This is a genomic window from Streptomyces sp. NPDC025793 (genome assembly GCF_055558375.1).
Window position 1 is genome coordinate 1 of the sequence record NZ_JBVHMR010000019.1, and the last position, 115343, is coordinate 115343.

Annotated in this window: 93 protein-coding genes, 11 pseudogenes and 1 riboswitch (1 of these 105 running past the window's edge); of the genes and pseudogenes, 58 read left to right on the top strand and 46 right to left on the bottom strand. The window is 69.1% G+C overall.

Annotation, left to right across the window (positions count from 1 at the left end):
• Positions 1-101: 101 nt before the first annotated feature.
• Positions 102-269: pseudogene (locus ACZ4MF_RS30310) on the top strand (IS5/IS1182 family transposase); the annotation flags it as partial.
• Positions 270-497: 228 nt separating this feature from the next.
• On the opposite strand, the gene ACZ4MF_RS30315 reads toward ACZ4MF_RS30310, so the two are convergent.
• Positions 498-881, bottom strand: coding sequence for an ArsR/SmtB family transcription factor (locus ACZ4MF_RS30315; RefSeq protein ID WP_467495072.1), 384 nt, complete (start codon positions 879-881; stop codon positions 498-500).
• A gap of 79 nt (positions 882-960) precedes the next feature.
• Positions 961-1150: riboswitch (cobalamin riboswitch) on the top strand.
• Between the two features lie 28 nt (positions 1151-1178).
• Between ACZ4MF_RS30315 and nicT the strand changes: the two genes are divergently transcribed.
• Positions 1179-2288, top strand: coding sequence for a Nickel transporter NicT (gene nicT / locus ACZ4MF_RS30320; RefSeq protein WP_467495308.1), 1110 nt, complete (start codon positions 1179-1181; stop codon positions 2286-2288).
• Between the two features lie 375 nt (positions 2289-2663).
• Here nicT and ACZ4MF_RS30325 read toward each other — a convergent pair whose 3' ends face one another.
• Together ACZ4MF_RS30325 and ACZ4MF_RS30330 are read right to left on the bottom strand one after the other, a co-directional pair.
• Entirely contained in the window at positions 2664-3467 is an 804-nt protein-coding gene (locus tag ACZ4MF_RS30325; protein ID WP_467495074.1) for a COG4705 family protein, read from the bottom strand.
• Between the two features lie 367 nt (positions 3468-3834).
• The gene (locus ACZ4MF_RS30330; protein ID WP_467495076.1) at positions 3835-4407 is read right to left on the bottom strand and encodes a helix-turn-helix domain-containing protein; all 573 of its coding nucleotides are present in this window, start codon (positions 4405-4407) and stop codon (positions 3835-3837) included.
• 144 nt (positions 4408-4551) lie between these two features.
• Between ACZ4MF_RS30330 and ACZ4MF_RS30335 the strand changes: the two genes are divergently transcribed.
• Genes ACZ4MF_RS30335 through ACZ4MF_RS30350 form a run of 4 tightly spaced genes read left to right on the top strand, consistent with a single transcriptional unit; the run spans position 4552 to position 8226 of the window.
• Positions 4552-5337 (top strand): ABC transporter permease, encoded by a 786-nt coding sequence (locus ACZ4MF_RS30335; RefSeq protein ID WP_467495078.1) that lies wholly within the window; start codon positions 4552-4554, stop codon positions 5335-5337.
• Positions 5334-6050: an ABC transporter ATP-binding protein gene (locus ACZ4MF_RS30340; protein WP_467495080.1), complete on the top strand. Its 717-nt coding sequence runs from the start codon at positions 5334-5336 to the stop codon at positions 6048-6050. The genes ACZ4MF_RS30335 and ACZ4MF_RS30340 overlap by 4 nt, the downstream gene beginning before the upstream one ends.
• Positions 6051-6073: 23 nt before the next feature.
• On the top strand, positions 6074-7084 hold the full coding sequence (locus ACZ4MF_RS30345; RefSeq protein ID WP_467495082.1) for an ABC transporter substrate-binding protein: 1011 nt from the start codon (positions 6074-6076) through the stop codon (positions 7082-7084).
• A gap of 20 nt (positions 7085-7104) precedes the next feature.
• The gene (locus tag ACZ4MF_RS30350; RefSeq protein ID WP_467495084.1) at positions 7105-8226 is read left to right on the top strand and encodes an aryl-sulfate sulfotransferase; all 1122 of its coding nucleotides are present in this window, start codon (positions 7105-7107) and stop codon (positions 8224-8226) included.
• Between the two features lie 212 nt (positions 8227-8438).
• Here the strand turns inward: ACZ4MF_RS30350 and ACZ4MF_RS30355 are convergent, their stop codons facing one another.
• Entirely contained in the window at positions 8439-9620 is a 1182-nt protein-coding gene (locus tag ACZ4MF_RS30355; protein WP_467495086.1) for a PucR family transcriptional regulator, read from the bottom strand.
• Between the two features lie 272 nt (positions 9621-9892).
• On the opposite strand from ACZ4MF_RS30355, the gene ACZ4MF_RS30360 reads away from it, so the two are divergent.
• From ACZ4MF_RS30360 to ACZ4MF_RS30415, 12 genes and pseudogenes are all read left to right on the top strand, one after another.
• A complete protein-coding gene (locus tag ACZ4MF_RS30360; RefSeq protein WP_467495088.1) occupies positions 9893-10948 on the top strand; it encodes a Glu/Leu/Phe/Val dehydrogenase family protein in 1056 nt (351 codons plus the stop codon).
• Positions 10945-12135: an MFS transporter gene (locus tag ACZ4MF_RS30365; protein WP_467495090.1), complete on the top strand. Its 1191-nt coding sequence runs from the start codon at positions 10945-10947 to the stop codon at positions 12133-12135. Before ACZ4MF_RS30360 ends, ACZ4MF_RS30365 begins: the two co-directional genes overlap by 4 nt.
• Before the next feature lie 479 nt (positions 12136-12614).
• Positions 12615-13667, top strand: coding sequence for a 4-hydroxyphenylpyruvate dioxygenase (gene hppD / locus ACZ4MF_RS30370; RefSeq protein WP_467495092.1), 1053 nt, complete (start codon positions 12615-12617; stop codon positions 13665-13667).
• A 41-nt stretch (positions 13668-13708) separates the two neighbouring features.
• Complete coding sequence (locus ACZ4MF_RS30375; RefSeq protein ID WP_467495093.1) at positions 13709-14803, top strand: alpha-hydroxy acid oxidase; 1095 nt, start codon at positions 13709-13711, stop codon at positions 14801-14803.
• Positions 14797-15339 (top strand): hypothetical protein, encoded by a 543-nt coding sequence (locus ACZ4MF_RS30380; RefSeq protein ID WP_467495095.1) that lies wholly within the window; start codon positions 14797-14799, stop codon positions 15337-15339. The genes ACZ4MF_RS30375 and ACZ4MF_RS30380 overlap by 7 nt, the downstream gene beginning before the upstream one ends.
• Positions 15326-17467, top strand: a complete 2142-nt coding sequence (locus tag ACZ4MF_RS30385; RefSeq protein WP_467495096.1) for a malate synthase G — start codon at positions 15326-15328, stop codon at positions 17465-17467. Before ACZ4MF_RS30380 ends, ACZ4MF_RS30385 begins: the two co-directional genes overlap by 14 nt.
• 37 nt (positions 17468-17504) lie before the next feature.
• Positions 17505-18467: a quinone oxidoreductase family protein gene (locus ACZ4MF_RS30390; RefSeq protein WP_467495098.1), complete on the top strand. Its 963-nt coding sequence runs from the start codon at positions 17505-17507 to the stop codon at positions 18465-18467.
• 52 nt (positions 18468-18519) lie between these two features.
• Positions 18520-18889: pseudogene (locus ACZ4MF_RS30395) on the top strand (peptide-N4-asparagine amidase); the annotation flags it as partial.
• A gap of 171 nt (positions 18890-19060) precedes the next feature.
• Positions 19061-20407 carry a cation:dicarboxylate symporter family transporter gene (locus tag ACZ4MF_RS30400; protein WP_467495100.1) on the top strand — a complete coding sequence of 449 codons (1347 nt, stop codon included), beginning with the start codon at positions 19061-19063 and terminating at the stop codon, positions 20405-20407.
• Between the two features lie 358 nt (positions 20408-20765).
• Positions 20766-21014 (top strand): annotated as a pseudogene (locus tag ACZ4MF_RS30405) (Rv2578c family radical SAM protein); the annotation flags it as partial.
• Between the two features lie 221 nt (positions 21015-21235).
• Positions 21236-22798 (top strand): alpha/beta fold hydrolase, encoded by a 1563-nt coding sequence (locus tag ACZ4MF_RS30410; RefSeq protein WP_467495102.1) that lies wholly within the window; start codon positions 21236-21238, stop codon positions 22796-22798.
• Between the two features lie 62 nt (positions 22799-22860).
• Positions 22861-23259, top strand: a complete 399-nt coding sequence (locus ACZ4MF_RS30415) for a RidA family protein (protein WP_467495103.1) — start codon at positions 22861-22863, stop codon at positions 23257-23259.
• A gap of 27 nt (positions 23260-23286) precedes the next feature.
• Here the strand turns inward: ACZ4MF_RS30415 and ACZ4MF_RS30420 are convergent, their stop codons facing one another.
• Positions 23287-23871, bottom strand: a complete 585-nt coding sequence (locus tag ACZ4MF_RS30420) for an adenylosuccinate lyase (protein WP_467495105.1) — start codon at positions 23869-23871, stop codon at positions 23287-23289.
• 385 nt (positions 23872-24256) lie between these two features.
• On the opposite strand from ACZ4MF_RS30420, the gene ACZ4MF_RS30425 reads away from it, so the two are divergent.
• The 10 genes from ACZ4MF_RS30425 to ACZ4MF_RS30470 all read left to right on the top strand — a co-directional run bounded on the left by ACZ4MF_RS30425 (position 24257) and on the right by ACZ4MF_RS30470 (position 36719).
• Complete coding sequence (locus ACZ4MF_RS30425) at positions 24257-26068, top strand: 3-hydroxyacyl-CoA dehydrogenase family protein (RefSeq protein ID WP_467495107.1); 1812 nt, start codon at positions 24257-24259, stop codon at positions 26066-26068.
• A 160-nt stretch (positions 26069-26228) separates the two neighbouring features.
• Positions 26229-27044 (top strand): TetR family transcriptional regulator, encoded by an 816-nt coding sequence (locus ACZ4MF_RS30430; protein WP_356025421.1) that lies wholly within the window; start codon positions 26229-26231, stop codon positions 27042-27044.
• 402 nt (positions 27045-27446) lie between these two features.
• Positions 27447-28784, top strand: coding sequence for a crotonyl-CoA carboxylase/reductase (gene ccrA / locus ACZ4MF_RS30435; RefSeq protein WP_467495309.1), 1338 nt, complete (start codon positions 27447-27449; stop codon positions 28782-28784).
• Positions 28785-28810: 26 nt separating this feature from the next.
• A complete protein-coding gene (locus ACZ4MF_RS30440) occupies positions 28811-30859 on the top strand; it encodes a protein meaA (protein WP_467495108.1) in 2049 nt (682 codons plus the stop codon).
• Positions 30856-31821: an HpcH/HpaI aldolase/citrate lyase family protein gene (locus tag ACZ4MF_RS30445; RefSeq protein WP_467495110.1), complete on the top strand. Its 966-nt coding sequence runs from the start codon at positions 30856-30858 to the stop codon at positions 31819-31821. The genes ACZ4MF_RS30440 and ACZ4MF_RS30445 overlap by 4 nt, the downstream gene beginning before the upstream one ends.
• 5 nt (positions 31822-31826) lie before the next feature.
• The gene (locus ACZ4MF_RS30450; RefSeq protein WP_467495112.1) at positions 31827-32339 is read left to right on the top strand and encodes a MaoC family dehydratase; all 513 of its coding nucleotides are present in this window, start codon (positions 31827-31829) and stop codon (positions 32337-32339) included.
• A 3-nt stretch (positions 32340-32342) separates the two neighbouring features.
• Complete coding sequence (locus tag ACZ4MF_RS30455; protein WP_467495114.1) at positions 32343-33548, top strand: acyl-CoA dehydrogenase family protein; 1206 nt, start codon at positions 32343-32345, stop codon at positions 33546-33548.
• Positions 33549-33731: 183 nt separating this feature from the next.
• Positions 33732-34388 carry a phosphatidylserine decarboxylase gene (locus tag ACZ4MF_RS30460; protein ID WP_071384624.1) on the top strand — a complete coding sequence of 219 codons (657 nt, stop codon included), beginning with the start codon at positions 33732-33734 and terminating at the stop codon, positions 34386-34388.
• A 22-nt stretch (positions 34389-34410) separates the two neighbouring features.
• Positions 34411-35232: a CDP-diacylglycerol--serine O-phosphatidyltransferase gene (gene pssA, locus ACZ4MF_RS30465; protein ID WP_467495311.1), complete on the top strand. Its 822-nt coding sequence runs from the start codon at positions 34411-34413 to the stop codon at positions 35230-35232.
• Positions 35233-35459: 227 nt separating this feature from the next.
• On the top strand, positions 35460-36719 hold the full coding sequence (locus ACZ4MF_RS30470) for an alpha/beta fold hydrolase (protein ID WP_467495116.1): 1260 nt from the start codon (positions 35460-35462) through the stop codon (positions 36717-36719).
• A 42-nt stretch (positions 36720-36761) separates the two neighbouring features.
• On the opposite strand, the gene ACZ4MF_RS30475 is transcribed toward ACZ4MF_RS30470, so the two are convergent.
• Positions 36762-37880 (bottom strand): glycerate kinase, encoded by a 1119-nt coding sequence (locus ACZ4MF_RS30475; RefSeq protein WP_467495313.1) that lies wholly within the window; start codon positions 37878-37880, stop codon positions 36762-36764.
• Between the two features lie 203 nt (positions 37881-38083).
• Between ACZ4MF_RS30475 and ACZ4MF_RS30480 the strand changes: the two genes are divergently transcribed.
• The 4 genes and pseudogenes from ACZ4MF_RS30480 (at position 38084) to ACZ4MF_RS30495 (ending at position 40666) form a co-directional block, all read left to right on the top strand.
• Positions 38084-39175 (top strand): ADP-ribosylglycohydrolase family protein, encoded by a 1092-nt coding sequence (locus ACZ4MF_RS30480; RefSeq protein WP_467495118.1) that lies wholly within the window; start codon positions 38084-38086, stop codon positions 39173-39175.
• Between the two features lie 28 nt (positions 39176-39203).
• Complete coding sequence (locus ACZ4MF_RS30485) at positions 39204-39698, top strand: NUDIX domain-containing protein (protein ID WP_467495120.1); 495 nt, start codon at positions 39204-39206, stop codon at positions 39696-39698.
• A 147-nt stretch (positions 39699-39845) separates the two neighbouring features.
• Positions 39846-40081 (top strand): annotated as a pseudogene (locus tag ACZ4MF_RS30490) (ferredoxin).
• 300 nt (positions 40082-40381) lie between these two features.
• Positions 40382-40666: a hypothetical protein gene (locus tag ACZ4MF_RS30495; RefSeq protein WP_467495122.1), complete on the top strand. Its 285-nt coding sequence runs from the start codon at positions 40382-40384 to the stop codon at positions 40664-40666.
• A gap of 537 nt (positions 40667-41203) precedes the next feature.
• On the opposite strand, the gene ACZ4MF_RS30500 is transcribed toward ACZ4MF_RS30495, so the two are convergent.
• From ACZ4MF_RS30500 to ACZ4MF_RS30510, 3 genes are all read right to left on the bottom strand, one after another.
• Positions 41204-41689, bottom strand: coding sequence for a methylated-DNA--[protein]-cysteine S-methyltransferase (locus ACZ4MF_RS30500; RefSeq protein ID WP_467495124.1), 486 nt, complete (start codon positions 41687-41689; stop codon positions 41204-41206).
• A 29-nt stretch (positions 41690-41718) separates the two neighbouring features.
• Positions 41719-43200: an AlkA N-terminal domain-containing protein gene (locus ACZ4MF_RS30505; protein WP_467495126.1), complete on the bottom strand. Its 1482-nt coding sequence runs from the start codon at positions 43198-43200 to the stop codon at positions 41719-41721.
• A 94-nt stretch (positions 43201-43294) separates the two neighbouring features.
• Complete coding sequence (locus tag ACZ4MF_RS30510) at positions 43295-44182, bottom strand: methylenetetrahydrofolate reductase (RefSeq protein WP_467495128.1); 888 nt, start codon at positions 44180-44182, stop codon at positions 43295-43297.
• Positions 44183-44418: 236 nt separating this feature from the next.
• Here ACZ4MF_RS30510 and ACZ4MF_RS30515 point away from each other — a divergent pair, with 236 nt between their 5' ends.
• Both ACZ4MF_RS30515 and ACZ4MF_RS30520 read left to right on the top strand, forming a co-directional pair.
• Complete coding sequence (locus tag ACZ4MF_RS30515) at positions 44419-44970, top strand: transposase (RefSeq protein ID WP_467495130.1); 552 nt, start codon at positions 44419-44421, stop codon at positions 44968-44970.
• Positions 44967-45146, top strand: a complete 180-nt coding sequence (locus ACZ4MF_RS30520; protein ID WP_467495131.1) for a transposase — start codon at positions 44967-44969, stop codon at positions 45144-45146. The genes ACZ4MF_RS30515 and ACZ4MF_RS30520 overlap by 4 nt, the downstream gene beginning before the upstream one ends.
• 60 nt (positions 45147-45206) lie before the next feature.
• Here ACZ4MF_RS30520 and ACZ4MF_RS30525 read toward each other — a convergent pair whose 3' ends face one another.
• The 4 genes from ACZ4MF_RS30525 to ACZ4MF_RS30540 form a co-directional block, all read right to left on the bottom strand.
• A complete protein-coding gene (locus ACZ4MF_RS30525) occupies positions 45207-45716 on the bottom strand; it encodes an O-acetyl-ADP-ribose deacetylase (RefSeq protein WP_467495315.1) in 510 nt (169 codons plus the stop codon).
• The gene (locus tag ACZ4MF_RS30530) at positions 45713-47134 is read right to left on the bottom strand and encodes a phytoene desaturase family protein (protein WP_467495133.1); all 1422 of its coding nucleotides are present in this window, start codon (positions 47132-47134) and stop codon (positions 45713-45715) included. Before ACZ4MF_RS30530 ends, ACZ4MF_RS30525 begins: the two co-directional genes overlap by 4 nt.
• 85 nt (positions 47135-47219) lie before the next feature.
• A complete protein-coding gene (locus tag ACZ4MF_RS30535) occupies positions 47220-48068 on the bottom strand; it encodes an inositol monophosphatase family protein (RefSeq protein WP_467495135.1) in 849 nt (282 codons plus the stop codon).
• 91 nt (positions 48069-48159) lie between these two features.
• Complete coding sequence (locus ACZ4MF_RS30540) at positions 48160-49974, bottom strand: gamma-glutamyltransferase family protein (RefSeq protein WP_467495137.1); 1815 nt, start codon at positions 49972-49974, stop codon at positions 48160-48162.
• A 133-nt stretch (positions 49975-50107) separates the two neighbouring features.
• Here ACZ4MF_RS30540 and ACZ4MF_RS30545 point away from each other — a divergent pair.
• A pseudogene (locus ACZ4MF_RS30545) lies at positions 50108-50708 on the top strand (lipoate--protein ligase family protein); the annotation flags it as partial.
• 315 nt (positions 50709-51023) lie between these two features.
• On the opposite strand, the gene ACZ4MF_RS30550 reads toward ACZ4MF_RS30545, so the two are convergent.
• Together ACZ4MF_RS30550 and ACZ4MF_RS30555 are read right to left on the bottom strand one after the other, a co-directional pair.
• Complete coding sequence (locus ACZ4MF_RS30550) at positions 51024-51530, bottom strand: hypothetical protein (RefSeq protein ID WP_467495322.1); 507 nt, start codon at positions 51528-51530, stop codon at positions 51024-51026.
• Between the two features lie 269 nt (positions 51531-51799).
• Positions 51800-52565, bottom strand: a pseudogene (locus tag ACZ4MF_RS30555) (RHS repeat-associated core domain-containing protein); the annotation flags it as partial.
• 59 nt (positions 52566-52624) lie between these two features.
• Here ACZ4MF_RS30555 and ACZ4MF_RS30560 point away from each other — a divergent pair.
• Positions 52625-52960 carry a methyltransferase domain-containing protein gene (locus ACZ4MF_RS30560; protein WP_467495139.1) on the top strand — a complete coding sequence of 112 codons (336 nt, stop codon included), beginning with the start codon at positions 52625-52627 and terminating at the stop codon, positions 52958-52960.
• Between the two features lie 488 nt (positions 52961-53448).
• Here ACZ4MF_RS30560 and ACZ4MF_RS30565 read toward each other — a convergent pair whose 3' ends face one another.
• Both ACZ4MF_RS30565 and ACZ4MF_RS30570 read right to left on the bottom strand, forming a co-directional pair.
• Entirely contained in the window at positions 53449-54540 is a 1092-nt protein-coding gene (locus ACZ4MF_RS30565) for a tyrosine-type recombinase/integrase (protein WP_467495141.1), read from the bottom strand.
• Between the two features lie 280 nt (positions 54541-54820).
• Positions 54821-55129, bottom strand: coding sequence for a helix-turn-helix domain-containing protein (locus ACZ4MF_RS30570; protein WP_467495143.1), 309 nt, complete (start codon positions 55127-55129; stop codon positions 54821-54823).
• Positions 55130-55244: 115 nt separating this feature from the next.
• Between ACZ4MF_RS30570 and ACZ4MF_RS30575 the strand changes: the two are divergent.
• The 4 genes and pseudogenes from ACZ4MF_RS30575 (at position 55245) to ACZ4MF_RS30590 (ending at position 57409) form a co-directional block, all read left to right on the top strand.
• Positions 55245-55913, top strand: a pseudogene (locus tag ACZ4MF_RS30575) (HAD family hydrolase).
• Between the two features lie 79 nt (positions 55914-55992).
• A pseudogene (locus tag ACZ4MF_RS30580) lies at positions 55993-56348 on the top strand (IS701 family transposase); the annotation flags it as partial.
• 101 nt (positions 56349-56449) lie between these two features.
• Positions 56450-57169 carry a lysophospholipid acyltransferase family protein gene (locus ACZ4MF_RS30585; protein WP_467495145.1) on the top strand — a complete coding sequence of 240 codons (720 nt, stop codon included), beginning with the start codon at positions 56450-56452 and terminating at the stop codon, positions 57167-57169.
• A gap of 42 nt (positions 57170-57211) precedes the next feature.
• Positions 57212-57409, top strand: a complete 198-nt coding sequence (locus ACZ4MF_RS30590; protein ID WP_467495147.1) for a DNA methyltransferase — start codon at positions 57212-57214, stop codon at positions 57407-57409.
• Between the two features lie 221 nt (positions 57410-57630).
• Here ACZ4MF_RS30590 and ACZ4MF_RS30595 read toward each other — a convergent pair whose 3' ends face one another.
• The 8 genes and pseudogenes from ACZ4MF_RS30595 to ACZ4MF_RS30630 all read right to left on the bottom strand — a co-directional run bounded on the left by ACZ4MF_RS30595 (position 57631) and on the right by ACZ4MF_RS30630 (position 64922).
• A complete protein-coding gene (locus ACZ4MF_RS30595; protein ID WP_467495149.1) occupies positions 57631-57897 on the bottom strand; it encodes a hypothetical protein in 267 nt (88 codons plus the stop codon).
• Positions 57898-58310: 413 nt separating this feature from the next.
• Positions 58311-59726 (bottom strand): DHA2 family efflux MFS transporter permease subunit, encoded by a 1416-nt coding sequence (locus tag ACZ4MF_RS30600; protein WP_467495151.1) that lies wholly within the window; start codon positions 59724-59726, stop codon positions 58311-58313.
• 267 nt (positions 59727-59993) lie between these two features.
• Positions 59994-61829, bottom strand: coding sequence for an asparagine synthase (glutamine-hydrolyzing) (gene asnB, locus ACZ4MF_RS30605; protein ID WP_467495153.1), 1836 nt, complete (start codon positions 61827-61829; stop codon positions 59994-59996).
• A 69-nt stretch (positions 61830-61898) separates the two neighbouring features.
• Positions 61899-62087 (bottom strand): ferredoxin, encoded by a 189-nt coding sequence (locus ACZ4MF_RS30610; protein WP_467495155.1) that lies wholly within the window; start codon positions 62085-62087, stop codon positions 61899-61901.
• Positions 62088-62128: 41 nt separating this feature from the next.
• Positions 62129-63349, bottom strand: a complete 1221-nt coding sequence (locus ACZ4MF_RS30615; RefSeq protein WP_467495157.1) for a cytochrome P450 — start codon at positions 63347-63349, stop codon at positions 62129-62131.
• A 46-nt stretch (positions 63350-63395) separates the two neighbouring features.
• Positions 63396-63654, bottom strand: a pseudogene (locus ACZ4MF_RS30620) (3-oxoacyl-[acyl-carrier-protein] synthase III C-terminal domain-containing protein).
• A gap of 205 nt (positions 63655-63859) precedes the next feature.
• Positions 63860-63943 (bottom strand): annotated as a pseudogene (locus tag ACZ4MF_RS30625) (hypothetical protein); the annotation flags it as partial.
• Positions 63944-64160: 217 nt separating this feature from the next.
• Positions 64161-64922 carry a thioesterase II family protein gene (locus ACZ4MF_RS30630; protein WP_467495159.1) on the bottom strand — a complete coding sequence of 254 codons (762 nt, stop codon included), beginning with the start codon at positions 64920-64922 and terminating at the stop codon, positions 64161-64163.
• 234 nt (positions 64923-65156) lie between these two features.
• On the opposite strand from ACZ4MF_RS30630, the gene ccrA (ACZ4MF_RS30635) reads away from it, so the two are divergent.
• Together ccrA (ACZ4MF_RS30635) and ACZ4MF_RS30640 are read left to right on the top strand one after the other, a co-directional pair.
• Complete coding sequence (gene ccrA, locus ACZ4MF_RS30635; protein WP_467495161.1) at positions 65157-66491, top strand: crotonyl-CoA carboxylase/reductase; 1335 nt, start codon at positions 65157-65159, stop codon at positions 66489-66491.
• A 40-nt stretch (positions 66492-66531) separates the two neighbouring features.
• Positions 66532-68277: a 3-hydroxyacyl-CoA dehydrogenase NAD-binding domain-containing protein gene (locus ACZ4MF_RS30640; protein ID WP_467495163.1), complete on the top strand. Its 1746-nt coding sequence runs from the start codon at positions 66532-66534 to the stop codon at positions 68275-68277.
• Positions 68278-68285: 8 nt separating this feature from the next.
• Here ACZ4MF_RS30640 and ACZ4MF_RS30645 read toward each other — a convergent pair whose 3' ends face one another.
• Positions 68286-70838: a LuxR C-terminal-related transcriptional regulator gene (locus tag ACZ4MF_RS30645; RefSeq protein ID WP_467495165.1), complete on the bottom strand. Its 2553-nt coding sequence runs from the start codon at positions 70836-70838 to the stop codon at positions 68286-68288.
• A 480-nt stretch (positions 70839-71318) separates the two neighbouring features.
• Here ACZ4MF_RS30645 and ACZ4MF_RS30650 point away from each other — a divergent pair, with 480 nt between their 5' ends.
• The 7 genes and pseudogenes from ACZ4MF_RS30650 (at position 71319) to ACZ4MF_RS30680 (ending at position 84676) form a co-directional block, all read left to right on the top strand.
• A complete protein-coding gene (locus ACZ4MF_RS30650) occupies positions 71319-71570 on the top strand; it encodes a hypothetical protein (protein ID WP_467495317.1) in 252 nt (83 codons plus the stop codon).
• Positions 71563-71862: pseudogene (locus ACZ4MF_RS30655) on the top strand (beta-ketoacyl synthase N-terminal-like domain-containing protein); the annotation flags it as partial. The gene ACZ4MF_RS30650 and the pseudogene ACZ4MF_RS30655, both read left to right, overlap by 8 nt.
• Positions 71863-72110: 248 nt before the next feature.
• A complete protein-coding gene (locus ACZ4MF_RS30660) occupies positions 72111-72395 on the top strand; it encodes a hypothetical protein (RefSeq protein ID WP_467495167.1) in 285 nt (94 codons plus the stop codon).
• A 148-nt stretch (positions 72396-72543) separates the two neighbouring features.
• Positions 72544-73818 (top strand): cytochrome P450, encoded by a 1275-nt coding sequence (locus ACZ4MF_RS30665; protein ID WP_467495169.1) that lies wholly within the window; start codon positions 72544-72546, stop codon positions 73816-73818.
• Entirely contained in the window at positions 73818-75965 is a 2148-nt protein-coding gene (locus tag ACZ4MF_RS30670) for a beta-ketoacyl synthase N-terminal-like domain-containing protein (protein ID WP_467495171.1), read from the top strand. The genes ACZ4MF_RS30665 and ACZ4MF_RS30670 overlap by 1 nt, the downstream gene beginning before the upstream one ends.
• Positions 75958-82788, top strand: a complete 6831-nt coding sequence (locus ACZ4MF_RS30675; protein ID WP_467495173.1) for an SDR family NAD(P)-dependent oxidoreductase — start codon at positions 75958-75960, stop codon at positions 82786-82788. Before ACZ4MF_RS30670 ends, ACZ4MF_RS30675 begins: the two co-directional genes overlap by 8 nt.
• Complete coding sequence (locus ACZ4MF_RS30680; RefSeq protein WP_467495175.1) at positions 82772-84676, top strand: amino acid adenylation domain-containing protein; 1905 nt, start codon at positions 82772-82774, stop codon at positions 84674-84676. The genes ACZ4MF_RS30675 and ACZ4MF_RS30680 overlap by 17 nt, the downstream gene beginning before the upstream one ends.
• 109 nt (positions 84677-84785) lie before the next feature.
• On the opposite strand, the gene ACZ4MF_RS30685 is transcribed toward ACZ4MF_RS30680, so the two are convergent.
• The gene (locus ACZ4MF_RS30685; RefSeq protein WP_467495177.1) at positions 84786-86000 is read right to left on the bottom strand and encodes a beta-ketoacyl-[acyl-carrier-protein] synthase family protein; all 1215 of its coding nucleotides are present in this window, start codon (positions 85998-86000) and stop codon (positions 84786-84788) included.
• Positions 86001-86475: 475 nt separating this feature from the next.
• On the opposite strand from ACZ4MF_RS30685, the gene ACZ4MF_RS30690 reads away from it, so the two are divergent.
• Together ACZ4MF_RS30690 and ACZ4MF_RS30695 are read left to right on the top strand one after the other, a co-directional pair.
• On the top strand, positions 86476-87129 hold the full coding sequence (locus ACZ4MF_RS30690) for a TetR/AcrR family transcriptional regulator (protein ID WP_467495178.1): 654 nt from the start codon (positions 86476-86478) through the stop codon (positions 87127-87129).
• Positions 87126-88535 carry an MFS transporter gene (locus ACZ4MF_RS30695; RefSeq protein WP_467495180.1) on the top strand — a complete coding sequence of 470 codons (1410 nt, stop codon included), beginning with the start codon at positions 87126-87128 and terminating at the stop codon, positions 88533-88535. The genes ACZ4MF_RS30690 and ACZ4MF_RS30695 overlap by 4 nt, the downstream gene beginning before the upstream one ends.
• Positions 88536-88639: 104 nt before the next feature.
• Here ACZ4MF_RS30695 and ACZ4MF_RS30700 read toward each other — a convergent pair whose 3' ends face one another.
• The 13 genes from ACZ4MF_RS30700 to ACZ4MF_RS30760 all read right to left on the bottom strand — a co-directional run bounded on the left by ACZ4MF_RS30700 (position 88640) and on the right by ACZ4MF_RS30760 (position 101985).
• Positions 88640-89287: a DedA family protein gene (locus ACZ4MF_RS30700; RefSeq protein ID WP_467495182.1), complete on the bottom strand. Its 648-nt coding sequence runs from the start codon at positions 89285-89287 to the stop codon at positions 88640-88642.
• Positions 89288-89610: 323 nt separating this feature from the next.
• Positions 89611-89880: a hypothetical protein gene (locus ACZ4MF_RS30705; protein WP_467495184.1), complete on the bottom strand. Its 270-nt coding sequence runs from the start codon at positions 89878-89880 to the stop codon at positions 89611-89613.
• A 67-nt stretch (positions 89881-89947) separates the two neighbouring features.
• Entirely contained in the window at positions 89948-90781 is an 834-nt protein-coding gene (chcA, locus tag ACZ4MF_RS30710) for a 1-cyclohexenylcarbonyl-CoA reductase (protein WP_467495186.1), read from the bottom strand.
• A complete protein-coding gene (locus tag ACZ4MF_RS30715; RefSeq protein ID WP_467495188.1) occupies positions 90778-91962 on the bottom strand; it encodes an acyl-CoA dehydrogenase family protein in 1185 nt (394 codons plus the stop codon). Before ACZ4MF_RS30715 ends, chcA begins: the two co-directional genes overlap by 4 nt.
• Complete coding sequence (gene aroA, locus ACZ4MF_RS30720) at positions 91959-94910, bottom strand: 3-phosphoshikimate 1-carboxyvinyltransferase (protein ID WP_467495190.1); 2952 nt, start codon at positions 94908-94910, stop codon at positions 91959-91961. Before aroA ends, ACZ4MF_RS30715 begins: the two co-directional genes overlap by 4 nt.
• A gap of 43 nt (positions 94911-94953) precedes the next feature.
• On the bottom strand, positions 94954-95205 hold the full coding sequence (locus ACZ4MF_RS30725; RefSeq protein WP_467495192.1) for an acyl carrier protein: 252 nt from the start codon (positions 95203-95205) through the stop codon (positions 94954-94956).
• Between the two features lie 2 nt (positions 95206-95207).
• Entirely contained in the window at positions 95208-96284 is a 1077-nt protein-coding gene (locus ACZ4MF_RS30730; RefSeq protein ID WP_467495194.1) for a beta-ketoacyl-ACP synthase III, read from the bottom strand.
• Complete coding sequence (locus ACZ4MF_RS30735) at positions 96281-97333, bottom strand: 3-oxoacyl-ACP synthase III family protein (protein WP_467495196.1); 1053 nt, start codon at positions 97331-97333, stop codon at positions 96281-96283. Before ACZ4MF_RS30735 ends, ACZ4MF_RS30730 begins: the two co-directional genes overlap by 4 nt.
• Positions 97334-97395: 62 nt before the next feature.
• The gene (locus ACZ4MF_RS30740; protein WP_467495198.1) at positions 97396-98583 is read right to left on the bottom strand and encodes a beta-ketoacyl synthase N-terminal-like domain-containing protein; all 1188 of its coding nucleotides are present in this window, start codon (positions 98581-98583) and stop codon (positions 97396-97398) included.
• A complete protein-coding gene (locus ACZ4MF_RS30745; protein WP_467495200.1) occupies positions 98580-99770 on the bottom strand; it encodes a beta-ketoacyl-[acyl-carrier-protein] synthase family protein in 1191 nt (396 codons plus the stop codon). The genes ACZ4MF_RS30740 and ACZ4MF_RS30745 overlap by 4 nt, the downstream gene beginning before the upstream one ends.
• A 66-nt stretch (positions 99771-99836) precedes the next feature.
• Positions 99837-100631 (bottom strand): SDR family oxidoreductase, encoded by a 795-nt coding sequence (locus ACZ4MF_RS30750; protein WP_467495202.1) that lies wholly within the window; start codon positions 100629-100631, stop codon positions 99837-99839.
• 71 nt (positions 100632-100702) lie between these two features.
• The gene (locus tag ACZ4MF_RS30755) at positions 100703-101533 is read right to left on the bottom strand and encodes an alpha/beta fold hydrolase (RefSeq protein WP_467495204.1); all 831 of its coding nucleotides are present in this window, start codon (positions 101531-101533) and stop codon (positions 100703-100705) included.
• Positions 101533-101985: a hypothetical protein gene (locus ACZ4MF_RS30760; RefSeq protein WP_467495206.1), complete on the bottom strand. Its 453-nt coding sequence runs from the start codon at positions 101983-101985 to the stop codon at positions 101533-101535. Before ACZ4MF_RS30760 ends, ACZ4MF_RS30755 begins: the two co-directional genes overlap by 1 nt.
• A 632-nt stretch (positions 101986-102617) precedes the next feature.
• Between ACZ4MF_RS30760 and ACZ4MF_RS30765 the strand changes: the two genes are divergently transcribed.
• The 6 genes from ACZ4MF_RS30765 to ACZ4MF_RS30790 all read left to right on the top strand — a co-directional run bounded on the left by ACZ4MF_RS30765 (position 102618) and on the right by ACZ4MF_RS30790 (position 109068).
• The gene (locus ACZ4MF_RS30765) at positions 102618-103877 is read left to right on the top strand and encodes an acyltransferase family protein (protein WP_467495208.1); all 1260 of its coding nucleotides are present in this window, start codon (positions 102618-102620) and stop codon (positions 103875-103877) included.
• The gene (locus tag ACZ4MF_RS30770) at positions 103874-105118 is read left to right on the top strand and encodes a flavin-containing monooxygenase (protein ID WP_467495210.1); all 1245 of its coding nucleotides are present in this window, start codon (positions 103874-103876) and stop codon (positions 105116-105118) included. The genes ACZ4MF_RS30765 and ACZ4MF_RS30770 overlap by 4 nt, the downstream gene beginning before the upstream one ends.
• Positions 105115-106095: a 3-oxoacyl-ACP synthase III family protein gene (locus ACZ4MF_RS30775; RefSeq protein WP_467495212.1), complete on the top strand. Its 981-nt coding sequence runs from the start codon at positions 105115-105117 to the stop codon at positions 106093-106095. Before ACZ4MF_RS30770 ends, ACZ4MF_RS30775 begins: the two co-directional genes overlap by 4 nt.
• A 100-nt stretch (positions 106096-106195) precedes the next feature.
• Complete coding sequence (locus ACZ4MF_RS30780; protein WP_467495214.1) at positions 106196-107428, top strand: cytochrome P450; 1233 nt, start codon at positions 106196-106198, stop codon at positions 107426-107428.
• Positions 107425-108252 (top strand): aldo/keto reductase, encoded by an 828-nt coding sequence (locus ACZ4MF_RS30785; RefSeq protein ID WP_467495216.1) that lies wholly within the window; start codon positions 107425-107427, stop codon positions 108250-108252. Before ACZ4MF_RS30780 ends, ACZ4MF_RS30785 begins: the two co-directional genes overlap by 4 nt.
• 144 nt (positions 108253-108396) lie before the next feature.
• Entirely contained in the window at positions 108397-109068 is a 672-nt protein-coding gene (locus ACZ4MF_RS30790; protein WP_467495218.1) for a lysophospholipid acyltransferase family protein, read from the top strand.
• 53 nt (positions 109069-109121) lie between these two features.
• Here ACZ4MF_RS30790 and fabG read toward each other — a convergent pair whose 3' ends face one another.
• From fabG to ACZ4MF_RS30820, 6 genes are all read right to left on the bottom strand, one after another.
• Positions 109122-109868: a 3-oxoacyl-[acyl-carrier-protein] reductase gene (fabG, locus tag ACZ4MF_RS30795; protein ID WP_467495220.1), complete on the bottom strand. Its 747-nt coding sequence runs from the start codon at positions 109866-109868 to the stop codon at positions 109122-109124.
• 3 nt (positions 109869-109871) lie between these two features.
• Positions 109872-110129 carry an acyl carrier protein gene (locus ACZ4MF_RS30800; RefSeq protein WP_467495222.1) on the bottom strand — a complete coding sequence of 86 codons (258 nt, stop codon included), beginning with the start codon at positions 110127-110129 and terminating at the stop codon, positions 109872-109874.
• Between the two features lie 103 nt (positions 110130-110232).
• Positions 110233-111216, bottom strand: coding sequence for a beta-ketoacyl synthase N-terminal-like domain-containing protein (locus ACZ4MF_RS30805; protein WP_467495224.1), 984 nt, complete (start codon positions 111214-111216; stop codon positions 110233-110235).
• The gene (locus ACZ4MF_RS30810) at positions 111213-112385 is read right to left on the bottom strand and encodes a beta-ketoacyl-[acyl-carrier-protein] synthase family protein (protein ID WP_467495225.1); all 1173 of its coding nucleotides are present in this window, start codon (positions 112383-112385) and stop codon (positions 111213-111215) included. The genes ACZ4MF_RS30805 and ACZ4MF_RS30810 overlap by 4 nt, the downstream gene beginning before the upstream one ends.
• 5 nt (positions 112386-112390) lie before the next feature.
• The gene (locus ACZ4MF_RS30815) at positions 112391-113110 is read right to left on the bottom strand and encodes a lysophospholipid acyltransferase family protein (protein ID WP_467495227.1); all 720 of its coding nucleotides are present in this window, start codon (positions 113108-113110) and stop codon (positions 112391-112393) included.
• Between the two features lie 31 nt (positions 113111-113141).
• Complete coding sequence (locus tag ACZ4MF_RS30820) at positions 113142-114050, bottom strand: sterol desaturase family protein (RefSeq protein ID WP_467495229.1); 909 nt, start codon at positions 114048-114050, stop codon at positions 113142-113144.
• A 353-nt stretch (positions 114051-114403) separates the two neighbouring features.
• Here ACZ4MF_RS30820 and ACZ4MF_RS30825 point away from each other — a divergent pair, with 353 nt between their 5' ends.
• A protein-coding gene (locus tag ACZ4MF_RS30825; protein ID WP_467495230.1) for an isocitrate lyase/phosphoenolpyruvate mutase family protein crosses the window boundary here: on the top strand, positions 114404-115343 show its 5' portion. 89 nt of this gene lie beyond the right edge of the window; 940 of the gene's 1029 nt are visible here — the first part of the coding sequence; it begins with the start codon at positions 114404-114406; its stop codon lies beyond the right edge, outside the window.

A 115343-nucleotide genomic window follows, 5' to 3' on the forward strand; every position in this document is an offset into this window, starting at 1 on the left:
CGCAGCCACACCCAGCATCCCTGGGCCTTCCGATCCTACGAGTGACCGGAATCAGACCCAGGAACAACGTAAGGAGACACGACCCCCATCACGGCCGACACTTCAAGCCTCAGCGCCTGCCCGCCGACAAGGCGTATGACGTCCCCCACCCGCGCAAATGGTTACGAGGCAAGCGCATCGGCGTGCGCATCGCCCGCAAAGGCATCGAGTCCAGCGAACGGTTGGGCCGCCGAAGATGGGTGATCGAGCGGACGATCTCGTGGCTGTCCGGCTCCTGGCCGACGACTTCGGCCAGCGCGTGCAGATGAGCGCCGACCAGTTCTCGTCCCTCGTCACCGACGCCAAGGCAGGCAAGCTGGACGCCATCGCCCTGCCGTGAGATCGCCGTCACAGCCGATGCCGGGCAGGGCGTCCGCCCGGCATCGGACCGCCGCACGGTGGTCGGCGGCTCGGCGTCGGCCGGTACCGGGTCACCGGAGTGGGCTTGGCGTAGTGATCTAGTGGGGTGGCGTGCCGTCGGTGCCCGTGTAGCCGGACGCGCAATGTTCCATCAGTTCGGCGATCGGTCCGTCGACGAGCCGGTAGCGCACGATCCTGCCGTCCTTGTCACCCTCGACGACACCCGCGGCACGCAGGAGGCGCAGGGCCTGGGAGACGGCGGTGTCCCGCATCCCGGTGGCGACGGCGAGGTCGGAAACGGCGATGGGACCGGCCTCGTGGAGGGCGAGCAGCAGGGACAGGCGTCCGGGGTCGGCGAGCAGGGAGAAGCGATCGGCCCAGGCGCGTACGCGCTCGGGCTCGCCGACGGCGGCGATGGCATCGCAGACCCGGTGGCCGTCGATGGTGCGCTGCCCGGCGCGTTCCGCTGGGACGAGATGCATGGGCTCATCATCGCAGCCACCGGCGTTCGGGCCCATGTCTGCATAGTTGTGCAGCCTTGCAGCCGATAGTCGCCGCCCTCTAGGGTGAGCGGGCCGTGGTGTTCGGGAAGACCGGTGACAGCCCCTCAGGGGCTCAGGCCGGAGCGGCCCTCGCCACTGTGATCGGGGAGTTCCCGCCCCATGCATTGCCACTGGCCTCACGGCCGGGAAGGCAGGGGCGGGCGCGTCGACCCGTCAGCCAGGAGACCGGCCACGGCATCACGAAGCTGATCCACGAGGTGCTGGAGCGTGACCGAAATGACCGTGCCCTCGGGCGTGCCCGAAACCGCCGCCGCCAAGTCCTTCCGCTGGCGACGAGAGGACACCGTCCGAACCGCCGGCCTGCTAGCCGTGATCGTCGCTCTGCATGTGGTGGCCTTCGGGATCCTCTTCGTTCTTGTGATCCCGCATCACTACGAGGTCGGTACCAAGGCGTTCGGGGTCGGCCTCGGCATCACCGCCTACACCCTCGGTATGCGGCACGCGTTCGACGCCGACCACATCGCCGCGATCGACAACACCACCCGCAAGCTGATGGCCGACGGCAAGCGGCCGGTCTCTGTGGGCTTCTGGTTCGCGCTCGGCCACTCCAGCGTGGTGGTCGTCATGGCGGCGCTGGTCGCCGGCGGCGCGCAGCTCGCCGGCACCCTGATGGACGACGGCTCCCGGACCCACCAGGTCCTCGGCACCGTCGGCACCACCGTCTCCGGAGGCTTCCTGTACCTCATCGCCGCCCTCAACCTCGTCGCCTTGGTCGGCATCGCCCGCGTCTTCAAAGCCATGCGAGCCGGACGGTACGACGAGGCCGAGCTGGAGGCCCACCTCGACTCACGCGGCTTCATGAACCGCATCCTGGGCCGGCTCACCAAGTCCATCCGCCGCCCCGGCCAGATGTTCCCCCTCGGCTTCCTCTTCGGCATCGGCTTCGACACCACCACCGAGGTCCTGCTCCTCGCCCTGGCCGGCAACAGCGCCGCCGCCGGTCTCCCCTGGTATGCGATCCTCTGCCTGCCTCTGCTCTTCGCCGCCGGCATGAGCCTCTTCGACACCCTCGACGGCACCTTCATGAACTTCGCCTACCAGTGGGCCTTCTCCAACCCCGTCCGCAAGGTGTTCTACAACCTCACCATCACCGGCCTGTCCATCGCCGTCGCCTTCTTCGTCGGCACCATCGAACTGGTCGGCGTCCTGCACGACAAGCTCGGCCTGAGCGATGACGTCACCGGCTGGATCGCGGGCCTGAACCTGGACAACGTCGGCTACGTCATCGTCGGCCTCTTCGTGGTCGTCTGGGCCGCGGCCATCGCCTACTGGCGCCTGGCCAAGGTCGAGGAACGCTGGAACGCCCGCACCGCGGAGACCGGCTGACGGCGCAGGGGGGCGGTATGAAGACGTCGGCAGGGCACCCTGCGCTCGGCTTCTTCCTCCATCGCCTCGGCCTTGGCTGGAAGGGCATGTACCTCCACCTCCTCGGCGACACCCTCCAGCCGTAGAAGCGACCGGACCCGATCGCCTGCGCCACCCACGACGCGGTCCGCCGGGCACCAGGTCGGCGACCGTGGCGCGCAGGGTGGACCCCACGTCTCCTACTCGCCGGGGCTCCCGGTCACGCCGGCACACTCCACCGCACGCAGGGACTGCGGACGGCACCGATGCCGCGGTTCGGGTACGGCGAGCCCCACCGCCGCGTCGTGATCACAGATCACAACGCGCGACCTGGGTAATGCCACGACCAGTTTGCCTTCAGCGCTTTGGAGCCGCCTCCGGCCGGCGATCGGCTTGGTCTCCCGCTCGGGAAAGAGGGTCCATCGTGCGGGTTTGCCCGTGGTGAGTGAGCTGCTGACAGCCCACCAGGACAGCCAGCACAGCGAGCAGGGCGCCGGAGGTGATCGTGGTTCCGACGCCGAGGCCGCCCTGCGCCACAGGCTTTTCCACGGCGTTCTCCGCGACCGCCCCAAGCGGCCGGGTCAGCACGTAGGCGGCCCAGAACAGCACGGTGCCCGAGATCGATGAGAAGTAGCGGGCGGCGAGGATCAACAGCATCGCCCCGCCGAGTACCAGGGCACTGTCGCGGAAACCGATGCCCAGACCGTCGGAGAGGAAGTCACCGCTGGAGGTGCCCAGCGTGTTGGACACGAGAGTCGCGGTCCAGTACAGGATCTCGCCCTTCGTGGTGGCGATCCGCTCCACGTCCATGGTCTGGCCGGTCGCCCGCCACCCGATCAGTACGAGCACGAGCAGGGTCGTCAGCACGGTCGCGCCGCCGGCATAGCCCAGACCCGCGGTGCGGTTCATGAAGTCCGACATCGCGGTGCCCACGATGCTGGTCGTCAGGATCACCGACCAGAACACCACCGGCCGGAACCGGCTGACCCTCAACTGCACGGTCAGCGTGAGCGCGAAGGCCGCCAGGAAGAGGAGCGCGCCGGTGGCGTAGCCGAGGTTCAGGGGCGCCATCGACACGAAGTTCGACACGGACTCGCCGAGCGTGGTCGCCACGATCTTGATCGTCCAGAAGAGCACGCCGACCGTCGGCAACTTGCTCACGGGCACCTTGTTCACCGACGCTCCCATCCGCAGCCGGCGTGACGCACAGCCGGGCACTGGACAGGCTCGCCCGGGGTGCTCTCTGCCGCCATGCAGCCAGGGCCGAACGGGCAGCCTTTCGCTCCTGCGGCCGATCGGGCCATGGGTGTTGTCCGGGGCTGCTCGCGAACCGAGGGCGCCAGGATCGCGCGCCTCAGGCGAGTGTCACTGAGCAACCCCGCCAGAACGGATTCAGCACATATGAGGCCGGAAAGCCCCGTGAACACGCGAGAACTACCGAGGATCAGGCATCGGCAGCGCGGACGGCAACGCCGTACGCCTCGGCGGCCGCGCTGCTGGAAGCCTGAGCGAGCGAGGGTCCCTCGCGTCAGCCGGCGAGCGTCACGACCAGCAGCGTGCGGGCGGGTGAGTCGCCGGTGAGGCGGCAGCGATGGGGGATGTCGCCCCGGTGGTGGGCACTCTGGCCGGCCTTGAGGCGGATCGCTTCCTGGCCGCGCAGTTCGAGGTCGACCTCGCCTTCGAGGACGTAGACGAAGTCCTCCCCCGTGTGCTCGAACCACGGGCGCTCGCCCTGCCCCGGGGCGAAGTGCTGCTCGTACGCCTCCATGACGTCGCTGCGGCCGCCGGGGATGAGCACGCGGGCGATCTGCCCGGCACTCTCGCTGACCCGGATGACCTGTGGATCGTCCTCGTGGGCCACGGTGTCGGCGGTGCTGGAGGGACGCAGGAAGATACCCGGCGGGAGGCCGAGGGCCTCGGCGATGCGGTAGATCGAGGTCAGGCTGGGGGTCGTCAGCCCGCGTTCCAGCTGGCTGAGGAACGGCTGGGACAGGCCCGAGCGGACCGCGAGTTCGGCCATGGAGACGCCCAGGCGCTTGCGGTGCCCGCGGATCACGGATCCGACGGCGAGGGCTTCCGGGGTGGGGTCGGGGCGGCGCACGCAAGCGACGGTAGCGCAGTCGAGCATCCACTGCCGGTGGCGCCCGGTGGACGTTTCATGCCGCTGACATGCTGCGGCAATAAACCACGCGAATTATTGACGTCGTCAATATCGAGCGTTCGGGTGAGTGAGAGGGGCCACGTCATGGCTCGCGCTGCAGCGCCGTCCGTCAGGCGTGGGAAGACGGTGTCCACGGGACCACCGCTGGTCTCCGCGGGCCTGCTCCTCCTCCTGTGGTGGGCCGCAGCGCGCGCCGGAGTCCTCGGCGACGGGCTGGTCCCGACGCCCTGGCAGACGCTGAAGGCCGCGCACGCCATGTGGGCCGACGGCACCCTGGCCGCCGACCTCCGGGCCAGCCTGGCGCGGGCCGGGCAGGGCTTCGCCTACGGGGCGACGGCCGGGGTCGCGCTCGGGTTCCTGACCGGATACCGGCCGCGCGTCGCGGCCCTGGTCTCCCCCGTGATGTCGTTCCTGCGGCCGATCCCGGCCATCGCGCTCGTCCCGCTCATCACCGCCTGGTTCGGCATCGGTGAGCAGGCCAAGCACCTCGTCATCGCGTACGCCGTCTTCCTCGCGGTGTGGCTGTACGTCCACGATGGCGTCGCCCGTATCCCCGCGGACTACCTGCGCGCCGCCCGCACCCTCGGTGTCCCGGCATGGCGCCGGCTGACGGAGGTACTGCTGCCGGCCGCCGCCCCGTCGGTCGTGACCGCACTGCGTCACGGCGCGGGACTGGCGTTCCTCGCCCTGGTCGCCGCCGAGTTGGGCGGGGCGCAGAGCGGGATCGCCTACCGGCTCCAAGTGGACGGGCAGTTCCTGCGCACCGACCACATGTTCGTCGGAATCGTCGAACTCGGTCTGCTGGGCCTGGCCGCCGACGCCCTCATCGCCCTCACCGGCCGCCGACTCATCCACTGGAGCACCTCATGATCCGCCTGGAGGGTGTGGAGGTGCGCTACGGCGACACACTCGCCGTGGCCGCCACGGACCTGGAGTTCGCCCAGGGCTCCTTCACCTCGCTGCTCGGGCCGACCGGCTGCGGCAAGTCCACGCTCCTGAACGTCGTCGCCGGGTTCGTGCCGCCGTCGGGCGGGCGCGCCCTGATGGACGGCGCGCCGGTCACCGGTCCGGGCCCGGACCGGGGCATGGTCTTCCAGCACTACGCGCTGCTGCCCTGGTTCACGGCCCGCGGCAACGTCGAGTTCGCCCTCAAGCGGTTCGGCCTGCCGCGCGCCGAACGCCGGGCCCATGCCCTGCGCGCCCTGGACGACGTCGGTCTCGCCGACGCCGCCGAGAAGTACCCGGCACAGCTGTCCGGCGGCATGCGGCAACGGGTCGCGCTGGCCCGCGCGCTGGCCGCCGAACCCCGAGTCCTGCTGATGGACGAGCCGTTCGGCGCGCTCGACGCCATCACCCGCCGCCGGATGCAGCAGCTGCTCGCCGAGCTGTGGCGGCGCACCGGCACCACCGTCGTCCTCGTCACCCACGACGTCGACGAGGCGCTCGTCCTGTCCCAGCGGATCGTCGTCATGGCCGCCGGGCCCGGCCGGGTGATCGCCGACCACCACATGGACGACGGCACCGCGTCGCCCGAGGACACCCGGCCCCGCATCGTCGCGCAGCTCGACACCGAACCCCGATGACCCACCCCTGCCCAGGAGCTACCGTGCAATTCCGCCTGCCCAGATTCCTCACCACGGTGGCCGCCGTCCTACCGGCGCTCCTCCTCACCGCCTGCGGAACATCCACCGTCGCCGCCCACAGCACGACCGCCACCACCCCGGTCACCATCGCCGGCAGCGACTACCTCGGCGGCGCCCCCGTCTACACCGCCGCCCAGGACAAAAGGTGGGCCGCGAACGGCCTCACCCCGCACCTCCAGTCGTTCGCCACCGGCCGCGACGCCCTCAACGCCGTCCTCGGCGGCCAAGCCGAGTACGGAGTGGTCGGCGACCTGCCCGCCGTCTCGGCGATCCTCGGCGGACGGGACATCAAGGTGCTGGCCGCCCTGTCCTCCTTCACCGACTGGCGGCTGCTGACCACCACATCCGCGCGCATCACGTCGTTCGCCGACCTCAAGGGCAGGAAAGTGGGCCTGCCGGAGGGCACCAACGTCCAGTACGCACTGACCGGCATGCTCACCGAGGCCGGCCTGAAACCCGCCGACGTCACCCTGGTCAACCTCGCCCCGAACCAGATCACCGCCTCCCTCGCCCGCGGCGACATCGACGCCGGCCTCACCTTCCCCAGCTTCTACGACGCCACCAGGACGACCCTCGGCACGAAGTACCGCGAACTCCGCTACACCGGCTACCCGTTCCGCACCCTCCTCATCGCCGGCCCCGGCGCGAACACCTCGACCTCCACCGCCGTCCTGCGCACCCTCACCAGCGCCACCGCAGCAGCCGCCAAGGACCCGTCCGCCGCCCGCGAGGCGGTCATCACCCAGGCCGCGGGATCCGTCCAACCCGCCTTCGTCAACCGGCACTTCGCCTCCTACGACTACGACGTCGCCCTCGACAAGCCGCTGCTGGACCTCCTCCTCGACGAGGGCACCTGGGCGAAGTCCACGCAGAAGCTCCCCGGCACCCCCGACCGGGCCACCTTCCTGAACCACGTCGACCGCGCCCCACTCACCGCGGCCGCCGCCACCGCCGTAACCCTCCCCGCGAAGTGACCGAGAACAGGACAGCCATCATGACGTCGGACATCGACCAGAACACCCTGCGCCGCCGCGGGACCGGCCTGCGCGCCCACGACCCCGCACGTTCCTACGGAGGCCACACCCTCTACACACCCATCGCGGGCGACGGCGAGGTGTACCTCGTCGACATCCACGGCGAGACCGTCCACGAATGGCACCTGGCCCACCCACCCGGCCGCCACGCCCAGCTCCTGCCCGACGGCACGCTCTTCTACCAGGGCAAGGACACGACCACCGACCCGCTGTTCCCGATCTGGGAGGTCTACCACGGCGGCATCCTCCAACTCGTCGCCCCCGACGGCACGGTGCTGCGCGAGGCCCGGCACCCCTTCCACCACCACGACGCCAGCGTGCTGCGCAACGGCAACCTGATCCTCCTGGCCGTCGAGCCGATCCCCGGCCACCTCGCCGCACGCGTCCCCGGAGGCGTACCGGGCTCGGAGGCACCCGGCGGGCACGTCTGGGGAGACGTTATCTACGAGATGACCTGGGACGGCGAAGTCCTGTGGCGCTGGGCCTCCTTCGAGCACCTGCCCCTCGAAGACACGCCCCTGAACCCCCACTTCGCCCGCGAGCACTGGCCCATGGCCAACACCGTCAACGAACTCGCCGACGGCAGCATCATGGTGGGCTTCCGCAGCGCCTCCACCACCGTGATCGTCGACCGGCCGACGGGTGAGATCACTTGGACCCTGGGCCCGAACGTCCTCGCCCAGCAGCACTACCCGCACGAACTGTCCTCGGGCACGATCCTCGTCTTCGACAACGGCTCCTACCGGGACACCACGTCCGTCCCCTACAGCCGCGTCATCGAGATCGACCGGACCAGCCACCGGATCCTCTGGTCCTACGAGGACAACCCGCCCCAGAACTTCTACAGCCCGTACATGTCCAGCGCCCAACGCCTGCCCAATGGCAACACCTTCGTCGCCGAGGGCTCCTTCGGCCGCCTCTTCGAGATCACGCCCGAGGGCGATGTCGTGTGGGAGTACGTCGTCCCGCACTTCGGAACCTTCGGCACGGGCGTCGGCCTGGAATCGTCACGCGGCGCCCAGAACGCCGTCTTCCGCGCCTACCGCTACGGGCCGGACCGGCTGCCCTGGCTGGAACGCTGAGGCCGGGACCTGGGCTACGGCGCCGCGGCATGTCCCGGCGGTGAAGACGTCGGCCGAGTGCCGTCACAGCCGAGGCACGGCGGATGAGCCGATCCGGGCAGCGGGCTGGAGCCGCAGGTGCCGCAGTGCGGCGGAGGTCTTGATCCGCCGGGTGAAGCCGGGGGTGGCGGAGCGGTATGTCACCGAGTTGCGGCCCTGGCCGGATGAGCGTTTCAGAGTGTCGGCAGGCCGAGCGCGATCATGGTGGACGACAGTCCGTGCCAGGTGCGTACGTCCCAGTCGGTGAGTTGCTGCCAGCGCTGAAGGCGGTACTTCACCGTGTTCGGATGCACGTGCAGGACGCGGGCTGTCGCGGTGAGCGAGAAGCCGTTCTCGGCGAACCTGAGCACGGTCTCTGCCAGGTCGGGGTGTTGTTGCGCGGCCTCTCGGCGCGGTTCGAGCAGCACCGCGAAGCGTTGCGCCGTGGGCGCCAAGGTGGCGAGCAGCCAGTGGTCTGCGAAGGATTTCACCTGTCCCGGATCCGTCAGGGGCAGCGCCGCTCTCGCGTCCGCCATGCTCATCGCGGCGCCGGGGAGCCCGGTCCGCGGCAGGCCGATGCCGAAGCTCGCGTCAGGGTTGTGCCGCTGGGCCGCTTCGACCACGGCCTGCGGCGAGATGTCCTGGACCAGGGCGATCATGAGGTTGCCGCGGGTCGCGCAGCGCAGCGTGCCCGGCCACCGGCGGTGCCGCAGATCCATCATGCGCTCGTCGGTCCAGGCCTCGGCCGGTGAGCACAACGCCTGGAACCCGCCGGCAGGGTCGAAGGTGAGGGCGGCAGCCAGTTGCTCGAGGTCGACGCCGGCGGGCGCGGCGGTGGCAAGTCCGTCGAGGAACTGGTGGGTCAGCCTCAGGAGCGTGGCATCGGCAGCGCGGACGGCAACGCCGTACGCCTCGGCGGCCGCGCTGCTGGAAGCCTGCACCCACGTCCAGACCATCCCGACGATCGACAGGAGTTGTGCGCCGGCCCGGGTGTCGTGCGACTGAGCACGCGCGAGCAGCACGTTCCACATCTCGCGGTAGCCGACGTGGTAGGCCTCGATGAGGGCGTGCAGCGGCAGGCCGGTGGCGGCGCGTTCGGCTCCGAGCGCATGTGCGGCCTCGACCTCTTCGCGGGTGGGCGAGCGGCGTGCGGCCACGCCGGTCAGCAGTCCCTGGTAGTGACGGGTGACGTCGCGTTCCTGTTGCTCGCGGTCCACGATCTGATAGCTCGGGATCTCCAGCCGTATGCGGTCGACGATCCTCGGGATCACCGTGGGCAGTTCTGCGGCGAGTGATGCGCAGAGTTCGACGACGGGCTGCCACGCCGCGGCGGTGTCGCCCTGTGCCCCGGCCCCTTCGGTCACGGGCTCCACCATGGCCCCTCCCGATATGTGGATTTCGTAGTGCTCTCTCTCGCGATTGCATGGCAGCGGCGCTGCGACCACGCTTCGACGATAGGAGATCAAGAACGCGCACGCTGCACTTTTGTGGACTTCGCAAAAACGGTGCGGGGAAGTTCTCGGATTCGGTTCTGGTCCCGCTGACCGGCCGTCAGCAGGCTGGACAGCGGACGCCGCAGGGGCCTGGCCTGGCCCCCGGCGAGGGGTCCTGAAGATCCGGGTGCATGGGAGGACGCGTGGAGACTCCGATGGAGTTCAGTCATGAATCGGTCGTGGTGCGACGCGGGCGGCGAAGCCGGCTGCCGATCGTCGTCGCAGTGCACTCCACTGCTCTCGGCCGTGCGGTCGGCGGCTGCCGGATGTGGGCGTACGACAGCTGGGAGGACGGCCTGCGCGACGCGCTGCGCCTGTCGGAGGGCATGACCCGTAAGTGCGCTGCCGCCGGACTGCCGAACGGCGGCGGCAAGACGGTCGTGGTCCTTCCCGCCGGGCGGAGCCTCACCGCGGACGAGCGCCGCGCGGCGCTGCACGATGTCGGCGACATCGTGGCGGAGTTCGGCGGCGCGTACGTGACCGGTCCCGACGCGGGGACCGGACCGGCCGACATGGCGGTCATCGGCGAACGGACCGAGCACGTGTTCTGCCGGCCGCAGACCGCCGGCGGAAGCGGTGACCCCTCGCCGTTCACGGCCCTGGGCGTCGTCGCCGCGCTGCGCTCGACCTGCCTGGCGCTGTTCGGCTCGCCGGACTTGGAGGGCAGGAGATTCGCGGTGATCGGTCTCGGACACGTCGGGGAGCAGATAGCCCGGCAGTTGGCGGCCGCGGGAGCCGGCCTGATCCTGAGCGACGTCGACCCGGCGAAGCGCTCCCTCGGCGCGGAACTGGGCGCGGTGTTCGCCGAACCCGACGCGGCGGCCACCGCCGAGGTGGACGTGCTCGTCCCCGCCGCGCTCGGCGGCCTGCTGACCCGGGATCTGGTGGCGCGGCTGCGCTGCGGCGCGGTGGCGGGCGCGGCCAACAACCAACTGGCCGATCCCGGCGTGGCGGAGCTGTTGCGGGAGCGCGAGATCCTCTGGGCCCCCGACTACATCGCCAACGCCGGCGGTGTCGTCAACGCGGTCTCTCGCGAAGTCCTGGGCGACGAACCGGAGGAAGCGGTCAAGCGCATCGAGTCGATCGCCGACACGCTGACCGGCCTGTTCGAAACGGCCGCGCGCACGAAGATCACGACCGCGCAGGCCGCCGACGACCTCGCGCGCCGGCGCCTTGCCGCACCGGTTCCCACCGCGCCGGAACCGGCATGAACCCCCGGGTATACGTGCTGGCCCTGGCCACTTTCACCGTCGGCACCGAGGGGTATGTCATCGCCGGCGTGCTGCCGGAGGTCGCGCACTCCATGCATGTGTCCGTGTCGGTGTGCGGGCAGCTGGTCACGGTCTTCGCGCTGGTCTACGCCCTGGGCGGGCCGCCGCTGATCGGCGCGTTCCGCAGAGTGCCGCCGAAGTCGGTGCTGATCGGGGCCATGCTGGCTTTCGCGCTCAGCAACGCCCTCGCGGCGTGCGCACTCGACTATGCCGTGCTCGCCGCGGCACGCGTGCTGGCCGCGTTGAGCGCGGCCCTGCTGGCCGCGCCGGCCGCCGCCGCCGCGGCGGCGCTGTGCCGTCCGCAGGAGATGCCCAACGCGATCGCGGTCACCGCCAGCGGCAACGCGCTGGCGCTCACTCTGGGCGCGCCGATCGGCACCTTGATCGGCGGACTGTTCGGCTGGCGGGGTACGTTCCTGTTCGTCACGGTCCTGGCGCTGGTCACTGCGTTGATGCTGGCGGCTTTGCTGCCGACGGTGCCGGTGGCTCCCGTCGGCACCGGCCGGGCCGAACTGCTGCGCAACCCGGCCGTCCGGTGGAGTCTGCTGACCACCTTCGGGGTCTTCCTCGCCGCGTACTGCACCTACACGTATCTTGCGCCGATCGTCGAGCGGGCGACCGGGATGGGAAGCCAGGGTGTCGCGGCGCTGATGATCGTCTTCGGCGCGGGTGCGTTGCTGGCCGGGCGCACGATCGGCAGGATCCTGGTCAAGGTGCCCGTGGCACGGGTGCTGCGCGTGGCACTCTCGCTGATGGCGCTGCTCCTCGCAGCCATTGCCGTCGGCACCGCCTGGCATCCCCGCACCACCGCGGCGATCGCCGCGTTTCCGGTGCTGTTCTGCCTGGGTGCCGCCTGGTGCTGCGGCGGGGTCTCCCAGCAGACACGGATCGCCGCCCTGGCGCCCGCGCAGCGGTCCCTGGCGCTGGGGGTGCACTTCTCCGTGCAGTTCCTGGGAGTCGCCGTCGGCGGTGCCGTCGGCGGCCTCGCCCTGTCGACGGGGGGACCGGTGGCCGTTCCAGCCCTGTCTGCGCTGATCGCGTGCGTATCGCTGCTCTCCGTGCGGCGGACCGTTCCGGAACCGGCCGACACGCCGGCTCGTGAGGCGCCCGCGACGATCCCGCGGTGATCACCACACGGGAGTGAGCAGTGGGACCTCCCGGAGAGTTACTCAGAAGCGCCTTCGCATGCGGAGGCGCTTCTGGTGTGTCAAGGGTTGCTCTTGGGGTGCGGAGGCTTCGACGAGTTGGCACCGCCGTTCGGTGAAATCCACAGAATGGCAAGCCTCAGATGTGCGAGAACTGCAACCGGCGATTACGTATTGCCTGCTCGGCGCGCACAAGATGTGCCGTGAAACAAGGACTTAATATCGACTCCGTTGTGCTGCCGAATGCGGCCGTTGTCAAGTCGCCGGAGGGGCCTGTAAGTTCGAGTTGAACGAGCAATAAAGGGGCCCGCGGCTCTCCTCAGCCGAGCCGCGGCTGCCAATGGGGTGCGTCAGCCGCAGGTCGGGGCGTTCTGGGGGATTTCTTATCCGAAGTCCCCTCTGATTTGGGTTGACTTCAAAGCGTTTGGAGAGCTGCCATGCAAGTTTTGCGTGATGCTCGGTTGGATCACGTCGAGTTCTATGTCGAAGACATTGACGCGACCGTCAAAGATCTCGTGTCGAAATACGCCTTCCAGATAGCGGGAACGTCGAGCGCGAGCATCCAGTCCCACCGCTCGATTGCGTTGAGGCAAGGGGGCATCGTGCTCCTGCTCACCCAGGGGCTGACCGAGGATTCCCCGGTGTCCACCTGGGTCCGCACCCATGGCGACGGCGTGGCCAACATCTGGCTGCGCACGCCGTCGGTCGATGCGGCCTTCGCGGAGGCCGTGGCCAACGGCGCCGAAGCCGTGCTTCAGCCGGTCGAGCGCGCCGGTGTGCTGGTCGCCGGTTTCGGTGCGTTCGGCGATGTCCAGCACGGCCTGGTCGAACGCCCGGATGATGCCGCACCTGGCCAACTGCCGCCGGGCATCGTCCCGGCACCGGAGTCTGCGGCGCACGTGCCCGCGGAGTTCGGTGTGCTGGACCACTTCGCCTACCTCGTCGGAGCCGGCGACCTTCGGAACGCGGTGAAGTTCTATGAATCCGTCCTGGGTTTCTCGGTGATCTTCGAGGACCGGACCATGGTCGGCGGTCAGGGTATGGATTCCCAGGTCGTGCGCAACGCCGCGGGCGACGTCACGTTCACCATCGTCGAGTCCGCCGCGAAGCCGGGGCAGTCCCTGGACTTCATCGCGGAGTTCGTGCAGAACAACGCCGGGCCCGGGGTCGAGCACATCGCGTTCAGCTGCGCGGACATCGTGACGGCCGTTCAGAAGCTGCGCGGGCGCGGGGTGGACTTCCTCGACACTCCGGGCGCTTACTACGACCTGCTGCCCGACCGCCTCGGCGGCGTAGCGCGGCACGAGCTCGAGCAACTGCGCGAACTGGGCATCCTCGCCGACCGGGACCACGGCGGCGAGTTGTTCCAGATCTTCACGCACTCCACGCATCCGCGCAACACCTTCTTCTTCGAGGTGATCGAGCGGGTCGGTGCCGAGACCTTCGGCAAGGGCAACGTCAAGGCGTTGTTCGAGGCCAGGAAGGCGGAGCGGAGCCAGCGGGAGGAACGGTGACGGAGGTGGCGGAGGCCGGGCAACCGAGTCGGCCGCAATCCGTGGCCGAGTTCTCCGACGCGGCCTGCGCCGTGGTATCGCCCGCCGCTTGGGATTTCATCTCCGGCGGCAGCGGTGCCGAGCGGAGCGTGGCGGCCAATCTGCGCGCCTTCGACAACCTGTATGTGGCGCCGCGGATGCTGCGGGACGTATCGCATGTGTCGACCGCATCCCGCCTGGTCGGCACCGAAGCGAGCCTGCCGGTGGCCATCGCGCCGATGGCCTACCACGGGCTGGTACATCCGCAGAGCGAGGCGGCCACCGCACGCGCGGCGAAGACGGCGGGCGTACCGTTCACCGTGGCGATGCTCAGCGGGACACCGGTGGAGCGCATCGCCGAGTCGGGTGCCGACCTGTGGTTCCAGCTGTATTGGCTGCGGGACCGGGGCGCCACGAAGGAACTGGTGAGCCGGGGCGAAGCCGCGGGCTGCCAGGCGCTCATGCTCACCGTCGACGTGCCCCGACTGGGCCGCCGCCTCAAAGACCAGCGCAACGGCTTCGCGCTGCCGCCCGACGTCTACGCCGCCCACTTCCGAGGCGAGGCCGCGATCGGAGCGCAGCGGGCCTCGGCCGGAGGTTCGGCCGTCGCCTCGCACACCACCGTGATGTTCGACCCCTCATTGGCGTGGAGCGACATCGAATGGCTGCGGGAGCGCACCCGGCTGCCGCTCGTCGTGAAGGGCATCCTGACTCGCGAGGACGCCCTCATGGCGACGCGCTCGGGCGTGGACGCGCTGGTGGTCTCCAATCACGGCGGCCGTCAGCTCGACGGAGCCGTGCCCGGACTCACGGTGCTGCCGGAGATCCGGGCCGCAGTGGGAGACACGGTGGAAGTACTCGTCGACGGCGGCATCCGATCAGGCTCGGACGTACTCAAGGCCCTGGCTCGCGGCGCCGACGGCGTCCTGCTGGGGCGGCCGATCCTTTACGGGCTCGCCGTCGGCGGCGAGTCGGGCGTCGACGCCGTGCTGTCGCTGCTGCGCGAGGAACTCGAGACGGATCTCGCCCTGTCCGGCTGCCGTACCGTCGGCGAAGCCGCCCACCTGACAACCTACGAATTCAGCGCTTCCAGCAGTACGGGGACTGCATCATGGTGAAGGGCATCATCAAGACGCTCGGGCCGTCGGGGACGGACGCGCACGCGGAGGCCGTCCGCATCGGGGGCGAGAACATCCAGCTCTTCCCCTCCTTCCGCGCCGCCATCGACGATTCCGAGACACGCGGCGGCAGGGCGCTGGTCGCCGCCGGGTATCTGGACATGAACAACGGGTCAGTGGTCGACTCCTGGGTCGACCTTCATTTCAGCAAGCTGCGTTCGATGACGATGGTCGGGGTCTGGGAGTCGCCGACCAAGCCCATGTGCGTCGCGGTCCATTCGGACTTCTCCGGCGGGATCGCGGACATCCGCTCGGCGGCGTCTCACCCGGCCACCCTGCAGTTCGTGCGCGAGCACATGCCGGCCGACGTGGTGGTCTCGACGGTGCGGGCGAAGCCGGAGGCCGCACGGCTGGTGAGCGAGCAGGCCGTCGATGCCTGCATCGGATCGGTGGACGTCGTCGAATCCATCGAGAATCTGAAGATCTTGAAGAACCTGGAGGCGACGATGGTGTGGTGCCTGTATGAGCATCGCTGACGTCGCCGCGGACGCGCGGGTCCGGATCGGGGCCCTGCGGGTCGCGCGCGCGTTCCGGGATTTCGTGGAACGGGAGGCTCTCCCCGGCATCGGTGTGGCTGCCGGGGAGTTCTGGGCCGGGTTCGAGCGGCTGATCGACGACCTCGCGCCGCGCAATCGCGCACTGCTGGACCGGCGCCGCGCACTGCAGGACAGCGTGGACGCCTGGCACACCGAGCACCGCGGCGAGGACTTCGACGCGGACGCGTATCGCCGGTACCTGACCGAGATCGGCTACCTGGTTGCGACACCGGAGCCCTTCACCGTGGACACCGTCGGCGCGGACGCGGAGATCACGCGGATCGCCGGTCCGCAACTGCTGGTACCGGTGGTCGACGAGCCCTTCGTGCTCGAAGGGGTCAACGCCCGGTGGGGGTCGCTGTATCGCGCCCTGTACAAGACCGACGTGATTCCTCAGGGCGACACCGGTGAACGCCGCGAGGCGGTCATCGACTTCGCCCGAGGCCTTCTCGACGTGATGGCGCCGCTCGACGAGGGCTCGCACGCGAAATCGACGCGCTATCAAGTCGTCGACGGTGCGCTGCGCGTGCAGATGGCCGACGGCACGTTCAGCACACTGGCCCCTGCGGCGCGGCTGGCCGGATTCCGCGGTGATCCCGCTCGGCCGTCGGTCGTGCTGATCGAACATCATCACCTGTACGTCGAGATCCAGTTCGACCCGGATGGCGCGTTCGGCCGTCTCGACGCGGCCGGCATCCAGGATGTGGTCCCGGAATCCGGGATCTCCACGATCATGGACTTCGAGGACTGCGTCGCTGCCGTCGACGTCACGGACAAGACCGAGGTCTACCGCGCTTGGTTGCGTCTGATGCGCGGCAGCTACACCACGCGGCACGGTGGCGGCATGCATCCCGATCGCCGGTACACCGCCCCGGACGGCAGCCGCATATCGCTGCCCGGGCGGGCACTGCTGTTCGCCCGGATCGTCGGGCAGTTGATGACCACGGACGCGGTCCTCGACCACGAGGGCGCCGAGGTGCCGGAAGTCATCGTCGACGCGGTGATCGCCACTCTCGCGGCGCTGCACGACCTGCGGGGCGACACCTCCCGCGTGAACTCCCGTGCCGGCGCGGTGTATCTGGCGGTGCCGAAACTGCACGGGCCGGACGAGTTCGCCTTCGTCGATGAGCTCTTCGGCCGCACCGAGCGCTTGCTCGGACTGCCGGATCACACGGTGAAACTCGGTCTCCTTGACGAGGAGCGGCGCACCACCGTCAACCTGGCGGCGTGCCTCCAGGCGGTACGGCATCGAGTCGTCTCCACCAACAACGGCCTGCTCGACCGAACTGCCGACGAGATCCACACGTCGATGGCGGCCGGGCCCATGGTGCCCAAGGCCGCCATGAAGACCCAGGACTGGCAGATGGCGTACGAGCAGTGGCACGTCGACACCTGCCTGGCCCATGGCCTTCAGGGGCGGGCACTGATCGGGCTGGGCATGTGGCCCACGCCCGAGCGGATGAGCGATCTGTTCGCGTCCAAGATCGGCCAGCTCTCTCTGGGCGCGGGGATGACCTGGGTGCCGACCGCCGTCGCCGCGACTCTGCACACCGTGCACTACCACCAGGTGGACATCGCCGACGTGCAGCGCGAGATCGCGGCGGCCGGACCGCGACGTTCGCTCGGCGAGCTCCTGCGCCCGCCGGTCGCCGAAACCCTCACCGACCTGCGGAGGGAGTTGGACGCCCACTGCTACACCGTTCTCGGCTATGCGGTGCGCTGGGTCGAGCGCGCCGTCGCCAGTTCCCCGATGCCCGCCTTCGACGGTGTCGTCGTACTCGAAGACCGCGCCACGATACGGATGTCGACCCAACTGCTGGCGAACTGGCTGCACCACAACGTGATCACCGTGCGGGATGTGGACGACGGTCTGCGCCGGACGGCGGCGGTCCTCGACGAGCGCCTCCACGACGAACCGGGTTACCGGCCGCTGCTCCCTGCACGGGAAGCCTCCCTCGCGTGGCAGGCGGCCCGCGAACTGATCATCCGGGGCGCGACGGCGCCGAACGGCTATACCGAACCGGTGCTGTACCGATTCCGCCGCGAACAGAAGGCCCGGACAGCGTGATGCGGCCGAACCGACGAGAGCGAGAAGGGGAGACCTCGTGCACGCAGTAGTGGTGACCGAGCCCGGCGGCCCTGATGCCCTCCGTTACCGCCGGATGCCGGACCCGGTTCCCGGGCCGGGCGAGGTGCTGGTGCGGACCAGAGCGATCGGCGTGAACTACCGCGACGTGTACGTGCGCAGAGGGGAGTACCCCGCTGAGCTCCCCATTCCCGGCCTCGAAGGAGCAGGCGAGGTCATGGCGGCGGGCGAGGGAGCCGAGGTCGCCGTCGGGGATCGAGTGGCCTGGGCGTACGGCAGGGCCGGCTATGCCGAACTCGTGGCCGTGCCGGCCGATCAGTGCGTGCCGGTGCCCGACGGGATCGACTGGCAGGTCGCAGGTGGGGCGCTGCTGCAGGGAATGACCGCGCACTACCTCTTGGAGTCGGTGTACCGACCGAGGCCGGGAGACGCGATCCTGGTTCACGCGGGTGCCGGCGGCATGGGCCAGCTTCTGGTGCAATGGGCCGCGGCGCGAGGCGCCAAGGTGATCACCACCGTGTCCACCGACGAGAAGGAGAAGCTCGCCCGGGAGGCCGGGGCCTGGCACGTGCTGCGTTACGGTGACGACCTCGCCGATCGTATCCGGGAACTGACGGGCGGCGAAGGTGTCTCCGCCGTCTACGACGGCGTCGGTGCGGCCACCTTCGAGTCGAGCCTCGCCGCGCTTCGGCCGCGGAGCACACTCGCGTTGTTCGGATCCGCGAGCGGCCGAGTGCCGCCGTTCGATCTGCAGCGTCTCGCCGAACTGGGTTCGCTGTTCGTGACCCGGCCGGTGCTGCCGCACTTCGTCCGTACCCGCGCCGAGGTGCTGTGGCGCGCGAACGAGGTCTTCGGCGCGATATCCGAAGACATACTGCGCATACGGTTCGGTGGCACCTACGCCCTGCGCGACGCGGCGCAGGCCCATCAGGCGATCGAGTCCCGCGCCACAGCCGGTTCACTCGTGCTGCTGCCGGCATGATGGTGGACCTCGGCCTGACTCTGTTGGGGATCTTGGAGTTTCCGTGTGCGCCGCCGGGTGGAGCGACTACGAGTCGGTCACCGTCGACGGACGCGGACCGGCCCGTTCGACGCTCACCCACCGCGCGTACACGATGAACGGCACCACCACGATCGGCGACGACGCCCGCCTGCGCACCGTGCTGACGCTCGGCGACCGTGCCACCGTCGTCGAGTCGCGCGGTGGTCTGCGTACGGGCTGGTCGCGGCTGGACGACACGGTCAGCGGCCACGCCGCGTACACGACGGGCGTCCCGCGCGACCAGCGGCACGCGGTCGGCACGACGAGCGAGCGGTACCGACCGTAGGGCCGGGCGTGCCGCTACGACCGCTCCCTGGCGACCGTCAAGGGGGGTACTCACGGAGGACCGGGACGGCTGCTGAGGCCGGTTGCGTGCGATGGGTCACTCCGGGCGTGATTTACGCGTCCGTAACGCGGAAGTCTCCGGCGGGATCAAGAGCACCTTGAGAGTGATCGTCACGGAAGCCACTTTCCGTATCGCAGAAGTCTCATCCCCGGCTTCTGCGTGTTCACGTCCCCTCTAGGAGTGCCCCGTGCCGCCGACTGCACCCTCCCTGCCGCGACGCGTCGCACGCATACTGCGTACCTCTCTCTTCGCGCAGGTCCTCTGCGCGCTCGTGCTCGGAATCGTCATCGGGAAGCTGTGGCCCGGCTTCGCCGTGGATCTCAAGCCGCTCGGCGACGGTTTCACCCGGCTCATCAAGACGATCATCTCGCCGCTGGTGTTCTGCGTGGTCGTCGTCGGCATCGCCAAGGCCGGTGACCTCAAGGCCTTCGGCCGGATCGGGCTCAAGGCCCTGATCTGGTTCGAGGTCGCGAGCACCGCGGCGCTGATCATCGGCCTGGTCGCCGCCAACCTCGTCCAGCCCGGCTCGGGGATGCATGTCGACCCGTCCACCCTGAGCACCAAGGCGGTCGACGCGAAGACGGGCGGCGCCGCGCTGCCCTCGACGACCGAGTTCGTCGTCAACGCGCTGCCCACCAGTTTCATCGGCGCGTTCGCCGAGAACTCCCTGCTCCAGGTGCTCATCCTGGCCTGTCTGGTGGGCGCCGCACTGCTCCACCTCGGCCACACCAAGGTGCCGAAGGTCCTGCCCGCCGTCGAACAGGCCCAGGAGATCATCTTCACGATCGTCGGCTTCGTCATGCGCCTCGCCCCGATCGCGGTGTTCGGCGCGACGGCCGTCCTCATCGGCCAGTACGGGCTCGGCGTGATCAAGACCTACAGCGAGCTGATCATCCTGTGCTACGTCGCCGCCGCGCTGTTCGTCGCGCTGCTCGCCGTCGCCCTGCGCATCGTCACCGGGCTCAGCCTCTGGAAGTTCCTGCGCTACATCCGCGAGGAGGTGCTTCTCGCGCTGGGCACCGCCTCCACCGAGTCCGTCATGCCGCGCGTGATGCAGAAGCTGCGCGGGGCCGGCGCCCGCGACGACGCCGTGGGCCTGGTGCTGCCCACCGGCTACTCCTTCAACCTCGACGGCGCCTCGCTCTACCTCTCCATCGGCACCCTGTTCATCGCCCAGGCCGTCGGCGTCGACCTCAGCCTGAGCCAGCAGATCACCGTCGTCCTGGTGCTGATGCTGACCAGCAAGGGCATGGCAGGCATCCCCGGCTCCGCCTTCCTCGCCCTGTCCGCGACCGCCTCCTCGCTCGGTGCCGTTCCCGCCGGGGCGGTGGCGCTGCTGCTGGGCGTGGACCGGATCATGGACTCGATGCGGGTGGTGACGAACCTGCTCGGTAACTGTGTCGCCGTCTTCGCCGTCTCCCGCTGGGAGGGCGCGCTGGATGTGGAACGGGCGAAGAAGGTGCTGGACGGTTCGGCTGTCGCTGCCGAGTCGGAGGCCTCGGTGCCGGAGCCGTCGGTGCGTGTCGCCCAGTAGCTCGGGGCGTGTTGTTTCGTGGGGGCTGCGGGTCCGTGGGGGTTGCTCGCGCGGTTCCCCGCGCCCCTGCTGCGGCCTGTGTGATGTCGTGATCAATCGGCTGCCTGCAAGAGCTCTCCGACCCAGACCATCGAGGCACGGGGTTCGAGGCCGGCGACGTGGCTCTCGGACGACTTGTCGAAGCGTGTGGCGATGCCGCGCCAGTGTCAATCCCCTCGGAACATGGAGACGATCTATGCGGCCAGTCCCTCGGCGAGGGCGGCTCGGTAGTCACGTTCGTGTCGATCGGGCTCTTGAACCCACACACGCTGTGCAGCCGCCTGGCGTTGTAGAAGTCGGTGATCCAGGTGGCGATCCAACGCCGCTGACGCTGCATCTGCGCCCGGGGGCCCGGGCGTGGTTCATGTCCTGGCCCGGCCGGCACCACCCGCACCTGGTGCGGCGCTACGAGCGGCTGTACGCGGCGGGCGCCCGCGCGCCGACGTGGTACCAGCGCCGGATCACCCGTCAGGTGCACGAGCTGGCACGGGAGTACGGCATCGGGCCCACGCGCGCGGAGCCGGCCCGCCGGATCCCGCCGCCCGCCGACGTGGCCCCGGACGCGCCGGACGCCGCGGCCGGGCCGGGCCGGGCCAGCTGGCCCTCCTGTGACCGCGGCCGGACGGCGGCGCGCACGACCGTGTCCGGGTGGGAGCGTTCGAGGGCATCGGGCGACGCAATCGGGTCAAGTACGCCCGTAATACGTTAGCTTCGGCCCCCTGCGCCGGGACGATGCGGCGAACGGCGTGATCATCACGGTCCGCCGAACCCGCCGTCCCGGGAGGACCCATGAGAAGACGCGCAGCCGTGCTGTGCGCTGCCGCCGCCGTGGTGGCGGGCTCGGTCACCGCCGTCCCCGCGCACGGGACCCCGGCCGCCCCCGCCGCCCGGCTCGCCTGGAAGAAGTGCGGCTCCGGCGACTACCCGACGCTCCAGTGCGCCTTTCTGAAGGTGCCGCTGGACCACGCGAACCCGGCGGGCCGGCAGATCACGCTCGCCCTGTCCCGCGTCCCGCACACGGCGAAGACCTTCCAGGGCCCGCTGCTCGTCAACCCCGGCGGCCCCGGCGGCAGCGGGCTGCGGCTCGCCGGATTCGTCGCCTCGGCACTGCCGAAGAACGTCGCCGCCCAGTACGACGTCGTCGGCTTCGACCCGCGCGGCGTCGGCAGGTCCTCCCCCGCGCTGGACTGCTCGCCCGGCCACGCCAAGCCGGTGCGCCCGGACTCCCTGCCCGTGACACCGGCGCTGGAACAGGCGAACATCGCGCGCGCCAAGGCCTTCACCGCCGCCTGCTTCCGCAGACACGCCGACGTGCTGCCCTACATCGACACCGTCGGCGCCGTACGTGACATGGACGCCATCCGCGCGGCCCTCGGCGCCCCGAAGCTCAACTACTTCGGCTACTCCTACGGCACCTATCTCGGCGCGGTCTACGCCAAGCTGTTCCCCACACGGGTGCGCCGCCTGGTGCTCGACTCGATCGTCGACCCGACCGGCGTCTGGTACCGGGACAACATCGGCCAGGACTACGCCTTCGACGACCGCCACCGCGCCCTGATGGCCTGGATCGCCCGGTACGACGCCACGTACCACCTCGGCACGGACCCCGCGAGGATCGAGGCCCGCTGGTACGCGATGCGCGCGGCCCTGGCGAAGAAGCCGGCCGCCGGCAAGATCGGTGCCGCAGAGCTGGAGGACACCTTCGTCCCCGGCGGCTACTACGACGGCTACTGGCCCTACCTCGCCGAGGCGTTCGCGGCGTACGTCCGCGAGGGCGAGACCGGGCCGCTGGTGGAGGCGTACGAGAACCTCGGCGCCGTGGACCACACGGGAGACAACGGCTACAGCGTCTACTCGGCGGTGCAGTGCCGGGACACCTCCTGGCCCGCCTCCTGGAACCGGTGGCGCGCGGACACCTGGCGGGTGTACGGCAAGGCGCCGTTCTTCGCCTGGAACAACGCCTGGTACAACGCGCCGTGCGCCTTCTGGCCGGGCGTGCGGCGCGCGCCGGTGAACGTCGCCAACGCCGAGCTGCCGCCGGTGCTGCTCTTCCAGGCGACCGAGGACGCGGCCACGCCGTACCCCGGCGGTGTCCGGGTGCACCAGCTGCTCGCCCGCTCCAGCCTGGTGGTCGAGCAGGGCGGCGGCAACCACGGGATCACGCTGGGCGGGAACTCCTGCCTAGACCGGTATCTGAGCGCCTATCTGGCGGACGGCCGGGTACCGCGCGCTGCCGCCGGTGCGGCCGACGCGGTGTGTGCGAAGACCGCCGATCCGAAGCCGCGGACGGGGCGGGCGGCGGCGGCCTCGCCGGGGTCGGCACTTCACCGGTTGCTCGGGACGCGCCCGTAGAGGCGCCTGGCGGCGGCCTCTTTTTCGGGGCGTTGTCAGTGCCGTGGGTCACCATGGGACCCATGAGCGAACCGATCCGCATTCCCGCCCCCGAGGGCGTCGCGCCCGCCGCCCAGTACAGCCATGTGGTCACCGCGAGCGGGCGGCTCGTCGCCGTGTCCGGTCAGCTTCCCCTGGACGAGAAGGGGGAGTTGGTCGGCGCGGGCGACGCCGCGGCGCAGGCCCGGCAGGTGTTCGAGAACCTGCGGCGGTGCCTGGCCGCCGCGGGCGCCGGTTTCGAGCACGTCGTCAAGCTGACCTACTTCGTGACGGACACGGCCCATCTGCCGGCGATCCGTGCGGCCCGCGCCGCCCACATACCCGACGACCGGCTGCCCGCGTCCTCCGCGGTCCGGGTGGCGGGGCTGGTCGCGCCGGAGTTCCTGATGGAGATCGAGGCGCTCGCGGTGGTGGCCGGGTGAGCGCCCCGGGTGGCCGCTGACCCGGTGTCACCTCGCCTCCTTCTGCTGGGGGATGCGCGCCAGGGCGTGCACGGCCGCCTCCGCGAGGGCCGGGTGGGCCAGCGCCTCGTTCAGGACCCGGCGGGCGCGGGGATCGCCGAGGGTGCCGAGGCCCTCCACGCACGCGAGGGCGACCCTGCGGTAGGGGTCGTGCGGGCGCAGCCGGCGCTCCAGGGTGGTGATGAGCGCGGGCACGGACTCCGGGGCGCGCAGCGCGGCCAGCAGGCGCACCGGGTGCAGGGCATAGGCGACGCGCAGTTCGTTGGTGGCGAGGGCGGCGGCGGCGCGGGCGGTGCGCGGATCGCCGAGGCGGGCCAGGGCGTGCGCGGCGGAGGCGCAGCGCGGGGGGTCACGGTGGTTGAGGAGCAGGACCAGCGACTCGAAGGCGCGCCGGTCGCCCGCGCACCCGAGGCGGAACGCGGCCAGTTCCCTGGCCCACAGCGGCTGTCCCGGGGCGGTGAGCACCTCCGCGAGTTCGTCGTCGTCCTGCGTCGCCAGCAGCCGGTCGAACGCCGCCGAGCCGCGCGACTCCTGCCGTAAGCGCTCCGTGAGCGATCGCAACTCTTCGTCCACGAAGTCCAGCGTAGGCGGGTGACGGCCGCAGGGGGAGCTACATCACACAGTCCGATGCGAGCACCCCTCTGGCGCGCTCGTTACCCGCCGGTTAAGCTCAGACGAGCGAGTTACCCACTCGCATCTTCCGCTGGCGACGGTTTGGTGACGCAGCCGCCGCACGCGTAGTCGGTTCGGTACGTCAGTACCGATGTACGGCCGGGCTCCGGGACAGGGCCGGTCGGATTCCCGCCGTTCGGACGGGCGTTGTGCGCGCCCGTGGCACCGGCACCACCGGGCGTGTGCGCTCGCAGCCCGGCAACACCCGCATTCCTCACGCCCCGTGGTGCGTCTTCGGCGCACCCGGCGCGCTCCTCGTCGTCACCCTCTTTTCTGGAGTCCCGCGATGGCCACTCCCCTGTCCCCCCAGTCCGGCACCGCCGCCACACCGAAGACGATCGCCGTCGTCGGTCTCGGCACCATGGGCACCGGCATCACCGAGGTCCTCGTGAAGGCCGGCCGCGAGGTGATCGGCATCGACGTCAGCGAGGCACAGGCCGCGCGCTGCGTCGCGACCCTGGAGACCTCCACCGCCCGCGCCGTGGAGCGCGGCCGGCTCACCGAGCAGGAGCGCGCCGACGCCCTCGGCCGGCTGCGCACCGGCACCGACCTCGCGGCGGCGGCCGACGCCGACCTCGTCATCGAGGTGGCCCCGGAGTCGTACGAGGTCAAGCACCGGATCTTCCGCGAGCTGGACGGCGTCGTCCGCCCCGACACGATCCTCGCCACCGGCACCAACGCCCTGTCCGTGACCCGGCTCGCCGCCGACTCCGCGCACCCGGAGCGGGTGCTGGGCCTGCACTTCTTCAACCCGGCGCCCGCGATGAAGCTGGTCGAGGTGGTCTCCTCGGTGCTGACCGCGCCGAGCGCCGTCGCCGCCGTCACCGACCTCGCCATGGAGCTCGGCAAGGAGCCCGTCGCGGTCGGCGACCGCCCCGGCTTCGTCGCCGACGGCCTGCTGTTCGGCTACCTCAACCAGGCCGCCGCGATGTACGAGGCCCGCTACGCCTCCCGCGAGGACATCGACGCGGCCATGCGGCTCGGCTGCGGCCTGCCGATGGGCCCGCTCGCCCTGCTGGACCTGATCGGCATCGACACCGCGCGCACGGTCCTGGAGGCCATGTACGCCGAGTCCCGTGACCGGCTGCACGCCCCCGCGCCGATCCTGAAGCAGTTCAGCGAGGCGGGCCTGACCGGCCGCAAGTCCGGGCGCGGCTTCTACAGCTACGAGGCGCCGGGCAGCGCCACGGTCGTCCCGGACGCCCTGACCCCGGCGGACGGGGACGCCGGGACCGCCGGCCGCACCGTCCGCTCGGTCGGCGTCGCCGGCTCGGGCACCATGGCCTCCGGCATCGCCGAGGTGTTCGCCAAGGCGGGCTACGAGGTCGTGCTGGCCGCCCGCAGCGCGGAGAAGGCCCAGGCCGCCAAGGCCCGGATCGGCACGTCGCTGTCCCGCTCGGTCGACAAGGGCCGGCTGACCGCCGAGGCAGCGGCCCAGGTCCTGGACCTGATCACCCCGGCCGGGTCCTACGACGCCTTCGCCGGCGTCGACCTGGCCGTCGAGGCGATCGCCGAGGACCTGGAGGTCAAGCGGGAGCTGTTCCGGACGCTGGACAAGGTCTGCAAGCCGGGCGCGGTCCTCGCCACCACCACCTCCTCGCTGCCCGTCGTCGCCTGCGCCCGCGCCACCTCGCGCCCGCAGGACGTCATCGGCATGCACTTCTTCAACCCGGCGCCCGCGATGAAGCTGGTCGAGGTCGTGCGGACCGTGCTCACGGCCGACGACGTCCACGCCACCGTCCGCGAGGTCTGCGCGAAGATCAGGAAGCACGCGGTGGACTGCGGCGACCGGGCCGGTTTCATCGTGAACGCGCTGCTGTTCCCGTACCTGAACAACGCGATCAAGATGGTCGAGGAGCACTACGCGTCCCTCGACGACATCGACGCCGCGATGAAGCTCGGCGGCGGCTACCCGATGGGCCCCTTCGAGCTGCTGGACGTGGTCGGGCTGGACGTCTCGCTGGCCATCGAGAAGGTCCTGCACCGCGAGTTCCGCGACCCGGGCCTCGCCCCGGCCCCGCTGCTGGAGCATCTGGTGGCGGCGGGCTGCCTCGGCCGCAAGACCGGCCGCGGCTTTCGCGAGTATGCCCGCCGCTGACGGCGTCGGCGACCGGTCCCACGCGGAGACGGACTGGGGCGGGCTGCTCGATCCCGCCGCGCGTCTCCTCCCCGCCCGGGCAGGCGGTCCCCCGCCCGTCCCGGGTGGGGAAACCCCCACACCTGCGCAAAGAGCTGCGCACATGCAGTACGTTCGGGGCATGTCCCAGCCCGCCAAGTCCTCACGTACACCAGCTACGCCCGACGCGCCGGAAAGTGCCGCAGGCAGTCGCGCCGCCGCCCAGCGGCTCAAGATGCGCCGGGAGCTGGCGGCCGCAGCCATGGAGCTGTTCGCGACCAAGGGGTACGAGGCGACCACGGTCGACGAGATCGCGGCCGCCGCCGGGGTGGCCCGCCGCACCTTCTTCCGCCACTTCCGCTCCAAGGAAGAGGCGATCTTCCCGGACCACGACGACACGCTGGTCCGCGCCGAGGCGGTCCTCAACGCCGCCCCGGCGCACGAGCACCCGCTCGACACCGTGTGCCGCGGCATCAAGGAAGTCATGAAGATGTACGCGGCGCAGCCGGCCATCTCGGTCGCCCGCTACAAGCTCACCCGCGAGGTGCCCACCCTGCGCGAGGCCGAGATCGCCTCGGTGGCCCGTTACGAGCGCCTGTTCACGCGCTACCTGCTCGGCCACTTCGACGAGCACGCGCACGCCGACGACGTGGGCGACGACCCGCTGCTGGCCGAGGTCGCCGCCTCCGCCGTCGTCACCGCCCACAACCACGTCCTGCGGCGCTGGCTGCGGGCAGGCGGGCAGGGGGACGTGGAGACGCAGCTCGACCACGCCTTCGCGATCGTGCGCAAGACGTTCGGCACGGGGATCGGCGCGGGCCGCGGCCCGGCACCGCGTACGCCCGCCGCCCCGGCCACGTCGTCGGTACAGGGGGAGGTCCTGGTGACGGTGGCCCGGACGGACGCCCCGCTGGAGGAGGTCATGCGGACCATCGAGCAGGCACTCAAGGAGCGCTGAGCGCCTCTCCTCCCGTCTCCCGGCTGTGATGACGGCCACCCCTCGGGGTGGCCGTTTTGCCATGTCAGGGCCCGTTTTTGAGCAGAATTCCGGACGCGTTCGATCGATCATCGCTCATTTGTTACGTAAAGATTTCATCTGAGGGCTTGTTCTGGCACTCAGTGCCTTGCCACCTGACACGCGGTGTCATACGTTGAAGGTGTCCGGCCTGTCCCGGCGAGCCCACCAGCTCGTGCGCCGGACGCCTGCGTCACAGGCAACCTCCCGCGCCACAAAGCGCTGCCGAAACACCACTGCGCCGAACCGACGGCACTCTCAGCACCGAAAACCCTCAGCAGCACCGACGAACCCTCAGCGCCCCCTCCCTCAGGGGCGTTCACCGCCGGAGGCAACACCGTGACCATGAAGGACATCCTGGACGCGATCCAGTCGAAGGACGCCACGTCCGCCGACTTCGCCGCCCTGCCGCTCCCCGAGTCGTACCGCGCGATCACCGTGCACAAGGACGAGACGGAGATGTTCGCGGGGCTCTCGACCCGCGACAAGGACCCGCGCAAGTCGATCCACCTCGACGAGGTGCCCGTGCCCGAACTCGGCCCGGGCGAGGCCCTGGTGGCCGTCATGGCCTCCTCGGTCAACTACAACTCGGTGTGGACCTCGATCTTCGAGCCGCTGTCCACGTTCGGGTTCCTGGAGCGCTACGGCAAGGTCAGCGAGCTCACCAAGCGGCACGACCTGCCGTACCACGTCATCGGCTCCGACCTCGCGGGCGTCGTCCTGCGCACCGGCCCGGGCGTCAACGCCTGGAAGCCCGGTGACGAGGTCGTCGCGCACTGCCTGTCCGTCGAGCTGGAGTCGAGCGACGGGCACAACGACACGATGCTCGACCCCGAGCAGCGCATCTGGGGCTTCGAGACCAACTTCGGCGGCCTCGCCGAGATCGCGCTCGTCAAGTCCAACCAGCTGATGCCGAAGCCGGGACACCTGAGCTGGGAGGAGGCGGCGGCCCCGGGCCTGGTCAACTCCACCGCCTACCGCCAGCTGGTCTCCCGCAACGGCGCCCAGATGAAGCAGGGCGACAACGTGCTCATCTGGGGCGCCAGCGGCGGACTCGGCTCGTACGCCACGCAGTTCGCGCTCGCCGGCGGCGCCACCCCGATCTGTGTCGTCTCCTCGCCCCAGAAGGCCGAGATCTGCCGGAAGATGGGCGCCGAGCTGATCATCGACCGCAGCGCCGAGGGCTACCGGTTCTGGAAGGACGAGAACACCCAGGACCCGCGCGAGTGGAAGCGGTTCGGCAAGCGCATCCGTGAACTGACCGGCGGCGAGGACGTCGACATCGTCTTCGAGCACCCCGGCCGCGAGACCTTCGGCGCCTCCGTCTTCGTCACCCGCAAGGGCGGCACGATCGTCACCTGCGCCTCGACCTCCGGGTACAACCACGAGTACGACAACCGCTACCTGTGGATGTCCCTCAAGCGCATCATCGGCTCCCACTTCGCCAACTACCGCGAGGCCTGGGAGGCCAACCGCCTCATCGCCAAGGGCAAGATCCACCCGACCCTGTCGAAGGTGTACGCGCTTCAGGAGACCGGGCAGGCCGCCTACGACGTCCACCGCAACCTGCACCAGGGCAAGGTCGGCGTCCTGTGCCTCGCACCCGAGGAGGGCCTCGGGGTGCGCGACGAGGAGATGCGCGCCCAGCACATCGACGCCATCAACCGCTTCCGCAACATCTGAGGACACGAGGACACCCGGGGTCATAGATGACAGAGCGTCAGCCCGCCGACGGCAAGCGGGAGAAGGACCGGCCGTGGCTCATGCGCACGTACGCCGGCCACTCCACGGCCGAGGCGTCCAACGAGTTGTACCGGCGCAACCTCGCCAAGGGCCAGACCGGCCTGTCGGTGGCGTTCGACCTGCCGACGCAGACCGGCTACGACCCGGACCACATCCTCGCCCGCGGCGAGGTCGGCCGGGTCGGCGTGCCCGTCTCGCACCTCGGTGACATGCGCCGGCTGTTCCAGGACATCCCCCTGGAGCAGATGAACACCTCGATGACGATCAACGCGACCGCCATGTGGCTGCTGGCGCTCTACCAGGTCGTCGCCGAGGAGCAGGGCGCGGACATCACCAGGCTCCAGGGCACGACCCAGAACGACATCGTCAAGGAGTACCTGTCCCGGGGGACGCACGTCTTCCCGCCGGGGCCCTCGCTCCGGCTGACGACGGACATGATCGCGTACACGGTGTCCCACATCCCCAAGTGGAACCCGATCAACATCTGCAGCTACCACCTGCAGGAGGCCGGCGCCACGCCGGTGCAGGAGATCGCGTACGCGATGTCCACCGCCATCGCGGTCCTCGACGCCGTGCGCGACTCCGGCCAGGTGCCGCCGGAGCGCATGGGCGACGTGGTCGCCCGGATCTCCTTCTTCGTCAACGCGGGCGTCCGCTTCGTCGAGGAGATGTGCAAGATGCGGGCGTTCGGCCGCATCTGGGACCAGGTCACGCGCGAGCGGTACGGCATCGAGAGCCCCAAGCAGCGCCGCTTCCGCTACGGCGTCCAGGTCAACTCGCTCGGCCTGACCGAGGCGCAGCCGGAGAACAACGTCCAGCGGATCGTGCTGGAGATGCTGGCCGTGACGCTGTCCAAGGACGCACGCGCGCGTGCCGTACAGCTCCCCGCCTGGAACGAGGCGCTGGGCCTGCCCCGGCCCTGGGACCAGCAGTGGAGCCTGCGCATCCAGCAGGTGCTCGCCTACGAGAGCGACCTGCTGGAGTACGAGGACATCTTCGAGGGCTCGAAGGTGATCGAGGCGAAGGTGGACCAGCTGGTCACCGACGCCTTCGCGGAGATCGGCCGGATCCAGGAGATGGGCGGCGCGATGGCCGCCGTCGAGTCCGGCTACCTGAAGTCGCAGCTGGTCTCCTCGCACGCCGAGCGCAGGGCCCGGATCGAGTCCGGCGAGGAGAAGATCATCGGTGTCAACGCCTTCGAGGGCACCGAGCCGAACCCGCTGACGGCCGACCTGGACACCGTGATCCAGACGGTCGACCCGGCGGTCGAGGCCCGCGTCATCGCCGCGCTCCAGCACTGGCGCGACACGCGCTACCAGCCGCCCTTCAACCACCCGCGCCCGTGCAAGGCGCTGGAGCGGCTGAAGGAGGCCGCCAAGGGCACCGAGAACCTGATGGAGGCCACGCTGGAGTGCGCCCGCGCCGGTGTCACGACCGGCGAGTGGGCGGGCGCCCTGCGTGAGGTGTTCGGCGAGTTCCGGGCGCCCACCGGGGTCTCCTCGGCGCCGGTCGCGGTCCCCGTCGAGGCCGGCTCCGCGCTCGCCGACGTGCGCGCCCGGGTCGACGCCACCGCCCGCGACCTCGGGGTGGGCAAGCTGCGCTTCCTGGTCGGCAAGCCCGGCCTGGACGGTCACTCCAACGGCGCCGAGCAGATCGCGGTGCGCGCCCGTGACGCCGGCTTCGAGGTGGTCTACCAGGGCATCCGGCTCACCCCGGAGCAGATCGTGGACGCGGCCCTGGCCGAGGACGTGCACGCGGTGGGCCTGTCGATCCTGTCCGGCTCGCACGCCCAGCTCGTCCCGGACGTGCTCCAGCGGCTGCGTGTGGCCGGTGCCACAGATATACCGGTGATCGCCGGTGGCATCATCCCGAATGGTGATGCCGAGCAGCTCAGGGCCGCCGGAGTAGCCGCCGTCTTCACCCCGAAGGACTTCGACATCACCGGAATCATCGGCGCCATCGTCGACGAGATCCGGAAAGCGAACAAGCTCGACCCCCTGGAGGTCCCCGCATGACGACCCCTGTCAACCGCCTTCGCCCGCGGCGCTCCTGCCTGGCCGTACCGGGCTCGAACCCCCGCTTCCTGGAGAAGGCCCAGGGCCTCCCGGCGGACCAGGTCTTCCTGGACCTGGAGGACGCGTGCGCGCCGCTCGCCAAGCCCGAGGCGCGGCACACCATCGTCAAGTTCCTCAACGAGGGCGACTGGACGGGCAAGACGCGCGTCGTGCGCGTCAACGACTGGACGACCGAGTGGACGTACCGCGACGTCGTGACGGTGGTCGAGGGCGCCGGCCAGAACCTCGACTGCATCATGCTGCCGAAGGTGCAGACGGCCGAGCAGGTCGTCGCCCTGGACCTGCTGCTGACCCAGATCGAGAAGACCATGGGCTTCGAGGTCGGCAAGATCGGCATCGAGGCGCAGATCGAGAACGCGCAGGGCCTGAACAACGTCAACGCCATCGCGCAGGCCTCCCCGCGCGTCGAGACGATCATCTTCGGCCCGGCCGACTTCATGGCCTCCATCAACATGAAGTCCCTCGTCGTGGGCGAGCAGCCGCCCGGCTACCCGGCGGACGCCTACCACTACATCCTGATGAAGATCCTGATGGCGGCCCGCGCCAACAACCTCCAGGCGATCGACGGCCCCTACCTGCAGATCCGCAACATCGACGGCTACCGCGAGGTCGCCCAGCGGGCCGCCGCGCTCGGCTTCGACGGCAAGTGGGTGCTGCACCCCGGCCAGGTCGAGGCGTCCAACGAGATCTTCTCGCCCTCCCAGGAGGACTACGACCACGCCGAGCTGATCCTGGACGCGTACGACTACTACACGTCCGAGGCGGGCGGCAAGAAGGGCTCCGCGATGCTCGGCGACGAGATGATCGACGAGGCCAGCCGCAAGATGGCCCTGGTCGTCTCCGGCAAGGGCCGGGCCGCCGGTATGCAGCGCACGTCGAAGTTCGAGATCCCGGAGGCCTGAGCGCGATGCAGTTCGGACGCACCTACGAGGAGTTCGAGGTCGGGGCGACGTACAAGCACTGGCCCGGAAAGACGGTCACGGAGTACGACGACCACCTGTTCTGTCTCCTCACCATGAACCACCACCCGCTCCACATGGACACCAACTACGCCGAGAAGACGACGGACTTCGGCAAGAACGTGGTGGTCGGGAACTACATCTACTCGCTGCTGCTCGGCATGAGCGTGCCGGACATCTCCGGCAAGGCGATCGCCAACCTGGAGATCGAGTCGCTCAAACACGTGGCGCCGACCTTCCACGGCGACACGCTCTACGGCGAGACGACCGTGCTCGACAAGTGGCCCTCGAAGTCGAAGAACGACCGCGGGATCGTCTACGTCGAGACCAAGGGCTACAAGCAGGACGGCACGCTCGTGTGCACCTTCCGCCGCAAGGTCATGGTGCCGACCGAGACGTACATCAAGGAGCGCGGCGGCGAGCAGCCCGGCCGCCCCGAACTCAAGCAGCAGGAGAAGTAGGCCATGGCCCGTCTCGCCCAGACCGCCGGTCTGACCGACGTCCAGCAGGAGATCCTCTCCACCGTCCGGGACTTTGTCGACAAGGAGATCATTCCTGTCGCGACCGAGCTGGAGCACCGCGACGAGTACCCGCAAGCGATCGTCGACGGGCTGAGGGAACTCGGCCTGTTCGGTCTGATGATCCCCGAGGAGTACGGCGGCCTGGGCGAGTCCCTCCTGACGTACGCGCTGTGCGTCGAGGAGATCGCCCGTGGCTGGATGTCCGTCTCCGGCATCATCAACACCCACTTCATCGTCGCGTACATGCTCAAGCAGCACGGCACGCAGGAGCAGAAGGACCACTTCCTGCCCCGCATGGCCGCCGGCGACATCCGCGGCGCCTTCTCGATGTCGGAGCCGGGCCTGGGCTCCGACGTGTCGGCGATCACGTCGAAGGCGGTCAGGGACGGCGACGAGTACGTCCTGAACGGCCAGAAGATGTGGCTGACGAACGGCGGCACGTCCTCGCTCGTGGCCGTTCTCGTCCGCAGTGACGAAGGCCACCCGGAGGGCACGGCCCCGCACAAGTCGATGACGACCTTCCTGGTCGAGAAGGAGCCGGGCTTCGGCGAGGTCCGTCCGGGCCTCACCATCCCCGGCAAGATCGACAAGATGGGCTACAAGGGCGTCGACACCACCGAGCTGATCATGGACGGCCTGCGGCTGCCGGCCGACCGGGTGCTCGGCGGCGTCACCGGCCGCGGTTTCTACCAGATGATGGACGGCGTCGAGGTCGGCCGGGTGAACGTGGCCGCCCGCGGCTGCGGCGTCGCCCAGCGCGCCTTCGAGCTGGGGGTGAGCTACGCCCAGCAGCGGCACACCTTCGGCAAGCCCATCGCCCAGCACCAGGCGATCCAGTTCAAACTGGCCGAGATGGCGACCAAGGTCGAGGCCGCCCATGCGATGATGGTCAACGCTGCCCGCAAGAAGGACTCCGGGGAGCGCAACGACCTGGAAGCCGGGATGGCGAAGTACCTGGCCTCCGAGTACTGCAAGGAGGTCGTCGAGGACGCCTTCCGCATCCACGGCGGCTACGGCTTCTCGAAGGAGTACGAGATCGAGCGTCTGTACCGCGAGGCGCCGATGCTGCTCATCGGTGAAGGTACCGCCGAAATCCAGAAAATGATCATCGGTCGCAGGTTGCTCGAAGAGTATCGATTCCAGGGCTGATTGTCCGGGTAAGGGGTGTTTTCTTCGAGAAGAAGATCACACCCCGTACTCGGTGTTCAGCTGTTCTTCGGCCGCCGACTCGGCTTCCTGGCTTGCCCAGTTGCGGCCCGCGACCGGTACGATCCCGGGAAAGCCGCCGTCCCCCGTCATACCGCGCGGCATCATCCGCTACGAAGGTCATCCATGCCCCACAGCCAAACCTCTGCACATCGAGACAGCCTGGCCGGCGTACGCCTCGCGCGCGGAGCATCGCCGTGGCTCCTCCCGACCGTCGCCACCGCAGCCCTCAGCCTGGCCCGCGCCCGCCGCTCGGGCGCCGCCAAGGCCGTCGCCGTGCCCGCCACCGCGCTCGCGGCGGGCATGCTGTGGTTCTTCCGCGACCCCGAGCGCGAGATCGCCCGGGGCCGGGTCATCTCGCCCGCCGACGGTGTGGTGCAGAGCATCATGCCGTGGAAGGACGGGCGCACCCGCGTCGCGATCTTCATGAGCCCGCTGAACGTCCACGTCAACCGCGCGCCCCTCGCGGGCACGGTGACGTCCGTCGAGCACGTCCCCGGCGGCTTTGTTCCGGCCTTCAACAAGGAGAGCGAGAACAACGAGCGCGTAGTCTGGCATTTCGACACCGAACTCGGCGACATCGAGATGATCCAGATCGCCGGCGCGGTGGCCCGCCGCATCGTGCCCTACCTCCCCGAGGGCACGAAGGTCGAGCAGGGCGACCGAATCGGTCTGATCCGCTTCGGCTCGCGTGTCGACCTCTACCTGCCCGAGGGCGTGGAGGTCGCGGTCGAGGTCGGACAGAAGACCGTGGCTGGGGTGACTCGCATTGACCGTGATTGATCCGGAGACCCAGGCGGGCTGGGTGCCCGAGGCCGACGAGGCGGACGAAGAGGAGGAGATGCCCCTCTCTCTCCGTCTGTCGATAGCGGACACCCTCACGCTGGGCAACGCCACGTGCGGCTTCATGGCGGTGTACTTCACCACCACCGGCATCCTGATCCCGCACCTGACGGGCAAGGACGAGTCCGCGGGCATGGCGCGGCACAGCGCGGCCACGGCCGTCATCCTGATGCTCTGCGCGGCCGTCTTCGACCTGTTCGACGGACTGGTGGCCAGGAAGCTGCGCTCGTCCCCGATGGGCGCGGAGCTGGACAACCTCTCCGACCTGATCAGCTTCGGGCTCGCGCCCGCGTACTTCGTCCTCGTCTACGGCATGGTCGCCGACGACGCGCACCAGCGGATGGCGGCGCTGGGCGCGATCGTGGTGCTGCTGGCGGTCGTGCTCAGACTCGCCCGGTTCTCCTGCGTGACGATGAAGGACGGCATGTTCCAGGGCATGCCCAGCCCGTTCGGGGCGCTGACGGTCGTCTCGATCGTGCTCCTGGAGCTGCCCTTCGTGGCCACGCTCCTGGCCATCCTCGGCACCGCGTGGCTGATGGTGAGCCGCGTGGAGTACCCGAAGCCGCGGGGCCGCCTGGCCGGGGCCATGCTGTCCTGGATCGTGCTGAACATGGGCCTGCTGGCCGCCTGGGCCTTCGACGCGCCCAGCGGGCAGCTGCTGCTCCAGACGGGCTGCGCGCTCCAGCTGGTCATGGGCGCGGTGATCCCGCTGTTCGCCACGGCCCGCCGAGTGAACAACTTCCGCGACAACCGCCGCGAGGCGCGGGCGGCGCAGCTGCCCTGATCCTCCTCACCGGCACCCCGGGTGTGGCCCGAGCCCCTGCGGCTCGGGCCACACCCGTTTCGCGTTCAAGAGCTGTGCCCGATTGCCCGTTGAGCAGTCAATTACGGTTGTTTTCCGCCGAGTTGCGACAGTCCGCACGGGAGAGGACGGTGGATGGAGGGGGTTTGCCGTTGGCATGTGCCACGACCCAGGGGGTCCCCTCTCGCCATCTCGGACAGGATCCGACCATGACCAAGATCAACATCACAGACCGCAGCATCTCGTACCAGTCCACCATTCCGGCGAACGCCGGCGCGGAGGTGACCCTGTTCGTGCGGGAGTACGACGGCACCCCACCCACCCAGGACCACAGGCCGGTGCTGATGCTCCACGGCAGGAGCGCACCGGCGGCCGCGGCCTACGACCTCGTGCTGCCCCACGGCTTCGGCGACGGCGGCGCCGAGGACCGGTACAGCTGGGCGCAGTACCTCGCCAAAGCGGGCTACGACGTGTTCATCATGGACCTCCAGGGCAACGGGGAGTCCACGCGGCCGGACGTGATGAGCGATCCGTGCAACGCCAACCCGGCCCAGCAACTGCCGGTGCTGGTCCCCAACCCGCTGCCGCAGGTATGTGCCCCTCTCTACCCTCACCAGCTGGGCAACTCCGAGAGCGAGTGGGCGGAGCTGGACGCCGTGGTCCGGATGATCCGGGGTCTGTCCCCCGACCGGGACAAGCCGATCGAGTTCATCGGCTGGTCCGCGGCCGCGTTCGTGATGGGGCCCTACACCATCCAGCACCCGGAGAACGTCGCCCGCCTCACCCTGCTGGCCCCGATCTTCCCGCCCCGGGGCCGCTGGTCCACACAGCCCGACAACCCCTTCGGCCGCCCGCTCGACCCACAGGGGCTGCCGGTGTCCCTGCCGGTGTCCCAGCCGGCCGTCCTCTTCGGCTTCCCGCTGAACGTCAACAGCAAGTCCGGCTTCGCGCACTCGTGGGACATCGAGCAGGGCAGCCCCGAGCAGCGGGAGCCGGGCATGGACGACCAGGTGTGGGAGACGATGATCGCCACCGACGAGACCGGCCTGAAGTGGGGACCGCCCGCGGTGCCGTACGGCCCGCCCGCGGGCGTGCTGCGCTTCCGGAACACCTACTGGTGGGGCTGGAACGACCAGACCGCACCGCTGACGGACGCCACGGGCACCCCCGTGCTCGGCGGCCGGGTGCCCGTGCTCATCGTCTACGGCGCCCTGGACAAGCAGGCCAACAACGCGGCCACGCTGCCCCCGGTCGCGCACTTCTCCGTCCCGGACCTCTACGACGCCATCGCCGGGCCGCAGAAGCTCATGTTCTGCTACACGAACGCCGGACACATGATGGCCTGGGAACGCCCGGCCACGTTCCTGCACCACATGTCACGGCAGTGGTTGGACGACGGCAAGGTGGAAGGTCTCACGACCGGGAGCTACCTGCGGGACGCGGACGGCGAGCTCACGCCCCTGCAATAACCGCCGGGCGGGCGCGCCGCCCGCCCGCTGTCCGGCTCCCGCTCAGACCAGCCAGTCTCCCGCGATCCGCTCTGCCACGTCCTCAAGGATCGGCCCGGCGTCCGCCATGCACTTCGTGACGTCGGGCTCCACCGAGGTGAGGGGGTACGCCCGCTCGATCCCCGCCCGCAGCAGCGCCTCCTGAGGCAGAGCCAGCCGTCCGCACACCGCGACCACGGGCCTGCCCGCGGCCCGCGCCGCCGAGGCGACCCCCGCCGGTGCCTTTCCGTGCAGCGTCTGCTCGTCCAGCGACCCCTCGCCGGTGATCACCAGCGAGGCCCGCTCCAGCGCGGGCGCGAAGCCGAGGACGTCGAGCATGACCTCGATGCCGGGGCGGAAGCGGGCGCCCAGGAGGAGGGCGCCGTAGCCGATACCGCCCGCGGCGCCCGCGCCCGGCGCCGCGGCGTACTCGGCGGCCCGCGGCCCCACGGTCGCCTCCAGCACCTTCGCGTAGTGCGCGAGCGCCCCGTCCAGGGTGTCCACGTCGTCCGGCGAGGCGCCCTTCTGCGGGCCGTAGACGGCCGGTGCGCCCTTCGGCCCGGTCAGCGGATTGTCGACATCGCTCGCCAGTACCAGTTCGACCGAGGAGAGGCGGGGGTCCAGGCCGGACAGGTCGGCGCGGGCCAGGTCGGCGAGGCCGCCGCCGCCCGGGGGCACCGGCTCGCCGTCCTCGTCCAGGAACCGGGCGCCCAGCGCCGACAGCATCCCGGCACCGCCGTCCGTCGTGGCACTGCCGCCGACACCGAACACGATCGTCCGCGCGCCGGCGCCCAGCGCGGCCCGCAGCAGCTCTCCGGAGCCGTACGTCGAGGCGGTCAGGGGCGCGAAGACACCGGCCGGGAGCCGCTGGAGGCCGCTGGCCTCCGCCATCTCCACGACCGCGGTCGTGCCGCGCAGCGCGTACGCGGCCGTCACCTCCTCGCCCAGCGGCCCGGCGACCCGCACCTCGCGCCGCTCGAAACCGGCCGCGACCGCCGCGTCCACGGTGCCGTCGCCGCCGTCGGCCACGGGCAGCGCCTCGACCTCGACGTCCGGCACGACCCGGCGCAGCCCGGCCGTCACCCGCTCGGCGACCTGCACGGCCGTCAGCGAGCCCTTGAACTTGTCCGCGGCGACGAGCACCCGACAGGGCTCGTCCACGCTTGCGTCCGCCACCTTGCTTTCCCCTTGCTCTCCGGGCCCCGCGCACGTCAGGGCCAGTCGCGCCGCTGCGACCATAACCGCAAGCAGCCCCCGCCGTCATGCCCCGACCGAAAGCTGGGAAGCGGCTGGGGGCGCCCTGGGGAAACCGGGAGCGCCCTGGGAAAAACGGGTACACCCCACCCATGACCCTCCAGCCCGCCTCCGCCCCGCAGCGCACCGGGCCGGACCTCGCCGACCGCATCCACGGCGGCTGGCTCGGCCGGATCGCGGGCAACATGCTCGGCAAACCGGTCGAACAGGGCGAGGTGTGGACCCGCGACCGCATCGACCGCTACCTGCGCCGGGCCGGGGCGCTGCCGCTCACCGGCTATCTGCCCGAGCCCGTCGACCCGGCCGACCGGGCGGTGCTGCGCCCGGAGTGGCGGGCCTGCGTGCGCGGGGGCATCGCGGGCAGCTGCCGCGACGACGACGTGGACTACACGCTCCTCGGCCTGGACCTGCTGGAGACCCACGGCTTCGGCTTCAGCACCGAGCAGGTCGGCGGCCTGTGGCTGCTCAGGCTGCCGTATCTGCAGACCTTCACCGCGGAGCGGGCCGCGTACCGCAACCTCGTCGCGGGGCTCAGGCCGCCGCTGACGGCGACGTACCACAACCCCTACCAGGAGTGGATCGGGGCGCTGATCCGCGCCGACATCCACGGCTGGGTCTGCCCCGGCGACCCGGTCCGCGCCGCCGGGCTGGCCCGCCGGGACGCGGTGCTGTCGCACACCGGCAACGGGGTGTACGGCGCGATGTGGGCCGCCGCGCTGATCGCGGCGGCGTTCACCGCGCCGAGCGTGCGGGACGCGGTGGAGGACGGGCTCGGCGTGATCCCGGCGAGCAGCCGGCTCGCCCGGACCGTACGGCGGGTCACGGCCCTGCACGAGTCCGGGCTGTCCTGGCAGGAGACCCTGGCCACGCTGTCCGAGGAGACCGCCGGGCTCGGCTGGATCCACACCGTCCCGAACGCCGCCGTGCTGACCGCAGGACTGCTGTACGGCGACGACGACTTCACCCGGACCGTCGCCCTGACGGTGCGCGGCGGCCTGGACACCGACTCCAACGGGGCGACCGCCGGCTCGGTGGCCGGGGTCCGCACCGGCGCCGCCGGTATCCCCGCCCCGTGGACGGAGCCGCTGCGGGACACGGTACGGAGCGCGGTGTCCGGCTTCGACGGCGCACGGATCAGTGCGCTGGCGGAACGCACCCTGCGCCTGGCGACGGCCGCGCCGTAGCCGTGCGGCGGCTGGTTAGGCTGCCGCAATGACCACGACTGATGACTTCGCCACGTACATCGCGAGCCTGCCGCGCGTCCTCGCCGGTGCCGCCGTGCTCTTCCGGGACGCCGAGGGGCGGGTGCTGCTCGTCGAGCCCAACTACCGCGAGGGCTGGGCGCTTCCGGGCGGCACGATCGAGTCCGACGACGGCGAGGGCCCGCGCGAGGGCGCGCGCCGCGAGACGCTGGAGGAGATCGGTCTCGACCGGGCGCCGGGCCGGCTGCTGGCCGTGGACTGGGTGCGCGGCGAGGCCCGCCCGCCGCTGGTGGCCTACCTGTACGACGGCGGTGTCCTCACGGACTCCGACCTGAGGTCCGTCCGGCTCCAGGAGGAGGAACTGCTGTCCTGGCGCCTGGTGGCGCGCGAGGAGATCACCGACCACCTGCCCGGCGCGCTCGGCCGCCGCGTGCTGGTCTGCCTGGACGTCCTCGCGGACGGCTCCGGCACCGCGGAACTGGAGAACGGCCACCGGGTGGCCTAGCGGCGGCTTCTCGGGCCTCGTTCCCGGTTTGCGGCCGGTCCGGCGGAGTCGATGCTCAAAAAGAGGCATGCCGACCGATCGTGTGGACCGAACGCAGGGGTTGCGGAGCCTGCGGGCAACCGCGGCCGGGCAGAGAGCGGGTCCCGGATGAGGCTCGTCGTCGATCTCAACCGCTGCCAGGGATTCGCGCCGTGTGTGTTCCTCGCCCCGGACGTCTTCTCCCTGCACGGGAACGAGGCGCTGCTGTTCTCCCCCGCTTCGACGAGGCACAGCGTGACCGGGTGGAGAAGGCCGCCGCCGCCTGCCCGGTCCAGGCCGTCCTCGTCGACTACTCCGACGAGCCGACGCGGCGGGCGAAGCAGGTGGAGCCCCATGCCGGCTGACGCGGACACCGAGGTCCTGCGGCGCACGGGCCGCATCGTCGTCGTCGGTGCCTCGCTGGCCGCTTCGGGCCATCTTCGCGTTCCTCAACGGAAACGCACCCCGCACCAACCCGCTGCCGGTCGGATTCGGAGTCGGGGATCCTCGACTGAATGCGGGTGGCCTAGCGTGGGGCGGGGTGCCCGCGATGCCTATGCAACCGGCGCGCCAATGCCTGATTTGCGATACTTCGCATTAATGTCCTGTAAGTGAAATAAGTCGGTCTATCACAGATCGCATCCATTCACTTTCACGGAGACGACATGCACAAGCTTCGCAAGGTTGCCGTCCTGGTCGCCGCCCTCGGCAGCGTGGGAATCATGGCCGCTGGTACCGCCCACGCCGGCGGCGAGGGCGGCGGCCACGGCGACGGCTTCAACATCCAGCAGAGTTCCAAATGCAGGTCGCACGACCTGAACGCCGACGTCCTCGGCGAGGTCGGACTGATCAACGGCGCGCTGGGCAACGCGCTCAACGGCGAGGGCAACCCGGGCGCCCAGGCCAGCAGCCTCGGCTCGACCATGGGCTGCAACAACAGCGCGTTCTAATGGCAGGTGCGCCCCTCGGCGGATCGAGGGGCGCACCGCGTCTCGCATCAGGATGGATGTCGGACGCGCGACCGCCCCGTCTTTGTGGAGGAGCGGGGCGGTCGGTGCGGTCTCAGACCGAGATGTCCGGTGGGCCCGGTTGGCGCCGGGCCGGATCCCAGGATGCCACGACAGGCAAGCCGGGTTCTCCACATCCGGCAGGCCCGCCACAGCAGTTCGGCGCTCCGGCAGCGGTGGTGTGCGCACAGCCGGCCACTGATGCCGTCGACGCGGTGTTCGAGGCGTCAGGGCCGCCTGAGCCGACCAAGTTGACCGTTCAAGGCCGACGTCGCCGCGTTCGAGGCCGCCGGGCGGATCCAAGCCCTCCCCGGCCACAGCGGGTACTCCCTGACCGCCGATACCCATACCTCGGTGTTGCCCCGGTTCGAGAAGGCCGAGGCCGAAGCACCGGTCGCCCCGGTGCCTTCAGGCAAGGCTCCGACCTGGTACATCTCGGTGCTTCGGCGGGCGAGAGGGGGCGGGACAGCTGGATTCGAATCAGCGTGTCCTGGTTTCGAAGTCCAGCAGACGGCGCTTGCGGTCCAGGCCGCCGCCGTAGCCGGTGAGGTCTCCGCTCGCGCCGATGACCCGGTGGCAGGGCACGATGATGCCGATCGGGTTCCTGCCGTTGGCGAGGCCGACCGCGCGGGAGGCCCGGGGATTGCCGAGGGCGTCGGCGAGTTCGCCGTAGGAGCGCGTCTCGCCGTACGGGATGCGGGTGAGCTGGTCCCAGACGCTGCGCTGGAACGGCGTTCCGGCCAGGCGCAGTTCGAGGGAGAACTCGGTCAACTCGCCCGCGAAGTAGGCCGACAGCTGCTCCTCTGCCGCCGTGAAGGGGGCGTCGCCGAGGCTGCCGGGGCCGCCGAGGGACTCCTCCGGCGGGCGGTGGCGCTGCCCGGCCATGTACAGGCCGCACAGCGCGCCGTCCTCGGCGACGAGCGTGAGGGGGCCGTAGGGGCTGGGGATGACGGTGTGCTGTTTCATGTGTCGCCGGTCCTTGTACGTGTACGGGCTCAGACGGGAAGGAAGTTGATCGGGTGGCGGTCGGTCGCCCACAGGTACTGCACCGCGTACGCCCGCCAGGGCCGCCAGGTCTCGGCGCGGGCGGTGAGGGCGGCGGGGGTGGCCGGCAGCCCCGACTCGGCCGCGGCGCGGCGGATTCCGAGGTCGGTGGGGAGGAAGGCGTCGGGGTCGCCCAGGGCGCGCATGGCGATGACGTCGACCGTCCAGGGGCCGAAGCCGGGCAGGGCGAGGAGCCGGGCGCGGGCCTCGGACCAGTCGGACTCGACGCCCAGGTGCAGGGTGCCGTCGGCGAGTTGGCGGACGAGGGTGGTGAAGGTCGTACGCCGGGTGCGGGGCATGGCCAGCGTGTCGGGGTCCGCGCCGGCGAGGGCCTCGGGGGACGGGAAGAGGTGGGTGAGGCCGCCCTCGGGGTCGTCCAAGGGCTTGCCGTGCGCGGTGACCAGACGGGCCGCGTGGGTGCGGGCGGCGGCCGTGGACACCTGCTGGCCGAGGACGGCACGGACCGCGAACTCCGCCTCGTCGACCGTGCGCGGCACCCGGCGGCCCGGTGCCTTGTCGACCAGGGGTGCGAGGAACGGGTCGGCGCGCAACCGGTCGTCGACGGCGACCGGATCGGCGTCCAGGTCGAGCATGCGCCGGCAGCGGCTGATCGCCACGGTCAGGTCGCGCAGGTCGCCGAGGGTGAGCCGGCAGGCGATGTGGTCGGGGCGCGGGGCGAGGGAGACGATCCCGTGGCCGTACGGCAGGCGCAGCGTGCGCCGGTAGCTGCCGTCGCGCCATTCCTCGACGCCGGGTACGGCGGTGGCGGCGAGGTGGCCGAAGAGGTTGTCGGGGTTGAGCGGGGCGCGGAACGGCAGCCGGAGAGTGAGCGTGCCCGGGGTGCTCGCCGGACCGCTGCGGGGGGCCTTCGCGCGCAGCTCGCTCGGGGAGAGGGCGAAGACCTCGCGGACGGTGCCGTTGAAGGTGCGGATGGAGGAGAAGCCGGCCGCGAAGGCGATCTCCGCCATGGGCAGCGCGCTGGTCTCGATGAGCAGCCGCGCGGTCTGGGCGCGCTGGGCGCGGGCGAGCGCGAGGGGGCCGGCGCCCAGTTCGGCGAGGAGCTGGCGCTCGACCTGGCGGGTGCTGTAGCCGAGCCGGGCGGCGAGTCCGGGCACGCCCTCGCGGTCCACTACGCCGTCGGCGATCAGCCGCATGGCCCGGGCGACCAGGTCGGCGCGCTGGTTCCACTCCGGGGAGCCGGGGCTGGTGTCGGGGCGGCAGCGCTTGCAGGCCCGGAAACCCGCCTGCTGGCAGGCGGCCGCGCTCGGGTAGAACGTCATGTTCTCCGGCTTGGGCGGGACGACGGGGCAGCTGGGCCGGCAGTAGATCCGGGTGGTCAGGACGGCGGTGAAGAACCATCCGTCGAATCGCGCGTCCTTGGACTGCACGGCGCGTACGCAGTGTTCCCGGTCGAGGTGCGTCGCTGTCTGCATGCTTCAAGGATCGACCACGGGCACCGGCTGCCGCTGGCGGAAATCCGACACCAGCGTTCCCCGGCGTGGGGCGGGGCGGGTCCCCGTCCAGCACCTAGGGGGTGTCGGTGCTCGTGCCCACGCCGTGCCGGAAGGCGGCGATCCACTCGGCGGTGTGGCGCAGTCCGCCGAAGGTGTAGAAGTGCACCTTGACCGTGCCGTGCCGCTCGGGGTCGTAGCGCCGGGCGAGGGTGTGCAGGAAGCGGTCGGGACCGGTCGTGCCCATGAGGTTGGTCAGCGAGAAACCGTACTTGCGGGCGACGGAGGCGCTCGTCGCGACGCCGAACCGGGTGGCGTAGCCGAGCAGCCGGCGCACCCCGGCCGGGCCGGGCACGCCGATGCGGACGGGGAGGTGGACGCCCCGGGCGCGGGTGGCCTCCAGCCAGGTGAGGACCGGCTCGACGTCGAAGCCGAACTGGGTGATGACGTCACCGTCGAAGCGCTGCGCCCCGATGACCCCGGCCTTGTCGGTGAGCGCCGACCAGAGCGTGCCGTCGGCTATCGCGGGGTGGCCCTCGGGGTAGCCGCTGATGCCCACGTGCCGGACGCCGTGGCGCTGGAGCAGGCCGGTGCGCAGGACGGCGAGGGAGTCCTCGTAGGGGCCCTCGGGGCGGGCGGGGTCGCCGCCGACGACGAAGACGTTGTCGGCGGTGCCGTCCTCGGCGAGGGCGGACAGGAACGCGTCGAGGGCGTCGCGGGAGGGCAGGCGGCGGGCGGAGACGTGCGGCACGGGGACGAAGCCGAGCCGCTTGACCGCGCGGGCGGCCGCGCGCCGCATGCCGAGGTCCTCACCGGCGAGGAAGGTGATGTTGATCCGCGTACCCGGCGGAATGCTGTCGCGGGCCTCCTCCAGCCGGGACACGTCCTTGCCGGTCATCTCCAACGAGAAGTCGTCCAGCAGAGCGGAACCGACCGCCGGCATGACGCTGACACCGGGCTTCATCGCGCTCCTCGTACGGGTGGGGTCCTGACCTCGGCCGATGATGTCACGGTTCTCGCCGCCAGCGGTGAGCACCTGGGCACGGAGGTATTCCCCAGCACCCCCGCCGGCAGGGCTCGTGCGATCAGCTGGGCCGGACGCCGCGCCGGTGGGGACCTCGGTGCCCTGTGGGTCATCGAGGGTATGGGCAGCTACGGGCCCCGATCGCCCGGCAGACTGCACGTCTCGGCTACCGGGTGGTGGAAGCCGCCAGAACGGGCCGCGCCGACCGCCGCGGAATCGGCAAGTCCGACCCGATCGACGCCCGGCGCACAGCCGCAGCCGTGCTTCCGCTTCCCGAAGAACAGCTGCGCACCCCGCGGATGGACGAGGGGATCCGGGCGGCAGCCCAGATCCTTCTCACCGCCCGGGACGAACTCACCGGCGAGCGAACCAGGGCCGTGAACGCCTTGACCGCCCTCGTGCGCATCGCCGACCTCGGCATCGACGCCCGACGACCCCTCGGCGCCAGGCAGGTCGGCGACATCGCCCACCGGCGCCCCCGTGAGGAGGACCTCGCCACCACGACAGCCCGCACCGAGGCCGTCCGGCTCGCCAGGAGGATCCTCGCCCTTGACGCCGAGATCACGGACAACATGAACCGGATAGGGCAGCTCGTCCACGCCAGTCCTGCCGCGGACCTCCTCGACGAAACCGGGATCGGCCCCGTCACCGCCGCCACCGTCCTGGTCGCCCGGTCCCACCCAGGCGTGTTCGCGACGAGGCCGCGCTTGCCGCCCTCGCCGGAGTGAATCCCATCCCCGCCTCGTCGGGCAACACCAGTCGCCACCGGCTCAACCGCGGCGGCGACAGGCGTCTCCACCGCGCCCTTCCCGACGCCTCTATCGCCGTCTCAACAGCGCCGCTTCGGCGAATACGGGGGTTGACGGGACATAGAAGCGTGATTGAAGGCCGGTGCCCCTGTTGAGGCGCCGGCCTTGCCAAGCCCGCCCGTGCGGGGCTCAGGCGCAATGGCACCTCGGCTCAGTCAGCCGAGTTGCCGGGCGAACGCCTCGTACCCTCGATCGTCGAAAAGGACGAACCGGACCTCTTCGACCGCTGTGGCCGTGTTCCGTACCGTCTCCACTGCGATTCGGGCCGCATCCTCCATCGGCCACCTGTACACGCCGGTGGAGATCGCCGGGAACGCAACCGTCCTGGCACCCAACTCGTCGGCTACGTGAAGCGACTCCCGGTAGCAGGAGGCGAGCAGCTCCGAGCGGTCCTCGCCGGCGCTGTACACCGGGCCCACGGTGTGGATGACCCAGCGGGCGTCGAGGGCGCCCGCCGTGGTGGCGACCGCCCGGCCCGTGGGCAGGCCCTTGCCGTACCGGGAGGCGCGCAGGGCGCGGCACTCCTCCAGGACGGCGGGGCCGCCGCGGCGGTGGATGGCGCCGTCCACCCCGCCGCCGCCGAGCAGCGAGGAGTTGGCGGCGTTGACGATCGCGTCGGCGCTCTGCCGGGTGATGTCGCCCTGGACGAGGGTGATGAGGGTCATGTCGTCCGTCTCAGTCTCCGCCATACGGCTTTGGCCGCGTTGTGCCCCGACATGCCGTGCACACCGGGTCCCGGCGGGGTGGCCGAGGAGCAGATGAAGACGGCCGGATGGGGCGTGTGGTAGGGGAACAGGGACAGTCTGGGGCGCAGGAGCAGCTGAAGTCCGGAGGCCGCGCCGCAGGCGATGTCCCCGCCGACGTAGTTGGCGTTGTGCGCGGCCAGCTCGGCGGGGCCGGCGGTGGCGCGGGCGAGCACGCGGTCGCGGAAACCGGGGGCGAAGCGCTCCAGTTGGCGTTCCAGGGCGTCGGTGAGGTCGCCGGACCAGCCGTTCGGCACATGGCCGTACGCCCAGAAGACCTGTTTGCCCTCGGGCGCGCGGGTGGGGTCGACGATGCTCGGCTGCACGGTGATCAGGAACGGCCGGTCGGGGGCGCGGCCCTCGCGGGAGGCGGCCCGCAGGGCGGTGCCGATGTCCGCCTTGCTCGGGCCGAGCTGGACGGTGGTGGCGACGCGGGCCTCGGGCGCGGTCCAGGGCACCGGTCCGTCCAGCGCGTAGTCGATCTTGAAGGCGCCGGCGCCGTAGCGGTAGCGCGCGTAGAGGTCGCCGAAGCCGGCGATGCGGGCGAGCGCGGTGGGCGAGGTGTCGAAGACGTACGCGCGCGCGGGCGGCAGGTCGTCCAGGCGCTTGACCTCGTAGTCGGTGTGCACCGCGCCGCCGAGGTCGGCCAGGTATCCGGCGAGGGCGTCGGAGATCGCCTGGGAGCCGCCGCGCGGCACCGGCCAGCCGCGGGCGTGCGCCGCCAGCGCGAAGACCAGGCCGATCGCGCCGGTGGCCAGGCCGTCGAGCGGTGACATCACATGCGCGACGAGACCCGCGAAGAGGGCCTTGGCCCGCTCGTCCTTGAAGCGGCGCATCAGCCACGTGGACGGCGGGAGCCCGGCCAGGCCGAAGCGGGCGAGGGTGACGGGGTCACGCGGCAGCGCGGTCAGGGGCAGGGACATGAAGTCCCGTACGAGGGTGTCCCAATGGGGGAGGAACGGCTCGACCAGTCTGCGGTACGCGCCGGCGTCGCGCGGTCCGAAGGAGGCGGCCGTCTCGGCCACCGAGCGGGACAGCACGGCCGCGCTGCCGTCGGGGAAGGGGTGCGCCATCGGCAGCTCGGAGTTCAGCCAGCGAAGGCCGTAGCGCTCCAGGGGGAGGGCGCGGAACGCCGGCGAGCTGACGCCGAGGGGGTGGGCGGCCGAGCACGGGTCGTGCCGGAAGCCGGGGAGGGTCAGCTCCTCGGTACGGGCGCCGCCGCCGACGGTGGACCTCGCCTCGAACAGGGCGACGGAGAAGCCGCGGCGGGCCAGCTCCACGGCAGCGGTCAGTCCGTTGGGCCCCGCACCCACCACGACCGCATCGAGCATCGACGGCACGTCTCGGTCCCCTTCGTCAGCCGATGGCCACAGGGGACCAGGATAGGCCGGTGCACCGGCACGATCCCGGTCCGGGCCCCGACGCTCAGGCCGCCGTGCGCAGCAGTTCCACCACACGACGGGCGGTCGCCGTGTCGCGGGCCGCCGTGAACGGCAGGGCGTTGCCCCCCGTCACCCGGAACGGTTCGCCGCCGCGGGTGAGGTGGGCGCCGCCCGCCTCCTCGACCAGGAGCAGGCCGGCCGCGTGATCCCACGCCGCTTCCCAGGTGAACGCGATGCAGTCCAACTCGCCCCTGGCTATGGCGAGATACTCCAGGCCCGCCGAGCCGCACGGGCGCGGGGCGAGGCCGTCGGTCCACAGGACGCTCAGCGAGCGCTTCTCCTCGTCGGTGGTGTAGTCCGGGTGGGAGGTGGCGACGACGAGGTCACGGCCCGGCGCGGGCCGGCCCGCGGCCAGCCGCTCGCCGTCGAGGAAGGCGCCCCGGCCGCGGACCGCGGTGGCCATCCGGCCGCGGGCGGCGGCGTAGGTCCAGGACGCCAGGGTCACGCCCCGGTGGGCGAGCGCCACCAGGGTGCAGAAGCCGTCGTCGCCGTGCACGAATTGGCGGGTGCCGTCGACCGGGTCGACGATCCAGACGGGGGCGTCGCCCTGGAGCACGTCGTACGTCGCAGGGTCGGCGTGCACCGCCTCCTCGCCGACCACGACCGATCCGGGCAGCAGGGCGCCGAGCGCCTCGGTGAGCCGCTTCTCGGCGAGCCGGTCGGCGTCCGTCACCAGGTCGTGCGGTCCGCTCTTCTGGTCCACGTCGGCCGCGGACAGTCGGCGGAAGCGGGGCAGGATCTCGGCCGCGGCGGCCTGGCGCACCGCCTCCTCCACGTCGGCCGAGCAGCGCGTGAGAAACTCGTCGATGGTTTCCGTCATCTGTTCGATCATGTGTCCATGAGAGCACACCCCGCTGACAATCCCCTCCCGCCCGGTGCACACCAGGTGGAATCGGGATGAAGAGCGGGGGCCGCCCGCGCCGTCAGCGGCCCACCGCGTACCCCTGCATCCCGCGCGGGTTCGCCGCCGCGGACAGCACGCCCGTCTCCGGGTCCCGGGCGACCGCGCACAGCCGGCCCTCGGACCAGGCGGCGCCGACGGTGACGTCGTGGCCGCGCCGTCGCAGCTCCTCGACCACGCCGGGGTCCGTGCGGGACTCCACGGTCACGCTGCCGGGGCGCCGGCCGCGCGGGTAGAACGAGCTGGGGAAGCTGTCGTTGTGCCAGTTCGGGGCGTCGACGGCGCCCTGGAGGTCGAGGCCGCCGCGGACGCGGGCGCGCAGGGTCGCGGCCAGGAGGAAGTGCAGCTGCCACTGGTCCTGCTGGTCGCCGCCGGGAGTGCCGAACGCCAGCACCGGCACGCCGTCGCGCAGCGCGAGGGACGGGGTGAGCGTGGTGCGCGGACGGCGGCCGGGGGTGAGGGAGTTCGGCAGGCCCTCCTCCAGCCAGGTCATCTGCAGGCGCGTGCCGAGCGGGAAGCCCAGCTCGGGCACGACGGGGTTGGACTGGAGCCAGCCGCCGCTGGGGGTGGCCGCGATCATGTTGCCCCAGCGGTCGACGACGTCCAGGTGGCAGGTGTCGCCGCGGGTGGTGCCGTCGTCGGCGACGTGCGCCTCGCCGGGGAACTCGGCGACGGTCGGCTCGCCCGCGCCCATCGGGTCGAAGCCGTGGTCGCCGCTCTCCACGCGCGCGTACGCCTGCGCGGGCAGTCGCGGGGTGCGGCCGCCGGGGCTGCCGGGCCGCAGCTCCCAGGAGGCCTTGGCGCCGACCAGGGCGCGCCGGCCGGCGTTGTAGTCGTCCGACAGCAGCTCGGCGAGGGGCACCTCGGCGGCGTCGCCGTACCAGGCCTCGCGGTCGGCCATGGCCAGCTTGCAGTTCTCGATGAGCAGGTGGACGTAGTCGGCGGAGCCGTAGGCGGGCAACTCCTGCGGCAGCAGGGCGAGTTGCTGGAGGAGGGCCGGGCCCTGGCTCCAGGGGCCCACCTTGCAGACGGTCCAGCCGTTCCAGTCGTACGTCACGGGGGTCTCGTACGTCGCCGACCAGCCGGCGAGGTCGGCCTCGGTGAGCGTGCCGGTGTGGCGGGCGCCGCTGGTGTCCATGGTGGGCAGCCGGGACCGGCGCAGCAGGGCCTCGGCGATGAAGCCGGAGCGCCACACCGCGCGCGCGGCGTCGATCCGCGCCTCCCGGTCGCCCGCGCCGGCGGTCTCGGCCAGCAGCCGCTTCCAGGTGGCGGCGAGGGCGGGGTTGCGGAAGCGCTCGCCGGGCCGGGGCGCCCGGCCGCCCGGCAGGTACACCTCGGCGGACGAGGTCCACTCCGTCTCGAACAGCTCCCGTACGGTCTCCACGGTCGCGCCGAGCTTCTCCACGGGCGCGTGCCCGTGCTCGGCGTATCCGATGGCGTACTCCAGGACGTCGTCGAGGCTCTGGGTGCCGTGGTCGCGCAGGAGCAGCAGCCAGGCGTCGAAGGCGCCGGGCACGGCGGCCGCGAGCGGTCCGGTGCCCGGTACGAGATCGAGGCCCAGCCCGCGGTAGTGGGCGACGGTGGCGCCGGCCGGGGCCACGCCCTGCCCGCACAGCACGCGTACGTCGCCGCCCGCCGGGGCGAGCAGGATCGGCACCTCGCCGGCCGGCCCGTTCAGGTGCGGCTCCACCACGTGCAGCACGAACGCTCCGGCCACGGCGGCGTCGAAGGCGTTGCCGCCGCGCTCCAGGACCGCCATCGCCGACTGGGAGGCCAGCCAGTGCGTCGAGGACACCATGCCGAACGTGCCTTGCAGAGTGGGCCGGGTGGTGAACACGGTGCGGCTCCTGGGCTCGGGTACGTCTCCCGGGTGATCGTACGAGCGTGTGCGCCTCCCGGGAACACGGCGTCCCGACCAGCCGTTGATCTCGTGCGGGAGACAGAAGTGCGGGAGTACGGAGGCCCGGGCAGTGCACGGTGAGTACAAGGTGCCCGGCGGCAAGCTCGTCGTCGTGGACCTGGCGGCCGAGGACGGCGTGCTGCGGCACGTGCGCGTGGCGGGCGACTTCTTCCTGGAGCCGGACGAGGCGCTGGACACGGTGAACCGCGCGCTGGAGGGCGCCCCGGCGGACACGGACGCGGCGGGGCTGGCCGCGCGGATCGACGCGGCGCTGCCCCCGGGGACGGTGATGTACGGCCTGACCTCGGAGGGCGTCGCCGTCGCGGTGCGCCGGGCGCTGGCCCGCGCCACGGACTGGACGGACTACGACTGGCAGCTGATCCACGAGAGCCCGCAGCCGCCCGCGCTGCACATGGCCCTGGACGAGGTGCTGACCGCCGAGGTCGCCGCGGGCCGCCGCCCGCCGACCCTGCGGGTGTGGGAGTGGGGCGCCCCGGCGGTGATCATCGGCAGTTTCCGGTCACTGCGCAACGAGGTGGACCCGGAGGGTGCCGCGCGGCACGGCATCGAGGTGGTGCGGCGGCTCTCCGGCGGCGGCGCGATGTTCGTCGCACCGCGAACCGACCGTGCTACTCACTGTCCCGGTCCCGGCATCTCCGCTGCTCGGGCTATGGCGACCGGTACCGACGCCCACCGGTCGACGGCCTCCCCACCGTCTGCGCCAACCACGTCGACTCGAAGTCCTGCCCCGCCAGCGGCACTTACATGTCCCCGGCCGTCGCGGAAAAGTGGTTCCTCGATCGAGTGGCTCGACCGCGAGGCACTTTCGTACACCGCAGATCGCAAGGCGCGTCGACGCAGTTCGACATCCGCTGCGAGGCCTCGGCCCGAAACCAGCCGCCTTTCACGAAGCCCGGTGCCCGGCAGACGACCGAGAACGCAGGAGTTCAACCAGTGACGATGCCAACCTCCCCCAAGGGAAAGGGCTACACGCTCGACGCCTGAAGCGGATTACACATGGAGGACCACGAGGGCAATTCCCGTTCGATGTGCTCCCGACTCATCTCCGTGTAGTCAGGCGGAACGTCGCCGATCCCGTCTACTTCTAGAACGTAGAATTCCGCCTGCTTACCCGCGACGTCGAGTTGGGCGTCAGGGAAGAATTCAAACTTCGCGCGAAATGAATCGGCAGCTCGGTCAGGCAGGCTTGATACTACTGTAAGGGCCGCGAGAGGAACTTGGGCTGCCGAGGACTTCCAGCCGAAGGAGCTCAGTCCGCGCACGACAAGTAGTGCCGCGTTTCCGGCGTCGAATTGCAGCGAGGTGCGCAGTTCGAACAGGAGCGCAGCCGTCGAGGTCAGCTGGCACACGCGGGAGTCAAGCAACTGGGCTTCTTGCAGGGCGTCGGCCTCCCTCAGGGGATCCGGGTCCGCCGCCTCGACGAGAGCAGAGATTTCGCGCCTCGCTGCAACGAGATTGTTCACTGAGATCATGGAATCGGGATGTGATTGTAAGGGTCAGCTTTACTGACCGTCTGACCGGTTAGAGGGTTGACTGATTGTCCGGCCTTGTTCATGTAGACCACGTATCCATTGGGGTACTGATACTTTCCTGTCGTTACCGGATCCATGACTCGGACTTGCGTAACCCGGGGATCGATTCCCTTGGTGCCGGCTGGAATATCGTAAGCCCAACCCTTCCCTGTTGCGACCGGCGTGCCGGTTGCACCCTTGGGGAGAGGCAGTGTCTCCCCGGCGGGGCCCGTCACCGAGGCAATGTTGCAGGGATTCAGCCCGAGAGGATCTGATATCGACAGAGGCGCTGCCACATACACGTGGTGGTTGGGCGCCGGTTCAAGGCCGAGGGGGGTCGGGGCTGAGGTAACGGGCGGTCTCGGGGTCGTAGTAGCGGAAGTGATTGTAGTTCAGGCCGGTTTCAGCATCGGCGTACTGCCCGGGGAATCGGAGTGGGCATTCCACTGATGTCTGGCTGTCTGCTACTGCGGGAAGCTCGGTCCCCCATAGCGCGGTGCGATGCTGCCATGCCACCTCGCCGTCATCGGTAACCAGTTCGGTAGGAGTTCCTACGAGATCGGTGACAGTCGCGTGGAAGCGCGTGCTGCGATCCACGTTTGTATCCTCGGCGAGCTGAGCCAGGAAGGATGTCCCCGGAGTGCGCGTGCGACACCAGTGATCGGTCTGGGTGAGTGGGCGGTGAGTTCCTGGAGCGTAGGCCCAGGTGGTGGACCGCCCATCGGCGCCGGTCTGTTCTGCGAGCCGGGTTTCGTCCCAACTGAAGTCAGTTGTCGCAGCTGCGCAGCCGTCGGTGGCCTCGCGGAGTTTGGAGATGCGGCGGCCGAGTGGGTCATAGCTGTAGCGCCAGCACGCTCCGTCAGGAGTGACCACTGCCGTGAGTCGGTCGTCCGCATTCCAGGTGTAAGTCCAGGTGCGAGTCTGACCATTGAGTAGTTTGCGAGACTTGCGGACCAGCCGTCCCTGGGGATCATGTTCGTATGCGGTGCGGCCCGCGGCGCGCAGTGATGGCGTCAACTGTCCGTCTCTTGTGGCAGCTAGAGATCCTCGTCACGATGGCGGCCCTCGATCTCAGCGGGGAGCACAACCGGCGCCACCGCGCGGCCAACACCCGACGCGGCCTGGCCGGCCTGATCAAGGTCGTCACCGGATCCCTCAGCCAGCTTCCCTGCGAGGCGGAGCGCTTCGATGTGGACGAGTCCCTGGAGGTCCTGTGCCATGGCGCCGACCGGGACGTCTCACTGACCGAGGCCGTCCGCATAATCAAACCAGACCGAGCCCTGATCTTCTCCGACATCGTGGCGGCCGAGGAGATTCCGAACGAGGCCGTGCGGCGCGCGCTGTCCCGTCTCGGCGTGCAGATCCGGGCACCGCCATCGCCCTATTCGTAACGCCTGTCCAGACGGGGCCTGCAGACCGACTCCGAGAACCGCATCACCCACCACACGCGCCTCGACAAGGAGGTGCCCCGCCACACGCCCCAGCTGCGCAGCGTCATCAGCCCGCTCCACCTCGACGACCTGCTGGCCAATCTGCCCCTGTGGACCGACATCACCCGCCGCCAGCTACTGCGCTGGGGCCTCTTCCACGGCCGCCGCACCACACCCCGAACCAGCTCCTGCCACAGCATCGACAAGCCACCTCCACACACATGCTTCGCCGTTGATCCGAGCTGGCTGCTCACCCCCACTCGCCCAAGATTCAGCCCTCCTCCGCCACCGTCCCCAGACAGAGCCGCAGGTAGTGGCAGACGAGTCGGGCTGTACGCCGGGGACTGTCCGGCACTCTGTCCCAAACCCCGCTGATCTGCACATAGGTCAGGTTGGGACGACTGCGATGCACAACGCGTGCACAATCCCGACGGCTCGGCCCGGCGACGTCATCGGGTGTTGATTGCAACGCCGGGCTGTGATGGCACCTGGGCGCCGCGTGCGCTCGCAGTCCGGGTCACACGCTCGGCTCGGGGCTTGAGCGCGGCCTCCGGCAAGCCGGGAGGTGCGGTGATGCCGTACAGCTCCTCGAACGAGGCGGGCGCGTTCTCCCAGTCCACCTCCCATACCAGGTAACCATAGGTGTCCAGGGTCTCGGCGAGCCGTGCGTGCCGCATACGCGCCTGCACCTTGCGCGGCTCCAGGCCCGACGCCACCAGGACGGCGTCGGCGAAGTGACGCAGGTCCCGGAAGGTCGCGTTCTCCGGGACCGGAATCCCTCGTGCGCGGGCCCTCTGTTTGGCCAAGTCGAATTCCTGACACAGAGTCTTTTCCCGGACGGGTGTCCAGTAGCGGGTCACTGTGACCAGGTCACTGTACTCCGCCGAAATCGGCGGCAGCCCCCGTCGCTCGCGCCTGCGCAGGGCCGCGGGCTTCAATGGTGCCCTCCACCGGGCTAGATGCGCCTCGTACTCGCCGCGTAGGAAGGTTCCAACAGCGAGTGGCGCACGGCTCGCGTCGGTCTTTAGCGGTACGGCCTTTCCGCGCTGCCGTTGCTCCTCGACCAGCTGTTGTCCGGGAACCGTCTCCATGTCGGAACGACGGACTCCGGCGGCTTCCATGGCGCGCAGAGCTTGCAGCGAGCCGAACCAGATCAGAATCCGGTACCGGGGAACGATCTCATCGGCCAGAGCGACCACGTGCTGCCACGTCAGCCGGACTCCTCGACCGGTCCCCTTCGGCAGCCGAATACCCGCAACCGGATTGTCTTCCAGGTACCCGTCCTCTACCGCCATGGAGAGCATGGCCGAGAGCGCCTTCTTCACCCCGGAACGGGTGGTGTCGGGCATTCCCCGGCTCTTCAACGTCGTGAAGAAGTCCCGGTACTCTCCCCGCTTCACATCGCCCATCGGCATTGAGCCGAGTTCCGGAACGACGTGTCCCCGGAGCCGGTATCCGTAGGACTCGACGGTGCCCTGACGGCGTTCATGCCGCGACAGGAACGTCTCGACATAGTCGCTGATCTTCGGCGTCGTGCTCATGGCGTTCCGGGCCCGGTGGGGGAAGGGGTCCCTGCCTTCCTCGACAGCGGCACGCTGGCTCCGCGCCGGCAATACGACCGCAGCAGGCCGTACAAGTCCGCCGAAGTGCACAGCACTTCGCGGCGGGCCCCGGATTCCTCTCCTGTGCGCTATACGCGGACGGCGCACTCAACGTCAGCGATCAACTGCGAGAGCACCTGCTCGACTTCGCTGAATCGCTCCTCGCTGGTCTGCCAGATCCTCCAGGCTTCTTCAACGCGGTCCCGGAGTTCCGCCGGAGTCACGGCCGCGCCGGCTCGGACTCCCGTGTACCCCTCAAGGCACGAGCGACGCCGGGCACGGTGCTCAGGAGGACGCCGGACTTGGGCGGAGGCTCACCCGAGAGCAGCGCAGAAACAGGCACCCCCAGCTCACGCGCGAGTCGGGCCAGCACATCGGGCGACGGCGTCTTCTTCCCGGTTTCGATCAAGGACAGGTAGCGCTCGGTGATCCCGCACAGGCCTGCGATGGCGGCCTGCGAGCGGTTACCGTTCTTGCGCCTGTAGTGCCTGACCTGCCGCCCGAAGGGCAGCTTCGGTGAATCTACCATCGGCCCTCCCGACTTCCGCCAGGGTAGGGCTGTCTTCCGCGTCGCGGACACTTTCCGCAACGATTGGGGGACTCAGCGCATCCGCTTGGACGTCCAGTTCGAAAGGGCTCGTCGCATGCCACAGCTCGTCTTGTGGGACATCGACCACACACTCATCGACACGCGCGGCGTCGGACGCAGGCTGTCCGCCGCAGCCTTCGAGGAAGTGACCGGACAAGCGATGCGCCAACAAGCCAAGATCGACGGAAGCCGTCATCTTCCGGGAGACCGCCAAGCTCCACGGCCTCACCACCGACCGAGCCGACTTCGAGCGGTTCGCGGCGGCACTCACAGCCCAGCACATCCGGCACGCCGCCGAACTACGCGAGCAAGGTCACGCACTGCCCGGCGCCGCAGCCGCCCTCGACACCCTCGCCGCCGCCGGACTCCGGCAGACTGTCGTCACCGGAAACGTACGCACGTCGCCGAGACCAAGCTCAACGTCTTTGGCCTGGACACCCACATCCACTGGGACGACGGCGCCTACGGCGAGGACGCCGACCTCCGGCCAGAACTCGTGAAACTGGCGCTCACCCGCTCATCCGCCGCGGCCCCGGAGACCGTTCTGATCGGCGACACACCCGCCGACGTCGAGGGCGGTCTCGCCGCCGACGTCCGCATCATCGCCGTCGCCACGGGACGCAGCTCCCCCGAGGAACTGCGCGCGGCGGGTGCCCACGCTGTGATCCCCGACCTGACGTCCGCAGACGGCCTGTTGAAGCTGGTCACAGGGAGTAACCCGTAGGTGCTGCCAACCGATCCCGTCGGAGCTGTGTCACCTGCGGCCAGCCCTTTGTCGCCCGCGGTGGCATGATCCGTCAGATCGCCGCTGGACCGTGGAGGAGACCTTCCAGAGCTCAAAGACCCTGGCCGGACTGGACGAGCACCAGGTCCGCCTCGGGAACTCCTCGCACCGCGGGGCCACCCTCGCCCTGCTCGCCCACGCCTTCCTCGCCGTCACCGCCGCCGTCGAACGACAAGGCCAGGCCCCCGCCGACGACGGAACCAGCCCCGACGGACTGATCGCTCACCTGCAACGATCCAACGCCTGTTCACCGTCCTGCTCCCGCAGCCCGCCCGAGACCTCGCACACCGGCTGCACTGGTCCCTCTGGCGACGACGCCACCAAGCCAGAGCCTGCCGCAGCCACTACCGTCGCCAAGCCGCCCTGCAACCATGAAGATCACATCTCAGGCTTGAGCATTAACCGGCTGAGGGTGTGCCGCTAAAGCCCGCCTTATTTTATGCTGGCCGACAGTGGTCCTCGTGTAGAACGGGTCCATGCGGAGAAAAGTGCAGTCGTCGACTGCAACCGAAGGTGGGCCCGGACGTACTTATGCGTTCGTCGCCGTGATCGTGCGCGGGTTCTTGCGTCTTGTCGCACGGAGGGAATGGCGGGGTGCCCGCCATCTCCCCTGTCAGGGCGGATATATCACAGTGATCAACCACACGTCACATGTGGATCCACTCGTCTATGGGCATTTCCAGTACAAGAACGGCTTGCCGCCCAGATTCCTGATCAAGTCCTCGCTCTTCAGCGTGCCGGTGATCGGTGCCGTCCTGCGGGCCATCGGTCAGATCCCTGTGGAGCGCAACAGCCACCGAGCGGCGGACGCGCTGCAGGCCGCGGCCGAAGCGCTCGAACGCGGGCAGTGCGTGGCCATCTACCCGGAGGGGACCCTCACCACCGACCCCGATCTGTGGCCGGGGCGGCCCAAGACCGGGGCGGCCAGGCTGGCGTTGACCACCGGAGCGCCGGTCGTCCCGGTGGCTCAGTGGGGTTCGCACAAAATCGTTCCTCCTTATGGCAACAGCGGTCGACGCCTGCTGCCGCGCCCCACGCTGGTAGTCGCGGCGGGCCCTCCCGTCGACCTGTCCGACTTCTACGGCGCCGAACTCACGGTGCCGGTGCTGCGCCAGGCCAGCGAACGGATCATGGAAGCGGTGACGGCACTGCTGGAGGAGATTCGGGAGGAGAGGCGGCCGACCCGGGGGGACTGATTCCTTTTCAGCGTTGCGGCTTCATGGTGAGGCCGGTTGCGGTTGACGACATTCAATGGGGCTGCAGCGGCCCTTGGGGGGAGAGCCAAAACGCTCCCGCAGATCGCTGCCCACGCGATCTCCGCCTACACCCGCCCCATCGGCCTGGTCCTCGACCCCATATGCGGTATCGGCACCCCCCTCGTCGAAGCCATCCGCCTCGGCCGCAGTGCCCTCGGCGTCGAATACGAACCGAAGTAGCCCGAACCCGTCCGCCTCAACGCCGCCGTCGTTCCCCACGAAGGCGGCACCGGCACGGTGCACTGCAGCGACGCCCGCAAGCTCGCCGCCCTCATCCCCACAGCCTTTCAGTGCGAGGGGGATCTCGTGGTCACGTCACCGCCGTACGGCTCCACCGTCCGCAGGCAGGTCCGCTCCAGCCGAGAGACCGGCGAACCCAGTGTGGTCAAGAAGGACTACCGCTACACCACGACGCCGCAAATCTCGCCCACGTCGACGCCGACCGGCTCCTGGACTCCTTCGCCGAAATCCTCGCCCACTGCCGCCTCATGCTCCGTCCCGGCGGAACCGCCGTCGTCACCACCCGCCCCTGGCCCGCACGCGGCGAACTCATCGGCCTGTCCTCCGCCGCCCTCGTCGCCGGGAGAGCCGTCGGCTTGATCCGCACCGAACGCGGCGTCGCCCTCCTCGCCGGCATCCGCCTGATCACCCGCCCCTCGTTCTTCCAAATGAAGAACGTTCGCGGGAACCCAGGCGGTGTTGTTACGAACCCGTACGAGAAGAGGTGGCCGCGGCGGCCGCTGAATGAGCCGACCGGCAGCGGAAGACGACCGGCTTCGCCCTCGGACTCGCCGCGGAGCGCGGCGGCACCACCGCGGCAGGCGTGGGGATCGACCCTGTACGGCCCAACTCCTCTCTGCGGTGCCCAGACCAACCTCTACCGCATCACGCGCCGCGTACGCCCAACTGGGGAACGCATCCCGGCTCGCGCTGCGCCGCCGTGCCGAAGCCAGAGGAGCGGGCACCATCACTCGTGCCACGCGTCAACATGCCAGTTCACGGTCTTGACGACGTACCCGAGTCGGAGCGTCCATCGTCGACGCCCGCACCGCAGCACGCCCTCACTGCACTCCGAGACAGATCACACCTTCGGACGGCCAGCCGCCGCGACGTATCTCAGTGTGAGCAGCGCGGCCGTACCGTAACAAACGGCTGTTACGAGAAAGGAGGTGCGTGCTCCCACATACCAGTTGTGTTGATTTGCCAGAACGATGCCAATTACAGCAACCCCGACCAGTCCGCCGAACTGACGGTTCGTGTTGAGCATCGAGCTGGCGATGTTCGCGTGCTCCGTACCCGCGGACTCCATCAGCGCGAAGGTCATGGCCGGCGCACTGACGCCGATACCGAAGTTGGCGATACCAACGGCCGTGGCCAGCATCCAGTACGGCGTGGAGTCAGTGATGCCAAGGAGCGCCGCGGACGCCACGCCCGCGAGGGACAAGGAGGCGATCAGTGGCCGGCGCACGCCCCAGCGAGGGCTATACCGAGCAAATACCAGGTTACCTACCAGCGGCCCAGCCATCATCGGCACCATCTGAAGTCCGGCCAGAAGAGGCGAGGCTCCTCGCGCGTTCTGCAGGAAGAGACCGAGCATGAAGATCCCTCCCATGACCCCGAAGTTGATGAGGAATCCGATGAGGTTGGTCGCGGTGAAACGGGAATCGTGGAAGAGGTCGAGCGGAACGATGGGCGCTGAGCTGCGGCGCTGTTGCAGCATCAGCGCGACGAGAAACACGATGGCTGCCGCGCCCGACAAGAGGACGGGGGGCGACGACCAGCCGAATGAGGGCCCCTCGATCAGCGTGAAGGACAGTGCCACGAGCCCAAGAACTCCCAAAGCGTTGCCCAGAACCTGGGGGCGGACGCGCTGCGCCGGGATCGCGTCGATGTATCGCCTGGTCAACAAGATTCCCGCGATACCGATTGGCAAGTTGAGCATAAAGATGCTGCGCCAGCCGAGCGTGCCGACCAGGACTCCCCCGATCACCGGCCCCAGCGCCGTGAACGTGGACACGATCGCCGTCCACAGACCCACCATGCGTGTCCGCAACTTGGGGTCAGGGAAGGAGTTCGTGAGCAGCGTCAGTGAGGCCGGCATGAACAGGGCGGCTCCCGCCCCCTGTATCACTCTCGCGGTGATCAGCGCCAAGCCGTTTCCGGAGATCCCACACGCGGCTGACGCCACTACGAATACCACCATGCCCTGAAGGTAAACCTTCTTGGCGCCAAAGCGATTTGCCAGCGACCCAGCGAGGAGCAGTAGCGATGCAAAGGTCAGCACATATCCGTCGATTACCCATGTGAGCTCAGAAAAGCTCAGGCGCAACAAAGTTCTGATCTTTGTGCCGGCTATATTTACGACGGTAGTGTCGACCGTCGCCATGACAAACCCGGCCGCGAGAGCAGCCAACTTCAGGCCAGGCCCGCCGCCTGGATCGGATTTCTGGCCGACCGGGCCTTCAGTGGCCCGGGTGCCCGCAGCATCGCTGGACATAGTCTCCTTCTGTCGGATTGATTTCGTCACCTTTCCCACCTACACGTCCCAAGATTCTCCGCAATTCTGCTTCGGTGTATGGGTGGGGAAAGGAGACCCGCCCGACATCACGTCACGAGCACGGTCGTCGTCCGCGCTCACCCCGGGCGGGCTCGGCGAATAGTCGACGAGCGCGACCTCGTCCTGTTTGAACTGCGCAATCAAGGACAATGCTCAGGCCGGGCTCGCCCCGGTCAGCAGGGCAAGCCCAGCCAAAGAACAGCCCGATCAATTGAGCTTCAGCGTCGGGTTCCGCTGCTCGAGCCACGTCGCCAGGTCAAGAGAACGTTCCAGTACCGTCCGCTGCTGGAGGCTGATGGTGTCCTTGTCCGCTTTCATCGCCTCGCTCAGGCGGTCCCGGCTGCACAGTGTCAGTGCCGGGTGGTCACGGGTGAGCAGGTCGGAGACCTGGGACTGAACCGCCGCCAGATACTGCGGGTCGAAGGTACTGGGGTAGCCGCTCTTCTTGCGTTCGACTACGGACTGCGGCAGCAAGTCACGCGTCGCAGCACGCAAAAGACTCTTCTCCCTGCCGTCGAACGCCTTCAGCGACCACGGAGTGTTGAACACGTACTGCACGAGACGGTGGTCACAGAACGGGACACGCACCTCGAGCCCGGCCGCCATGCTCATCCGGTCCTTGCGATCGAGCAAGGGCTGCATTTTCCGCGTCACGTTCAGATAGCAGACCTGGCGCATCCGCCTCTCCAGGCCGGTCTCGCTCTCCTTGAACGGGACCTCCTTCAGGGCGCTGAGATAGTGGTCCTGGACGTAAGTTCTCAGGTCGAGCTGACGTGAGAGGTCGTCGTCCAGGAGGCCGCCCGCCTCGAAGAGGGACCCCTTGCCGGCGAGCCAGGGGAAGGTGTCCGCGTAGCGGAACTTGTCGTCGTGGAACCACGGGTAGCCCCCGAACAACTCGTCCGCCGACTCCCCGGAGAGCGCCACCGTCGACTGCTCACGGACGGCCTTGAAGAGGAGGTAGAGAGAGTTGTCGCGGTCGCCGATCCCGTTGGGGAAGTCCCGTGCGCCGACGGCCGCTTGCCGCACCTTCGGGTCGGCCAGCGCGCTGCCGTGAAGCATGATGTCCCGGTGCGCGCTCCGTACGTGTTCGGCCACCGCGTGCGCGTACGGGGTATCCCGGGTGGGGGCGAGGTCGATCGCCCTGAAGTTCTCCTCCTGGTTGGGGAAGTCCACATTGAAGCTGCGGACCGTCTCCCCCTGCTCCCTGAGCTGCTGGGCCGCGAGGGCGGTGATGACGGAGGAGTCGAGACCGCCGGAGAGCAGCGTGCAGCGGGGTACGTCCGCGACGAGTTGCCGGGCGATGATGTCTTCCAGCAGCTCCCTGACGTGCGCGACGGTCGCCTGCTGATCGTCCGTGTGGTCGCTGACCTCAAGCTGCCAATAGGCGTACTCGCGCAGCCCGTTGATGTCGGTCACCGCGACGTGACCGGGGCGCAGCTCGCGCATCCCCTCCCAGATCGCGTGCCCCGGGGTCTTGGCGAAGGAGAACATCTCCCTCAGCCCGTCCAGGCCGACGACAGCGGAGCAGAGCGGATTCGCCAGGATCGCCTTGGGCTCGGAGCCGAAGAGGATGCCGTCCTCGGTCTCGTAGTAGTAGAAGGGCTTGACGCCGAGCCTGTCCCTGACCATGACGAGCTTCTCGGTGCGTGAGTCCCAGATGGCGAAGGCGAACATGCCGTTCAGGTGCTCGCCGATCGCCTCGCCCCACTCCACATAGCCGCGGAGCACGACCTCGGTGTCCGAGTCGGTGGTGAAACGGTGTCCGCGGCCGCGGAGTTCGTCGCGCAGTTCGGTGTAGTTGTAGGTCTCTCCCGCATAGACCATCACCACTTCGCCGTCTCTGGTGTCCACCCTCATCGGCTGTGCGCCGCCGGGCAGGTCGATGATGGCGAGCCGTCGATGGCCAAGGGCGGCGTGCCGATCCGTCCAGGTGTCTCTTGCGTCAGGGCCGCGACAGGCCATGGTCTCGGTCATGGCATCGAGAACCTGTGACTGCTGCGTCAGATCCCGACGGTACGAAACCCAGCCGGCAATACCGCACATGGAATCGACCCTTCCCTCGAAGATAGTTGCATCAAGTTCAACTTCAGTAATCAGTCGGCCACTTCAGTTTCATTCCACGTGGATCACGTCCGCCGGGCAGACGGCAATGGCATCCTCGACGACATCACGCACTTCGTCGGAAGGCGCGGGGTCCAGAAGGATCACGATCCCGTCGTCGTCCTGGTCGAAAATCTCCGGCGCAGCCAATACGCACTGTCCTGCGCCGCAGCAATATTCCGCGTCGATAGAAATCTTCATGGTTCTCCTCTTCAGGTGCCAGGTCGGCGATTGCTGATCAGTTACCAGGTGACCGGAAGTGCATGGCAGCCATAGACCAACATGTCGCTGCGGAACGGAACCTCCGAGAATTCCACTGCCAGACGCAGCTCTGGAAAGCGGGCCAGCAGCGTGTTCAGAGAAATTTCCAGCTCAGCACGGGCCAAGGATTGACCGAGGCACTGATGCACGCCGTACCCGAAGGCGATGTGACGCTGGGCATTCCGACGCCGAATATCGATCGTATCGGCATCCGGAAATTGCTCAGGGTCACGATTGGCGGAGGCAACAGCACATACGATTCCCTCGCCCGCCTTGATGAGTTGGCCGCCCACTTCGACATCCGCGATCGCGGCCCGCCGCGGCCCGCTGCGCGTGATGCTGTGGAAACGCAGCAGTTCCTCGACGGCTCCCGGCATCAAGGAAGGATCCTCGCGCAGCTCGTCAACTGCCTGCGGATTGCGGAGCAGCGTCAGCGCGCCGAGCCCAATCATGTTCGCGGTGGTCTCGTGCCCGGCGATCAACAGCAGCGTGGCTGTCCCCGTCACCTCTTCTCGGGTCAGCTGTCCTTCGTGCATCTGCGCGCGGACCAGCTCACTGAGGATGTCGTCCCCCGGATCCCTCTCCTTGGCGGCGACTAGGTGGCCCAGGTAGGCACGCAGTTCCTTACGGGCTGTGGTGCGCTCGTCTTCCGTGTTCACCCGAGAGAGCACGGTGGCAGTGACCGACTGGAAGAGGTCCCGGTCCTCATACGGCACGCCAAGCAGCAGGCTGATGACAAGGGACGGAAGCGGGAGTGCAAGGTACCTCACCAAGTCCACGGACCCATCGGGTCCGTCCTTGCGTTTTTGTTCCTCCATCTCATCGCACAGTTGGTCGGTGATCTGCTGGATGCGAGGGCGCAGCGCGGACACGCTCTTCACGGTGAAAGAGGGCGTCAGCATCCTGCGACGGCGCCCGTGCTCAGGAGGGTCGGTACGGATGAGACTGCTGCCTTCACCTGCGGTCACCATTCCGCTTCGAGGAAACCCCGGAGCGTTTGCGTCCGAGCTGAACCGGGGGTCCGCAAGAGCGCTACGGATGTCTGAATAGCGCGTCAGCAGCCACGCCCAGCTCCCGTCGGGCATTGAGACACGGCTGACCGGATGTTCAATACGTAGCTGCGTGTATTCCTGTGGCGGGGAAAACGGGCAGCCCGGCGGAGGCTCGGCAGGCAAAGGGGCAAATTTCTTCAACGCATCCATGTCAGTCCTTACGTCGTTGTTATCCTGGCGCGAACTGGTGATTACTTCAGGGAATCAAGAAAGTTCCCATGGTCATTCCTCCACCGGACCCTGCAAGCATGGCCAGCTGTCCGGCCTTGAGCCGGCCCGAGCCGTACGCATGGTCCAGAGCGAGGAATGGAAGCCGAGCCGGTGTTGCCGTGCCGGGTGACCGGCATGTGCAGGTGCGCATTGGGCAGGCCCAAGCGGCCCCATATGCCCTTGAGCATCGCTCCATTGGCCTGATGCGGGACAAAGCCGGATCTCTTCCGGCGGAACGGACAGATCCGTCAGCACGTCGTGAACGGCACGCGGGAGTTCCCGTGTCACGTAGTCGCGGACCTCACGCCCACGCATGCGGAAACGGTGCCCGCCACGGGCGAGGGTGTCAGGGGAGGACCATTGCCGGCTCCCACCTGCCTCGATGCCGATGAGGTCGAGCAGTCGGGTGTCCGTTGCCACGCTGCCACCGAGGGATCCGCCCACCCCAGTGACCGGCCCGAGTACCACCGCTCCTGCCCCGTCCCCGAAGAGCGGAGCGGTTCGGCGATCCGACGGGTTCGACGACGCGCGAATACACCTCGCTGACGAATCCCGCGTACACGGCGTTCACGTCGAAGGCGGCGGCACGGTCGGCGCCGAGCAGACGCCGAACGACGGCGGCAGTAGGGGGTTGGGGCTGGTCGGGTGTGGGAGTGGCGGCAATGATCCAGGGCAGCCCGGCGGGACGGACCCCCGCGTCGTCCAGGGCTCGACGGCCGGCTTCTTTATACGTACACAACCCCTCGTTTCCTTACCGATGTCCGGCACCGCACAGGGTGCGCTTAATTTCACTGGCGATGTCTTCCTGGCCGTCAACGAGATAGAAATGCCCTCCCGAGAAGACATCCAACTCGAACGATCCCTCCGTATGATCGCCCCAATGGTGCAGTTCACTGACCTCCACCCGTGGATCCGAGAATCCCGTGAAGCCTCGGATGGGGCATTTCAGAATGGGGCCGGGCACATATTTATACGTCTCCGCAGCGTGATAATCGCTGCGAATCGCGGGGAGGAACATCTTGAGTACGTCCGCGTCGCCGAACATATCCGAGCCGGTGCCGTCGAGCGCGCGGATGTCATCGGCTATCTCATCGTCCGAAAGTCGGTGCAGTCCCTTGTCGACGTTACGGTGCGGGGCAGGTCGCCCCGAGACAAAGAGGGCTTCGGGACGATTTCCGCTCGACTGCAACCTCAACCCGACCTCGTAAGCGAGCGTTGCACCCATGCTGTGCCCGAACAAGGCGTAGGGGCCATCGAGTAGCGGGCCCACCGCCTCGACAACACGGTCAGCCATCTCGTGAAGATGCGGAATATTTGCCTCCGACCTACGGTCCTGTCGCCCTGGATACTGCATGGACCACACGTCGATTTCTGGGGACAGCTGCCGCGAGAACGGAAAGAAGAAGCTGGCAGATCCACCTGAATGCGGGAAACAGAGCAGCTGGTATCGCGCCTCAAGTGAAGGGTGAAACCTGCGCACCCAAGCGGTTTCTTTAACGGGCTTGCCAACCACGCTGCCAACTCCAAATCATTCTTCACAATGAACCGGGCGAAGCCTAGCGTTTGCACATGATGCCCGGGTGGCGCGACAGCAGCAATCCCCTACTTTCGCCATGTGGGCCGGTAGGGGGGCAGTTGGTCCGGTCGTCGTCAGTAGGGGATTTCGGCGAGAAGGGAGCCCACCTAATCTCTGGCGAGAAGGGCGTGCACTGCCCCACCTCGCACTCGCCCCCACGGAGGAAACCACGTGAAGGAAATAGTCGATGCCATCGTCTCCACCGAGGCGACGTCCGACGACTACGCGGCGCTGCCGCTCCCGCACAGCTATCGAGGCATCGCCGTCTGCAAGGCCGACATCGGGATGTTCGATGGACTGGACTCGGGGGTGAAGGACCCACGCAAGTCCCTTCACCTCTTGGAAGTCCCGGTGCCCGACCTCGGCCCTGGCGAGGCGCTGGTGGCCGTCATGGCCTCCTCCGTGAACTACAACTCGGTATGGACCTCGATCTTCGAGCCGCTGCCGACCTTCGGCTTCCTGGAGCGCTACGGCAAGCTCAGCGAGCTGACGAAGCGTCACGACCTGTCATACCACATCATCGGCTCCGACCTCGCGGGCGTCGTGCTGCGCACCGGGCCCGGGGTCAACGCCTGGAAGCCGGGTGACGAGGTCGTCGCGCACTGCCTGTCGGTGGAGCTGGAGTCGAGCGACGGGCACAACGACACGATGCTCGACCCCGAGCAGCGCATCTGGGGCTTCGAGACCAACTTCGGCGGCCTCGCCGAGATAGCGCTCGTCAAGTCCAACCAGCTGATGCCGAAGCCCGGTCATCTGTCGTGGGAGGAGGCCGCCGCTCCCGGTCTGGTCAACTCCACCGCCTACCGCCAGCTGGTCTCGCGCAACGGCGCTGGCATGAAGCAGGGCGACAACGTCCTGATCTGGGGCGCGAGCGGCGGACTCGGCTCGTACGCCACGCAGTTGGCGCTCGCCGGCGGCGCCAACCCGATCTGTGTCGTCTCCAGCGAGGGGAAGGCGGACATCTGCCGCTCCATGGGTGCCGAGGCGGTCATCGACCGCAACGCCGAGGACTACCGGTTCTGGAAGAACGAGCACACCCAGGACCCCAAGGAGTGGAAGCGGTTCGGCAAGCGCATCCGTGAACTCACCGGCGGCGAGGACGTCGACATCGTCTTCGAGCACCCCGGCCGCGAGACCTTCGGCGCCTCCGTCTACGTCACCCGCAAGGGCGGCACGATCGTCACCTGCGCCTCGACCTCCGGGTACAACCACGAGTACGACAACCGCTACCTGTGGATGTCCCTCAAGCGCATCATCGGCTCCCACTTCGCCAACTACCGCGAGGCCTGGGAGGCCAACCGCCTCATCGCCAAGGGCAGGATCCACCCGACCCTGTCGAAGGTGTACTCCCTGGAGGAGACCGGCCAGGCCGCCTACGACGTCCACCGCAACCTGCACCAGGGCAAGGTCGGCGTCCTGTGCCTCGCACCCGGGGAAGGTCTCGGCGTGCGCGACGAGGAGATGCGCGCCCAGCACATCGACGCCATCAACCGCTTCCGGCCCTGAATACCCGGGACCGAAGCCGATGAGAACCGGAGGAACGGACATGCAGGACATACTGGGACCCGGCCGTGCCGTCGGGATCGTGGGACTCGGGACGGTCGGCGAAGCGTTGTTGCGCATGGTGGCCGCCACAGGGTGCCCTGTGGTCGGCGTGGACCATGAACCCGATGTCATCGCCAGGGTCGAGCAACGCCTCAAGCACCAAGGCTTCGACGAGACCGGAGAGTCCGCGTCCTGCACGCTGGCCACCGAGATCTCCGCGCTGGCCCACGTCGGTGTCGTCGTGGAGGCGGTCGCCGAGGATGCGGCCGCCAAGCGCGACGTACTTCGCCAGCTGCGTCAGGTCTGTCCACCCGACACCGCAATCGTCACCACGGCATCCTCGCTGCCGCTCTTCCCTCTCACCACTGCCGCGGGGTGTCCCGACCGGATCGCCGGCCTGCGTCTGCTGCGCCCGCCGGCGTCCGGTAGGCGCGCCGAAGTCGTACGCACCTCAGTGACGTCCGACGAAACAGTTGCCGTGGCGGAACGCCTCGCGACGGCCATCGGCCTCGAATGCACCGTTCTCGGGCAACGTGCGAGCAGTTCCGCCGCTCGGCTCGTCTACCCGTACCTCAACCGCGCTGCTGCCATGGTCGCGGAGGGTTTCGCTTCCCCCCGCGACGTCGATACCGCGATGCGGCTCGGTTGCGGACTGCCGTCCGGTCCGTTGGAGCTGATCGACGAGCTGGGCGTGGACGAGGTCCACAGCTACCTGGAGTCTCACTGGAATCGCACGGATAAGGCAGCCTTCCGCCCGGTGCCGCTCCTGACATCGATGCTGCGAAGGGGCATCCTGGGAAGGAAGACCGGCCAGGGCTTCCACGGTTACAACGACCAAGGAGTATCGGGCGAGAAGGCCCCCGTCGAGCGGTGGCGTACTGACTGTGCGTCAACTCATCGTTCGATACGCCACGTTGGTGTGCTCGGCTCCGGCACGATGGCGCGCGGTATCGCGGAGGCATGCGCCACGTCCGGGCTCCGCGTAACGTTGGTGGCTCGTAGCACGGACAAGGCCCGGAGCGCCACGACAGCCATCGAGGCATCGCTGGTCAAGGCGGTGCGTCGGGGCAGGATCACCCCGGCACGGAAGAAAGAGGCGACCGCCGCACTCACCACCGTCGACGACGTCTCGGCGCTCTCCGGCTGCGACCTGGTCATCGAGGCTGTCGCGGAGAATCTCCAGATCAAGCGCAGCGTTTTCGCACAGCTGGGGACTGTTTGTCGCCCTGGTGCGATCTTGGCCACCACTACTTCCAGCCTGTCCGTCGCGGCCTGCACTGCTCCGGCCGACCGCCCCGGAGAGACGGTCGGCCTGCACTTCTTCAACCCTGCGCCAGTGATGAAGCTGGTGGAGCTGGTGCGGACGCCCGACACGGGCGAACACGTGATGGATGCGGGCCGCGAGTTCTGTGCCGACCTCGGTAAGGTCGCCGTGGCCTGTCCCGACCGAGCCGGTTTCATCGTCAACCGCCTCCTCTTCCCCTATCTCGCCGACGCGTTGCGGTCGTTGGACGACGCCGCTCTCGACGTCGGTGCGCTCGACACCGCGGTGGAACGGGGATTCGGATACCCGATGGGGCCGTTCACTCTGCTCGACGCCATCGGTCTCGACGTCTCCCTGGCGATCCTGGAACGTCTGCACGCCGAGTTTCCCGAGGCGGGCTGCGAACCGCCAACCGTTCTCAGGGAACTGGTAAGCGAGGGCTATCTCGGACACAAGGCAGGCCGGGGACTGCGCACAACGTGAGATCTCGTTCAAACCCCCAGCGTGTCTGCTGAGTTCCGTGCCGCGGGGAGTCCTGCACGGCCCCGCACCCCCAGCTTCCGGTAGATGCGGGTCAGATGCTGCTCGACGGTACTGGGGGTGACACCGAGCTGCTCGGCGATCTCCCGATTGGTGAGACCCTCTTGCGCGAGTTGGGCCACGCGTTGTTCGGCCCTGCTCAGCGTATGGTGCTCTTCGGTCACCGCCGACGGCCTCATGCTGGGTCCCGCATCGGCGCCGGCGCTGCGCAATCGGTCATACAGCACCTGCGCCTGGTTGCGCAGCCACGGACTGCCCGTGTCCGGCTGTGCCAGCTCCTCCTCCAAGAGACGCGCCGCCTCGTCCCTGTCACCGAGTTCGGCGAGCGCTTCGGCGGCATAGACCCGCCAGGCTGTGAAGACGGACACCTTGAGCTTCCAGGCGGCCATCAGGTCCCGGCACGCGTAGAAATCGCCGAGCGCCGCTTGGTGACGCCCCGAAGCCAGGTGGAGGCGACCGCGCGCCTGCAAGTAGTGCAGTCCGGGCAGGGACTGGAACATCAACTTGGGAACTGGGGTGCAGAAGCACTCGGCAGCCGCCTCGGGGTCCCCGAGGCCGACGCAGGCGAGAACCTTGGCAGAGAGCGGCAGACCGATGGCCACCCCCCAAGCCGACGGAGGCAGCAGCGTCAGGGCCTGCTCCGCACGGGCCAGCGCAGTCGTGAAATTGCCCAGCCAGCTCTCCAGGGTCGCGCTGGCAGCCAGCAGGATCGCCTGACAGGTGGTCGTGCGCTCCGAGCAGCCCACGACCAACCGGTCGCACCAGTCTGCGGCTCGTTCGAGACGCGCGGCGCGAATGAGCGAAATCAACGCGGCCATCGTCGGTGCCAAGCGTGGTTGATGCGGCACCTGAGCCTGCAGGAGCTGCTCAGCGGCTCCACACGCGTCGTCGGTAGGCCCGTCAGTCAGGAGCGATGCGAGCATCAGCGCTGCATCCCACTGTGGATCCACTGACACGATGCGCCGGCCCGGTTCGTTCGGGGACTCCAGGGGGCTGTGTCGGTAGCGCGCGCCGTTGGCGGGAAAGAAGTACGCGAACCAGACCCGCAATGTGTCCAGGCGGGCCCGCTCGTCCTGGGCCAACTCCTCCCGTACGGCATCGAGGTCGGCGAGGAGAGCGCTGACCTCCTGCGTCCGCCCCGACCACAACAGATACATGCCTAGCAGCAAACTGTGTTCCCAGCTCAGCCTGCCGGCCCGGTGCTCATCAAGCAGATCGGTCAGGTGCCAGCGAACTGCCCCCGGGTCCACTTCCCACTCCGCCTGTGCCAATTCGGCCCGGACCACCGCGCGCGTCGAGCCGTCGACGGACGCGTCGTACGCGGCTCGAAGGAAGGCGATGGCCCGCTGAGCGTCGTGCTCATGCAGTGCCTGCGCGGCCGCCTCCCGCAAGGCAATGACCGCCCAAGGCTCCTGAGCGGTCCGCGCGTGAACCAAATGTCTCGCGACTTCACTTAGTTCAGCGTTGCTCTCGCGCAGTGCCAGTGCGGCGTTTCGATGCAGCCATGTCCGTTCGTCGCTCGGGGTTCCGTCCAGTACCACGTCACGAGCTGCCTCCAGGCGGTAGCGGAGACCGTCGGTGAGGCCGGCTGCCTCCAGGGCATTGCGCGATCGTGCGGCATCACCGGCGGACATACCCAGGTGGTGCAGCAGGCGCTCCACTCGTTCTGCGGTGGCCGACTCTCCAAGGACAGCGAGAGCCCGCGCGGTCCGCAGCCCGTCTTCCGTCATCAGACCATGGATGTACTGAACTGCGAACCGGACCGCGTCGCCACCAGGTGGGGGGGAAACCGCGCCCTGGCCCGCTTCGCCTGATGCACCGGAACTCGACCAGTCCCTCAGAAGCGCGTGCAGCAGAAGAGGGCTCCCCCCGGACGCCCGCCGCCACAGGGACACGGTCCGGTCGCAGACGCCGCTTCCCAGGTGCTCGGCGAGTACTCCTTTGACACACGAAGCGCACATCGAGGCAAGGCGCAATAGCGAGCAGTTGGGATTGCGCATGTACTCAGCGGTCAGTACCGGACTCTGTTGGGGAAGGTCGGAACTCCCGGTGAGGAGGACGAGGACACGCAGTGGAGCCACGCGGTGGATGACGTAGAGCAGGCATCGCAGGGACTCACTGTCGATGTCGTGGACATCATCAACGGTGACGATCAGAGGTGTGGGCTCGGCCACAGCGCAGACGGTGTCGTACACCGCGGCGGCGACCTTGGTCGGCGATTCGCACGCAGCCGTGATCTCGTCCATGGAGTATCCCAAACAAGACAAGAGTTGGGCGACGACGCCCAGCGGGAACGAGCGCTCCGCCACCGATGCCGTAGCACTCAGCACGGTCGCGCCCGCCCGCTCGGCTTGCCCTTTGACGTAGTCGACCACGTCGGTCTTCCCGACCCCAGGGGGACCGAGAACCAGAGCAGCTTGCCCCCTACCGTCACGGGCCTCGCTAAAGAGCCTGTCAAGAAGTTCTTGCGCTCGGCATCGCTCTGCCAACTCCATGACGGACATCGCTCCTTCCAGGGCGGCCTTGTTTCGGCCGCCACACGTACTGCTCACGCAATCAAAACATGCCCGGCGACACCCCCCTACCTCGGTGGCCCTCACGCTGCTGATGCCCGTCCGCCGCGGCGCCGCACGGGGGCTGGCGGTCGGATCAGCCGCGCCTTCTTTGTGCGGAAAATTAGGGGGGAGGAGCCCCCCCTACTCGCCATCGCCCCTGGAATTGGGGGTTCTTGCGGCACGCCTGAGCATTGACTAGCGTGCAAAGCCTCACGGAGTCCCTCTCCTTGGCAGTGCGGTATACGCGTTACACGTCGACGCTTCTTCGGACGCTCTTCCCATTCCCCCCAGATGGGAACTGTCGGAGAAATACCCAGCGCCTACACTGGCTTTGTGGGCCCGGAACCCGACCGGCCGCAGTGAAGGAAGGATGGAACAGTGGACGTATGGGTTACCGGTCTGGGTGCAATGACACCGCTCGGCGTATATATGCCGAGCACGTGGGCAGCAATGCGGAGCGGCGCCGACAGGAATGGATATCTGGAGGACGAATGGGCCCGCGGGCTGCCCGTCCGGATCGCCGGGCGCCTTGCGGTGAGCCCCGCTGACTCCCTGGCGCGAACCGAAGCCTGTCGGATCGACCGTGCGGAGCAGATCGCCCTCGTCGCGTACCGGGAGGCTTGGCAGGACGCGGGCTCCCCGAATCTTCCGTCTGAGCGCCTCACGGTGACCAATGGGTAGCGGCATAGGCGGCGTCACGTCCCTGCCGGCCCAGAACGACACGGTCGAGGCCGGGAGACCGCGGCGGGTCTCACCGCACACCGTGCCCATGGTGATGGCCAACGGCCCGGCCGCGTGGGTCGGCCCGGACCTGGGCGCACACGGCGGCGCCCATGCTCCCGTCGGCGCTTGCGCGTCGGGGGCTGAGGCCATCGCTCTGGGCCTGGACCTCATGCGGGCCGGTCAGGCCGATGTCGCTGTGGCCAGCGACGCGGGAACCGGCGTTTTACCCCTGCCACTCACCGGCTTCGCGCAGATGATGACGCTGTCCACATACAACGACGACCCGGGGCACGCCAGCCGGCCCTTCGACGCCCAGCGCAATTGGCTTTGTCCTTGCCGAGGGTGGCGCGGTCGTCGCCCTAGAGCGAGTCGTCGTCCTAAAGCGAGCAAACACGCGGGCGCCCGCGCTGCTCGCGCCTGCGCGACTGCCCTGGGGTGGGCACCAGTTCAAGTGCCGTCCACATCACCGCCTCGGTTGTGGCGGGACAGGTACGTGCCATGGCCCTGTCGTCAGATGACGCACGGATCACCGGGGAGAACATGGGGCACGTCCATGCCTGCACGACGTCGACACCTCAGGGCGACGCGTGTGAATCCGATGCCATTGCCCAGGGCATCCGTACACACACCGTGGTCACCGCGACGAAATCCATGACCGGCCACATGTTGGGGGCGGCCGGAGCCACGGGCGCGGCCGCGGCGTCCTGGCGCGACGCGACGGCGCTGTCCCGGCGAACCGCAACCTGCGGAAAGTGGGTGCACGCATCGATCTGGATGTGGTGACGGACGAGCCACGCACGGGACCGCTCCGGGCCGCATCGGACAATTCCTTCGGCTTCGGCGAGCACAACGTGTCACTTGTCATCGACCATGCCTGACATCTAAGAAACCATTAAGCGGCACTAATTTTTCACTTAATTGAAAGAAGCTCATGACACCCGAGATACGCGAGAACAGGTGCCCCGTCCATCTCGACGCCGCTTTCTATAAAGATCCACATTCCGTCTACCAGGCGATAAAACAACGCGGAAACAAACCCACTGAGGTCGTGCTCGAAACCGGTATGGCCTACCTGCCGCCGAACTTGCACGCCTGGATGGTGACTTCCTATGAAGACATCGAATTTGTACTGCAGGATGCCCGGTTCCGTAAAAGTATAGATGAAGCAATGCCGTTGTTCGCGGCGAGCGCCCGAGACAGCGGACAGGGGCAGGACCGGAGCTCGCTGCTCTACGACAACATGGCGAACAACGACCCGCCCGTCCATACCGCCCTACGTAAACCGCTCAACAGCTACTTCACCGCGCGGGCAGTGGCTCCCAAGCGCCAGGCGATGCGCGAAGTGGCCGATTCGGTCCTGGACGCCGTCGCAGGACAGGAGTCGTTCGACCTCGTCCAGGACTTCGCCTTCCCCTACTCGATCGGAGTCATCTGTGACACGCTCGGGGTTCCGCGCGAGGATCGCAAGACGTTCCACCAATGGGTACAGACGATCACCAGTGACGCGGAACCCGAGGTGCTCCACCGCGATGCGCAGCGGATGGTCGGCTACCTGCGCGGCCTCATCGCGCAACGACGTGAGACAGGCACCGACGACATCCTGACGCAACTCGCCCTTTCACTCAGCGAGTCACAGGCAGTCGCCCAGGCGTACGCACTCCTCGCCGCCGGGTACGAAACCTCGGCGAACCTGATCGTCACGGGGCTGCTGGTGCTGGAGTCGGACCCGGATCAGAAGGCGCGCGTCTGGCGGGACCGGTCGCTCGTGCCGACCGCCGTGGAAGAGATGCTGCGCCATCAGTCCCCCTTCAATCTGTCGCTGTACCGGTACGCCACCGAGTCCGTCGAAGTGGGCGGGGTGACCATCCCGGCCGGCTCCATTGTGTTCCTGGCCTTCGCCGCGGCCAACCGCGACGATGCGCGTTTCGAGGATCCCGACCGCTTCACGGTCGACCAGCCGCGCCGTGAGCATCTGGCCTTCGGCGGCGGCATCCACAACTGCATCGGCAAGCACCTCGCGCGACTGGAGGCGGAAGTCGCGTTCGACGTCCTCATCCGACGCTGTCCAGAACTCTCCGTCCGCACGACGCCCCAGCAAATGGTCTGGAAGGCCAGCCCCACCTTCCGGGGAATCAGGAATCTCGTCGTTGCCCCTGGACCACAGCCATCCTGCTCGGGCACCGCAGGTACAGGTGAAGCAGCCTGATGACCACACGGACACAGCAGTCACAACCGACACCGTCGTACACCGCCCCAGGCGCGCCCCCCGTGGCTGTCATCGGTCTGTCGTGCCGCTTTCCCGGTGCCGACGCTCCGGGCGCGTTCTGGCGCAACCTCGTGTCCGCGGCGGACAGCGTGGGCACCGCTCCGCCCGGTCGTTGGGAGGAACGCGTCGGACCTGCGCCCGTCGAACCCCGCAATCCCATACGGCATGGCGGTTTCATCGAGGGCATCAACGAGTTCGACGCCGGGTTCTTCGGCATCGTCCGGCGCGAAGCAGAGCACATGGATCCGCAACAGCGGCTCCTCCTCGAACTCGCATGGCAGGCGTTGGAGGACGCCGCTGTTCCCGCACACAGCCTGAGCGCAACGCGCTGGGGCGTCTATGTGGGGGCGTGCGCCGATGACTTCAGAACGCAGTACTTCGTATCCGGGCGCCTCGACAGGTTCGGGCACATGGGCTCGAGCCGCTCTCTGCTGGCAGGGCGCGTCTCCCATCACCTCGGACTGCGCGGCCCCAGTGAAGTCATCGACACAGGCCAGTCGTCCTCCCTGTGCGCGCTGCACCGGGCGCTCGCGAGCCTGCGACTGGGTGAATGCGATGCGGCGCTCGTCGCCGGCGTGAACCTCAACCTCCTGCCGGACGTCACCGACCAGATTCAGCTGTGGGGCGGTCTGTCCCCCGACGGCCGCTGCCGCGCTTTCGACGAGCACGCCAACGGGTACGTCCGCGCCGAAGGGGGTGGCGTCGTCGTACTCAAGCCACTCGAGGCTGCCGTACGCGACGGCGACCACGTCTACTGCGTGGTGCGCGGCAGTGCCACCAACAACGACGGGGGCAGAACCGGTCTCGGCGTCCCCAGCTCGGACGCCCAGCGCGAGGTGATCGAAGCCGCCCACCGCGCCGCTGGGGTCACGGGTGCTTCGGTCGGCTACGTCGAACTGCACGGCACGGGCACGCCAGTGGGTGACCCAGTCGAGGCCGAGGCCCTCGGCGAGGCCATCGGACGGCGGCGCTCGCGGGCCACGCCGTTGCTCGTGGGCTCGGTCAAGTCGAACATCGGGCACTTGGAGTCGGCGGCGGGCATCGCCGGATTCATCAAGGCATGCCTGGTACTGCATCACGGGCAGCTGCCGCCAACGCTGCACCATCACCGCAGCCGCGACGAAATGCCGCTGGCGGACCTCAACCTTCGAGTCGTCGGCACGGACCAGGAGGAGAGCCTGGGAACCGACGAAGTCGTCGGGGTCAGCTCGTTCGGCATGGGCGGAACCAACGTCCATGTCGTTCTGGCACGTTCACCCGGCACAACGGATTCGTCCGGTCGGCTCGTGTCCCGGACTCCGTCCGAGCGCCCCGCTCCGGACACCGTGTGGTGCCTCTCCGGTCGCACCCGCGAAGCGGTCCGCGCACTGGCCCGCGCCTTCCTCGAACATTCCTTCCCCACGGAGCGCTGCACCGTGAGCGATGTGGCCTGGTCCCTCGCCCAGCGGGACGAGGGCGAGCACCGGGCCGCAGTGGTCGGCGGATGCTGGGACGAGATGCACGACGGATTGCTCAAGGTCGTGGCAGGCCACGACCTGGCCATCCCTGCGGACTGGCTGCACAAGGGAGGAACCGAACGAGCTGCCTGGGTCTCCGTCGCTGGTACCTACGCCGCCCACGGAGGCATTGCCAAGGTCGCGGATCGATTGGGAACAGGACTGCTCAAGGTACCGGGCTTGCCCACGTACCCCTTCGAACGCGACATCTTTCACGGCCCCACCCCGCCCCGCTCCGTTGCCCGGGCCACCGAACCGACCCCTGCGGTACCGAAAGAGGCCCGCACACGTCCCCTGCTCGACGACTGGGGGCAGGCCACCGATCCTTCGGAACGGCTCTGGCTCATCCGGTCGTTCCTGGAGCGCGAATTCCTCGCCGTTGTGGGCGAAACAGGCGACGAGCGTCTGGGCATGGATCCCGACAGCACCTTCAACGACCTGGGCGTCGACTCCATGTCCCTGCTTGAACTCCAGGACCGTGTCATGGCCGCCACCGCCGTGGAACTCCCGGAGGCTGCGCTCTTCGACCACCCGACGATCAACGACCTCGCGGCACACCTGAACACCGAACTGGAGGCACTCCGTGGCTGAGAACACAACGGAGCCCGAAGACATAGCCGTCGTAGGTATGGCCTGCCGCTACCCCGGCGGCATGAATACCCCGGAGCGCCTGTGGGCCCTGGTCGACGAGGGCCGGGACGCCATCACCGACTTTCCCGACAACCGCGAGTGGCACACCGAGGATCTCTACGACCCGGACTTTGCGCGCCAGGGCGGGTTCCTCCACGAGGCGGACCTCTTCGACGCCGACTTCTTCGGAATCAAGCCCGCTGAGGCCATCTCCATGGACCCGCAGCACCGGGTGCTCCTGCAGGTCGCCTGGGAGGCGATCGAGCGGGCCGGCATCGTCCCGTCAAGCCTCAAAGGTTCACAGACCGGCGTATTCGTCGGGCTGATGCCGAACGAGTACGGGATGCCGCTGTGGAAGTGGCAGGACGAGACGGCCGGTTTCATGGGCACCGGCACCGCACCGAGCGTGGCGTCCGGGCGGATCGCCTACCTCCTGGGCCTGGAAGGTCCTGCCCTGACTATCGACACCGCCTGTTCGTCTTCCGGCGTGGCGATTCACACCGCTGTCCGGTCCTTGCGCAGCGGCGAGACAGACCTGGCGCTCGCGGGCGGCTGCTCCGTACTCGCGGGGCCCGGTATGTTCGTGGACTACGCGAAGAAGGGCGCCCTCTCGCCGGACGGACGATGTCGTACCTTTTCCGACACCGCCAACGGAACTGTCTGGGCCGAAGGTGCGGGCGTCCTCGTCCTTGAACGCCTCTCGGCGGCCCGACGCAATGGGCGCCGCATCCTCGGCGTCATCAAGGGAACCGCCGTCAATCAGGACGGAGCGAGCAACGGCCTCACAGCACCCAGCGGCAAGGCTCAGGTCAAGGTGATCCAGCAGGCGCTCGCCGACGCCGGGCTCGCAGCCGGCCAGATCCAGCTCGTGGAGGCGCACGGTACGGCCACCAAGCTCGGCGACCCCATCGAGGCCAACGCCATTCAGGCCACCTACGGAGCGGACCGCGGCAACGAACCCGTCTGGATCGGCTCGTTCAAGTCGAACGTCGGCCACACCATGGCTGCGGCAGGAGTCGGCGGCGTCATCAAGTGCCTGGGCGCGATGCGCGCCGGCACCATGCCCAAGACGTTGCACGTCGAGAACCTCAACTCCCACGTGGACTGGTCCTCGTCCGTGAAAGTCCTGCGTGAGAGCAGGCCCTGGCCGGCAGCACAGGACGGCGTACGGCGGTGCGCCGTCTCATCGTTCGGTGTCAGCGGCACAAACTCCCATGTCATTCTCGAAAGTTGGGAGGAAGAGTCGACGGCTGTCGCAGCCCCGGCGGACGTCTCCGACGACGCCACGCACGTCCTCACCCTCTCTGCCAAGACGCCGACGGCTCTGCGTTCTCACGCCGCGAGGGTGGCCGAACACCTCACCTCCGGGTCCTCATCCGTGGCGGCGACCGCTCAGGCACTCGCCACACAGCGCGAACACCACGCCCACCGAGCCGTCGCCATCGCAGCAGGACGAGAGCACCTGGCCGCCGCGCTCCAGGCGTTTGCCGACGGCACCGACTCCCCAGCGGTCATGCACGATGAGGCACGGCGCATTCGGCGCCCGGTCTTCGTGTTCCCCGGGCAGGGGTCCCAGTGGGATGCCATGGCCGTGCAGCTCCTCAAGGACTCCGACGTCTTCCGTCTGAGGATCGAGGAGGTCGCAGGAGCCTTCAAGCCGTACCTCGACTACGACTTGCTGGCGGTGCTGACCGGCGAGGACCAGGAGACGGACCGAGAGCGCACGGACGTCGTCCAGCCACTCATCTTCACCATGATGTTGGGTCTCGCTTCGATGTGGAGGCTCGCTGGTGTCCGGCCTGCCGCAGTGATCGGACATTCTCAGGGCGAGGTCGCCGCCGCGTGCCTCGCCGGTGCTCTCAGTGTCGATGAGGCGGCCCGTGTGGTCGCCTGCCGTAGCCGTGTTCTGGAGGACGAGGGACGCGGCGGAATGGCGGCTGTGGCGCTCGGCGTTGAGGAGGCGTTGGCGGCCACACGCGAAGCGGGCGCGCATCTCACTGTTGCGGCGACCAATGGCCCCGCTTTCACCATCTTGTCCGGTGACGACGAACCCGGTATCCAGCGTCTGCTGGACCGGTGCGAGGACCAGGGCGTGTACGCCCGCCGGGTCCCGGCCAAGTGCGCCTCGCACTCGCCTGTCGTGGCCGAACTCGAAGGCCGGATCATGGCTGGATTGGACGGCCTCCAGGCCTCCGCGGAGGATGTGGCCTTCTTCTCCACGGTCGAAGGTGACCGCGTACGGGGGCAGGATCTGACCGCCGCGTACTGGTACCGGAACCTGCGCGAGCAGGTCCGATTCTCCGAGACCGTCACGGCCATGGTGTCGCACGGCTACGACGCCTTCATCGAGATCAGCCCGCATCCGGTGCTCCTCACCTCGCTGCGTCAGATTCTGCAGCAGGCCGACAGCGACGCCCCGGTGTGCGCGACACTCCACCGAGACCAGGGTTCGTACGAGCGGTTCCTGACAGCTGTCGCCGAGGCCTCCGTACAAGGACACGACATCGACTGGGCTGCCCTGCACGCCGGTGCGTGGTCCGGGGGGCCGACTCCGGACGGCCTCCCCACCTACCCGTTCGAAGGGCGCAGGTTCTGGCTTCCGTCGCAGATGAAGACCGCGGCCGTCTCCGTGTCCGCCGCCGTTCGGCCGAGCGCGAGCGGGACGCGGATCGCAGCCGGCGGCCACCCGTTCCTGACATCCGTTGTCGAGACGGTCGACGGCACTGTGGTGATGAGCGGGCGTCTCTCCATCCGAAGTCATCCCTGGTTGATGGACCACCGGGTCGAGGACACGCCTTTGCTGCCCGGCACTGCCTTCGCAGAGCTGCTGCTGTCGGCGGGGCGCGAGCTCGACTGCCCCACCCTCGACGAGATGGTGCTCCGGGATCCGCTGCTCCTGCCGGTGGACGGGACGCAGATCGATGTACAGGTGACCGTGCAACGCGCCGACGCGCAGGGCAAACGGGCCGTGGCGGTGTACTCGCGCTCGGCAGCCGACGCCGAGTGGCGGCATCACGCAGACGGCCTGGTGTCCCCCGAGACCCCTCGACCGGCTCCCGCCGGTCTCACGACCGAGCCTGGTGCCGAACGACTGGAAGCCGACGCGCTGTACTCGCGGCTGCGCGAGACGGGGTATGGCTATGGCGACGCGTTCCAAGGCGTACGCAGTGGAGAGCACGGCGACGGCTGGGCTCGCTCCCGGCTGGTCCTGCCGGACAGCGCCCGTATCAACCACAGCGGCTTCGCACTGCACCCGGCACTGTCTGACGCAGCACTGCACGCCGCTGTGGCCTGTGGCCTGATCGGAACGTCGGCGGCAGGCGACATCGCCGTCCCCTTCATATTCAACGGCGTACGTGTCGGTGACGGCGATGATGCCGACCAGTGCTGGGCCGTTGCCCGCCGAGTGGCTCCCGACGCGATCGCCCTCACTGTGGCCGACGACGACGGACACGTGCTGCTGAGCATCGACCGCATGGTGGTCCGTGGCCTTGAGCGACCCTCTCAGCAGCCGGACCACGAGGAGGCCATGCTCTACACAACCGATTGGGCGGAGGCCGAGGGCGAACTCGGCGTGGAACGCCGCCTGTGCGTCGTGGGCGCTGACGGGCCGCTCGCCTCGTCCCTGCGGGACACCGCACACGGCGGGATCACAGTGGCCACGCTCGACGAAGCCATCATGATCGTCAGGGCTCTGCCCGGAGACTGGCAGGTCGTCCTGTCCGCCCCGCCGACCGGCCCCGGGACCGCTACCGCGGCTCACGTCCATGGCACGGCAGCGTGGGCGCTGAAGGCCGTCCAGCAGTGGATGCTCGCCGAGGACCTCTCCGGGCGTGCCCTGCTCACGTTCGTCACGCGGAACGCGGTGGCTGTGCCCGGCGATGACGCACACGACCTGGCATCGGCCGCTCTCTGGGGCATGGTTCGCACCGCGCAGACCGAGAACCCGGGTCATATCCGTGTCATCGACGTCGACGACGCCGCAGTCACCGAACCGAGCCCGGTCAAGGCGGCGTTGCGACGCTCCGAGGCCCAGCTGGCCGTGCGCGCCGACCGTGTGCTGCGCCCGTATCTATGGCCTCATGTCTCCGTCATCGCCCCGTTTCCGGACTGCGGTGACGACACCGTCGTCATCACCGGCGGCACCGGCACCATCGGTCGTGCCCTGGCCCGCCATCTCGTCACCCAGAAGTCTGTACGGTCCGTGGCGCTGCTCAGCCGAAGTGGCCGTCAGGCGCCGGGTATCACGGCCCTCACCTCCGACTTGGAGCGTCTGGGAGCCTCCGTTCGCGTTCTCGAGGCCGACGTCACCGACGCAAATCGCCTGCGCACGGCCCTGGCCCAACTGCGCTCGGAACGTCCACTGGCAGGCGTTGTCCATGCCGCGGGGCTCCTCGACGACGCCATCGTGCCGAACATGACGCTTGAACAACTCGACCGGGTCCTGACGAGCAAGGTCGACTCGGCGCTCAACCTGGACGCTGCGACGCGTGAGGACAACCTTCGCTTCTTCACCGTCTTCTCCTCTCTCTACGGCGCGCTCGGTGGGCCCGGCCAGGCCAACTACGCTGCGGCGAACACCTTCTTGGACCACTTCGCACAGTGGCGCCAGGCACAGGGTCGGCCGGCCAACTCCGTCGCCTGGGGTCTGTGGGACGAGGCGACGGGTATGACGGGGCACCTCGCCGAGGCAGATCTGCTGCGACTGCGGCGCAACGGAGTGGCGCCGTTCACGGTGCCAGAGGGGCTTTCCCTGTTTGACGCCGCACTCAGCAGCGGCACCACCGCCGTGATCGCGGCGCGTCTCGCTGTGTTCGACGCGACCGACGACGCAACGGCGGACGGCCCATTCCTGTTCTCCCGCCTCGCAGGGCGTGGAGCGGCCCGGACCGAGAAGGTGCGGACACCTGCACCCGCGGTCGTCGCTGCCCCGCCCTCGCCGGCACCACAGCTGGAGATGCAGGAGACGCCTGCCGCTCCCGCTCAGCCATGTGCCGGGGCCGACAGGCCCACCCGTCCGCAGGAGGCGGCCACCGTCCTCGACCTCCTGAACTCGACGGACGCATCCCACGACCAACGCGTCGCCGGCCTGCTCACAGTGGTCAAGGAGAGCGTGGCCGAACTGCTCGGCACCGACCCCCGGCGCGTGGATGCCCAGCAGTCCTTCTACGAGATGGGCTTCGACTCCCTCACCTCCATGGAGCTACGCGTCCGCCTCGGCCGCAGACTCGATGTCCGGCTGGGCGCCACCGTGGTCTTCGACCACCCGACTCCGGAGGCACTCGTCTCGCACGTCGTGGACCTGTTCCGGCCCGATGACGGGCCGGAGTCGGACGAGTCCGAGGAGCCCGACCCAGGCCAGGTCACTGAGCCGAGGCCCGCTCCGGCGCCGATTGCCGCACCCGCGGGGCAGAAGGCGGAACAGAGCACGGACGCCGACGTGCTGCGGGCAGAGGAGCCCTCCATACCCGACTCCGCCCCGTTTCCCCTGACCAAACTTCAGGAGGCGTATCTCGCGGGACGCGCCGGTGACTTCGAACTGGGCAACGTCTCCACGTACTTGTACGTGGAGGTCGACCTGACCGACTTCGACGTGGCGGCGGCCGAGCACGCGCTCGACCGGCTCGTACGGCGCCATCCGATGCTGCGGGCCGTCTTCGCCCCGGAGGCCGGGAGCCAGAAGGTGCTGGGCACCGTGCCGCGCGTATCGATCCCCGTCGAGAACCTGACCCGGCTCACAGAGGACGAACGCGTCGAGCGGCTCGCTGCGATACACGCGGAGCTGAAGGCCAAGGAGTTCGACGTCACGAGCTGGCCCCTGTTCACGGTTCGCGCCACAGTCATCAGCTCGACTGTCACGCGACTGCACTTCGGCATAGACGTACTTGTCTCGGACGGCAGCAGCACCTCCGTCCTCTTCAAGGAGTGGGCGCAGCTCTACGACGGCCCGAACAGGGAACTCCCGGAACTCCGGTCCACGTTCCACGAGTTCACGCTCAAGATCCGCGAGCAGGCTGCGTCAGCAGAGAGCGACCGGAGCAGGTCGTACTGGAGCGGTCGGCTCCAGAGCCTGCCTCCCGCTCCGGAACTGCCACTCGCAGTCCGCCTCGCCGATGTGCCGCGCCCCGTGTTCACCAACCGCTTCCTACGCGTCGACGCGCCGGAGTGGGAACAGTTCAAGCGCAATGCCGCGGCAGCCGGTCTGACGGCGTCGGGCGCCGTGCTGGGGGCGTACTGTCACGTGCTTGCCGCGTGGTCCAAGACACCGGACTTCACGATCACATGCCTTGTCTCACAACGGGACGCGATAGCCGGTGTGGACACATCCAATGTCATAGGCAACTTCTCCTCCACAAGTCTGCTCGAGGTGCGGGTCGACCAGGCCGATCCGTTCCGGGACACGGCCCGCCGGATCCAACGGCAGCTGATGCAGGACATGGAACACACCGTCTATTCCGGCCTCGACGTGCTCAGGGACCTCGGCCGCATGGACGCGAGCGCGGGGCGGGCCCGCATGCCAGTCGTCTTCAACAGCACCATCGGCGGGGCCGCCGCCGACGGGCAGCAGGCCGGGCCTGTGGGTTGGCTGTGCCGCATGGGCTCGACAGGCACGCCGGTATGGAGCGGGGTCCGCACCCCGCAAGTCATCCTTGACCACACAGCGTTCGAGGAGAGAGGCGGTCTGATCCTCAACTGGGACGTGGTGGAGGAAGTGTTCCCGGAGGGCGTCGTGGACTCCATGTTCACCGCATACGAGAGGCTGATTCGTGAACTCTGTCGCTAACTCCGCCTGGCTCGCACCCGCCTGGGCGAACGACCCCGAGCTGGGCCCCGCCGCCGGCAGGCTCCAGCGCACTCCGGAACCCGAGCTCCCCTCGGACCACACCCTCCATTCCCGTTTCGTCAGACGAGCTGCACGTACTCCCGAGGCTGTCGCCGTGATCTCACGGGACCGGCGCCTCAGCTATGGCGACGTCGACGCGGAGTCGGCTCGTGTGGCCTCTCTCCTGGCGGAGCATGGCACCACCACTGGAACGTTGGTCGGCGTGGTGATGGACAAGGGCTGGGAGCAGGTGGTCGGCAGCATGGGCGTGCTGCGGTCGGGAGGCGCGTACGTCCCCATCGACCCGCGCTGGCCGGCCCAGCGCCTCGCCGCGGTAGTCGCCGCCGCGGGTCTTGACACGGTCCTCACCCAGCCCGCGCTGCGCAACGCCGTCGACTGGCCCGATGGCCTCACGGTGCTGGACGTCGAGGCGCCCAGCCCGTTCGGGGACACCTCGGCCCACACGGCACCGGACGTCCTGGTGGCACCTGGGGACGTCGCCTACGTGATCTACACCTCCGGCTCCACGGGCGTCCCCAAAGGGGTGGTAATCGAGCACGGATCAGCGGTCAACACCATCCTCGACGTCAACGACCTGCTGTCGCTCACCGCAGACGACCGAATCCTCGGCCTCTCGGCTCTCAACTTCGATCTGTCGGTCTACGACATCTTCGGCCCCCTCTCTGTCGGTGGCGCAGTTGTGCTGCCCAGTCCGGAGGATGCACGCGAACCCGCCGACTGGCTTTCCCTGATGGCCGAGGGGCGCGTCACGGTGTGGAACAGCGTTCCCGCCTTGATGGCCATGCTGTGCGAGCACCTGACGTCGTCACAGGACACAGATCCTCCATCTCCGAAGGCTCCGTCCTCGCTGCGCGCCGTCCTCATGAGCGGGGACTGGATCCCGGTGGCCTTGCCCGTCGAGATCCGGCGGTTCTTCCCCCAGGCGGCGCTGTGGAGCCTCGGGGGTGCGACCGAGGCCTCGATCTGGTCGATCCGGCATCGGATCGTGCCCGAAGATGCGACGTTTCCGTCCATCCCCTACGGCACATCCATGCGGAACCAAAGGGTATTTGTGGCGGACACGCTCCTACGGCCACGCCCCACTTGGGTCGTAGGCGAAATCTGCATCGCCGGCGTCGGCCTGGCCCGTGGATACCTCGGCGACACGGAGAAGACCGCGAAGAGTTTCACCGTCTCTCCGGTCACCGGAGAACGCGTGTACCGGACCGGTGACTGGGGACGGCTCCTGCCCAACGGCGAAATCGAGTTCCTCGGCCGCGACGACATGCAGGTCAAGGTCGGCGGCTACCGGATTGAACTGGGCGATGTGGAAGCCGCGCTGCAGCGATGTCCGGAGGTCGCGGGCGCCGTCGTCACAGCCCCGGGCGACCGGAGCCGTAAGCGACTGGTGGCGCACGTCGTACTGGAGGCGGGTACCAGGCGAACGGGCGCGGACATCAAGAGGGCCGCAGAAGAATTCCTGCCGCCGTACATGCTTCCGGCCCTGGTGACCGTGTGGGACGAACTGCCCCTGACGGCGAACGGGAAGGTGGACCGCACCGCACTGGCCCGGCACGAGGGTGAGCCGGGTACGGAGGATGAGAACGCTCGTCCTGCCACCGAGGAGGAACAGGCCCTGCTCTCCCTGTGGAAGGGCTTCTTCGAAACGTCCTCGCTCTCCGTCCTCGACAACTTCTTCGATCTAGGCGGAGACTCTTTGCGGGCCGTACGTCTGATGGCAGTGGTGAGGAAGAAACTGGGCGTCTCATTGCCCGTTTCAACGCTCTTCTCCGCACCGACGATCCGGTCACTGGCGGACCGCGTACAGGAGTCGCGCGCGGCCGTGTAGCTACATGAGTGTCCGGCTGGTGCCGATGGCACCAGCCGGACAGGTTCGTTGGGCGGCTGCCGGCCCTGAGGGGCACATGCCGCCCAGCGTGACGGTCAAGGTCTCGTCGTCACCTGGTGAAGACGAGACTGACGTTGTGTCCGCCGAACCCGAACGAGTTGGCCAGCGAGGCACTCCACTGACCGGTGCGACGGTCGCCGCGCACCACGTCCAGTTCCACGCGCGGGTCGAGTTCGTCGAGGTTGCGCGTGGCCGGCACCGTGCCGTCCTTCAGCGCGAGCAGAGCGGCCATGGCGCCAACCGTTCCGGACGCGCCCATCATGTGACCTGTCATCGACTTCGTCGCCGTCACCGCAGCGTGGCTGCCGATCATCCGGCCGATCGCCTCGGCCTCCGCCAGGTCACCGGACTCCGTCGAGGTGGCGTGGGCGTGCACGACCCCAATGTCCGCCGGAGTCAGGTCGGCATCGCGCAGCGCCAGTTCCATGGCGTAGGCCTGGCCGTCCGCGTCGGAGGCCGTGATGTGGTTCGCGCTCGAACTCACGGCACTGCCCGCCAGCGTGCCGTAGGCACGTGCTCTACGGGCCCGGGCGAATTCGGGGCGTTCGAGCACCATCATCCCCGCGCCCTCGCCCATGACGAACCCGGACCGCTTGACGTCGAACGGGCGGGACACGGTCTCGGGGTCCACGGACTGCGTCGACAGGGCCTTCATCTGGGCGAATGCCGCGATGGTGAAGGGGTGCAGGCAAGCTTCCACCCCACCTGCGACGACCACGTCGGCCCGTCCGCTGCGGATCAGATCCTGCCCCAGGGCGAGTGCCTCTGCCCCGGACGCACAGGCACTCACCACAGTCCTGGCGCCTCCCTTCGCGCCCAGGTCCATACTCACCCAAGCAGCCGGCCCGTTGGGCATCAGCATGGGGACCGTGAACGGCGACATCCGGCGAATTCCGGAGCGTTCGAAGATGTCGTCCTGCCCCAGCGTGGCGAGGACACCGCCCGTCCCAGTACCGATGACGACGGCGAATCGTTCCGGCTCGACCTGCGGAGCACCGGCGTCCTGCCAGGCTTCGCGCGCGCTGAGGACGGCGACCTGCTCACCGCGGTCCAGCTTTCTGGCCTCTGTCCTCGGAAGCAGGGAGGCAGGGTCCACCGTGAGCCCTGCCGCAACGTGCACGGGCAGGTCGGCAGCCCACTCCTCCTCCAAGAAGCGCACCCCCGACTTACCGTCCAGCAGCCCCGACCACGACGACGGCGCATCGGCTCCCAGCGGAGTCATCGCACCGACGCCTGTCACCAGCACGCGACCGTTGCGGGTCACACGAGCCTCCTTGAATTTTGTAGATCCTACATAGCGCCCGACTTGCCCTCATGGGGATCATGACAGCATCCAAAAGGGAAATCAGGCTAGGAGTCGACCGATTTGAAAGTGAGAGATTGTCTGATTCCAACAAGGGTGTACCTCAGGCGGGAGCGCACGGACGATGACTCGTCGTGACCGAGAGGGTCTTGCTCGACAGCAGACCGAACTGCGCGGACGCCGGCGCTACGGCGAGGTTCTCCAGACAGCCGATGTCGTCGGCAACCACTAGACGGTACGTAGGCGACGGCCCCCACCCTTGCCGCAGCCGAGCCGAATAGCAGCTCGGAGTATTCAGCCGCGCAAGGGTCCGCGCTCGTCCGCGTCCTGGTTCGACCGGCGTCACGTGATCAAACCGGCCCAACGCAACTGCCCCCGGCACCCCGGCAGGGCTCACTAGTAGACAGCGTCTACTAGTGTGATGTAGACACTGTCTATGGAACGTGAGAACTCCCTCCGGGATCGGCTGATCGATGTCGGGGTGGACCTTGTGATGACCGAGGGAACGGGCTCGCTGGGGCTTCGGGAGATCGCCCGTCGGGCCGGGGTGTCGCATGGAGCGCCACGCCGGTACTTCCCGACGCACCACGCTCTGCTGTCCGCCATCGCCCGCCGAGGTCTCGCGGACCTCAAGGACCGGTTCACCGCTGTGACAGCCGGCATTCCGTCAGCGCGCGGCCAATTGGAGGCGCTCGGCAAGGCGTACATCGGGTACGCGCTGGATTGCCGTGGCATGTTCGAGCTCCTGCTCCGGCACGATCTACTCGACAGCGAACGGCACGCGTCGGACCAGCCTCGGCTGCGGGAGCTGACCCTTCCCCTCTTCGGGTTCATCGTCGAACTCGTCGCCCGGCACCGCGAGGAGGAGAAGGAGGCGCTCCGCCTCGACACGGCGAGGGACATGCCCCCGCCAGCCGTCTCGGCCGGGCTGCTCTGGTCCAATCTGCACGGCATCGCCCAACTGTGGTCCTGGGGCAGCCTGCCACTCGCTCTCGACACCGCCGAGACCGGCGGCGCGCCCGCGAGCGGTGTGCTCGACGCGCTCGTCACTGCGGCCATGGACACCCACCTTGGAATGGTGAACCCTTGACCGCGACCGTACGGCAGCGCCTCGCACTCGTGGTCAGTGTCGCCGGCGCGATGATCGTGGCACTCGACGGAACCGTGCTGACCGTGGCGCAGCCCGGGCTGCAACGTGACTTCGGCGCCAGCGTCGCGCAGGTCCAGTGGACCAGCACCGGCTACATGCTCGCGGTGGCCGCGCTCCTCGTCATCGCCGGACGCCTCGGCGACCGGTACGGGCACCCTCGGCTGCTGCTCCTCGGCGTACTGGGCTTCGGGGCCACCTCGGGCGGCATCGTGCTCGCGCCCGGAGTCGGCTGGGTGATCGGACTCCGCGCCCTGCAAGGCGTGTTCGGCGCGCTCCTGCAACCGGCGACGCTCGCCCTGCTGAGACTCGCCTACCCGGCGGACAAGCTCAACACGCCGGTCGCCATCCGCACCAGCTCGATCGGGGTGGCCGCGGCCACCGGTCCGGTCCTCGGCGGCTTCCTCGTCACCCATCTCGGCTGGCGTGCGGTGTTCATGGTGAACGTGCCGATCGCGATAGTGATCGCGGTCGTCGTCCTCTTCGTTCGGGTTCCGGCGCCGTCCGGCAGCGAACACCAGCGGCTCGATCTGCTGGGCTCGGCCCTGCTCGCGGCCGCGCTCACGGTCATGGTCCACACCCTGGTCGCCGTTCCCCGCGACGGGTGGAGCTCGGCGCCGACGCTCCTGGGGTTTCTCGCCACCGCGGGACTTGCGGTCGCGCTCGTCGTGCACGAACGCCGCACCACGAACCCGATCGTGCCCCCTGTCGTGCTGCGGTCCGTGCCAGTGACGGCGTCCATGGTGATCCTGCTCCTCACCACCAGCGGCATGTTCGGTGCCCTGTTCGTGGGCACGTTCTCCCTCCAGGACGTCCTCGGGCTCGACCCGTTCGCCGCCGGACTCCGGGTCCTTCCGATGACCCTGCTGATGGTCTTCGGCGCCCCTGCCGCCGCCGGGGCGTTGCGCCGGTACGGCGCACGCCGCTGCGCGATCGCGGGTACGCTCCTCGTCGCCCTCGGCATCGTGGGACTGGTCCGGATCGGTTCGGCGGGCACGTGGTGGATCACCGGTCTCGCCTTCGCCGTGCTCGGCGCGGGGTTCGCCACCGTGATGGTCACCGCCACCGGCACCGTCGTCGGCGATGCGCCTGCCGGCTACGCCGGGGTCGTCGGCGGGCTCAAGCAGACCTCGATGAACATCGGCCCGACCCTCGGTATCACCATCGCCGCAACCATGATGGTGGTGAAGCCCTCCCGCGGCGGCGCACCCGCCACGGCCGCGAACCCGGCCGTCGCCCTCGGACTGGGGCACACCCTGCTCGTCCTGGCCGCGATCGCCGCGCTCGCCACGCTGCCGGGGTGGCTGCTCCCCTCGAGAGCGTCCCGCGATACGGAAGTGCCGGGCTGATCCGGGTCGTTCGCACCACACAGATCGCCCGGCCCGGCAAATCCGGGCCGGGCGAGCGCAGGGCGGTTCGGGTGATCTGCTTCGGCCAAGCGCCTGATGGTACGTCAGCGACCGGTCCGGCGGGAACGAATCACCTCGATGAGCACCGGCGAGAACGAGACGGCCATGATCAGGGCGATCGCCGGGAGCATGTAGGAGTCGATGCTGCCCTTGAGCGAGTCGCCGAGCCGGTAGCCGAGCAGGACGATCATCACCGTCCACACGGTTCCGCCGATCGCGTTCCACACGAAGAAGGTGCCACCCCGTACGCCGAGGACTCCGGCGACGGGGTTGAGGAAGGTGCGCACGACGGGCACGAAGCGGGCGAGCACGATGGCCTTCCCCGCGCCGTACCGGGTGAAGTACGCCTCCGCCTGCGCGACATGTGCCTGCTTGAACATCCGCGAGTTGGGGCGTGCGAACAGCTTCGGCCCGAGCCGCGCGCCTATCAGGTGACCGAGTTGTGCGCCGCAGACCGCGGCCACGGGCGTCCCGATCAGCAGCGCGGGCAGCGAGAGGTGGAAGCCGGGGCGGCCGAAGACCTCTGCCGCCGCTCCTGAGGCACCGACCCCAGCGAGGAACAGCAGCGAGTCGCCGGGCAGGAAAAAGCCGACCAGCAGTCCGGTCTCGACGAAGATGATGGCCAGGATGCCCATGAGTCCGAACGCTGTGATCACCGACTGGGCGTCCAGCACGTTTACAGCAAGGTCCATGTGGACCTCCCCCCATGAATGTTGGTGTGGGTGTCGGTGCCGCCCCTGTTCGGCGGCACCGGATGGATATGAACGGTGTGCGGCCGCCTCGGTCGACCGAGGCGGCCTCGTCGGTGAGCGGGCCTCCAGTGGGAAGCGGCCCATGGGCACATGGCCGATGAGTACGCGGCCGGTGGGCGCTGGTCCGCTGGGGGGTGTCGTTCTCCGGGACCTGCTCGCCGACGAGGTCGCGGCACAGATGGACGAAGCGGATGCCCGGCTGGCAGGCGCGCTGCCGAACGACCTGCGCGCGCACTGTCTCGGCAGCGCCTTCGTTGGCCTGATCACCCGATGGCTGACGAGGCCGGACCAGCGGCGCCGCCCGCTGATCGGTGCGCGACGCCCGCCGCGGTCAGCACCGGACTCAGCGCGTCCACCGCTGATTGCCCCGCCGCGACCACTGCCGAGTCGGCCGGGACGAGCCGCTCCGCCCCGTCGGCGTCCCGCAGCAGGACCCCCTGCGGCAGCACGGCCAGGTACCGCACGCCGGTCAGCCGCTGGGCCCCGTACCGGCGGAGCTCGGCCAGTACGACCCACCGTGTACTGCGGCCCATGCCTTCACCTGTCCGTCCCGAGCGGCGCAGGAGGCATACCTCGCGGGCGGAAGAGGCGCTCCCGCGCCTACACCTCCCCTGTGGGCCGCTCGCCCAGGCTGAGCGGCGCGGAGGTGTCGGCGAAGAACGGCGGGGCGACCACGCTCAGCCCGCCGTCCACCGCCACGGTCTGGCCCGTGATGTACTCGGCCCCCGGCGAGAGGAGGAAGGCGATGGTGTCGGCCACCTCCTGGACCGAGCCTGGCCGTCCCTTCGGGATGCGTTCGAGCACCGTGGCCATGTCTGCCATCCCCGGCACCCCGTAGAAGAACTCCAGGGAGTCGGAGTCGATCAGGCCGCCGTTGACGGCGTTCACATTGATGCCGTACGGGGCGAACTCCAGGGCCATGTACCGGACCCAGGACTCGATGGCGGCCTTCATCGAGCCGAGGGCGGCGTACGTCGGGTAGGCGCGGATGCTGCCGTAGCTCGACAGGGCCACGATCCGCCCGCCGTCGTCCATCAGCCGGACCGCCTGCTGTGCGCCGAGCACGAACGGCCGCAGGTTCATGGCGTAGGTACGGTCCAGATGGTGCGGCTCCAGGTCGAGGATGTTCTTGAAGGCGCCGGCTGCGGCATTGGAGACGAAGGAATCGAGCCGCCCAAACTCGTCCTTCACCGTGGCGAAGAGGCTCTCCACACCCTCGACCGTCTCGACGTCGGCCTGTACCGCTAGGCCGCGGCCGCCTGCCTCCTCCAGTTCGGCCACGGTCTTCTCGGCGAGGTCGGCGTTCTTCTTGTAGTTCACCACCACTGTGGCGCCGTCCCGGCCGAGTGTGAGCGCGAGCGCCCGCCCAATGCCGCGAGAGGCGCCGGTGATCAGCGCCACGTGGTCCTGGGACTGCCTCTTCCGCGCGGTCATCGGGCTGCATCCGTCCGATTCAGGAGCTCGCGGAAGACGACGGCCTTCTGGATCTCGTTGGTGCCCTCCTCGAAGCGCTGGGCCCGGGCGTCCCGGTAGACCCGCTCGATCGGGCTGGACTTCCAGTAGCCGGAACCGCCGTGCACCTGAAGGGCCTTGTCGGTGACCCGCCCGAGCATGTCGACCGCCGTCAACTTGGCCATCGACGAGAGCATCGCGGCGTCGTCCGCCCCGGCCTCCCAGCAGCGAGCCGCGTGCAGGGTGAGCTGCTTTGCCGCCTCAATGTCCGCCTCGTTCTCGGCCAGCATGAACTGGAGCGCCTGCCGCGAGGTCAGCGGCCGGCCGAAGGTCACCCGGTTCCGGGCGTACTCCAGTGCCAGCTCCTGGGCGCGGCGGGCCAGCCCCACGCAGCTCATCGCCACCGAGATTCGTGAAGGTGTCAGGAATCCGCCCAACGCGACCGCGAGGCCGTCCCCTTCGGCACCGAGCCTGTTCGCCACCGGGACCGGCGTCCGGTCGAAGGTCAGGCGGGCGTGGTCCGTGCCGGTGACGCCCATGGTCTGTGAGGTGTCCTCGACGGTCACCCCGGCCGCGTCCCGCGGCACCATGAGGGCGACGGTGCCCTCGTGTCCATGGCTGCCGGCCAGCCGCGCGGCCAGCAGCCAGTAGTCGCACCGCACGCCGAAGGTGATGAGGTGCTTGGCGCCGGTCAGGTAGTACGTGTCGCCCTCCCGGGTGACACTGGATCGAATGTCGGCGCCGGAGCCGGCGTCCGGCTCGGTGAGCGTGAAGGCGACCTTGATGAGGCCGGCGATGGCGGGCAGCACGAACCGCTCCCGCTGTTCATGGGTGGCGAACTGGTCCATCGCCCGCCAGGTCCCGTTGGCCACGTGCACCACCATGCGCAGGGAGCCGTGGCAGCGGGAGAACAGCTCCATCAAGTCCATCCACTGCGGGAACGAGAGGCCACGCCCGCCGTACTCGCGTGGAGCAGCCAGCGACAGGTAGCCGCGCTCGCGCAGCTGGGTCCAGAGGTCCTCGGGGACCGTACCGGTGTCCTCGATCCGGTGGGCCCACTCCTCAGCGGGGCCTGCCACGTACGCGGCGACCTCGGCCCGCAGTTGCTCGAACTCGGCCGGTGCGATGCCCGGCGCCGCCGGTGCGACCTCGGTGATACTCATGCCTTCTGCTCCTCGAGTGGTGGTGGGCAGAGGGCCTCGGCCCACTGCCTGAGAACGAACTTCTGGACCTTGCCGGCCGGATTGCGAGGCAGCCGGTCGACCAGCTCAAGCCGTTCCGGCCAGTAGTGCTTGGAGACCTGGTGGTGGTCCAGGTATTTGCGCATCGCCTCCAGGTCGAGGTCGGCGCTGTCGACGAGCGCCGCGAAGGCGCAGGCGCGTTCGCCGAGCCGCTCGTCCGGTGTGCCGACCACCGCGACCTCGTCCACCGAGGGGTGCTGGTGCAGCAGTTCCTCGATCTCAGCGACGGGGACCTTCTCCCCGCCCCGGTTGATCACGTCCTTGACCCGGCCGGTGATCCGGACGTAGCCGTCGGAATCGATGACGGCAAGGTCCCCGGTGCGGTACCAGCCGTCGGTCGTCCAGGCTTCGGCCGTCAGGTCGGGACGGTCCAGGTAGCCCACGAAACTGGTGGGGGATCGGACCTCGAAGTTGCCCTCGTGCCCGGCCTGCAGCGTCCGTCCCGCGTCGTCGGTCACCCTGAGCCCGACCCCGGGCATGGCCCGGCCGTCGGTGCCCCACACCTTCTCGGGTAGGTCGTTCGGCGCGGAGAGCGACCCCAGGCAAGTCTCCGTGGTGCCGAACGCGCCGCAGACCGTGGTACCGAGGACGGCGGTGGCCCGCTCGGCCAGGCTCCGCGGCAGCGCGGCTCCGGCCACGACGACTGTCTGCAGCGTCTCCGGGGCCCGGCCCCCCGCCTCGACCTCCTTGAGCAGGTCGGCCAGGAACGGCGTCGCCGCCTGGACGAAGGTGGCGCCGTGCTTGACGACTGCCTGCAGGGCGGTACGCGGGTTCCAGTGCGCCTGGACCAACTGGGGCACCCCAAGGGCGACAGCCAACCACATCCCGTACAGGAAACCCGTCTGGTGCGCCAGCGGGGACGGGATGAAGACCACGTCGCGGTCGTCCAGTCCGAGCCGTTCGGCCTGCAGCCGGACGGCGTGGCCGAGGGTGTCGTGCCGGTGCAGGACACCCTTCGGCTCACCGGTGGTACCAGAGGTGAAGAGCAACTGCGCCAGGGCGTCGGGGGCCGGCTGCCGGGCGGCGAGCGCCACGGTATCGACGTGCGCGGCGGCGGTCGCGGCGCCCCAGTCGGACCAGGTCAGTCCCTCGCCGTCGGCGGGGAGTTCCACCGCTCCCCCGTCTGCCGAAACGACGGCCACATGGCGGACCTGGGCCCGGCCGGCCGGGTCCTCGGCGAACCAGGACGCGGTTTCCCGGCGGTGGTCCCGGTTCCTGAAGCTGTCCGCGATCAGCAGCACGCGCGCGCCGGAGCGGCGCAGCGCGAAGGCCATCTCCCGCTGCCGGAGGATGGGCATGAGCGGGCAGCAGACGGCGCCGATGCGCAGTGCGGCGAGCGAGACCTCCACGAACTCGGCCCAGTTGGGGAGTTGGTACGCCACCGCTTCGCCGGGTTGCACGCCGAGGGCCAGCAGGGTGGCGGCCGCGCGATCGACCCGCTGGTCGAGCTCTCGCCAGGTTATCTCGGTGTCGTACCCGTCCCGCACATCCACCAGGGCGGTGCCGTCCGGGCGGTGCGCGGCCCAGTGCCGCAGCTGCTCGGGCAGCGAGGCGGGCGGAGTGACAGCACGCCCCGGCTCAACGGATAGCCGCAGCCCCAGGCCGGTCAGGTCCGCCAGGAATCCCGGGTAGGAGATCTGGTAGGCCTTCGGGTAGGTGAGGGTGGTGACACCGTGTGCCTTTGTGCCGGCCAGGGCGAGCGACATCAGGATCCGGTGGTCGTTGTACGAGGAGACGCGCGCGCCCGTGAAGGCCGTCACCCCGCGCACGCACAGACGGTCGCCCTCGAGGGTGAGGTCGGCGCCCATGGCGTTCAGCTGGAGCATCGCGGCGACCCGGTCGGACTCCTTCAACCGAACGTGCCCGATGTGCTCGAAGACCGTCTCCCCTTCGGCCAAGCCGGCCAGGGTGCAGAGCACCGGCAGCATGTCCGGGACCTCACGGCAGTCCACCGTCGTGCCGCGCAGCCGGACGCCGTCGTGGCGGATGCGGACGCCGCCCGACTCTCGGTCGACCGCCATCGGCACCCCCATGCGCCGGACGACGTCGAGGAAACCGATCTCGGGGTGGTCGGCCGGGTCGCCGTCGAGCTGCGTCATCCCGCGCAGCAGTACGTCGGAGGGGTGGATGGCGGAAGCCGCGATCCCGAACGCGGCGGAGCCGAGGTCCGGTGGAAGGGTCAGGTCGGTCGGCCGGGCGCTCTGGCCGGGAGCGATGTCGAACCGCCGCCAGTCGTCGGAGACGGTCACCTGGAGCCCGAAGCGGCGCATCATGGCCACCGTCAGCTCCACGTACGGGCGCTCGTTCAGCTCGCCGGACACCTCCACGATGGTGGGGCCGGAGGCGAACGGCGCGAGCAGGATCAGCCCCGAGATCCACTGCGACAGCGTGCCGGGTATCACCACCCGGCCCCCGGTGGGCCGGCCCGGGGTCAGGTGGACAGGCGGGCAGCCGTCGGCGGAGTCCAGTTCGACCCCCAGCTGCCGCAGCGCGTCGAGCAGCGGGCCGACCGGCCTCCGGCGGAAGTACTTCTGGCCGGTCACGGTGATCGGGGACTCTGCCAGTGAGGCGAGGCCGAGCATAAAGTACAGCGTGGTGCCGGAGCTGCCGGCCGAGACGGTCTGCCGACGCGGCCGGTATCGGCCGCCCCGCACCACGTACGTGTCGCCCTCGACGCTGATCCGGGTACCGAGGTCGCGCAGCAGGCGAACGGTGTACTGCACATGGCGGGCGTCCGAGACGCCCTTGATCCGGCTGGTGCCCTCGGCGAGCGAGGCGAGGATCAGCGCGCGGTGCACGTGGTACTTGGAGGTGGGGACCAGCAGCTCGCCGTGCAGCGGCTTTCTGGTCGGCCTGACCATGAGATGCATGAACTGCCTTTCCGGCTCGTTGAGTCGGGACGGGGGCGGCCGGTCAGGCCGGGATTTCACCGCGTTCGAGGTAGGCGACGGTCTCTCCGACGGTGGTGAGCTGGTCGAAGACGGCGTTCGGCACGTCGGTGCCGAAGCGGCGCTGGATCAGGACGAACAGCGACACGACGGCCAGCGAGTCCATGCTCAGGTCGTCGATGAACGAGCTCTCCAGCGAGATGTCCTCGGCCGGAACACCGGCGACCTCGTCGAGAATTTCCTTGAGGTCCTGCAGGGTGTCGCTCTGAGCGGTCATGATCAGTTCTCCTTGGTCGGATGGGCCGGCGCGGTGGTGGCCGGTACGGGCGGTCCGGCGGGCGCCGGCGGCAGTCGGATGACCTGGCCGGCCCAGACGAGGCCCGTGCCGAAGGACAGCAGCAGGGCGAGCCCGCCGGGCCTGGCCTCGCCCGAGGCGAGCAGGTCCTGGATGGCGAGCGGGATCGACACCGCGGAGGTGTTGCCGTGGATCTCTACGCTGCGGGCCACCGCCACGTGGTCGGGGATCCCGAGCTCTTTGACCAGTTCATCGATGATCCGCATGTTGGCCTGGTGCGGGACGAAGGAGTCGAGGTCCCGGACGGTCACACCGGCCCGCTCCAGCGCCTGCGCGGCGATGGGGCCGAGCTGATACGCGGCCCACCGGAACACCTCCCGGCCGTCCATGGTGATCACCGGCCAGGCCGGGGCGGGCGCGTCGCGCAGCGCCGCCCAGGAGTGGCTCTGCCGGATGGTCTCCTTGTGTGAGCCGTCGGAACCCCAGACCACCGGCCCCACTCCCGGCTGGTCGCAGGGGCCGACCACGGCGGCGCCGGCTCCGTCGCCGAAGAGGAAGGCGGTGCCGCTGTCCTCCTGGTCGAGAAGTTCGGAGAGCCGTTCCACGGCGATCACCAGTACGTACCGGGCGCTCCCGGCGGCAACCATGTCGGACGCCAGCGACAGCCCGTAACAGAAGCCGGCGCACCCGGCCGAGATGTCGAATGCGCCCGGTGCCGCGGCGCCGATCCGGTCCGCGACGCCGGCCGCAAGTGAGGGGAACTGGTGCAGGTGGGAGACGGTGGACACGATCACGCAACCAACCTCGGAGGCGGCGATCCCGGCGTGTTCCAAGGCCCGCTCGGCGGCCGTGGCGGCCATGAACTCCACCGTCTCCGTCGGCTCGGCCCAGTAGCGGAACCGGATCCCGGAGCGGCTGCGAATCCACTCGTCCGACGTCTCGATCCGCTCGCAGATCATCTCGTTGGTGATCTGCCGCGACGGCAGGTACGTGCCGATGCCGAGCAGGCCCGTCGGGGCTCCCCGGAAGGCCGAACCGTGTTCTGACAGCGAGGTGTTCACGCGGTCGTCACCACCTCGAAGTCCGCAGGCCCACACCAGCGGACCAGCGCCGCGCCGATACTCAGGCCCGAACCGAACGCGGCGAGCACCACCTGGTCACCCGGGGAGAGCCGGCCGAGGTCTTCCGCCTCCCGTAGTACCAACGGAACGCTGGCACCCGAAGTGTTGCCGTACTTCTGAATGTTGGTGACCGTGCGATCCTCCGGTACACCCAGGGCGGCCATAATGCCGCGGACGATGTAGAGGTTGGCCTGGTGCAGGGCGAACAGGTTGATGTCCGACAGGTCCTGTCCCGCCCGCGCAAGCAACTTCTCGATGATTCCGGGCACTTCACCGACGGCGAAGTCGTGCACGGCCTTGCCCGAGAGCTTGGCGAAGTTGTCGCCGAAGGCGCTGGTCAGCGGATGGCCGTCGCGCCGGGTCCGCTTCTCGCGCGCCACCCAGACCGCCTCGTAGCGGGACGGGTCGCTGTGCAGCAGCGTGAGGCCCAGCCCTCGGCCGGGGCGGCAGCGCTCCAACAGATAGCAGGCCGCGCCGTCACCGAAGATCACCGCCGGTCCGGGGTCCTTCCAGTCCATGGTCCGGGTGTTGACGTCGGCGAGCACTACGGCGACCCGGCGGTATTCCCCGGAGGCGAGGTACTTGGCGCCGACGTCCAGAGCGAACACGCCTCCCGGGCAGGCCCCGCTGTTGATGTCGAATCCGGTTGCTCCGTGCGCGCCGGCCTTCTCGATGACCCGCATCGCCGTAGGCGGTGCCATGTTGTCCGGTGTGTAGGTTCCGCAGATGACGAGATCCACCTCGGACGGGCTGACGCCCGCCCGGGCGCAAGCGTCCTTGAGCGCGGCGGCCCCCAGGTCCGAGGTCCACTCGTCCTCGGCGGCCACCCGGCGGGTCTCCACGCCGATGTTTTCCCTGATCCAGTCGTCCCGGGTGAGGAGGATCTCCTCCAGGTCGGTATTGCTGACCACCTTCTCGGGGAGATATCCGCCGACCGCCCGAATTCCCACGCCCCAGGACCGCGCCAGCGGTGTTCCGGATATGTCCATTCAAGGTTTCCTGTTCAATTCCATGAGCCGGTTCAGATGATTCGGCGTGCGCGGACGCCTGTTCACGCCTCTCCTTCGGCCGCCGGGGGATGGAGCACCAGGGCCGCCGCCTGACCTCCGGCATCGGTGGTGAGCACCAGTGCGGGGGCGGGACGCAGCTGCTGTGCCCGAGCGGCGACGCCGATCCTTGGCAAGCACGGGTCCCATCGGGTGAGCCCGCGGGTCGGCGGTGCCAGACCGGCATCCAGAGCGCGCGCCGTCAGCGCGAGTTGCACCAGGCCGCTGGCGCCCGCACAGTCGCCGAGCGCCCCGAAGGGGCTGAAGGCGGGAACGGACGGACCCATCACTTCGTGCAGGGCGTGCGCTTCTGGACCGTCGATTCCGGTGCCGCCCGTGGCCGAGGAGCAGACGAGGCCGATGTCGTCGGCGCCGAGCCCGGCCCCGCGAAGCGCCGTGAGCGCGGCACGCACCGCCGTGTCCTGCCCGGCGTCGCCTCTGACCGTGCTCAAGCCCGACACCTGGGCGAGCACCCGCGAGCCACGGTCGCGCACCCTGCGGAGGCTTTCGAGCACCAGCACCACTACGGCCTCTCCAGGCACGGCGCCTCCGCGCTCGGCGGAGAACAGCCCATTCCCCGGCCGGTCCACCCGGGCGGCCGTGGGGTCCAGAGTTTCGACGGTGGCGACGAGGACGACCTCCGCCGCGCCCGTGAGCACCTGATCGGCACCCACGGCCAACGCGTGGCTGCCCGAGCAGCGTCCGGCGGTGACCGTCACGATGCTGCCCTCCGCCCTTGCGGAGACCGAGAGTTCGGAGGCCACAGCGTTGAGACTCGCTTGGGGGCCGGAGGACGGACTCACGAGTGCCGGGCCGTGCGTCACGCCGTCGTGCAGCACCCGCAGATAGTCGTCGAGGCCGGCGGTGGTGGTCCCGAGGACGACGCCCACGTCGGCGGGGGTCGGCGCACCGCCGACGTCGAAGCCGGCGTCCCGCCAGGCGAGCGCGCCTACCCGGGAGACGAGCAGGGATTCCCGGCTCAGCGCGCGGAGCCGCCTTCTCTCGAACGCCGGTACCTCCGGCAGATCGGAGGAAAGGACCGCGGCGAAGCCGGCGCCGCGGAAGGGGCCGTCGCCGTAGGACGTGGTGGCGAAGGCGGTGCTGCCGCCGAGCAGCGCCTCCCACGTCGCGTCCAGGCCGGCACCCAGCGAGCTGGCGACGGCCATTCCCGTGATGGCCACGGACCGAGTCATCGAGCACTCCTGGAACCGAACCGGGTGAAGACGGTGCACGCCGTGTTGCCGCCGAATCCGAAGGCGTTGTTGACGGCCACGTCGACGCGCGCCTCACGGGCCTCGCCGGAGACGAGGTCCAGCGCGCACTCCGGGTCCACGTCGGCCAGGTTGGCCGTCGGCGGGATCACCCCGTCGCGTATGGCCAGTACGCAGCCGACCGCCTCGATGGCGCTTGCTGCACCCTGGGCGTGTCCGAGCGCCCCTTTCAGCGACGAGACTGCCGGGGTATGGGCACCGAAGACATCCCGGATCGCACGGGCTTCGACCCGATCGTTCGACGGAGTGCCCGTGCCGTGCGCGCTGATGTAGTCAACCTGGTCGACCGGGACGCCGGCCTGCGCCAGAGCCCGCTCCATCGAGCGCCGCGCACCGAGCCCCTCGGGGTGTGGCGCAGTCATGTGGTAGGCGTCGGAGGCACTGGACCAGCCGGCGAGTTGCGCGTAGATGCGTGCACCGCGGCGGCGGGCGTGCTCGTACGACTCCAGCACCAACGCGGCCGAGCCCTCGGAGACGAGCAATCCCGCACGGTTGCGGTCGAACGGCCGGGCCACGTCCGGCGCGATCGATCGCAGGCTGGTGAAGAGCATGAGGAGCGCGGACGACATCTCGTCCACCCCGCCGGCGATCATGACGTCGGCACGGTTGGCCCTGATTGTATCGGCGGCGTACGCCAGTGCGCTGTTCCCGGAGGCACAGGCGCTGCTGACAACCAAGCTCGTTCCCATGAAGCCGAGTTCTCGGGATACGGCGTCGGCGAGGTCCACCAACGGGGGAGCCGACTCGAGGCCGTCCATGTCGCCCGGCCGCTCACCGCGGTGGAACCGCATGACGCCCGCCTCCACTGCGGCGCGATTGCCGAGCAGGGTTCCCATGCAGACGCCGGCGCGGGCCGGGTCAGAGGTCCACGGCCGCACACCTGCATCGGCGGCCGCCGCGAGGCTCGCGGCCACAGCCAGCTGTGTGCTGCGCGGAAGACCCGAGCGCGGTTCGCCGAACCCCTTGACCTCACCCCCCATGCGGTGGGGAAAGCCGGTGACGTCGCACAGCGTGATGGGTGCCGTGCCGACCGACCCCTTCACCGCCGCGTCCCAGAACTCCCCGACCGTAGTGCCGATCGGTGTGAGCGCGCCGACCCCTGTCACCACGACCGCTGCGGACTGCCCGTGTGCAACCAATTTCTGTGGTTCCCCTCGTGTGGTGGCCTCGTCCCCCTAGACCAGCCCTTCGCCGCCGTCCACGCTGATGACGTTTCCGGTGAGCCACGACGAGTCGCTCGCCGACAGCAGCACGACGGCTTCGGCGATGTCTTCCGGGACGGTGGCCCGGCCGTGCGGATTGGCTTGCCTGGCCCGCTGGATGAGGTCGTCGCTGCCGGGGATGCGCTCCAGCGCAGGTGTCTGGGTGACGCCCGCCCGTAGCGCGTTGACCGCGATGCCGGAGGGAGCGAGTTCGACCGCCAGTTGCCGCACATGCGAGACGAGCGCGGACTTGGCCGCCGACACGGCTCCGTAGTGCGGGATGACCCGGTTGTCACCGTGGCTGGTCAGGGTGAAGACCTTGGCGCCCCGTGGCAGCAGCCCCGCGGTGTGGAGGTCCCTGACCCAGTAGACAAGGCTGTGCGCCATCACGTCGATGGTCATGTCCATCTGGCGAGGGGTGATGACGCTCGGCTCGCCGCTGCGCGGGATGAACGGCAGCAGGCTGCCGAAGGCAAGGGAGTGGAGCACCACCCGCACACCGGCGCCGCCGGTGACCTTCGTCAGCTCCTCCACCAGCTCCGCCCGCGTCGTCTTGCTGGCGGCGTTGGCATTGTGGAAGGAGACCTCCGCCCCCAGCTCCCGGAGCTCATCGGTGAGTTCGTCGATCGCTTCCAGTCGGGCCGCGGAGTCGAAGTGCACGCCGAAGATGTTCGCGCCCTCCTTCGCCATCGCCAGCGCGGTCGCCCGGCCCATCCCGCTCGACGCGCCGAGAATCAGACACCAAGTTCCCTTGGCCGAAGTCAACATGTGTACCTCTCACTATGTGCCGGGCGGATGCCCTTGGGCCGGCCGCCTTCCAGGGCGTCTTGCCGGTCGTGTCACCCTGCGGAAGGGAATTTCTCGCGGATCAGGTCGTCCACGGCCTCGGCGAACCTCTGCGGTTGCTCCGCCATCGGCAGGTGGCCGCAGCCCTGGAAGACGCGCAACCGTGCGTCGGGCAGCGCCGCGGCGAGCCCGCGGGCGTCGTCCGGTGGCGCGAACAGATCCCGGTCGCCGGCCACGACGAGCACCGGCAGATCGAGGGCGGCCGTGTCCAGGAAGGGACTGCGCAGATAGGTGTCGAAGAAGCGCAGAAAGCCGTACGGTCCCACACGGTCACGGACACGCAGCGCCATGTCGCGACGTATGTCTTCGTCGAGGGCGCGCCGGGAGCCGATGCGCAGGCATCCGTCGAGGAAGCCGTGGTACGAGTTCAGATAGTGGGTCGCGGTGTGCCAGGCGAAGTCCTCGGGACTGCGCCGGTGGAACGGGGCGACGACCACGGCTGCTCCGGGACGCACCGCGCGGTCCATGGCGGCCAGGGCCTCCAGGGCGAGCCCGGTGGAGAAGGAGTGCGCGATCAGCACGTCCACCCCGCCGGGCACCGCGTCCAGCGCCTGTGCGATCCACTCGACCGGATCGCCCCGGTGGCTCCAGGTCTCCTTGCCGGCGGCTCCCCAGGGCATGAGGGCCGCCCAGAACTCGACTTCGGGCGCCGCGATCCGCGCGCAGTCGCGCCATACGGTGTCGGTCCCGGCCAGCCCGTGCAGCGCCAGAACGCGAACGGGCTCGCCTGCCGACGCCTGCCGTGTCCTGCGAACGAGAACCTCATCCGCGTACGGCCCGGCGTTGCGGCGGATCCAGGAATCCTCGGTCTGCTGAGTGCCCATCAGGCCACCACTGCGGGACGCCGGGGCGCGCAGAGTATGAGGGCCGTCGTAGCCCCGCCGCCGGACGTGGCCAGGACATGACGGGCGGACAGGTCGTGGACCGCCACCACCCCGGGCCGGGCTCCCATGATCGCGGTGTGCGCGGCGGTGTCCTCGACACCTTCGGGTGCGCACCACATCCCGACTCCTCCCTCACTGCGCTCCAGGACCGCGGCCATCGCCTCGGCGAGCGGCAGCACACCTCGGACCCCGGCCGACTCCGCCGACTCCAGCACGATGGCGGCCGCTCCGTCGAAGGGGCGCGCTTCGCCCGTCACATGGCACACCGGGGCGTTGCCGGGTTCGACGCCGACCACCACGGCCCGCTCCACCCGGCCGACGGCCATCAGCGGCCGGGCGCGGTCGACAGCGTCCAGCCCCGACGTCTTGCGCTCCTCGGCGATGGTCCCCACGCTGTCGCAGACGGTGCGCTTCGGACGAGTCCTCGGAAGTGCGCGGATCGAAAACGTCCGTGGTCCCCTCCGCTGATTTCTGTCGCTCGTCCCCGGAGCCTCATGCCGTGCAGACACGCTCGTCCTGCCCCTCCGTCTTTCCTGGTTCGCAGATCATCGGGTTCCGGCGCGGCGACTCCAGATGGTCCCGCAGATATCTCTTGCCCAATGCGTTGACCGAAAATTATCACGCCACGCTAAAAGCTCTGATAAGCCGTTCTATGGCTCACGCTTTTGCGACTGGCCGCGCGGCGTCTTGAGCGCCTGCCATGGCCGAAGCAAGCGGCGTACCAGGCACGGTGTTGTCCGCCATGGCCACCGCCGGAGCCTCGCTGCAGCGGCCGTTGGGCCTGGACGGCGGCAAGGCGGGTAGCCCTGGAAAGGCCGGGCTAATGACAGACCGTGCCTCTCGCTAAAGCCGAACAAGGAGGCCGATAAAGCCAAACCCAGCCGCCTTGAAACGGTCTCGAAACCTTGGCCATAGTGGTCGCCCGGCGCGGGAGCGCATCGTCGCGACATCATCAACCGCGCGCCGTATCGGGCGCGCGATTGCCAGCGCACGATAGATAACCAATAGAGATACGTGGGTGAATATGCTGACCTCTGCAGAGGCGATGGCCGAAGCTCGTCCTGCCCGGCGGCCGCAGGCACCGCCGCTGCTCGACTCATTGACCGGTCTGCGCGGGCTGGCCGCGATCCTGGTGTTCTGCTTTCACTTCACGACCTTCCAGTTCGTCTTCGGCCCGAAGGGCGGCCTGGAGTTCGCCCCGCTGACGCGCCCCCGCTTCCTCACCATGAGCGGGAACTTCGCGGTGGGCAGCTTCTTCATCCTCAGCGGCTTCGTGCTGGCGCTCACCACACGCGAGGGGACGAGCCTCGCCAACTTCTGCGCCAAGCGCGTCGGAAAGCTGTATCCGGTTTACTTCGTCACGACCGCGCTGGCCATCGGCGCCATCGTGGTGCTCGGGATGCCGATCTCCACGAGCAACATCTTCCTGCACCTGACGCTGCTGCAGTCGTGGGTCCCTTACCAGGACATCTACACTGGCGTCAACCCGGTCACCTGGTCGCTGAGCACCGAAGCCTTCTTCTATCTGCTGTTCCCACTCGCGCTGTTCGTCGTGCACCGTCTGAGCTCGCGCGCCCTGTATTGGGTCCTCGGCACCGCCGTCTTCCTCGAGTTCGCGTTGCCGCTGTACGTGATGCACTACTTCACCGTGAAGAACGTCGGCAGCCACGGGGCGTACTTTCACACCGGGAGCAACGGCGGCGACCTGGTCTACTGGCTCACCCTGCCCTTCCCGCCCTACCGCTTCCTCGAGTTCCTCGTCGGGATGGTGTGCTGCATTCTCCTCAACCGCGGAGCGCTGCCGACGATCCGGCAGGGATGGGCGTGGGCGTGGAGCGCCGTGGCCTATGTGATCGGCACGTACACGGATGGTCCGCTCCAGCGGACGGCGGTGGGCCTCGTCGCGCTCCCGTTCCTGGTGGTCGCCCTGGCACAGGCCGACCTCGCGGGCCGTCGGTCGCTGCTGCGGGGCAAGGTCTTCGTGGGGCTGGGAAAGCTGTCCTACGGGATGTACGCGATACAGCTCCTGGCGGTTCTGCCGTCCGAGCCCTTCGTCATGCGCTGGTTGTCGTCCCTGTTCGGGGTCTCGACGGCCACGCTCGGCGAACCGGTGTGGAAGGTGCTGATCGGGGCTGCCTACTTCGGCCTCGTGATTCTCCTGTCGGTGCCGATCTACCGGTACATCGAGGTTCCGGCTTATGACTTCGCCAAGCGTTTGTACCGGTCCCGGAAGGGTTCGCCGATGTTCGCCGCGCCGGAATCCGCGGAAGGGCCGAGCCGGTGAAGGTCTGCGTGATCGGCTCCGGGATCTTCGGCATCGCGGCCGTCCGGGAGATCTCACGGAGCCTTCCGGAGTGGTCCGTGCACTGGATGTCGGAGGACCCCGAGGCCGGCGGCCTGTGGAGCACCGCCTCGAAACGGAGCCGTGTGTACGACGCGCTGTTCCTCAACACCTCACGGCAGCGCAGCGCTTTCGCCGGCACGGCGATCCAGGCCGAGCCGTCGGTGCACTTCGTCCACCACTCGCTCTACTCGGCCTACCTCGCCCAGGTGGCCGCCGAGTGTCACGGCCCGCAGCGCCACTGGGAGTGCCGAGTGGACTCGGTGTCCGCGCGGGAGGGCGGCGGCTGGCTCGTACGGTGGCGTGACCGCGCAGGAGCAGAGACGGAGGATGAGTTCGACGCCGTCGTCGACGCCACCGGCCACAACGTCGAGGCCGTGTGGCCGGACGTGCCGCGTGCGGCCACACCGGCGTACGCGCTCAGCCACTCCGCGGAGTACAAGAACGCCGAGCCGTACTGCGGGAAGAGCGTCCTCATCATCGGCAACGGTGCCTCAGCCGTGGACATCGCGTGCGAGCTCGTCACCGCCGCGTCGCGGGTGGAGATCAGCATCAGGACCCCCAAGTGGTACCTGCCCAAAGTGCTGCTGGGCAAGCCGATCGACCACTCGGGGGGCGGCGGGTTGAGCCACGCCCCGCTGGTGGGCCGCGTGGTCGCCAGAGTGGAGGAGTCAGTCGTCCGGCGCTTGGTGGGCTCCTACGACTCCTTCGGGCTGGAGGCCCCGAAGAGACCGCTCGCCGTTTCGACACCGGTGCTGAGCGACCACTTCCTCCCCCATCTCAGCCACGGCCGTCTCCGCGCGCGCACCCGGGTCGTGGCCCTGGAACAGGAGTCGGTCCGCTTCGCCGACGGCAGCGAGGGCACGTTCGACGCGGTCATCGCCGCGACGGGATTCCAGGACGCCTCCCCGCACCTGCCCGCCGCCGTCCGCGACACGCTGAGTCGGCACCGGCTCGGCCTGTCCCTGGAGGCACCGGGATCGCCGGGGCTGTATCTGCTGAACCGCTTCCGCTGCGGTGACGCGGCGGTCAAGTGCGCCGAAGTCCAGGCCGCAGCCGTCGCGCGCTGCCTGCCGAGTTCACGCTCCCGCTCCGGCGCTCCGCCGGACGTCGCGGGTCCGGAGGCCGTCGGACCCCGGATCACCGCACGCACCCTACGGAAGGTCTACGAGGCATACCGATGAAGACAGGGCCGGGAAAGATGGGTGCCGTCGGGCTGGGCTGGTATGTGCCCGATCGGCGCATCGACAATGAGACGGTCTCACGGTGGTGCGGGGTGACCCCGGAGTGGATCACCGGGCGCACCGGGGTGGAGGAGCGCCGGTACGCCGACGATGGAGAGCCGACCTCCGCGATGGCGGCCCGGGCTCTCGCCATGGCTCTGGAGGACGCCGGACTGCGCGGTAGCGACCTGGCCGCCGTCATCGTCTGCACCTCCACCCCGGACCAACCGCAGCCGCCCACAGCGGCGTTCGTGCTCGCCGAACTGAAGCTGCCGGGCATACCGGCGTTCGACGTCAACGGTGTATGCGCCGGGTTCCTCTACGGCCTGGGCGCTGCCGACGGATGGCGGAGCCGCGGACCGGTGGCCCTCATCGGCGCCGACAAGTACTCGGCCATCCTCAACCCGCAGGACCGCAGGACCGTGAGTCTCTTCGGCGACGGGGCGGGCGCGGTCGTCCTGGACGCCCTGCCCGCCGGCTCCGAGGGTGCCGGCGTGGTGGCGAGGTGCCAGGCCGAGCACGTGAACCTGGTGCGCGTACGCGGCGGCGGCAGCAGCCTGCCGCTCCGGAACACGCACGACCCCCTGGCGGACCGGTTCGAGATGGACGGGCGGGGGATCGTCGCCTGGGCGGAGTCCGCACTCCCGCCGGTGGCGGCCCAGGCGTGCGCCGAGGCCGGCGTGGCGCTGGAGGACATAGACCGGTTCGTATTTCACCAAGGCAGCGGCCGGATGGTGGAGTTCTGCGCCAAGTGGCTCGATGTGCCCATGGACAAGGTGGCGGTGTCGGCGGACCGGTTCGGCAACACGGGCGCCGCCTCGATCCCCCTGACACTCGCCATCGAGGCCGGAGCAGGACGCATCACGAGGGGCGATCGCGTGATGCTCGCCGGACTCGGTGGAGGAACGGCAGCCTGCGCCACGGTGATCACGTGGTGAACCACCAGGTAACTACGGAAAGCACGGCTGCCGCAGCCGCCGGCCCGCGTCACCGCGCGTGCCGTCCCCTCTGCGGCGGCCGGAATTCAAGGTGAGGCTAATGACGAACGACGTGAGCACCTACGAGACCGACCTTCCGCGACTGCCGCAGGGAGCGCCCGCAGGGTGTCCCTTCGCCCCGCCGGAGTCGGTGGCATCGCTCCGGGACACCGCTCCGCTGACGCGGGTGGTGCTCCCCGACGGTGAGCCGGCCTGGCTCGCTACGAGTTTCGAACTCGTACGGGAGGTCCTCACCCACCCGGGGTTCAGCGCCAACCCAAATACCAAGGGCTTTCCCCGGTGGAACCTGCCGGGAGGCACCGACCTGCCGATGAGCATGACGCATGCGGATCCGCCGGTGCACACCCGGCTGCGGGCGATGGTGGCGGGTGAGTTCACCCCCCGGCGCATCCGCCGGCTCCGCCCTGACATCGAGCGCATCACCCGTGATCGGTGTGCCGCCATCGAGGCGCTGCCCCAACCCGTCGACCTGGTAACCGAGTTCTCCACCCCCATCCCGGCTCTCGCGATCAGCCTGCTGCTCGGCGTGCCCGCCGAAGGCCTGTCCTCCTTCGAGCGGAACATCCGCCTCGTTCTCTCCCACGACGACCTGGAGTCGAGCGAGCGCGACCGGGCCAAGCTCGAAATGCTCACCTCTGTGACCACGTTGATCGCGGACAAGCGCGCTCAGCCGGACGACAACCTGCTGAGCAAGCTGATCACCGAGAACCCGGGCCTCGGCGACATGGAGTTGGTGTCGTTCGTGGCACTGCTGCTGTTCGCCGGGTATTCCACCACCGCGCACATGATTGAGCTCAGCGCTCTGACGCTGATCCAGCGGCCGGATATCGCGAAGCGGGCGCGCAACGACCTGTCCGTCATCCCAGCCCTGGCAGACGAGTTGCTGCGGTACCACTCGATCGTCCGGGACTCGCCGAGGAGGGTGGCGGTCGAGGACATTGAACTGGGCAGTGTCACGATCCGGGCGGGTGAGGGCGTCATCGCCTCGGTTCAGGCGGCCAACTGGGACGGGTCCGCGTTCGCCGAGCCTGACGCGATCGACCCCGACAGGCCCCGCACCCCGCGGCACCTCGCCTTCGGCCACGGGATCCACGTGTGCCTGGGGGCGTCCCTCGCCAAGCTCGAGCTCGAGGTGGTCCTGGAGGAACTGGTCACGCGCTACCCGAACATAAGGCTGGCGATCGCGGACGAGGAGATCCGGTTCCGGACCTCGACCCACCTCCACGGGTGCTATGCGCTCCCCGTCGACCTCGGGCTGGAGGCCGGTGCATGAAGCCCACCGTGACCCTCAACCAGGGCCTTGACGTCTCCCGTCTCGGTCTGGGCATGTGGCAGATCCCGGACGGTGACGCCGAGTCCGTCGTGGGCACCGCGCTGGAAGTCGGCTACCGCAGCATCGACACCGCGACGAGCTACCGCAACGAACGCGGCGTCGGCGCCGCCGTGGCCGCCTCCGGCATCCCGCGCGACGAGATCGTCGTCACGACCAAGCTCTGGAACAGCGACCACGGCACCGACGAGGCGTTGCGGGCATTCGACGCCAGCCTCGAACGGCTCGACATGGACTGGGTCGACGTCTACCTCATCCACTGGCCGCTTCCGCTGCGGGACCGGTACGTGGAGACCTGGCGTGCCCTGGAGAAGCTCCACGCCGAGGGTCGGATACGGGCGATCGGGGTCTCGAACTTCACCGTCGGCCAGCTCCGTCGGCTTATGGACTGCTGCGACATCGTCCCCGCCGTCAACCAAGTCGAGCTCCACCCCGGCTTCCAGCAGGCGCAGCTGCGTGAGTTCCACGCCGTGCACGGCATCGCCACACAGGCGTGGAGCCCGCTCGGTTCGGGGCAGGGCCTCCTCGACCTGCCGGTACTGGGCGAGATCGGCCGGGCACACGGCCGCTCGCCGGCACAGGTAGTGATCCGCTGGCATCTGCAACTCGGCAACCTCGTCATCCCCAGATCGTCCGCAGCCGCTAGGATCGCGGAGAACTTCGACGTCTTCGACTTTTCCCTGGACGACCACGAGATGGCCAGGATCGCGGCGCTCGACACCGGTCAGCGGCGAGGACCCGATCCCGACACCTTCGACTACGGATAGATCCGCCGTCCGGCGGTGAGCGAAGGTCAAGAGCGCTGTCACGGCACGCACGCGGCGGCTCACGGCGGTGGTACCGGCCGTGAGCCGCCGCGGAGCGAGGGCCGCGCCATGCGCGACGCACACGAGTCATAGAGGAACAAGGCGATGATGTATGAGCACTTGAGGCGGCTGACCGGACCGGTACTGCGTACCGCGGTGCGGCTCGAAGCCGTGGGCCTGGAGAATGTGCCGCAGTCGAACGGCGTCATACTTGCGTCCAACCACCTGTCCATCGTGGACTCCACATTCCTGCCGCTGGTGCTGGACCGGCAGGTGACCTTCATGGCGAAGTCGGAGTACTTTGAGGGAGGCCCCTGGCCGATGCGGATCGTCTCGTCCTTCATGCGGGGCAGCGGGCAGGTCCCGGTCGACCGAGAGAACCAACGGGCGGCCGTGGCCTCGCTTGACGCGTGTCTTCGGGTGGTGAAGGACGGCGGCATCTTCTGCATCTACCCCGAGGGCACACGCTCCCCGGACGGCCGGCTCTACCGGGCCAAGACGGGCGTAGCATGGCTGGCTCTCAAGTCCGGCGCGCCCGTGGTGCCGGTGGCCATGAGCGGCACCGACCGCGTCCTGCCGCCCAGGCGCGCACTTCCTCGTCCGGCCAAGGTCAAGGTGACCTTCGGCAAGCCCGTTGACCTCTCCTGGTACGAGGGCTCCGCTGGCGACGCCGGTGCCCGCAGGGCCGTCTCCGACCTGATCATGCAGGGCATAGCAGAGGTTTCCGGCCAGGAGTACGTGCCCATCTACGCGGCGAAGGCGAAGGAGCAGGGCTGACCCACGAGGCGAAGGGCCCGCGTGCCGTGAGGCCGCGGGCCCTTCGCCTCGCGTCAGTCGGGGATTCCGCCGTCGACGTGCAGTACGTGCCCGGTGATGTATGAGGAGCGGGGCGACGCGAGGAATGCCACGGCCTCCGCCACCTCCTGCGCGGTCCCCAGCCTCCCGACCGGGATCTTCTTCACCGTGCGGTCGCGAACCGCCTCGCTCACCGAGTCGGTCATGTCCGTCGCGATGAATCCGGGCGCCACGGCGTTGGCGCGCACACCGAACCGGCCCACCTCCTTCGCCAGCGACTTGGTGAACCCGATGATCCCGGCCTTTGACGCCGCGTAGTTCGTCTGCGCCGCGTTGCCGTACACACCGGCCACCGAGGAGATGGTGACGATGCTGCCGGCACCCCGCTTCATGAACGAGAAGATCGCCGCGCGGCACACGTTGTAGGTACCCGTCAGGTTCGTCTGGATGACGGTGTGCCAGTCGTCCGCATCCATCTTCAGCAGCGGCCTGTCACGGATGACCCCGGCGTTGGACACCAGGACGTCGACTGGCCCCAGGGTGTCCTCGGTCTCGCTCAGGTACGCGCGCACCGCCGCCTCGTCGGTCACGTCAACCCGGGCGGCCGACACCCGGCCGCCGTGCACCTCGGCAAGGCGCTCGATCTCCTCGGCCGCGTTCGACTCCGACTGGAAGCAGTAACTGACGTGGTAGCCGTCGGCCAGCAGCCGTTCCACCACGGCCCGTCCTATGCCTCGGGACCCGCCGGTGACGACGGCGACACGTGCATTGTTCTCAGCCATGGTTCAGGCGCTTTCGAGCTTGTTCGCGAGCAGGCTGTGGGTGCTCCGCAGCGAGCGGACCTCCTTCATGTGCTCTTCCCCGATCTTGACGTGGTACTTGCGCTCCAGGGAGACCAGGATCTCCAGCGCCAGCAGGGAGTCCATGTCCAAGTCCTCGACGAAGTCGGCGTCGTCGGTCACCTCGTCGGTGTCGATATCGAGGATGTTCGCGATGGTCTCGCGGAGGTCCTCGATGTCCAGTGCGAGGGATTGCTGCACCATGTCGTCTCTCTTTCTCATGTCGTGTGCTGAGTGATGGGGTGCTGCGGGACGGGATGTTCGGTCAGTCCGTCCTGCGGTGCGAAGGGCGGTGCGCCTTCGGCCTTCAGCCGGCCCGCGGTGGTTGGTCGGGCAGCGGCTTCGTGGTCGTCACGGCGATGGCGACGTTGCCTTCCCGAGCCGCGGTGACCACCAGCCGGGCGCGCCCGCAGCCGGACCGGACGCCGTTGGCGAGCAGCGCCACGGCCTCCAGCGCCCCGGCGCGCGGTACGTCCGTCCCCGGGGTCACGTCAGGTCCCATCAGACCGCGAACCGCGTCCGAGACGGCCTGTGCAACTGGCGATCCGTCCGTCACCAGCCGGACGTCGATTCCGTCGGTCTCGTCGAGCCCCGCCGCGACGGCGTCGAGGGCCGAGACCACGATCCGCTTCGCCCGCGCGCGGCCTGCGGCCGTCATCAGCGCAGGCGGCGGCACGAACAGCAGGCGCGACCGCAAGAGCGTCGTCCCGGGCCCGGCCGATGCGCGAGGGCGCAGTACGAGGAGGGCGGCGCCGGTTTCCGGCCGTGCATCCGCCGCGTAGGGATCCGGCGCCTCGGTCGCGCCCGCGAGCACGACCTCCGCCCGCCCGCCCGCCACCTCGTGGGCGGCCAGGTGCAGCGCCTCCACACCGGCCACCCGTGGTGAGGTGACCGTCAGATTGAAGCCCTTGAGCAGGTGCTCGGTGGAGAGCCGGGCGCCGACCAAATTGACCGAGAAGAAGGGCGCCGTCATGGGGCTGACGGAGTCCGCCCCCTCGGTCCGGGTCGTCCGGTCGATGACGGAGTGCAACTCCGCCACGGCACTGTTCGTCCCGACCACGGCGCCGCGCCGCTCCTCGGGACACCGCTCCAGCAGACCCTCGCTGCCCGCCAGTGCCGCCCTCGCCGCCGCCAGCACGTACTGGCATGCCTCGGGCAGGTATTTGTAGCCGCGCGGACCCAACTGCGACCTGTAGTCGAACCAGGCCGCACCGGGTGCGATGCCGGCGGGCGGCACGGTGACCCCGACGCCGCTCACCGCCGCCTCGGCGACCTGGAGGCGAGCAATCATCGGACTCCTCCGTCGAGCACGAGCGACACGTTGCTGCCGCCGAAGGCATAGGAATTGATCAGCACGCCCGGTCGAGGCAGCGGCGTCGGGCCGCCCTGCGGGAGCCACACGTCGCACGCCGGGTCCTGCCGTACCAGGGCGATGTTCGGCGGCACCTGCCCGTGCCGCAGGACGAGGGCCGCGCAGACCGCGCTGAAAGCGGCCGCGGCACCGGCTGTGTGCCCGATGAAGGCCTTGAGGCTGAACAGCGGTGTGGAATCGCAACGCCGCCCCAGCACTTCGCGCAGGGTCTCCGACTCCAGCAGGTCGTTCTGCTGGGTCCCGGTGCCGTGCGGGATCACACAGCCGATCGCCTCTGGCCCGCACCCCGCGTCGCGCAGCGCCTCACGCGCCACACGCACCAACTGGCGGCGGCCCGGGTCGGGCGCGGTGGTGTGGTAGGCGTCGCAACTCCAAGCGGTGCCGGACAGCCTGCCGTACGTCCCGCGGCCCGCCGCCGCATGAGCGGACTGCACGACGAGCATGGCGGCGCCCTCGCCGAAGACGGTCCCCTTGCGGTCGGCTTCGAAGGGGCGGCAGCCGTCCGGATCGATCGCCCTCAGCCGGTCGAAGGCGGCGATCGGCACACCGGCGCTTCCTTCCGCCCCGCCGACGAGCACGGTCTCCGCCTCACCGCGCCGGATGAGGTCCATCGCGACGCTCAGGGCGTATCCGCTGGCGGCGCAGGCGTTGCTCACGCTGACGTTCGCCCCGAACGAGCCCAGCGCACCGCCGACAGCCGAGGCGACGGAGAAGGACGGGGTCCATACCGCGTCATCGGGCACGCCCGCGCGGAAGGCGTCCTCGCGCTCCTCGCACACCCCGATGGCAGTGGCGATTACCACGGCCATTCCGGCGACCTCGTCGTCGGTCAGGCCCGCGTCCACGACCGCCTGGCGGGCGGCGTGCAGGGCGAACCGCGAGGCTCGGCCCCGGGTGGCGTCGTCCTCGGCGTGCGCCGACGCGTCCGTGGCGGGCGGGACCTGGTAGGCGAGGGGAGCGCGGACACGTCCGGTCAGCGACTCCACCGGTGTGGGCCTGCTCCGGGCGGCCTGCAGGCTCTTCCAGAAGGCCTCGGGGCCGTCGCCGAGGCAGCTGATGGCACCGAGGCCGGTGACGAAGACGTCCATGGCCGTCAGCCGGCCGTGGTCGCTTCGGCGGCGGGCGCGCTCGTGGGCGCGTACCGGTGCACGTAGTCAAGACCGGCGAGCGTGTGCACCTGCTCCATAACGCGGTCGGTGACCAGCCTGCGGACCTTGTAGTCCCCCTCGCGCCCGGCGAACTCGGGGAAGGTCATGGGCGAACCGAAGTGCATGTCGAACCGGGTGACCCGCCACACCAGCCTGCCCAGCGGCTGCACCCGGTCGGTTCCGGCCAGGCCGCAGGGGATCACCGGGGCGCCGGTGGCGAGCGCCAGCCAGCCCACCCCCGCACGGCCACGGTAGACGCGCCCGTCGGGGGAGCGGGTGCCCTCGGGGTGGATCCCGAAGATGCGTCCCTCACGCAACACCTCTTCGGCGCGCTTGAGGGCGTCCACGCCGCCCCTTCCGCCGTCACGCTTCACCGGGACGAAGCCGAGGGTATGGAGGAGCCTGACGCGCAGCCGGTCCCGCAGCCCCGTGCCGTCAAGCCGCTCAGCCTTCCCGATGAACCAGACGGGTCGCTTGGCCATGAGGGAGATCAGGACGTGGTCGCAGAAGGAGAGATGGTTGGCCGCGATGATGCAGGGACCGGAGGCCGGGATATTCCCAAGGCCGCTGATGCGTGGCCGGAACACCAGGCGCAGGAGCAGGGCGAGTACGGCCCTCAACACCGAACGGAACATCGGTCCCCTCTGAATCTTGTGCTGCGTCATGCCGTGAAGGATGCGGTGAGGCAGGGCGGGGTCAGTCGACCGCCGTCGCGGCACCGGAGGCGGAGCCGGTGACCGCGTTCGGGCGAGCCTTGCCGGGCCGCCATCCCGGGGGGCCGAAGATGTAGCCGAGGCGGTGGCTCCAGGTCCGCGCCTGACGGACGTCCCGCACCATGTTGGCGAACTCGTGCACCTGGATCTTCCAGATGCTGTACGTCTCGATCTGCTTGGTCAACCCGTAGGTAGGGCGCCGCAGTTCGGGCTGAAAAGTGCCGAACATCCGGTCCCAAATGATCAGGATGCTGGCGAAGTTCTTGTCGATGTACTCCGGCTCGATGCCGTGGTGAACGCGGTGATGCGACGGCGTCACCAGGAGGAACTCGATCGGCCTGGGGAGCTTGCGGATCTTCTCTGTGTGGGCGAAGAGCCCGTAGAGGAGGTGGACGGACTGCATGGCGAAGACGAGCGCCGGGTGCACCCCGAGCAGCGGCAGCGGCAGCCAGATCATCTTCTCGAACCACTGCGCCCACTTGCGCCGCAGGGCCGTGGAGAGGTTGAAGTACTGGCTGGAGTGGTGGACCTGGTGCCCCGCCCAGATCAACCGGATCTTGTGGGACGCCCGGTGGTACCAGTAGAGGAGGAAGTCCACCCCGAAGAACAGCACCACCCAGGTGCCCCAGAAGGACGGCGACATGTGGAAGGGCGCTACGTACTCGTAGACCGGCACGTACAACGCGAGTGCCACGATGCGCATGAGGGTGGACCACCCCAGCGCTCCCAGCCCGGTCACGATGCTGGCGGTGTGGTCCTTGAGGTCGTAGCCCGTCAGTTCCTCGTCATGGCCGAACTTGATGGCCAGCAGTTCGATCGCGATCAGCAGGGCCACCGCCGGTATGGAATACACGGCCGGGTCGTGCAATCGCTCCATTATTTGGTCGAACATCGCCATCCTTTCTATCGCTTGGCACCGCTCGGATAAAACTTGCGAAGCGGCTCCTCAGTCATAATTGCACAACGCCCTTAAAGCACCCCTACTTGCTGTCCTGGGACGCCGCTAAACCCTCACTTAAGACCTGCTGGCGTGGAGCCTTGTTTTCGTTTTCCCGGTGGGGCGACTGGTCGTAAGCTCTCGCCAGGCAAGGGACCAGCCGCTCTCCCATCGCCCGAACCCGAACGATCCCGCGATCAGGCTGTGCGATGTGATCGAAAGGTTTTGCTCCCTGTGTCCTTCGCGACCGGGCACACATAAGCGTCCGATCGTCCGAGCATTGCTCGTCGCGTGTCGACCCAATGTCGTTGCGGCCCCTCCTCGATAACTCGCGCAGTGGGAGAACCGTCATGAATAAAACAGTAGGAATCGAGCAGCAGAACGGCGGCAGGGCAGGCTACGGCGGCCACGGAAGTGCCGGCCGCCTTCGTGCTCTGCTCGAACGCCCGGGTGTGGTACGGATCGTCGGCGCCCACAATCCGCTGGGCGCACGCCTCGCCGAACAGGCCGGTTTCGACGGCGTCTGGTCGAGCGGTCTGGAGATCTCGGCATCGCAGGGCGTGCCGGACACCGACATCCTCACGATGAGCGAACTGCTCTCGGTGGCCGGGTCAATGGCGGCGACCGTCGACGCCCCCGTCATCGCCGACGCCGACGCCGGCTACGGCAATGCGCACAACGTGATGAACATGGTCCGCCGTTACGAGGCGGCCGGCATCGCCGGAGTATCGATCGAGGACAAGCGCTTCCCGAAGGTCAACAGCTTCATCCCCGGCCGACAGGAGCTCGCCCCCGTGGGCGAGTTCTGCGGCAAACTGGCCGCAGCCAAGGAAGCCCAGCGCGACCCGGACTTCGTGGTGATCGCCCGGATCGAGGCGCTCATCGCCGGGCAGGGCATGGAGGAAGCGCTGCGGCGCGGCGAGGCATATGTCCAGGCCGGCGCCGACGCGGTGTTGATCCATGCGAAGAGCGACTCGCCCGAGCCGGTGCTGGAGTTTCTCAATTCGTGGCAGCGGCCCACGCCCGTGGTGGTGGTGCCGACCACCTACCACACCATCACGGCCGCCGAACTCGGCGCAGCGGGCGCCAAGATGGTCATCTATGCCAACCACGGCCTGCGCGCCGGGATCACCGCAGTCAGCAACACCTTCAGGACCATTCTCAAGGACGGCCGGACCACTGGGGTCGAGGAGCGGATCGCGCCGCTCACCACCGTCTTCGAACTGCAGGGCATGAGCGAGCAGAAGC

Excerpts from the sequence above, each read along its gene's own strand:
- ACZ4MF_RS30315 (WP_467495072.1), bottom strand. The coding sequence starts at position 881 with ATGCATCTCGTCCCAGCGGAACGCGCCGGGCAGCGCACCATCGACGGC.
- nicT (WP_467495308.1), top strand. The coding sequence starts at position 1,179 with ATGACCGTGCCCTCGGGCGTGCCCGAAACCGCCGCCGCCAAGTCCTTC.
- ACZ4MF_RS30335 (WP_467495078.1), top strand. The coding sequence starts at position 4,552 with ATGGCTCGCGCTGCAGCGCCGTCCGTCAGGCGTGGGAAGACGGTGTCC.
- ACZ4MF_RS30340 (WP_467495080.1), top strand. The coding sequence starts at position 5,334 with ATGATCCGCCTGGAGGGTGTGGAGGTGCGCTACGGCGACACACTCGCC.
- ACZ4MF_RS30350 (WP_467495084.1), top strand. The coding sequence starts at position 7,105 with ATGACGTCGGACATCGACCAGAACACCCTGCGCCGCCGCGGGACCGGC.
- ACZ4MF_RS30355 (WP_467495086.1), bottom strand. The coding sequence starts at position 9,620 with ATGGTGGAGCCCGTGACCGAAGGGGCCGGGGCACAGGGCGACACCGCC.
- ACZ4MF_RS30360 (WP_467495088.1), top strand. The coding sequence starts at position 9,893 with ATGGAGTTCAGTCATGAATCGGTCGTGGTGCGACGCGGGCGGCGAAGC.
- ACZ4MF_RS30365 (WP_467495090.1), top strand. The coding sequence starts at position 10,945 with ATGAACCCCCGGGTATACGTGCTGGCCCTGGCCACTTTCACCGTCGGC.
- ACZ4MF_RS30380 (WP_467495095.1), top strand. The coding sequence starts at position 14,797 with ATGGTGAAGGGCATCATCAAGACGCTCGGGCCGTCGGGGACGGACGCG.
- ACZ4MF_RS30385 (WP_467495096.1), top strand. The coding sequence starts at position 15,326 with ATGAGCATCGCTGACGTCGCCGCGGACGCGCGGGTCCGGATCGGGGCC.
- ACZ4MF_RS30410 (WP_467495102.1), top strand. The coding sequence starts at position 21,236 with ATGAGAAGACGCGCAGCCGTGCTGTGCGCTGCCGCCGCCGTGGTGGCG.
- ACZ4MF_RS30415 (WP_467495103.1), top strand. The coding sequence starts at position 22,861 with ATGAGCGAACCGATCCGCATTCCCGCCCCCGAGGGCGTCGCGCCCGCC.
- ACZ4MF_RS30425 (WP_467495107.1), top strand. The coding sequence starts at position 24,257 with ATGGCCACTCCCCTGTCCCCCCAGTCCGGCACCGCCGCCACACCGAAG.
- ACZ4MF_RS30430 (WP_356025421.1), top strand. The coding sequence starts at position 26,229 with ATGTCCCAGCCCGCCAAGTCCTCACGTACACCAGCTACGCCCGACGCG.
- ccrA (WP_467495309.1), top strand. The coding sequence starts at position 27,447 with ATGAAGGACATCCTGGACGCGATCCAGTCGAAGGACGCCACGTCCGCC.
- ACZ4MF_RS30440 (WP_467495108.1), top strand. The coding sequence starts at position 28,811 with ATGACAGAGCGTCAGCCCGCCGACGGCAAGCGGGAGAAGGACCGGCCG.
- ACZ4MF_RS30445 (WP_467495110.1), top strand. The coding sequence starts at position 30,856 with ATGACGACCCCTGTCAACCGCCTTCGCCCGCGGCGCTCCTGCCTGGCC.
- ACZ4MF_RS30450 (WP_467495112.1), top strand. The coding sequence starts at position 31,827 with ATGCAGTTCGGACGCACCTACGAGGAGTTCGAGGTCGGGGCGACGTAC.
- ACZ4MF_RS30455 (WP_467495114.1), top strand. The coding sequence starts at position 32,343 with ATGGCCCGTCTCGCCCAGACCGCCGGTCTGACCGACGTCCAGCAGGAG.
- ACZ4MF_RS30460 (WP_071384624.1), top strand. The coding sequence starts at position 33,732 with ATGCCCCACAGCCAAACCTCTGCACATCGAGACAGCCTGGCCGGCGTA.
- ACZ4MF_RS30470 (WP_467495116.1), top strand. The coding sequence starts at position 35,460 with ATGACCAAGATCAACATCACAGACCGCAGCATCTCGTACCAGTCCACC.
- ACZ4MF_RS30480 (WP_467495118.1), top strand. The coding sequence starts at position 38,084 with ATGACCCTCCAGCCCGCCTCCGCCCCGCAGCGCACCGGGCCGGACCTC.
- ACZ4MF_RS30485 (WP_467495120.1), top strand. The coding sequence starts at position 39,204 with ATGACCACGACTGATGACTTCGCCACGTACATCGCGAGCCTGCCGCGC.
- ACZ4MF_RS30495 (WP_467495122.1), top strand. The coding sequence starts at position 40,382 with ATGCACAAGCTTCGCAAGGTTGCCGTCCTGGTCGCCGCCCTCGGCAGC.
- ACZ4MF_RS30500 (WP_467495124.1), bottom strand. The coding sequence starts at position 41,689 with ATGAAACAGCACACCGTCATCCCCAGCCCCTACGGCCCCCTCACGCTC.
- ACZ4MF_RS30505 (WP_467495126.1), bottom strand. The coding sequence starts at position 43,200 with ATGCAGACAGCGACGCACCTCGACCGGGAACACTGCGTACGCGCCGTG.
- ACZ4MF_RS30510 (WP_467495128.1), bottom strand. The coding sequence starts at position 44,182 with ATGAAGCCCGGTGTCAGCGTCATGCCGGCGGTCGGTTCCGCTCTGCTG.
- ACZ4MF_RS30525 (WP_467495315.1), bottom strand. The coding sequence starts at position 45,716 with ATGACCCTCATCACCCTCGTCCAGGGCGACATCACCCGGCAGAGCGCC.
- ACZ4MF_RS30535 (WP_467495135.1), bottom strand. The coding sequence starts at position 48,068 with ATGATCGAACAGATGACGGAAACCATCGACGAGTTTCTCACGCGCTGC.
- ACZ4MF_RS30550 (WP_467495322.1), bottom strand. The coding sequence starts at position 51,530 with ATGATCTCAGTGAACAATCTCGTTGCAGCGAGGCGCGAAATCTCTGCT.
- ACZ4MF_RS30560 (WP_467495139.1), top strand. The coding sequence starts at position 52,625 with ATGGCGGCCCTCGATCTCAGCGGGGAGCACAACCGGCGCCACCGCGCG.
- ACZ4MF_RS30565 (WP_467495141.1), bottom strand. The coding sequence starts at position 54,540 with ATGAGCACGACGCCGAAGATCAGCGACTATGTCGAGACGTTCCTGTCG.
- ACZ4MF_RS30570 (WP_467495143.1), bottom strand. The coding sequence starts at position 55,129 with ATGGTAGATTCACCGAAGCTGCCCTTCGGGCGGCAGGTCAGGCACTAC.
- ACZ4MF_RS30585 (WP_467495145.1), top strand. The coding sequence starts at position 56,450 with ATGCGGAGAAAAGTGCAGTCGTCGACTGCAACCGAAGGTGGGCCCGGA.
- ACZ4MF_RS30600 (WP_467495151.1), bottom strand. The coding sequence starts at position 59,726 with ATGTCCAGCGATGCTGCGGGCACCCGGGCCACTGAAGGCCCGGTCGGC.
- asnB (WP_467495153.1), bottom strand. The coding sequence starts at position 61,829 with ATGTGCGGTATTGCCGGCTGGGTTTCGTACCGTCGGGATCTGACGCAG.
- ACZ4MF_RS30610 (WP_467495155.1), bottom strand. The coding sequence starts at position 62,087 with ATGAAGATTTCTATCGACGCGGAATATTGCTGCGGCGCAGGACAGTGC.
- ACZ4MF_RS30615 (WP_467495157.1), bottom strand. The coding sequence starts at position 63,349 with ATGGATGCGTTGAAGAAATTTGCCCCTTTGCCTGCCGAGCCTCCGCCG.
- ACZ4MF_RS30640 (WP_467495163.1), top strand. The coding sequence starts at position 66,532 with ATGCAGGACATACTGGGACCCGGCCGTGCCGTCGGGATCGTGGGACTC.
- ACZ4MF_RS30645 (WP_467495165.1), bottom strand. The coding sequence starts at position 70,838 with ATGTCCGTCATGGAGTTGGCAGAGCGATGCCGAGCGCAAGAACTTCTT.
- ACZ4MF_RS30650 (WP_467495317.1), top strand. The coding sequence starts at position 71,319 with ATGCCGAGCACGTGGGCAGCAATGCGGAGCGGCGCCGACAGGAATGGA.
- ACZ4MF_RS30660 (WP_467495167.1), top strand. The coding sequence starts at position 72,111 with ATGGCCCTGTCGTCAGATGACGCACGGATCACCGGGGAGAACATGGGG.
- ACZ4MF_RS30665 (WP_467495169.1), top strand. The coding sequence starts at position 72,544 with ATGACACCCGAGATACGCGAGAACAGGTGCCCCGTCCATCTCGACGCC.
- ACZ4MF_RS30670 (WP_467495171.1), top strand. The coding sequence starts at position 73,818 with ATGACCACACGGACACAGCAGTCACAACCGACACCGTCGTACACCGCC.
- ACZ4MF_RS30690 (WP_467495178.1), top strand. The coding sequence starts at position 86,476 with ATGGAACGTGAGAACTCCCTCCGGGATCGGCTGATCGATGTCGGGGTG.
- ACZ4MF_RS30700 (WP_467495182.1), bottom strand. The coding sequence starts at position 89,287 with ATGGACCTTGCTGTAAACGTGCTGGACGCCCAGTCGGTGATCACAGCG.
- ACZ4MF_RS30705 (WP_467495184.1), bottom strand. The coding sequence starts at position 89,880 with ATGGGCCGCAGTACACGGTGGGTCGTACTGGCCGAGCTCCGCCGGTAC.
- chcA (WP_467495186.1), bottom strand. The coding sequence starts at position 90,781 with ATGACCGCGCGGAAGAGGCAGTCCCAGGACCACGTGGCGCTGATCACC.
- ACZ4MF_RS30715 (WP_467495188.1), bottom strand. The coding sequence starts at position 91,962 with ATGAGTATCACCGAGGTCGCACCGGCGGCGCCGGGCATCGCACCGGCC.
- aroA (WP_467495190.1), bottom strand. The coding sequence starts at position 94,910 with ATGCATCTCATGGTCAGGCCGACCAGAAAGCCGCTGCACGGCGAGCTG.
- ACZ4MF_RS30725 (WP_467495192.1), bottom strand. The coding sequence starts at position 95,205 with ATGACCGCTCAGAGCGACACCCTGCAGGACCTCAAGGAAATTCTCGAC.
- ACZ4MF_RS30735 (WP_467495196.1), bottom strand. The coding sequence starts at position 97,333 with ATGGACATATCCGGAACACCGCTGGCGCGGTCCTGGGGCGTGGGAATT.
- ACZ4MF_RS30740 (WP_467495198.1), bottom strand. The coding sequence starts at position 98,583 with ATGACTCGGTCCGTGGCCATCACGGGAATGGCCGTCGCCAGCTCGCTG.
- ACZ4MF_RS30750 (WP_467495202.1), bottom strand. The coding sequence starts at position 100,631 with ATGTTGACTTCGGCCAAGGGAACTTGGTGTCTGATTCTCGGCGCGTCG.
- ACZ4MF_RS30755 (WP_467495204.1), bottom strand. The coding sequence starts at position 101,533 with ATGGGCACTCAGCAGACCGAGGATTCCTGGATCCGCCGCAACGCCGGG.
- ACZ4MF_RS30765 (WP_467495208.1), top strand. The coding sequence starts at position 102,618 with ATGCTGACCTCTGCAGAGGCGATGGCCGAAGCTCGTCCTGCCCGGCGG.
- ACZ4MF_RS30775 (WP_467495212.1), top strand. The coding sequence starts at position 105,115 with ATGAAGACAGGGCCGGGAAAGATGGGTGCCGTCGGGCTGGGCTGGTAT.
- ACZ4MF_RS30780 (WP_467495214.1), top strand. The coding sequence starts at position 106,196 with ATGACGAACGACGTGAGCACCTACGAGACCGACCTTCCGCGACTGCCG.
- ACZ4MF_RS30785 (WP_467495216.1), top strand. The coding sequence starts at position 107,425 with ATGAAGCCCACCGTGACCCTCAACCAGGGCCTTGACGTCTCCCGTCTC.
- ACZ4MF_RS30790 (WP_467495218.1), top strand. The coding sequence starts at position 108,397 with ATGATGTATGAGCACTTGAGGCGGCTGACCGGACCGGTACTGCGTACC.
- fabG (WP_467495220.1), bottom strand. The coding sequence starts at position 109,868 with ATGGCTGAGAACAATGCACGTGTCGCCGTCGTCACCGGCGGGTCCCGA.
- ACZ4MF_RS30800 (WP_467495222.1), bottom strand. The coding sequence starts at position 110,129 with ATGGTGCAGCAATCCCTCGCACTGGACATCGAGGACCTCCGCGAGACC.
- ACZ4MF_RS30805 (WP_467495224.1), bottom strand. The coding sequence starts at position 111,216 with ATGATTGCTCGCCTCCAGGTCGCCGAGGCGGCGGTGAGCGGCGTCGGG.
- ACZ4MF_RS30810 (WP_467495225.1), bottom strand. The coding sequence starts at position 112,385 with ATGGACGTCTTCGTCACCGGCCTCGGTGCCATCAGCTGCCTCGGCGAC.
- ACZ4MF_RS30815 (WP_467495227.1), bottom strand. The coding sequence starts at position 113,110 with ATGACGCAGCACAAGATTCAGAGGGGACCGATGTTCCGTTCGGTGTTG.
- ACZ4MF_RS30820 (WP_467495229.1), bottom strand. The coding sequence starts at position 114,050 with ATGTTCGACCAAATAATGGAGCGATTGCACGACCCGGCCGTGTATTCC.